Source organism: Streptomyces sp. AV19, from assembly GCF_015999245.1.
Classification (GTDB): domain Bacteria; phylum Actinomycetota; class Actinomycetes; order Streptomycetales; family Streptomycetaceae; genus Streptomyces.
In genome coordinates this window covers 394,555-485,321 of sequence record NZ_JAEAMR010000022.1, presented here as the reverse complement: position 1 = coordinate 485,321, position 90,767 = coordinate 394,555, and the positions used below count along the sequence as shown (strand labels likewise).

Sequence of the window (90,767 nt, the reverse complement as noted above, 5' to 3'; positions counted from 1 at the left end):
CGCCCACGTGCGGACGCCCACGTGCGGACGCCCACGTGCGGACGCCCACGTGCGGACGCCCACGTGCGGGATGACCGCGGGCGACCGCGGCCCCTCCCCAAGGAGGAGAAGCACGGTCCCGTGGACGACACCGGACGTCCCCGTGGACGACAACACCCCGCCGCGCCGCGTGACAGCGTTCGGAGCGCCGGATTCCGGCTCCGTCCGGAGGAGGGAACGTCCTCCGGAAAACCTCCCGCATCGCCACAGGCAGAGGAAAACCATGAGGAACCCAGGGCAGAGGCGTGTCCTCCCCCGTGTGATCACCACGGTCATGGCGTCGGCCGTGGTGCTGGCCGTCGTCGGTGAAGGGGCCGTCCAGGCCGCTCCGGCCGGGGATTCGGGCAACGCGGCCGCCGTCCAGCAGGCGCACGCCGATGAGTACACCCACATCGTCATCGACAAGCGGCCCCGGGGGCAGGTCGACCTCGACGAGCTGCGCGCGTCGCTGGACAGGAACGGCCTGCAGACCACGAAGAACCGCTGGCGCGCCGAGGGCAGGAACGTGACGGCCGAACTGAAGAACCTGCCGTCGGGGTACGTGGACAACGTGCACCACGAGCACGTCTTCATGTGGGACTCCTCGAAGAAGGGCATCGAGGGCGCCAACGCCCTGGAGGACCGCGAGGCCTTCTACCGCGGCAAGGGCATCGGGCAGGCCGACGCGGCCGCGACGGAGCGGCACGCCGTCAGGGTCAAGGTCCGGTGGGACGCCTTGAAGAAGGACGGCAGAATCCTCGGCGGCACGCTCAAGGGGGACGGCCGCGGCGGCCCGCTCGGCGGGGCGTCGACCAACGGGGCCTGGGCGTACAAGGGGGACATACCCCGGAAGTACCTGTTCATCGAGGGGGTCGACGACCCCGCCCACCCCGGCATGAGCCAGTGGCTCGCGGGCAAGGGCTGGCCCGAAGGCAGCGGCGTGTGCCAGGCCGGCGCCGCGTCGGGCCGGGCGAAGCGTTCGGCCCCGGCCGCGCTGTGCAGCGAGGACGTCGCCCGCACGCAGCGGGAACGTCTGCGGGCGCACGGCGACGACGTCGAGTACGTCACCTCCCTGGAGGAGTTCGAGAAGAACCCCAAGTCCCTGCTGTCGCCACTGCGCGAGACCAACAAGGCGCTGAACGACGCCAAGGGCGCGGAACTCGGCGCGCAGGACTTCGAGAAGTTCTCCGCGCGGGTCGGCGAGGCGTTCGGCCGCGACCTCCGGGCCGCGCACGAGCTCACGACCGACACGGGTCTGCTCGCCAGGGTGGGCCGCCAGGCCGGCCGCGCCGCCGGCCTGGGCGTGAAGGCGCTGCCGTACGTGGGGATCGCCGCGACCGGCTACGCCATCACCGAGGACGTCAAGACGGGGGACTACGCCAACCTCGCCTTCGACTCGGTCGCCGAGGGGCTCCAGGTCGCCATGGTCGCCCAGCCCGAGTTCGCCCCGCTCCTCGAACCCGCCCTGCTCGTCGAGCAGTTGGCGCAGCTGGTGTACAACGAGGTCGCCGGGTGGATCGCCGAGCAGAAGCAGCTGGACCACGACCGCGCCCAGTGGGGCGACGCCGTCAAGGACCTCGTGGAGCACCGTGACGCGCAGTGGGGTGCCCGCCTCCAGGGGCAGGCCCTGCAGGAGCTCTTCCCCCGGCTCAACGAGAAGTTCAAGCGCGTCCTGACGTCCGACGTGGTCACCCTGGGCAAGTGGGCCAAGGCCAAGAAGGCGGCCGTCGCGCGGATCGCCGAACGGTCCCGGGCCCGCGCCGCCTCGCCGGAGGAGAAGCAGCGCATCAGCGCCCACGAGTCCGCGCTGAAGAAGAAGATCGACGCGCAGGTGTGGGAGCAGCAGGACGCCCGGACCGAGCTGTACGGGGACCAGGTCGTCAAGGTCGCCGCGGGCGCCTTCGCGGCGGTGATCGAACCCGGCAAGGACGGGAAGAGCGGCTTCGACACGTTCAACGACCAGTTCGTCGAGAAGAGCGTGAAGCCGTACCTGGACAAGCTGATCGACAGGATCTCCGACGACGAGTTCCGGGCCAGTGGCGCCAGGGAGTGGAACCAGCGGGAGCTCACCCGCCGCCAGGAGAGGTGGCGGAAGATGAAGGACGACAAGCTCGCCGAGGTGCGCAAGGCCCTGTCCGCCACGGGCCGGACCACCCTGTCCGAGGCGGATCTGCGGAAGACGCAGAAGAAGTATTTCCCGGCGAAGGAGGCGTTCCGCGACCCGGAACGCGACCGGGAGAGGACCTTCGCCGAGCTCGTCCGGGACCAGGGGAACCGCTGACCTCCCACGCCCCCGGCCGGTCCGGGAGACGGACATCACGCACGCCGCACCGCCGCCCGTACGGTACCGGGGACTACAAGCCGTCCACCTTGGTCCACTTCCGGTGTCAACGTCCGGAGGATAGGCTTCACCACCGATTCGGACCTTTCGTGGCGACTGCCCGGCGGTGTGCCGCGCGCCGTGTGCCCGTCCACGGCCGCGGCGCGCACGGGCCGGCCGGTCCGACGACAGGCGAGAAGAAGGGCGCGCGCGTTCCCATGTCCGAGCAGCATCCCCGGGGGACGGCCGGGGCTCCTCCCGGGCACCGCGGCAGGGGCATGGAGTGGTACGCCGCTCTGTGCGACAGCCGGTGGAAGAACCCCGTCCTGGCCGTGGTCTACGGCATCCCGCTCGTCGAGATCGCCCTCGCCATGCCGCACGCGGGACTCGTCCCGAACCGGACCGCGGGGCTGCTGCTGTCCCTCGCCATCGCGGTGGCCACGGTGTGGCGCGAACGCCTGCTCCTGCCCTACTGCGCGGTGTCCGTCGCCGGCGTCGTGGTCACCGGCCACCTGCTGAGCACCACGGTGGCCTGCTACACGGCGGTCCGCCAGGGCCGCTCCGCGCTGGCCGCGGTCCTGGTGCTCGTCTCGCTGGTCTTCGCGCTGGCGACGCCGGAGGCGCTGGCCGCGCACGCCCCGCACCCGGAGGCCACGCTCTCCGGCGGCGCGGTGATCGTCCTGGTGCCCGTGCTCCTGGGGTATCTGGCCAAGACGAACAAGAGGATGGCCGCGCTCACCGCCGAACAGCAGGAGCGGGAAGCCCTGTTGCAGGAGGGCCGGCTCCGCGAGGCGGCCCTGCGGCAGCGCGAGCGGCTCGTACGGGACATCCACGACGGCGTCGGGCGGCAGATCACGCTCATGGTGCTGCAGGCCGGGGCCATCGCGGTCCGCAAGGACGCCCCGGAACCGGTCAAGGAGCGCTGCCGGCTCATCTCCGACGCGGGGCGCGACGCCGTCGAGGCCCTGCGGGAGATCGTCATCCTCGCGAAGACACCCGACCCCGACGGCGTACCGCCGGCCGGCCGCCGGTACGCCCTGGCGGACCTGGCCCCGGTGATCGGCCGCTACCGCAGCGGCGGTCACCGGATCACCATCGACGTCCGCATCTCCCGGGCACCGGACCCGGCCGCCCAGGACCTCGCCCACAAGGTCGTCTCGGAAGGGCTGAGCAATGCCGCCCGCCACGCCCGCAGCGCCGCCGTCGACATCCGGATCGACCAGACCGACACCGAGATGATCGTCGCCGTGCGCAACGAGGCGCCGTCGCCGGGCAGCGACCCGCTGCCGGGCACCGGCCACGGCCTGGTCTGGCTCCGCGAAGAGGTCCAGTCCGCGGGCGGCACCCTGACGACGGCCCCCGGGGACGGCGGAGGCTTCGTCCTGGAGGCCCGGCTGCCGGCGCCCGGCCGCCACTGACCCCCCGCACCGGCCCCCCGCACCCCGCACCGAGGAGAGACGCATGACCCGTGTCCTGATAGCCGACGACGACGCCCTGGTGCGCGCCGGGATCCGCGCCATCGTGGAGGCCGCCGGGGATATCACGGTCGTGGGGGAGGCCCGGGACGGCGCCGAGGCTGTCGACGAGGTCCACCGCTGCCGCCCGGACGTGGTGCTGATGGACATCGAGATGCCGGGCTGCGACGGCCTGACCGCCACGCGGCGGCTCCTCGCGCAGCCCGATCCCCCCAAGGTGCTCGTCCTGACCACGTTCGGCATGGACGAGAACATCACCGACGCCCTGCACGCCGGGGCATCGGGATTCCTGCTCAAGCAGCTCAACCCGGAACAGCTCATCCACGCGATCTGCACCGTCGCCGCCGGCGGCACCGTGCTCTCCCCCACGGTCACGCGGCAACTCCTCTCTCGCGGCGCGCCCTTGGCCCGCCGCGCGGCCGAGGCCCGCGCCCTGGTCGACCGGCTCAGCGAACGCGAGCGGCAGGTCTTCACGCTCCTCGGGGAGGGCATGAGCAACGCCGAGATCGCCGGACAGCTGTACATGAGCATGTCCACCATCAAGACGTACGTCTCCCGTGCCCTCACCAAGCTCGGCGTCGAGAACCGCACGCAGGCGGCGCTGCTGGCGTACGAACTCCGCCTGCACGGGGCCGACGGGCCGTAGCCCGCGCCTCACCCCAGCACGCCCGCCACGAACCTCTCGCCCGCCTCCCTCAGCCGCCCGTGCAGCCCCCCGAACACCCGCCCCGCCCGCACCCCGGGCCAGCCCTCCGGCAGCAGGCCCACCGGCAGGCCCGGGTCCGCGTACGGGAGGCGGCGCCAGGCGTCCAGGGCCAGCAGGTGGTCCCGGTACGCCTCCTCGACGGGCGTGGCGCGGCGGCGCGTCCAGCGGCGCAGCACCGGCTCGTGCGCGGCGAGGAAGGCCCGGTGGCGGCGGGCCAGCGCGTCCAGGTCCCACCAGCGGGCCACCGCGTCCGAGGTCGGCTCGAAGCCGAGGTGGCGGCCGCGGAAGAGCTCCACGTACCCGGACAGCCCGAGGCGCTCCAGCGTGTGGCGGGTCTCGTCGTGGACGTGGGCCGGCGCGATCCACACGCCCGGCGCCGCCGTGCCGAACCCCAGCCGCGCCAGCCGCGAGCGCAGCAAGTGCCGCTTGTGGCGCTCGTGTTCGGGGACGGAGAAGACGGCCAGGAGCCAGCCGTGGTGTCCCGGCCGGGAGGAGGACGCCGGCCGGGCGTAGATGCGCCGGTCGCCGTCCGACAGGAGCTGGTGCGCGGCGGCCGACAGCCCGTACGCGGCCGCGCCCCCCGCCGCGCGGTCCGCGGTCAGCAGACCGCGCCGCTTGAGCCGGGAGACGGCCGACCGCACCGCGGGCGCGTCGACGCCCACCGCGCCGAGGAGCCGGATCAGTGCCGCGATCGGCACCGGGCCGGCCGGTCGCCCGGCCACCCCGCGCCCGTACGCGCCGTAGAAGGAGACGATCAGGGAGCGGGGAGTGTGCGGCGACGGCTGCTGGTCAGTCACGGGGAGACTGTAAAGGAGCCGACGGGGGCGCCGGGGCGTCCGAACGCAGCAGGAAGCGCTGGAGTTTGCCGTTGGGCGTCCGGGGGAGCGCGGCACGGAACACGATCTCGCGAGGGCACTTGTAGGGGGCGATCTCCTTTGTGGTGAACTCGCGGAGCCGCTCCGCGGCCGCCGCGTCGCCCGGCACCCCCGCCCGCAGCACCACGTGGGCGACGACCACCTCGCCCCGCCGCCCGTCCGGCCGGCCGACGACGGCCGCCTCCAGCACGTCCGGATGGCGCAGCAGCGCGTCCTCGACCTCGGCGCCCGCGATGTTGTACCCGGCGGAGACGATCAGGTCGTCGGCGCGGCCGAGGAAGGTGAACCAGCCGTCGGCGTCCCGGACGTAGCGGTCGCCGGTGACGTTCCACCCGCCGCGCACGTACGCGGTCTGCCGCTCGTCGGCGAGGTAGCGGCAGCCGGTGGGGCCGCGCACCGCCAGCAGCCCGGGGGAGCCGTCGGGGACGGGGGCGCCGTCGTCGCCGACCACGCGGGCCTCGTAGCCGGGCACCGGCAGGCCGGTGGCACCGGGGCGGGCGTCGTCGTCGGCGGCGGCGAGGAAGATGTGCAGCATCTCGGTCGTCCCGATGCCGTTGATCAGGCGCAGTCCGGTCGCCCGCCGCCACGCGTGCCACAGCGCGGCGGGCAGGTGCTCGCCCGCGGAGACGCAGCGGCGCAGGGACGACGTGTCGTACGCGCCGATGCGGTCGAGCATCGCCCGGTAGGCGGTCGGCGCGGTGAACAGCACGGAGATCCGCTGCCGTTGGACGTCGGCGAGCAGCTGTCCGGCACCGGACCGGTCGGCCAGCAGCGTCGAGGCGCCGGCGCGCAGCGGGAAGACGACCAGCCCGCCGAGGCCGAAGGTGAAGCCGAGCGGCGGGCTGCCGCCGAAGACGTCGTCCGGGCGCGGGCGCACGAGGCGGGCGGAGAAGGTGTCGGCCACGGCGAGCACGTCCCGGTGGAAGTGCAGGCAGCCCTTGGGGCGTCCGGTGGTGCCGGAGGTGAACGCGACGATCGCGACGTCGTCCGCGGAGGTCGGCACCGGGTCGTACGATGGCGGTTTGCGCGCCGACAGGCGCAGCAGGTCGCCGGGCGAACCGCCGCCGAAGAGCGTCATCCGCAGGGAGGGCACCGCCGCCTTGACGAGCTCCCCGGCCGACCGCGCGTCGCACAGGGCGTGCGTCACCCGCGCGATGCGGCACATCTCCGCCAGCTCCCGGGCGCGTTGGGCGGCCAGGACGGTCACGGCGACGGCCCCGGCCTTCATCACCGCGAGCCAGCAGACCGCGAGATGGGGCGTGGTGGGGCCGCGCAGCAGCACCCGGTTGCCGGGGACGACACCCAGGTCCTCGGCGAGCGTGTGCGCGACGCGGTCGACGCGCTCCTTGAGCTCGCCGTAGGTCCAGACGGTGCCGGCGATGTCGCGGACCGCCGGCCGGTCCGGCCCCAGCCGGGCGATGGTCGCGTCCAGCAGCTCGGCGCCGCAGTTGAGGCGGTCGGGGTAGCGCGGGGCACCGAGGTCGAAGCGGAGCCGTGGCCACTGGCCGGCGGGCGGCAGGCTGTCGCGGGTGAAGGTGTCGACGTGTGCCGACGGGAGGAGCTCCATGGCGGGATGCGCCCCCTCGTGCCGGGGAAGGGTGGAGGTGCGTGGGGGTCTTGCCGACCGTACGGATGCGCTGCCAGCGTAACGAGGCCGTGACGACAGTCAACAGAGCGCGACAGAGAGGACGTACGGTGACGACTTCGTTCACCCTGGACCGGGAGCAGCGCGCCTGGTGCGCGGAGCTGCGCGCCCTCGCCGCGCGGCGGTTACGTCCCCTGGCGGACGGCGCGGAACCCGGCCGCGTCAACCGCCCCCTGGTCGCCGCCCTCGGCGAACTCGGCCTGCTGGTACGGGTGTTGCCCGAGGACGGCATCGTGCGCGCCATGGACCTGTGCCTGCTGCGCGAGTCGCTCGCCCAGGAGTCCACCGCGGCGGAGACGGCCCTGGCCCTTCAGGGTCTCGGCGCCTGCCCGGTGGCCCTGGCCGGCACGGCGGCCCAGCGCGACCGCTGGCTGCCGGAGGTCGTGGCGGGGCGCGCCGTCACGGCGTTCGCGCTGAGCGAGCCGGGCGCGGGCTCGGACGCGGCGGCCCTGGAGCTGCGCGCGGAGCCGGCCGGCGGCGGCTGGACCCTGCACGGCGAGAAGACCTGGATCTCCAACGCCCCCGAGGCCGACCTCCACACGGTCTTCGCCCGGACCCGCCCGGGCGCCCGCGCGCACGGCATCACCGCCTTCCTCGTCCCCGCCGGCCGCCCCGGACTCGGCGGCCGGCCGCGCCGGACGATCGGCGGGCACCCCCTGGGCACCCTCACCTTCGACGGCGTCCCGGTCGGCCCCGAGGACGTCGTGGGGGAGGTGGACGGCGGCTTCCGGCTGGCCATGCGCACGCTGGACCTCTTCCGGCCGAGCGTCGGCGCCCTCGCCGTGGGCATGGCGCGCGCCGCCCTGCGCGCGGCCCTGTCGCACGCCGCCGAACGCCGCGCCTTCGGCGGCCCGTTGAAGGACCTCCAGGCCGTCTCGCACCGCCTCGCCGACATGGCCACCCGCACCGAGGCGGCCGCCCTGCTGGTGCACTCCGCGGCCGCCGCCCACGACGCGGGCGAGGCGGACGTCACCGGCCGCTCGGCGATGGCCAAGCTCTACGCCACGGAGACGGCGCAGTACGTCGTGGACGCGGCGATCCAGATCCACGGGGCCTGCGCCCTGGAGGAGGGCCACCTGCTGGAGCACCTCTACCGCGAGGTCCGCGCCCCGCGCATCTACGAGGGCGCCACGGAGATCCAGCGGACGGTCATAGCCCGGGAGTTGTACCGATGAGCAGTCCGGGAGTTGCGCCGATGAGCCCGGAGGACGCATGAGCCCGGAGGACGCATGAGCCTGGAGCGGCTGAACCCGGCGTCCCTCTCCCCGCCCCGCGGCTTCTCCCACGCGGTGACCGTCTCCGGCGGCCGGCTGGTGCTCCTCGCGGGCCAGACGGGCCTCGACGGTCGGGGGCGCGTCGTCCCCGGCGGCCTGGCGGCCCAGTTCGAACGCGCCCTGGCGAACCTGCTGACCGCCCTGGCCGCCGCGGGCGGCGAGCCGTCCCACCTGGCCAGGGTCACCGTCTACGCGACCGACGTCGCCGCGTACCGCGCGTGCGCCGCCGAGTTGGGGGCGGCGTGGCGGCGGCTGGCGGGGCGGGAGTACCCGGCGATGGCGGTGATCGGGGTGGTGCGGCTGTGGGACGAGGAGGCGCTGGTCGAACTGGACGGGATCGCGGTGGTGCCCTGAAACGAGCCGTCCCGCGGGAGAAAATCCGGCATGTCCGTCGTTACCCCCGGTACAGAACGATCGGCGACCCAGGGGAGCGGAGCATGGGACGAGTACGGCAGTGGCTGCGGAAGCCGGTGGTCATCGGGGTGCTGGGCTGCGGCGCGCTGCTGGCCGGAGCCGCCGCGTACTGGTTCCAGCCGTGGAAGCTGTGGCAGGACCGGACCGTGCGCGAAGCGGCCTCCGCCGACACCCGCACCCTCGCCACCGGCAGCCTCATCAGCCACGAGCACACCACCTCCGGCTCGGTACGGATCCTCCAGGCGCCCGACGGCAGCCGCACCCTGCGCCTGGAGGGCCTCGCCACCAGCAACGGCCCCGACGTGAAGGTCCTGCTCAGCGACGCCCCGGTAAAACCGGGCCGGGCCGGCTGGCACGTCTTCGACGACGGGGCCCATGTGGGCCTGGGATCGCTGAAGGGCAACAAGGGCGACCAGAACTACGCGCTGCCCGAGGGCCTCGACCTGGACAAGTACACGAGCGTCAGCATCTGGTGCGACCGCTTCGACGTGTCGTTCGGGGCAACGGCCCTCACAAAGGCGTGACAGACCGGTCACCCCGGCAGTGCACGGTCGGCCACACGGGCCCGTGGCCGAACCGCGCGTGTGTCCGACCGCCGACGACGTCGCGCTTGGCGCGCTCGTACGCGTCGAGGGCGCGTTCGTAGTCGGCCGTCGCCGCCGTGTCGTGCGCGCCCGGCACGGCGCCGTGCGCCGCGAGCGCCTCGCCGAAGGCGGTGATCTCCGCCTCGATCACGGCGAGTCCGTCCTCGCGGCACCGCAGGAGGAATCCCCGGAACCCGCTGAACGTCCCCCGCCCCTCTTCTCGTGCGTCTCAGATGTCCCGGAAGATCTCGATCTGCGCCCCGATCGAGTTCAGCCGGTCCGCCAGGTCCTCGTAACCCCGGTTGATGACATAGACGTTGCGCAGTACGGACGTGCCCTCCGCCGCCATCATCGCCAGCAGCACCACCACCGCCGGGCGCAGGGCCGGCGGGCACATCATCTCGGCCGAGCGCCAGCGGGTCGGGCCCTCGACCAGGACGCGGTGCGGGTCGAGGAGCTTGACGTCGGCGCCGAGACGGTTGAGGTCCGTGAGGTAGATGGCGCGGTTGTCGTAGACCCAGTCGTGGATGAGGGTCTGGCCCTGGGCGGAGGCGGCGATCGCCGCGAAGAACGGGACGTTGTCGATGTTGAGCCCGGGGAAGGGCATCGGGTGGATCTTGTCGATGGGGGCCCGGAGCTTGGAGGGACGCACGGTGAGGTCGAGCAGCCGGGTGCGGCCGTTGTCGGCGTGGTACTCGGGGCTGCGCTCGTGGTCGAGGCCCATCTCCTCCAGCACCGCGAGCTCGATCTCCAGGAACTCCACGGGCACGCGGCGGATGGTCAGTTCGGACTCGGTGACCACGGCGGCGGCCAGCAGGCTCATGGCCTCGACCGGGTCCTCGGACGGCGCGTAGTCGACGTCCCGGTCGATGTGGGCCACGCCGTGGACGGTAAGGGTCGTGGTGCCCACGCCCTCCACCCGCACTCCGAGCTCCTCCAGGAAGAAGCACAGGTCCTGGACCATGTAGTTGGAGCTGGCGTTGCGGATGACGGTCACGCCGTCGTGCCGGGCGGCGGCCAGCAGGGCGTTCTCGGTGACGGTGTCCCCGCGCTCGGTCAGCACGATGGGGCGGGCCGGGCGCACGTCGCGGTCGACGCGGGCGTGGTACGTGCCGTCGGTGGCGGTGATCTCCAGACCGAAGTGGCGCAGGGCCGCCATGTGCGGCTGGACCGTACGGGTGCCCAGGTCGCAGCCGCCGGCGTAGGGGATGCCGAACTGGTCCATGCGGTGCAGCAGGGGACCGAGGAACATGATGACGCTGCGGGTGCGGCGGGCCGCCTCCCGGTCCATCGACGCCAGGTCGAGATCGGCCGGCGGTACGACCTCCAGGTCGTTGCCGTCGTTGATCCAGCGGGTGCGGACGCCGATGCTGCCGAGCACCTCCAGGATCCGGTAGACCTCCTCGATGCGGGCGACGCGCCGCAGGGTGGTGCGGCCGGCGTTGAGGAGGGTCGCGCAGAGCAGGGCCACGCAGGCGTTCTTGCTGGTCTTGACGTCGATCGAGCCGGACAGCCGGCGGCCGCCGACGACGCGCAGGTGCATGGGACCCGCGTAGCCGAGCGAGACGATCTCGCTGTCCAGCGCCTCACCGATGCGGGCGATCATATCAAGACTGATGTTCTGATTTCCGCGCTCGATGCGGTTGACCGCGCTCTGACTGGTGCCGAGTGCGTCGGCGAGCTGTGCCTGGGTCCAGCCCCGGTGCTGCCGGGCGTCACGGATGAGCTTGCCGATGCGGGCGAGGTAGGCGTCTGTCATGAGTCAGACGGTATCTCAGATATGAGATCGTTACTGCATCGCCTGGAGTCGATTCGGCTCGTGCGGCCGCAAGGGTCCTCGAAGAAGGGGGAACGGTGAAAGGACGGCGGGGGAAGAGTGAAGCCGCGAAGCCGTCCTCGATCTGGTGCGCCCCCGATCGGGCACTTGTCCAGTATCCCGGCCCCGGCCCCGCCCTGTCACCCCCCTCCGGGAGGAGTTTTCGCAGCTCGGAGCCGCCTAGTGTGAGGCGCGGGCCGCATCGGGCGGCCTGGGGAAGGAGAGTTGGACCAATGACCGACGACGAGGCGCGGCTGGCCGGGGAACTGGTGGCCATGGCCGCCGAGGACCACGCGGCGACCGCCCTGGCGCACAGTGAGGACGTGGCCGAACGGCTGGCCTGGCGCCGCCTGACGGCCCGCCACGGCGACCGGCTCGACGAGATCATGGACGGCCACGGCTGGCCCACGGCCGACCGCTTCGGCGCGGACGCGGCCCGCGCCGCCTGGCTGATCGCCCAGCACGCCGACCATCAACTCCACGTCCAGCGCCGGGCGGTGGAGCTGATGACGGCGGCGGTCGAGTCCGGCGCGGCGAGCGTCCGCGACCTGGCCTTCCTGACCGACCGGACGCTGACCAACGAGGGCCGCGAGCAGATCTACGGCACCCAGATCGCCGGCGTCGACGCCGACGGCGGACCCGTCCCGTGGCCGTGCCGCGAGCCGGACAGGGTGGACGCCCTGCGCGCCGGCGTCGGCATCGAGCCCTTCGCCGCGTACACGGCCCGGCACGCGCCGCGCTGACCGGCCGGGGCCGGGCGCGGCGTTCAGAATTCCGAGGTGTCCAGGGCGAGTTCGAAGGGCTCCGGGAGGTGCATGGGGGTGCCGAAGGGGCGGGGGCCGTCCGCCTTCATGTAGCCGAGCTCGCCGGGGTCCGAGAAGAGCGTGCAGGAGCGCTCCCGGCGGTCGACGAGGAGATAGAGCGGGGCGCCGTATTCGGCGTAGCGGCGGCGCTTCACGACCCTGTCGGTGTCCCCGTTGGAGTCCGAGGTGACCTCGACGACGAGGAGCGTCTGGTCGGGGAGCAGCGCATCCTCGCCGGACAGGTCTTCGGGGACGATCGCCAGGTCGGGTACGTACCAGTTGCTGGTGCCCGGCAGATCGATGTTGCCTGAGCCCGCGAAGCATCCCAGCTTGTCCGCTACTGGCTCAACCTGCCTGCGGATCTTGGTGATGGCCTTCTCGTGGCCCCACGTCGGAGACGCCTTCTCATGGCCCCACGTCGGAGACAAGGGCTGGATGATCCCCTCTACGATCTGCACGCGATCCCATTCAAGGTGCTGGATCGCGTACTTCAAGGCGGTTTCGGGGTCGCCCGGCGCATACGTGTGAGGTTGGGTGCTCATAGGTTCTCCGCAGACGTCGTGGTAGCAGCATGACGACGGTCAGGATCTACAGCAACGGGCCTGCGGGTCGCGCGCTTCTGCTACCGCGCTCACCCGTAAGGGTGTACGCATCCCGCTGATCTCGGGCCATGACCGAGCCGGGTGCCCGGGCGCCGCGCGTTGCAGGGCGGACGTATCGCACGCCCGCATGCGCGGCGCCCGCTACGCCGCGGCCCCCGCTACGCCCGCTCCGCCTCGACGATCGAGAACCCCGTGTACGACGGCAGCGGGAAGACCTCCGTCACCCGCAGCCCGGCCCGGGCGCACAATTCCTCGAAATCGCTGCGGGTACGCTCCTTTCCGCTCACCAGGATCTGCATTTGGAGATCCTTGATGTAGGGATTGAGTTCCGGGGTGTCGGGGGTGACCGTCTCGGGGAGGACGACCTCGACGACGATCAGGCGGCCGTGCTCGGGCAGCGCCTCGCGGCAGTTGCGGAGAATCGCGGTCGCGCGCTCGTCGTCCCAGTTGTGGATGACGCTTTTGATGACGAGGAGGTCCGCGCCGGACGGCACGCTCCGGAAGAAGTCGCCGGTGGCGACCGAGCACCGCTCCTCCAGGCCGGCGTCCTTCACCGTGCCGGCCGCCTGCGCCGCGCCCTCGGCGCTCTCGAACACCACGCCCTTGACGCCCGGATGGCGCCGCAGGATCGAGGCGAGCAGCGTCCCGTCCCCGCCGCCGATGTCCATGACGGTGTCGTACCGCCCGAAGTCGTAGTGCCCGGGCAGCTCCACGGCGACCTTGTTGCTCTCCTGGCTCATGGCCGCGTTGAACGTCGCCGTGAGCTCCGGCTTGTCGGCGAAGTACTCGTAGAGCGGCACGCCGAAGTGCTCGTCGAAGGCGGTGCGCCCGGTGCGCAGGCTGGACTCCAGGCGGGACCAGGGCTCCAGGGCCACCGGCGAGGTGTGGAACCGGGCGAAGTCGCCCAGGGAGTCCGGGTGTCCGGCCCGCAGCAGCGAGCCGGCCTCGGTGAGCGCGTAGCGCCCGGGGGAGGGCTCGGTGCACAGCCCGAGGCTGGCCAGGGTCCGCATGAGCCGGTTGAGCTGCCCGGCGGGGACGTCGCAGGAACGGGCGAGATCGGCCACGTCCGCCCCGTCGTCCCCGAGGGTTTCCGGGATGTTCAGCCGGAGCGCGGTGACCAGTACCTCCGTGGCCCGGGAACCGAATATCCACTGCATCAACAGCCGACGCGCGTCATGCTGTTCCGGGCTCCGTTCCGCCATTTTCTTCCGTTCCTCTCAACGCCTTTGTGATGTATGGGATTTCTGGTGCAGATGATCCCGACGCGTATCCTGCGAGTCCGAAGGCGTTTTTAAAACGCATTGGGCGTAAATTTTCCGCCAGTTGGCATATCTGGCCGACAATCGGCGAACGGGTGGCGGAAAACACCCCTCAAGATCACCAGCGTCCGTCCCTCGTCCCCGTCCCCGTCCCGTCCTCGTCCCCCCCCGGACGGAGCAACCCGCTCCGCGCCCGGCCCCGCCCGGTGGTAGGACGGAAGCGACCAGGGAGCACACCGGGAGGAGCCGTCGGGTGCCGGGTGAACCGTTCGACGGACGGATCGTCGTCGTCGGCGCGTCGCTGGCCGGGCTGCGCGCCGCGGAGACGCTCCGCGACAAGGGGTTCGCCGGGCCCCTGACCGTCGTCGGCGAGGAGCCCCACCCGCCGTACGACAGACCCCCGTTGTCGAAGCAGGCACTGCTCGGCAGGGTGCCCGCCCACGGAACGACCCTGCCCCGGCGCCGGTCGCTGGACGCCCGCTGGCTCCTCGGCGTGCACGCCGCCGGCATCGATCCGACCGGCAGGCGCGTCCTCCTCGGCGACGGCGGCCAGCTCCCCTTCGACCGGCTGCTGATCGCCACCGGCACCCGCGCCCGGCCCTGGCCGAACCGCGACGAGGCCCGCCTGGCGGGCGTGGTGACGCTGCGCACCGCCGACGACGCCGCGGAACTCGCCCGGCTCCTGGACGCCGGCCCCCGCCGGGTCCTGGTGATCGGCGCCGGGTTCACCGGCTCGGAGATCGCCTCCGCGTGCCGCGAACGCGGCCTCGCCGTGACGGTCGCCGAACGCGGCCCCGCCCCGCTCGTCGGCGCCCTCGGCGGCACGCTCGGCGCGTTCGCCGCCCGGCTGCAGCGGGCCCACGGCGTCGACCTGCGCTGCGGGGTCACCGTCACCGCCCTGACCGGCGGCGCCGGCCGGCTCACCGGCGCCGAACTCTCCGACGGCGAACGGATCGAGGCCGACGTCGCCGTGGTCGCCCTGGGCGCGGTGCGCAACACCGAGTGGCTCGCCGGGGCGGGCCTCGCGGCCGGACCCCGGGGCGTGGCCTGCGACGCGGGCTGCCGCGCGTTCGACATGTACGGGATCGTCACCGACGACTACTTCGTCGCCGGCGACGTCGCCCGCTTCCCCCACCCGCTCTTCGAGTACCAGATGCTCTCCCTCGAACACTGGGGCAACGCCGTGGCCCAGGCCGAGGTCGCGGCGCACAACATGGTCAGCCCGGGGCCGCTGCGCCGCCCCCACCTGACCGTCCCGGCCTTCTGGTCCAGCCAGTTCGGGCTCAACATCAAGTCCGTCGGCGTGCCGACCTTCTCCGACCAGGTGGTCATCGTCCAGGGCTCGGTGGAGGAGGGCCGCCTGGTGGCGGTCTACGGCTACCGGGGCCGCGTCACCGCCGCGGTCGGTGTCGACCGGGCCAAGTCGCTGGAGCACTACCTGCGGATGGTCGAGACCGCGGCGCCCTTCCCGCCCGCCCCGGGAGCCTCCGACGGACCAGCGGACGCCGTCCCCGTCCCCTCCGACGTACCGGACCCCAAGGTCCTCTCGCACGGGCCCACCGTCGCCCTCACCGGCCACCTGCCCGACCGCCGCCTGACCCTGGTGCGCCCCGGGGGCTGACCGTGTCCGCCGCCCGCGCCGTGCCCGCCTCACCCGCTCCAGTGGGTGCAGACCGGGTAGTCGACGTACCCCTCGGCCCCGCCCGAGTAGTACGTGGCCGGGTCCCCGGCCGTCAGCTCCTGGCCCAGGGCGAACCGGCCGACCAGGTCCGGGTTGGCGATGAAGTGCGTGGCGAACGAGACGGCGTCGGCGATGCCCTCCTCGATCAGGGCGTTCGCGGACGCCCGGCCGAAGCCGTTGTTGGCGATCAACGGGCCGTGGAACAGCCGCCGGTAGCGGTCCAGCGCCGCGAAGTCTGGGACGGCGTCCGACGGGGACGGGTCCCGGCCGCGCAGGTGCAGATAGGCCAGCGGGAAGCCGTTCAACGCGTCCACGAGCTCGTCGAACTCGGCGAGCGTACGGGCGTCGGGCGCGAAGCGCGCGGCCGTCCAGTACGGCGACAGGCGCACGCCGACCCGCCGCCCGGGCCAGGGCGCCGCGGCCGCCTCGACGACCTCCGCCAGCAGCCGGCGGCGCCGGGCGGGCGTCCCGCCGTAGGCGTCGGTACGGCGGTTGAGCCGCGGGTTGAGGAACTGCGGGATCAGGTAGGAGCCGACGGCGTGGATCTCCACTCCGTCGAATCCGGCCCGCCGGGCGTTCGCGGACGCGGTCCCGTACTCCGCGACCGTCTCCCCGATGTCCGCGCGGGTCATCGCGCGCGGGACGACCGTGGGCTTGCGCCCCTCCGGGGTGAAGGACGTCTCCCGCGGGTCGACCGCCGACGGGCCCAGCGGCCGCCCGCCGCCCAGGTGGTCGGGGTGCGAGGCGGCACCGGTGTGCCAGAGCTGGAGCACGATCCGGCCGCCGAGGCAGTGGACGACGTCCGTCACCCGCCGCCAGCCCTCGACCTGCTCCTCGCTGTAGACGCCCGGGACGCGGACGAAGCCGACGGCCCGCTCGCCGACCCAGGTGCCCTCGGTGACGATCAGCCCCGCCCCGGCCCGCTGGCCGTAGTACGCGGCGTGCAGCTCCGTGGGCACGAGGCCCGCGCCGGCCGCCCTGGCCCGGGTGGCCGGGGCCATGACGGTGCGGTTGGGCAGCCGGAGGTCCCCGAGGCACAGGGGACGCAGCAGGGGCTGCTCGACGGAGGTCCGGATCAGGGTGCTCATCATGGATACCTCGGTTTCGCTGTATATGCCCTCAAGTCGGTCATTACGTCGACGGACCGCGGCGCGGAAAGGTGACCCATGGACGAGCACGACCGGCTGGCGGAACGCTTCGAGCAGCACCGGGCCCGGCTGCGGGCCGTCGCCCACCGGATGCTCGGCTCGCTCACCGAGGCGGAGGACGCCGTCCAGGAGACGTGGCTGCGGCTCGACCGCGCCGGCGCCGGCGGCATCGAGAACCCGGCCGCCTGGCTGACCACGGTCGTCTCCCGGATCTGCCTGGACATGCTGCGCGCCCGCGCCGCGCGCCGTGAGGAACCGGCCGACGCCGTCCCGCTCCCGGACGGGAGCGAACCCGAGCAGGAGGTGCTGCTCATGGACTCGGTCGGCCGCGCGCTGCTCGTGGTGCTGGACCGGCTGGGACCGGCCGAGCGGGTCGCGTTCGTGCTGCACGACCTGTTCGCCGTGCCCTTCGAGGAGATCGCGCCGATCGTGGGGCGGTCCCCCGTCACCACGAAGAAGCTCGCCAGCCGCGCCCGTCACAAGGTGCACGGCGACCCCGTGGTCCCCGAGGCCGATCTCGCCCGGCAGCGGGACGTCGTCGACGCCTTCCTCGCGGCCGCGCGCGGCGGCGACCTCGACGGGCTCCTCGCCGTGCTCGCCCCCGGCGTCGTCCGCCGCGCCGACCCCGCCGCCCTGCCGCCCGGCGTCCCGGCCGAGGTACGCGGCGCCCGCGCCGTGATCCGCGAGACCGCCGTCCTCGGCCGCCGGGCGCGCCACGCGCAGACGGCGCTGGTCAACGGCGCCGTGGGCGTCGTCGTGGCCCCGCGCGGCCGGCTCGTCCTCGTCCTCGTCCCCACGGTCGAGGACGGCCGGATCGCGGCCTACGAAGTGATCGCGGCCCCCGCCCGGCTGGCGGCGCTGGACCTGGCCCTCCTGGATCCCGCGCCCGCCGCGTTCAGTACGTGACCGTGACCCTCCGGCCCGGCCCGTCCACCCGGATCCGGCCCCCGACCGGGATCACGACCTGCGGGTCGGTGTGGCCGAGGTCGATGTCGAAGACGGCCATCGTCTCCGGGGCGTAACGCTCCAGGGCACGCAGCACCGCGGTGCGCTGCCGCTCGCGGAACCGGGCCCGCTCCGGGGCGGTGAGCGGCTCCCCGAACGACCAGCTCTTGGCCCGGCCCATCAGCAGCGCGGGGAACTGCCGCAGCAGCCCGCGCTCGCCCATGGCCCGCAGGATCCGGTACACCTCATCCGCACCGGGCAGCTCCTCGGAGGTCTCCAGGAAGAGCACGTGTCCCGCGTAGGTCTTTGGGGGCAGCACCTCGCGGTCCGCCGCCAGCAGCCCGGACAGCGTCTCCAGGCAGCCGCCCCAGCCCGGCCCCTCGACGACCCGGTCGCCCCGGTGCCAACTCCAGCCCGCGGCAGGCTCCATGGGCGGCTCCGAGGCGAAGGTGAGCGGGTCGTCCCACGGGCGGTCGATGTCACCGGAGGCGGCCGCCCGGGCGAGCTCGTACGGGCCGGAGGCGAACAGCGCCGCCCGCAGGGAAGCGGCGGTCAGCGGGTGCAGGGCGCCCGGGCGGCCGAAGTGGACCATCACAGAGCCGCCGTAGTAGCCGACGATGCCCAAGTTCCGCAGGAACAACAGCAGATTGGTGTTGTCGCTGTGGCCGAAGAACGGCTTGGGGTGGTCGCGGAGCAGCTCGCGGTCGAGGTGGGGGAGGACGGTGAGCTGGTCGTCCCCGCCGATACTGGCGATCACCGCCTTGATCTCCGGGTCGGCGAAGGCGGCGTGCAGGTCCGCGGCCCGCTCCTCGGGGGTCGCGTTCATCTTCCGTGTCGCCGGGTATTCCACCGGCTCCAGCCCGAAGTCCTCGCGGATCCGGCGCAGCCCGAGCTCGTGGGGGCGGGGGAAGAGGCCGGGCAGGCCGGAGGAGGGGGAGACGACGGCGACCCGGTCGCCGGGCCGGGGCTTGGCGGGATACCTCGGGGGCGTCATCCCGCAAGGCTAGGAAGACGGAGGGCCACGGAAAACCGGTTTTCCGCCGCCCGCCCCTTCTGCGATCACCCGCGGTACTGGGTTCACTGGGAGATAGGGGGTGAATGGGATGAAAGGAATCCAGGCATGACCGGACTCCGGGCGATGTACTAGAGTTATCTCGACATCGAGATATCTGCGTAGAGGCGTACCGTCGGCAGCTTCTACTAAGGCGAACCTAAGTTAGGTACACCTTAGCGGACCCGGCGAGACCTTGTCGCGGCAGGATGGCCGCAGTACGCGCATTCATGCACATGAAGGAGACTGTCGTGTCGGCGAACAGCTTCGACGCCCGCACCACGCTGCAGGTGGGCGACGAGTCGTACGAGATCTTCCGGCTGGACAAGGTCGAGGGCTCCGCGCGCCTTCCCTACAGCCTCAAGGTCCTCCTGGAGAACCTGCTCCGCACGGAGGACGGCGCCAACATCACCGCCGACCACATCCGCGCCCTCGGCGGCTGGGACTCGCAGGCCCAGCCCAGCCAGGAGATCCAGTTCACGCCGGCCCGCGTGATCATGCAGGACTTCACCGGCGTGCCCTGTGTCGTCGACCTCGCCACCATGCGCGAGGCCGTCAAGGAGCTCGGCGGCGACCCGGCGAAGATCAACCCGCTGGCCCCGGCCGAGCTGGTCATCGACCACTCCGTCATCGCCGACAAGTTCGGCACGAAGGACGCCTTCGGCCAGAACGTCGAGCTGGAGTACGGCCGCAACAAGGAGCGTTACCAGTTCCTGCGCTGGGGCCAGACCGCCTTCGACGAGTTCAAGGTCGTCCCCCCGGGCACCGGCATCGTCCACCAGGTGAACATCGAGCACCTGGCCCGCACGGTCATGGTCCGAGGCGGCCAGGCGTACCCCGACACCCTCGTCGGCACCGACTCGCACACCACCATGGTCAACGGCCTCGGCGTCCTGGGCTGGGGCGTCGGCGGCATCGAGGCCGAGGCCGCGATGCTCGGTCAGCCGGTCTCGATGCTCATCCCGCGCGTCGTCGGCTTCAAGCTGACCGGTGAGCTCAACCCGGGCACCACCGCCACCGACCTCGTCCTCACGATCACCGAGATGCTGCGCAAGCACGGCGTCGTCGGCAAGTTCGTCGAGTTCTACGGCGAGGGCGTCGCCGCCACCTCGCTGGCCAACCGCGCCACCATCGGCAACATGTCGCCGGAGTTCGGCTCCACCGCGGCGATCTTCCCGATCGACGACGAGACCCTCAAGTACCTGCGCCTGACCGGCCGCAGCGAGCAGCAGGTCGCGCTCGTCGAGGCGTACGCCAAGGAGCAGGGCCTGTGGCTGGACCCGGCCGCCGAGCCCGACTTCTCCGAGAAGCTGGAGCTCGACCTCTCCACGGTCGTCCCCTCCATCGCCGGCCCGAAGCGCCCGCAGGACCGCATCGTCCTGGCGAACGCCGCCGCGCAGTTCGAGCGTGACGTCCTCAACTACGTCTCCACCGCCGACGAGGCGGGCGAGGAGTCCTTCCCGGCCTCCGACTCCCCGGCCGCCGCCGACGGCGTCCCGTCGAACCCGGTCACCGTCACCGCCCCCGACGGCTCGACCTACCAGATCGACCACGGCGCCGTCACCGTCGCCGCGATCACCTCCTGCACCAACACCTCGAACCCCTACGTCATGGTCGCCGCCGCGCTGGTGGCCAAGAAGGCGGTCGAGAAGGGCCTGACCCGCAAGCCCTGGGTCAAGACCACCCTGGCCCCCGGCTCCAAGGTCGTCACCGACTACTTCGACAAGGCGGGCCTGACCCCGTACCTCGACAAGGTCGGCTTCAACCTGGTCGGTTACGGCTGCACCACCTGCATCGGCAACTCCGGCCCGCTGCCGGAGGAGGTCTCCAAGGCCGTCAACGACCACGATCTCGCGGTCACTTCGGTCCTCTCCGGCAACCGCAACTTCGAGGGCCGGATCAACCCCGACGTCAAGATGAACTACCTGGCGTCCCCGCCGCTCGTCGTCGCCTACGCCATCGCCGGCTCGATGAAGGTCGACATCACGCGTGACGCCCTGGGCACCGACCAGGACGGCAACCCGGTCTTCCTGAAGGACATCTGGCCGTCCGAGGCCGAGGTCAACGACGTCGTCGCCAACGCCATCGGCGAGGACATGTTCAACAAGTCCTACAGCGACGTCTTCGCGGGCGACGCCCAGTGGCAGGCCCTGTCGATCCCGACCGGCAACACCTTCGAGTGGGACGCCGAGTCCACCTACGTCCGGAAGCCCCCGTACTTCGAGGGCATGACGATGGAGACCACCCCGGTCACCGACATCGCCGGTGCCCGCGTGCTCGCCAAGCTGGGCGACTCGGTCACCACCGACCACATCTCCCCGGCCGGTGCGATCAAGGCCGACACCCCGGCGGGCCAGTACCTGACGGAGCACGGCGTCGCGCGCCGCGACTTCAACTCGTACGGCTCCCGCCGCGGCAACCACGAGGTGATGATCCGCGGCACGTTCGCCAACATCCGCCTGCGCAACCAGATCGCGCCGGGCACGGAGGGCGGCTTCACCCGCGACTTCACGAAGTCCGCCGAAGGTGAAGGAGGGGCCCCGGTGTCGTTCATCTACGACGCCTCGCGCAACTACATCGAGCAGGGCATCCCGCTGGTCGTCCTGGCCGGCAAGGAGTACGGCTCCGGCTCGTCCCGCGACTGGGCGGCCAAGGGCACCGCGCTGCTCGGCGTCAAGGCCGTCGTCGCCGAGTCGTACGAGCGCATCCACCGCTCGAACCTCATCGGCATGGGCGTCCTGCCGCTCCAGTTCCCGGAGGGCGCCTCGGCCGAGTCCCTCGGCCTGACCGGCGAGGAGACCTTCTCCATCGCCGGCGTCACCGAGCTCAACGAGGGCCGCACGCCGCGCACGGTGAAGGTCACCACCGACACCGGCGTCGAGTTCGACGCGGTCGTCCGCATCGACACCCCCGGTGAGGCGGACTACTACCGCAACGGCGGCATCATGCAGTACGTGCTGCGCTCGCTGATCCGCAAGTAGGGCCGGCTTTCGCGGAAAAGGGCCGCATCCCCGTCGAGGACGGGGGTGCGGCCCTTCGGCGTTCCGCCGGTTCAGAAGACCAGGCGGTACTGGTTCCAGCCCGACTTGCCTATCTGTACGCGGGACTTGTACGGGGACGACGCCTTGCCCGTGCCCTTGTAGAGCCACAGAGCGCCCTTGCCGTCGCGGGCCAGCAGGTCCGCGCGGCCGTCGAGGTCCACGTCGCCGGTGCCGAGGAGGAGGTTGTACTGGTTCCAGCCGCCGCCGATCTTCTTGCGGGACGTGAAGGGCTTGTCGGCGTTGCCGGTGCCCGGGTAGAGCCAGAGCGTGCCCTGCTTGTCGCGGGCGACGATGTCGGTGCGGCCGTCGCCGGTGAGGTCGCCGCGGCCGGTGATGGCCGTGTAACCGCCCCAGCCGGTGCCGACCTTCTTGCGGCCGGAGAGCGAGCCGTCGGCCTTGGCGAGATAGAGCCACAGGGTGCCCTGGCGGTCGCGGACGAGGATGTCGGACTGCTTGGAGCCGCCGAGGGTGCCGGGGGAGAAGGGGCTGTTGTACTGGCCCCAGTCGGTGGCGACGCGGCGGGGCTCCTTCATCGCGTCCGTCATGTAGCCCAGGTCGTCGGCCTCGGTGAGGAAGTAGACGCCCTCGGCCACGCCGTCGCGGTCGTGGTCGACCTGGGTCGCGGCCTTCAGGTCCCCGAGGCCGGCGCCGCTGTGCTCGCGGGACGACAACCCGCCCTTGCCGCTGGGGAGGTAGAAGTACGCGTCGCCCTGCCGGTTGATCGCCTGGACCGGGAAGAAGGGGGCGTTCGGCGAGAAATCCGCCTTCGCGGCGGCGGAGGGCCTGAGGGCCTTCCCGGCGGGCGGGAGGGCGCCGGCCGCGGCCGTGCCGGCCGTGGTGCCGACGAGGGCGACGGCCGTCGCGGCGGTGACGAGGCGCGCGAACGCGCGGCGGCGGGTGGGGACTTCGGTCATGGAAGTGACTCCCTGGCTCGGGATGCGCAGAGCGGGGCGCTCCGCGGATACGGAGCGCCCCGCTCGGGGTTCGGGGTGAGTTTACAGACCCTTTACCCAGGGTGACCGGGGGGCCGGTCAGAAGACCAGGCGGTACTCGTTCCAGCCGCCGCCCAGCTTGACCGGGGCGCCGAAGGGCGCGGCCTGCTTGCCGGTGCCCTTGAAGAGCCACATCACGCCGCCCTTGTCACGGGCGAGCAGGTCGCTCCTGCGGTCGCCGTCGACGTCACCGGTGGCGACCAGCAGGTTGTACTTGTTCCAGCCGCCGCTGACCTTGGAGCGGCCGGCGAAGGGCTTGTTGATGTCGCCGGTGCCCTTGTAGAGCCAGAGGACGCCCTTCTTGTCCCGGGCGACGATGTCGGTCCTCCCGTCGCCGTTGAGATCGCCGCGGCCGGTGATCTGGGTGAACTGGCCCCAGCCGCCGCCCACCTTCTTGCGGGCCGAGAGCTTGCCGATGATGTCGGCCTTGTAGACCCACAGGACGCCCGACTTGTCACGGGCGAGGAGGTCGGAGTCCCTGGAGCCGCCGAGGTTGCCGGGGGAGAAGAGGGTGTCGTACATGCCCCACTTGGTGCCGACGACGTCGGTGAAGCCGCTGTTGGTCTTGTACACCACGTCGTTGGTGTTGTGGAGCATGTAGACGCCGTCGGAGTCGCCGTACGACGTGTGGCGCTGGGCCACCATCTTGAACTGCTTCCAGGCGTTCCGGGACTTGGCGGTGCTCTTCATCGCCTTGCGGGCCGTGAGGCCGCCCTTGCCGTTGAGCTGGTAGTAGTACAGCTGGCCGTTCTTGGCGAGGGCGTTGACCGCCAGCTGCGGTGCCGAGCCGGTCGGCGTGCCGAAGTCGGCGGTCCTCGCGGTCGCTTCGATGCTCAGCTGGGCGGCCGGGGGAACGGCCGGGCCGTCCGCCAGGGCCGTGCCGGCCGTGGTGCCGACGAGGGCGACCGCGATGGCCGCGGTCACGATGCGCGAGAGAGCGCGGTTGGTCACGTAGGACTCCATGTGTCGTGGAGAGATGAAAAGAAAGGAAAAGGAGGTCAGTAGAGCAGGCGGAACTGGTTCCAGCCCGACTTGCCGATCTTCACGGGCGACGCGAAGGGCCGGGACGCCTTGCCGGTGCCCTTGTACAGCCACAGCGCGCCCCTGCCGTCCACGGCCAACAGGTCGGCGTGGCCGTCCCTGTTGACGTCGCCGGTGGAGACGAGCTTGGTGTACTTGTTCCAGCCGCCGCCGATCCGGCTGCGGTCCGCGAAGGGCTTGCCGGCGTTGCCGGTGCCCTTGTAGAGCCAGAGGGCGCCCTTCTTGTCGCGGGCGACGATGTCGGCCTTGTGGTCGCCGGTCAGGTCGCCGCGACCGGTGATGGCGGTGTAGGCGCCCCAGCCGCCGCCGATCCGCTTGCGGGGCGAAAGGGAGGCATAATCACGGGACTTGTTGCTGCCCTGGTACAGCCAGAGCACGCCCTTCTTGTCGCGGACGACGAGATCGGAGCCGCTGGAGCCGCCGAGGTCGCCCGGGGTGAAGAAGGTGTTGTAGCCGCCCCAGCCGCTCGCCACCCGGCTCGCGCGGCCGGCCGTGCCCTGGTAGAGGACGTCGCCGTTGGTCCTGAGCTCGTACGTGCCGTCCATGCGGCCGTCGCGGTCGTGGTCGACGTTCGTCGACGCCTTGGTCTTCTTCCACCAGGCGCTCTTGCTCGAACCGCCCAGGCGCAGGCCGCCCTTGCCGTCGGGACGGTAGTAGCGGAACTCGCCGGAACGCGTGACGCCCTCGACGTTGAACAGCGGCGCGTCCGCGGTCGGCTGCCGCGTCGCGGCCGCCGACGGGGCGTCGGCCGCGGAGGAGAGCGCCGCCCGCCGCGTCGCGGCGGCGTCCTGGGCGGGGGTGTCGGCCAGGGCCGTACCGGCCGTGGTGCCGACGAGGGTGACGGCGGCGGCCGTGGTGACGAGGCGCGACAGACCGCGCCCGGAAATACGAGCCATGAAAAGTTCCCCCCAAGGAACAAGAAAAAAAGAAGTGCTGTGGTGCCCCCCGCGACGGATCTTGTCACGAAGGGCACCACAGGATCATCACGATTTTTGCACAACTCTCAGGGTGCCTAGTCCCCTTGCGGCACACCCAACAGCTCGATCTCGGCCAGAGTTGCCTCGCCGCCGACGACTTTCAGCCGGTAGTGGCGATAGGTCACGGCAGAGCGCAGGGAGAACACCCGTGTCTGCCGGTCCCAGGTGAAGGACTCTCCCGCGCGCCGGTCGGTTGCGGTCCAGTTCCGTCCGTCGTCCGAGCCCTCCAGGACCCAGTCGCGCGGGGCCCGGGTGCGGTCCGAGGAGGTCAGGGTGTACGAGCCCACCCGCGAGCGGGGGAGCGCCTCCAGCGCCGCCGTGGTGAAGGCGGCGTCCGTGCGGGAGGTGTTGTCGGTCAGGGCGGAGCCGTCGGGGTCGGTCACGTCCGACGGCGGGGCGGGGACGGCGTCGTCCCGGGTGACGGACGTGGGTCCGGCGTCCTTGCCGGTGGCCCAGGACGAGGGCTCGGGGCCCATGGCGAACTCCAGGGTCGCGCCGTCCGCCACCACGGAGTGCGGCAGGGCGGTGGAGTTCCAGGGCTTGCCGTTGACCCGCAGCCCCTGCACATAGACGTTGCGGGCGCTGTTGCGCGGGGCCTTGACCACCAGCTCGCGGCCGTTCTCCAGATGCACGGTGGCCTTGGTGAACAGCGGCGAGCCGATCGCGTACTCGCCCTGGCCCATCACCAGCGGGTAGAAGCCCAGCGCGCCGAAGACGTACCAGGCGGACATCTCGCCGTTGTCCTCGTCGCCCGGGTAGCCCTGGCCGATCTCGCTGCCGAGGTAGAGCCGGGAGAGCACCTCGCGGACCTTCTCCTGGGTCTTCCAGGGCTGCCCGGCGGCGTCGTAGAGGTAGGCGATGTGGTGCGAGGGCTGGTTGCTGTGGCCGTACATGCCCATGCGGACGTCCCGCGCCTCGGTCATCTCGTGGATGACGCCGCCGTAGGAGCCGGCGAACTCCGGTTCCCCGGTCTCCTGCGTGGCGAAGTACGCGTCGAGCTTGCGGGCCAGGCCTTCTCTGCCGCCGTAGAGGTTGGCGAGCCCGCGGGTGTCCTGAGGCGCGGTGAAGGCGAAGTTCCAGCCGTTGGTCTCGGTGTAGTCGTGGCCCCAGACGCGCGGGTCGTACGCGTCGGGCGACCGCCGCCAGGAGCCGTCCTCGTTCTTGCCCTGGAAGAAGCCGACGCGGCGGTCGAAGAGCCGGACGTAGTTGCGGGCGCGGCCCAGGAAGTACTCCGACTCCTCGTGGTAGCGCTCCTTGCGCGTCCGCTCATACAGCGACCGGCCCATCCGGGCCAGGCCGAAGTCGTTGAGGTAGCCGTCCAGGGCCCAGGACATGCCCTCGTGGGTGCGCGTGCTCGTCCAGCCGAGGAAGACCGAGGTATCCATGCCCTTGCGGCCGGTGCCCGGGTCGGTCGGGGCGACCGTCGCGTTCTTCAGCGCGGCCTCGTAGGCGGCCTCGGCGTCGAAGCGGACGCCCTTGACGTGGGCGTCGGCGAAGGCGATGTCGGAACTGGTGCCGGTCATCAGGTCGGCGTAGCCGGGCGAGGACCAGCGCGAGACCCAGCCGCCGTCCTTGTACTGCTGGACGAAGCCGTCCACGAGCTTCCCGGCCTGCCGGGGGGCGAGCAGGGAATAGGCGGGCCAGGTGGTGCGATAGGTGTCCCAGAAGCCGTTGTTGACGTACACCTCGCCGTCCACGATCCGTGCGCCGGTGCGGGTCGGGGTGGACTCACCGGTGGGCGGGGAGAAGGGGCTGGCGTAGCGGTGGCGGGGCCGGTCCTTGGTGCCGGTGTTCTCGAAGCCGGAGTTCGGATAGAGGAAGAGCCGGTAGAGGCCGGAGTAGAGCGTGGTGAGCTGGTCCTTCGTGGCGCCCTCGACCTCGACGCGGCGCAGCAGCGCGTCCCACGCGTCCCGGGCCCGGTCGTGGACGCGGGAGTAGGGGGTGCCGGCCGGGATCTCCTGCTCCAGGTTGGCCTTCGCCTGGTCGGTCCCGATGAGGGAGGTCGCGATCCGCAGGGTGACGGTGCGGTCCTTGCCGGGCCTGAAGCGCAGGTAGCCGGTGACGTCGCCGTCCTTCGCCGGGGCGGCGCCGCGGCGGAGCATGCCGCCGCCGGAGACGGGCGCGTCGAAGACCCCGTACACGTAGAGCCGTCCGGCGCCGGCGGACAGGCCGCTCCGCACGTCCGACCAGCCGGTGAACGTCCCGCGCGCGGTGTCGATCCGCAGCCCGCCGTGGTTGTTGACGTTGTCAAGGATCACGCTGGAGTTTTCACCGGGAAAGGTGAATCGCATCATCGCGGCGTGGTCGGTGGGCACGATGTCCGCCCGCAGCCCGTTGTCGAAGATGACGCCGTAGTGGTGCGGCGTGGCGGTCTCGCGAGCGTGGTGGAAGGGGAGGGCGCGGGCCGTGCGGGAGGCGTCGGGGGTGCCGGCGGCGACCGAGGGCATCACCTGGAAGGTCTGCCGGTCGCCCATCCAGGGGCTCGGTTCGTGGCTCGCGGAGAAGGCCTGGAGGGTGGGGAGGTTGTCCGGGTTGTTGGCGGCGGCGTACTGGTAGAGCCAGGTGGTGGAGCCCGCGTCGGTCACCGGGGTCCAGAAGTTGAAGCCGTGGGGAACGGCGGTGGCGGGAAAGGTGTTGCCCCGGGAGAAGGACGAGCTGGAGAGCGTGCCGCGGGTGGTCAGCGCCCGGTCGGCCGGGTGGGCGGGGGGCGGCTCCGCGGGGGCGGGGGCGAGGGAGACGTCGTCGATCCAGCCGCGGAAGGGCGCCGGGCCGGACGGCGCGTCGTAGGCGACGAGGACGCGCGCCACGGTCTTGCCCGCGGCGACGGCGCCGATCGACGCCTCCTTGTTGTTCCACTGGTTGACGTAGAGGGTCTTGGAGTCCGCCTGGCCCCGGGGGGTGAGCGGTGCCCCGTGCTGGTCGCGCGCGCCCAGGCCGCTGAGGTAGGTGCCGTCGGTGAAGGCGAGGTCGAGGGAGACATGGGTGGCGGGGTAGCGCGGATCGCGTTCGGGCATGGCGGGGAAGATCCGGTACGCCAGCCGGGTCCGGGGGGTGACCCGGACGTCGACGGCGAAGACCTTGTTGTACGCGTAGGCACGTCCGTGGCCGTCGTGCGTGCCCCCGTAGCGCAGCGCGTGCGCCCCCGTGAAGCCCGCGCGGGCCTTGGCGGTGGGGGAGCCGGACGGGCCGCGGTCGGGATAGGTGCGCATGCCCCGCGGCGGGGGCGGGGAGCTGTCCGCCGTGGCGAACTGCACCTCGGCGAGCTGGGTGACGCTGTCACCGCCGTTGCGCGTGACCTCGAGCCGGAAGTGGCGGTGCGCGGTGCGGTTCCCGAGGGCGAACTCCCGGGTCCGGAAGCGCTTTTCGAAGGTCTCGTCCTCCCGGGTGTCCAGGGTGGTCCAGTGCTGTCCGTCGGCCGAGCCCTTGAGCACCCACGAGCGCGGGTCGCGGGCGGGGAAGTCGTTCGCGGCGGTCAGGGCGTAGCGCACGGCCGTGACCGGCTCCGCGAGCGTGAACTCCACCCAGGGCGTGCGCTGGAAGGTCAGCCACTTGGTGGTCTTCTCGCCGTCGACGAGGTTCTCCTTCACCTCGCCGCCGCCGGTGTTCTCGCCGCTGGCCCGCAGCCCGGTCACCTTGTCGGTGACGTTGCCGGGGATGCCCTGGCCGTCCCCGCCGCCGACCCCGGAGGTGCGCGGGGTGCCGTCCGGGCCGGTCTCGGCCGTGTTGCGCCAGTCGGGTCGCGGGTCCCCCGGCTCGAAGGAGGAGGCGAAGCGCTCCCGCGCCCGCTGTTCCTGCGCCTGCCGACCCTGCGCCCGCTGCTCCCGCGCCTGCCGATCCTGCGCCTGCTCCTCCCGCACCTGCTCCGCGGCCCGCCCGCCCGGGGCCGCGAGGGCCGCGCCGGGGACGGTCTGAGGGGTCGTCACCAGTATGGCGGCCACCAGGAGGGCCGCGGGGCGGCCGAGGGCCCGCCGGCGACGTCTGAGTCCTGTTCCCATCCTTGCCTCTCCAGAAGGGTCTCCCGGAAGGCTGACAACGTTGTCGCCCGGGTCGCGCTCTGTTAAGTAGGGCGTGAGGCACCAGTGGTGTCAAGGCTTCCGGGGGGTTTCCGGGGGTGGTGTCGCCGGATGTCGAAGAGGTCTCAACTCGGGAAAGACTGACGGCCAATGCCGCTTCCGATCTTGCCCAGTTGGTGCGAAGTGGACTATACCTGTCGGCGTCCGGGGCGACCCCGCGTCGCCGTGGCGGACCGGGGGAGAACGCCGACGGCGCGCCCTGGCACTTCTCCGGCGCACACCCAGCACGCCCAGCACTTCAACTGACCCGCGGTGTCGGGCCCTTCGTCCAGCCGACTGCACAGGGGAGACCGCCACACCGCCTGAGTCCTGGAGAAGGCGAGGACTTGAGCATGGGATCCACCTCGGAATTCAGCCGGCGCGACCTGATCAAACGGGCCGCCGCGGCCGGCCTCCTCGCGGTGCCGACGATGAGCCTGCTGAGCGCCTGCGCGACAGGCGACGACGGCGACGACAACACCCCGGACACGGGCAAGGGCAACAAGCCCGGCGAGCTCAAGCCGCTGAACGTCAACGGGTCCGCGCCACTTGACGTCGTCATCTTCGACGGCGGATTCGGCCAGCAGTACGCCAAGGACGCCGAGGCCGAGTACAAGAAGGCGTACCCGAAGGCCGGCATCAAGCACACCGGCACCCAGGACATCGCCCCCCAGATCCAGCCGCGCTTCAACGGCGGCACCCCGCCGGACCTCATCGACAACTCCGGTGCCAAACAGATGGACTTGGGTACCCTCGTCGGCCTCAAGCAGCTCACCGACCTCAACGCCCTGCTGGACGCGCCCTCCTTGGACGACCCGAAGAAGAAGGTGCGCGACACCCTGCGGCCCGGTGTCGTGGAGATGGGCAAGTTCGACGGAGAGGAGGTCTGGGTCCTCTACTACGCCTACACCGTCTACGGCGTGTGGTACTCGCGGACGAACCTGGCGAAGCTCGACGCCCAGTACCCCGAGACCTGGGACGAGATGCTCAAGATCTGCGAGAAGGCGAAGAAGAAGGGCATCGCCGGCTGGACGTACGCGGGCCAGCACCCGTACTACCTGCCGTTCAGCCTCTACCCGTTCATCGCCAAGATCGGCGGCGTGGAGGTGATGGACCGGATCGACAATCTGGAGCCCGACGCCTGGAAGCACCCGGCCGTCAAGGCCGCCTTCGAGGCGTACTACGAGCTCTACCGCAAGGGCTACGTCCTCCAGGGCACCCCGGGCCTCGACCACATCCAGTCCCAGACGGCCTGGAACCAGGGCAAGGCGCTGTTCATCCCCAACGGCTCCTGGGTGGAGAACGAGGCGAAGAGGATGACGCCGCCCGACTTCAAGATGGCCGTCGGCGCCCCGTCCGGTCTCGACAGCGGCGACAAGCTGCCCTTCGGCACCATCTGGGCGTCCGGCGGCGAGCCGTTCATCGTGCCGAAGCACGCCAAGAACCCGCAGGGCGGCATGGAGTTGCTGCGGATCATGCTCGGCAGGAAGTCCACCCAGAACTTCATCAAGGCCGTCTCCTCGCTCTCCTCCCTCGATGGCGGCACCGAGGGCATCGCGCTGCCTCCCGGCCTCGAATCCTCCAAGGAAGCCCTCACCAAGGCCGGGAAGAACGTCGTCAACCCCCGGCTCCAGGACTGGTACGTCACCCTCCAGAAGGAGAAGATCGGCAAGGCCGCGCTGGGCGAGATGATGGCCGGCCGGCTCACCCCCGACGAGGCCATCAAGAAGATCCAGAAGTTCACCGACGAGACCCGCAAGGACGACTCCGTCAAGAAGTACCGGCACAAGTGAGGAACCGGTAGATGCAGCATGGTAAGTACCGTTTCATCGCAGGGTTCTTGTTGATCCCGCTGGCGGTGTACGGGGTCTTCGTCGTCTCGCCGTTCGTCCAGGCCATCTACTACTCGTTCACCGACTGGACCGGGCTGAGCTCGAAGTTCGGCATGACCGGGTTCAAGAACTACCAACGGCTGTGGGACGACGAGCTGTTCTGGAAGGCACTGGGACACAACCTCCTGCTGCTCCTGCTGCTGCCGCTGGTGACGCTGGGGCTCGGGCTGTTCTTCGCGTCCATGCTCAACGTCGGCGGCCGCCGCCGGAGGAACGCCGCGGTGGCGGGGGTGCGCGGCTCCGCCGTCTACAAGATCGTGTACTTCTTCCCCCAGGTCCTCTCCATCGCGATCGTCGCGCTGCTGTTCAAGTTCGCCTACAACCCCAACAGCGGTGCCCTGAACGCCTTCTTCGAGGCCGTCGGCCTGCCCTGGCGGCCCGACTGGCTGGGTGATCCGGACCTCGCGCTGTGGTGCGTCATGGCGGTGATGGTCTGGAGCAACATCGGCTTCTACGTCGTGCTGTTCTCCGCCGGCATGAGCTCGATCCCGAAGGACTTCTACGAGGCGGCCCTGCTGGACGGGGCCAACCGCTTCCAGACCTTCTTCCGCGTCACCCTGCCGCTGCTGTGGGACACGGTCCAGACCGGCTGGGTCTACATGGGGATCATGGCGCTCGACGGCTTCGCGGTCGTCCAGATCATGATGGACGGGCCCGGCCCCGACTACTCCACCGAACTGCTGACCTACTACCTCTACACCAAGGCGTTCAACGACGGACAGGCCGGATACGCGACCGCCCTCGGCGTCGCGCTGCTGATCGTCACCCTGCTCTTCGCCGGCGTCGTGATGAAGCTGGGCCGGCGCGAGCGGCTGGAGTTCTGATGCGGCGGAGTCCTGATGCGGCTGGAGTTCTGATGCCCGTAGCCCTGCACAACCACCTGGGGGTGGCACCGTGACCGCGCAAGCCGAGCCGTCGGACGTCGCACCGCAGGAGCGGGCGAAGACCGAGGGCGGAATCCTCAACGTCTTCTCCCACGGCATCCTCGTGATCTGGGGGCTGATGGTCACGCTGCCGCTGCTCTGGGCGGTGATGAGCGCCTTCAAGACCGACAAGGAGATCTTCACCTCGCCCTGGGCGCTGCCCGAGGCTCTGCATCTCGACGCCTGGGGCCGCGCCTGGTCCGAGGCGCACATGAGCCAGTACTTCCTCAACTCCATCGTGGTGGTGGCCGGTTCACTGGCCGGGACGATGCTGCTGGGGGCCATGGCCGCCTATGTGCTGGCCCGCTTCGAGTTCCCCGGCAACCGGCTGATCTACTTCCTGTTCGTCGGCGGGATGAGCTTCCCGATGATCCTCGCGCTGGTTCCGCTGTTCTTCGTGATGAAGAACATGAACCTGCTGAACACCTATCCCGGGCTGATCCTCGTCTACATCGCCTACTCGCTGCCGTTCACGGTCTTCTTCCTCACCGGCTTCTTCAGGACGCTGCCCACCTCGGTCGCCGAGGCGGCGCTGATCGACGGGGCGTCGCACACCCGGACCTTCTTCCAGGTGATGCTCCCCATGGCCAAGCCCGGCCTGATCAGCGTCGGCATCTTCAACTTCCTCGGCCAGTGGAACCAGTACCTGCTCCCGGCGGTGCTCAACATCGGGGACGAGGACAAGAAGCTCCTGCCCCAGGGGCTGGTGGCACTCGCGGCGAGCCAGCGGTACAAGGGGGACTGGTCGGGGCTGTTCGCGGGGCTGGTGATGGCGATGCTGCCGGTGCTGGCGGCGTACGTGGTCTTCCAGCGGCAGGTGCAGGCGGGGCTGACGGCGGGGGCGTTGAAGTAGGCGGTCCCGGGCTCGCCCCCCCCGGGGGGCGGCAACCGCGCTCCGCGCGGTTGTCCTCAAGCGCCGGACGGGCTGGGTGCCCCTCCCCGCCCTTTCACCGTTTCTCCCGGGGCTCCGCCCCCTCGACCCGGCATCGCGCTCCGCGCGGTGGTGGCGGGGCGGGGCCGAGCCCCGCGACAGGCGGGGGCTGCGCCCCCTGCACCCCCGAAGCACCCTCCGGGCGCTGTCCTCAAGCGCCGGACGGGCTGAACAGCGCGCCCACGCCCGGGATTCCGGGTGCGGGCACACTCTTCAGCCTGTCCGGCGCTTGAGGACAACCGCGCGGAGCGCAGTTCCGGGGGTGCAGCGGGCGGGGGGGCTACGCCCCGCCCCCCCCACCGCGCGGAGCGCGGTGCCGGGCAGAGGGGGCGGAGCCCCGGGAGAAACGGTGAAAGGGCGGGACCGGGGCACTCCCCCTCCCCCCACGCCCCCATGGCGCTTAGAGTTCATATGTTGTATGGATTCCGGGCCGACGAAGTAGGAGCGAATGAGCGTGGAGACTCCGGGGTCGCAGTCGTCGCTGCACCGGGCCAACCTGGAGCGGGTCGTACGCGCCGTACGCAGGGCGGGGGCCCTCACCCAGGCGGAGATCGCCCGGGCCACCGGCCTCTCCGCCGCCACCGTCTCCAACATCGTCCGGGAGCTGAAGGACACCGGCACGGTCGAGGTGACCCCCACCTCCTCCGGCGGCCGCCGGGCCCGCAGCGTCTCCCTGTCCGGCGACGCCGGAATCGTGATCGGCGTGGACTTCGGCCACACGCACCTGCGCGTCGCCATCGGCAACCTCGCCCACCGCGTCCTCGCCGAGGAGGCCGAGCCGCTCGACGTGGACGCCTCCGCGGCCCAGGGCCTGGCGCGGGCCGAGCACCTGGTCAAGTCGCTGATCGCCCGCGAGGGCATCGACCCGCGCAAGATCGTCGGCGTGGGCCTGGGCGTCCCCGGCCCGATCGACGTCGAGTCGGGGGTGCTCGGCTCGACGGCGATCCTGCCGGGCTGGGCCGGCACCAACCCGCGCGACGAGCTCGCCGCCCGCCTCGACGTACCGGTCCACGTCGACAACGACGCCAACCTCGGCGCGCTCGGCGAGCTGGTCTGGGGCGCCGGCCGGGGCGCCGCCGATCTGGCGTATATCAAGGTCGCCAGCGGCGTCGGCGCCGGGCTGGTGATCAACGGGCAGATCTACCGGGGCCCGGGCGGCACCGCCGGCGAGATCGGCCACATCACACTGGACGAGTCGGGCCCCGTCTGCCGCTGCGGCAACCGCGGCTGCCTGGAGACCTTCACCGCCCACCGCTACGTCCTGCCCCTGCTGCACTCGGCGCACGGCCCGGACCTGACCGCGCCGCGCATGGTCCGGCTCGCCCGCGACGGCGACGCGGGCTGCCGACGGGTGATCGCGGACGTCGGTCGGCACATCGGCAGCGGCGTCGCCAGCCTCTGCAACCTCCTCAACCCCAGCCGCATCGTGCTCGGCGGCGACCTCGCGGACGCGGGGGAGCTCGTCCTCGCACCGATCCGCGAGTCCGTCGGACGGTACGCGATCCCCAGCGCCGCGCGGCAGTTGGAGGTCGTGCCCGGGGCGCTGGGCGGCCGTGCCGAGGTGCTCGGCGCCCTGGCGCTCGTCCTCAGCGAGATGGGCGACTCCACCCTGCTCGACGGAACGGCCGCCGGGGACACGCCCGGGGCGGTCTGACGCCCGTCCGCCCGCGCGGAGCACATCAGTTGAGTTCACGCAGGTAACGCATGGCATCGTTGCCATCTCGTTAAGGGTTTACTTCTTGACGCTCCTTGACCGGCCGAGTTGACTGCCGCTCACCTCGGCCGCAACGGCGCGGCCATGTCAGGGAGGTACCGTGAACACGCATCTGCGCCGCGCCGCGCTGGTCGTGGCGGCCGTCTCGACGGCCGTCGGCCTCGCCGCCTGCGGCAAGGCCAAGGAAGCCGGCGGCGGTGACCACAAGAAGGACACCAAGGGCCCGCTGACCGTCGGCCTGCTGCTGCCCGAGAACCAGACCGCCCGCTACGAGCGCTTCGACAAGCCGCTGATCGAGAAGAAGATCAAGGAACTGGCGGGCACCGGTGCCACCGTCCTCTACGAGAACGCCAAGCAGGACGCCTCGCTCCAGCAGCAGCAGGTCGACACCATGATCACGAAGAAGGTCGACGTGCTGATCGTCGACGCCGTGGACGCCAAGTCGATAGCGAGCTCGGTCAAGAAGGCCGACGACAAGGGCATTCCCGTCGTCGCCTACGACCGCCTGGCCGAAGGGCCGGTGAAGGCCTACACCTCGGTGGACAACGAGCGGGTCGGCAGGATCCAGGGCGAGTCCCTGCTCAAGGAGCTCGGCGACAAGGCGTCCAAGGGCGAGATCGTCATGATGAACGGCTCGGTCACCGACCCCAACGCCAAGATGTACAAGGACGGCGCCCACTCCGTCCTCGACGGCAAGGTGAAGATCGGCAAGGAGTACGACACCAAGGAGTGGAAGCCGGAGAACGCCAACGAGAACATGAAGGGCGCCGTCTCCTCGCTGGGCAAGGACCGGATCGTCGGCGTCTACTCCGCCAACGACGGCATGGCGGGCGGCATCATCACTGCCCTCAAGAGCGCCGGCTTCGACCCGCTGCCGCCCGTCACCGGCCAGGACGCCGAACTCTCCGCCGTCCAGCGGATCCTCGCGGGCGAGCAGTTCATGAGCGTCTACAAGCCGTACCGGCCGGAGGCGGACGCGGCGGCCACGCTGGCGGTGCACCTCGCCCGGGGCAAGAAGCTCGACAACGTTGCCAAGAGCACGGTGGACAGCGGCACCGAGAAGAAGATCCCCGCGATCATCGTCGACCCCCTCGCCCTGACCAAGGCCGACATCGCCAAGTACGTCGGCAAACCGGGCTTCTTCACCCTCGACGAGATCTGCACCGCCAGGTACAAGACGGAGTGCGACAAGGCCGGCCTCAAGTAGGCGCACGGCGAAGGAGTTGATCCACATGTCCGCTGCGCCCGTACTGGCGTTGCGCGGGATCTCCAAGCGGTTCGGTGCCGTGCAGGCGCTCGCCGACGTCGACCTGGAGATCCGTTCCGGCGAGGTGGTCGCCCTGGTCGGCGACAACGGCGCCGGCAAGTCCACCCTCGTCAAGACCATCGCGGGCGTCGGCCCGGCGGACGACGGCGCCATCGAATGGGAGGGCCGCCGCGTCACCATCGACCGCCCGCACACCGCCCAGGAGCTCGGCATCGCGACCGTCTACCAGGACCTCGCGCTCTGCGACAACCTCGACGTCGTCGGCAACCTCTTCCTCGGCCGCGAGATCGCCCGCGCCGGGGTGCTCGACGAGGTCGAGATGGAGCGGCGCGCCCGCGAGCTGCTCGCCACCCTCTCCATCCGGATCCCCAGCGTCCGGATCCCGGTCGCCTCGCTCTCCGGCGGCCAGCGGCAGACCGTCGCCATCGCCCGCTCGCTGCTCGGCGAGCCCAAGGTCGTCATCCTCGACGAACCCACCGCGGCGCTCGGCGTCGAGCAGACCGCGCAGGTCCTCGACCTCGTGGAGCGCCTGCGCGAACGCGGCCTCGGAGTGATCCTCATCAGCCACAACATGGCCGACGTGAAGGCCGTCGCCGACCGGGTCGCCGTCCTGCGCCTCGGCCGCAACAACGGCGTCTTCGAGGTGCGCGCCACCACCCAGGAAGAGATCGTCTCCGCCATCACCGGAGCCACCGACAACGCTGTCACCCGCCGCAAGGCACGCACCGCGGAGGACCGGACGTGACCACAGACCTGCCGAAGACCGCCCCCGACGAACCGGCCGCCGTCCCCCCGGCCGACCCCCGGCTCCTCGTCCGCGAGGAGGGCTTCACCGGCTACTGGAGCGAGTTCACCCGCAGGCTGCGCAGCGGCGAGCTGGGCTCGCTGCCCGTCGTCGTCGGCCTGGTCGTCATCTGCCTGGTCTTCCAGCTCCAGGACACGGCCTTCCTCGGCCCGGAGAACCTCTCCAACCTCTTCGTCACCGCCGCGGGCACCGGGCTCATCGCCGTCGGCATCGTCTTCGTGCTGATCCTCGGGGAGATCGACCTCTCCGTCGGCTCGGTCAGCGGACTGGCGGCCGCGGTCTTCGCCGTGCTCAACGTGAACCGGGGCATGCCGGAGTGGCTGGCGCTGCTCCTGGCGCTGCTCACGGGCACCCTCGCCGGAGTGCTCCACGGCTTCTTCTTCGCCCGCGTCGGCGTGCCCGCGTTCGTCGTCACGCTCGCCGGGCTGCTCGGCTGGAACGGCCTGATGCTCCAGGTGCTGGGCTCCAACGGCACCATCAACCTGGACGACTCCGGGCTGGTCGCCGCCCTGACCAACCACTACTTCGAGGACATCGCCTGGGCGAACGGGCTGGCGACCGCGACCGTCGCCGGCTACTTCCTCGTCTCCTGGCGCGACGGCCGCCGCCGGACGGCCGCGGGGGTGCCGGCCCGCCCGCTCACCGAAACGCTCCTGCGGACGGCGGTCCTCGCGGTGCCCGCCTACGCCGCGGCCTGGCTCTTCAACCAGTACAAGGGCCTCCCGCTGGCCGTGGTGATCTTCCTGGGCGTCGTGGTCGCCCTGGACCTGGTGCTGCGCCGCACCGGCTACGGCCGCAGGGTCTTCGCCCTGGGCGGCAGCGTCGAGGCGGCCCGGCGCGCGGGCATCGACGTCGCGGCGGTACGGATCTCCGTCTTCGCCCTCTCCGGGACGACGGCGGCGCTGGGCGGGATGTTCCTGGCCTCGCAGATCAACGCGGCGAACCAGTCGTCGGGGGCGGGCAGCCTGCTGATGAACGCGATCGCGGCGGCGGTCATCGGCGGCACGAGCCTGTTCGGGGGCCGGGGCAAGACGTGGTCCGCGCTGCTGGGCGTGCTGGTGATCCAGTCGATCGCGTCGGGCATGGCCCTGCTGGGCATCGCCTCCGCCGTCCAGTACATGATCACGGGCGCTGTGCTGCTGGCGGCGGTCGTGATCGACTCGGTGTCGCGCCGCACGCAGCGCACGGCGGGGCGGGCGTAGGGGTTCGTTCTCCCCGCCCCGCCCTTTCACCGTTTCTTCCGGGGCTCCGCCCAGGGGCGGGCGCGGCTGCGCCGCGCGGGGAGCGGGGGCTTTCGCCCCCTGCGCCCCTTCCGGGGCTGCGCCCCGGACCCCGTTGTCGCGGCTTCGCCGCTCGTCCTCAAACGCCGGACGGGCTGATTCAGCCCGTCTGGGGGCACCCCTCTGGGGGAGTTTGAGGACAGCGCCCGAAGGGCGCTTCAGGGGTCCAGGGGGCGTAGCCCCCGGTCAACGCGGCGAAGCCGCGTTGCGAGCCCGGGGCGCAGCCCCCGCTCCCCCGCGCGGCGCAGCCGCGCCCGCCCCCGGGCGGAGCCCGGGAGAAACGGCGAAAGGGCGGGACCGGGGCACAGCCCTCCCACCCCCACCCCGGCCCACGGCGCCGTTCAGGTGACATACGTCGCATCACCCGTTCACCGCCACCACGGGCGGAAGATTAAACTCGACCGGCAATGCCCGAACGGCAACGCCCGACCGGCAAAGCCCGACAGCTAAAGGAGGCACGGGTGGCCCTGCTGACCCGCATCAGGGGACCGCGCGATCTGGACCGGCTGAGCCCCGAGCAGCTCGGGCGGCTCGCCGCGGAGATCCGCACCTTCCTCGTCGACGCAGTCGCCAAGACCGGCGGACACCTGGGACCCAACCTCGGTGTCGTCGAGCTCACCATCGCCCTGCACCGTGTCTTCGACTCGCCCAAGGACCGGGTCCTCTTCGACACCGGGCACCAGTCGTACGTCCACAAGCTGCTCACCGGCCGCCAGGACTTCTCGAGGCTGCGCGCCAAGGACGGCCTGTCGGGCTACCCGTCGCGCGCCGAGTCCGAGCACGACGTCATCGAGAACAGTCACGCCTCCACCGTCCTCGGCTGGGCCGACGGCCTGGCCAAGGCCAACCAGGTCCTGGGGAAGCAGGACCACGTCGTCGCCGTCATCGGCGACGGCGCCCTCACCGGCGGCATGGCCTGGGAGGCGCTCAACAACATCGCCGTCGCCAAGGACCGCCCGCTCGTCATCGTCGTCAACGACAACGAGCGCTCCTACGCGCCCACCATCGGCGGCCTCGCCAACCACCTGGCCACCCTGCGCACCACCGACGGCTACGAGCGCTTCCTGGCCCGCGGCAAGGACCTGCTGGAGCGCACCCCGGTCGTCGGCAGGCCGCTCTACGAGACGCTGCACGGCGCCAAGAAGGGCCTCAAGGACTTCATCGCCCCGCAGGGCATGTTCGAGGACCTGGGCCTGAAGTACGTCGGCCCGATCGACGGCCACGACATCGAGGCCCTGGAGTCCGCGCTCCAGCGCGCCAAGCGCTTCGGCGGCCCGGTGATCGTCCACTGCCTGACCGAGAAGGGCCGCGGCTACAAGCCGGCCGAGCAGCACGAGGGCGACCGCTTCCACGGCATCGGCGTCATCCACCCCGACACCGGCCTGCCCGTCGCCGCCTCCGGCGCCAGCTGGACCTCCGTCTTCGGCGACGAGATGGTGAAGCTCGGCCGCGAGCGCGAGGACGTCGTGGCCATCACCGCGGCCATGATGCAGCCGGTGGGCCTCGGCAAGTTCGCCGAGGAGTTCCCCGACCGCGTCTACGACGTGGGCATCGCCGAGCAGCACGCCGCCACCTCCGCGGCCGGCCTGGCGACCGGCGGCCTGCACCCGGTCTTCGCCGTCTACGCGACCTTCCTCAACCGGGCCTTCGACCAGGTCCTGATGGACGTGGCCACAACGGCATGTGGGACATGTCGATCCTCCAGGTCGTCCCCGGCCTGCGGATCGCCGCCCCGCGCGACGCCGACCAGGTGCGCGCCCAGCTCCGCGAGGCCGTCGAGGTCGCGGACGCGCCGACCGTCGTGCGCTACTCCAAGGGCACGGTCGGCCCGGCCGTCGAGGCCGTGGGCCGGGTCGGCGGCATGGACGTCCTGCGCCGCCCCGCCGAGGGCACCGTCCCCCATAGCCTTAAGGGCATGGGAGGTACCCCCATGCCCGACGTCCTCATCGTCTCCGTCGGCGCGCTGGCACCCATGTGCCTGGAGATCGCCGGCCTCCTCGACAAACAGGGCATCTCCTCCACCGTCGTGGACCCGCGCTGGGTCAAGCCGGTCGACGAGGCCCTGCCCGGCCTCGCCGCGCGGCACCGCGTCGTCGTCACCGTCGAGGACAACGGCCGTGTGGGCGGCGTCGGTTCGGCCGTCGCCCAGGCGCTGCGCGACGCGGGCGTGGACCTGCCGCTGCGCGACTTCGGCATCCCGCCGCGCTTCCTCGACCACGCCTCCCGCAAGGAGGTCATGGCCGAGATCGGGCTGACCGCCCCGGACATCGCCCGTCAGGTGACCGGGCTGGTCGCCAGGCTGGACGGGGGCGCCGTGGTCGCCGAGGAGGGCGAGCCCGCCGAGGCCGTCGCCGACTGACCCGCACTTGACCCGGCGAAGGGCCGGTCGGACCATCATTCCGGGTGGTCCGGCCGGCCCTCGCGCATAGCGGAGCCTGCCCTCCATCGGGTGAACCACGCAGCAGGGAGGCTGTGCTCCCCGGCCCGGGCCCGCATCATCGCGGACACTCGCAAGCCGAGCCGGTGGAGGTGGGCCGATGAGCACGGAGCAACCGACCCGGAACGACCGCGGCAGGAGCGGTATGTTCCGGACGAAGACGGTGGAGCAGTCCATCCGGGACACCGAAGAGCCGGAGCACGTCCTCAAGAAGTCGCTCTCCGCCCTCGACCTGACCGTCTTCGGCGTCGGCGTCGTCATCGGCACCGGCATCTTCGTCCTCACCGGGAAGGTCGCCAAGGAGAGCGCCGGCCCCTCGGTGGCCCTCGCGTTCGTCCTGGCCGGCATCGTGTGCGGGCTCGCGGCGCTGTGCTACGCGGAGTTCGCCTCGACGGTGCCGGTGGCCGGGTCCGCGTACACCTTCTCGTACGCCTCGCTCGGCGAACTGCCCGCCTGGATCATCGGCTGGGACCTGATCCTCGAACTCGCCCTGGGCTGCGCCGTCGTCGCCGTCGGCTGGTCCGGCTACATCCGCTCGTTGCTGGACACCGCCGGCTGGCACCTGCCGCAGGCCCTCTCCGGGCCGCACGGCGGCCACTTCGGCTTCGACATCCTGGCCTGCGTCCTGGTCCTGGCGCTGACCGTGATCCTGGTCGCCGGCATGAAGCTGTCCTCCCGGGTGACCTCGGTCGTCGTCGGGGTGAAGGTCACCGTCGTGCTCATCGTGATCATCGCCGGTGCCTTCCTCATCAGCGGCGCCAACTACGAGCCGTTCATCCCGCCCGCGCAGGGCAGTAAGGGCGGCAGCGGGCTGGCCGCGCCGCTGGTCCAGCTGATGTTCGGCTTCACGCCCTCCCACTTCGGCGTCATGGGCATCTTCTCGGCCGCCGCCGTCGTCTTCTTCGCGTTCATCGGCTTCGACATCGTCGCCACCGCCGCGGAGGAGACCCACAACCCCCAGCGCGACGTGCCGCGCGGCATCCTCGGCTCGCTCGCCATCTGCACCGCGCTGTACGTGGCCGTGTCCGTCGTCGTCACCGGCATGCAGAAGTACAGCAAGCTGTCCGTGGACGCGCCCCTCGCGGACGCCTTCAAGGACCGGGGCCACCCCTTCTGGGCCGGGCTCATCAGCTTCGGCGCGGCGGTCGGCCTGACCTCCGTGTGCATGATCCTGCTGCTCGGACAGAGCCGGGTGTTCTTCGCCATGAGCCGCGACGGCCTGCTGCCGCGGGTCTTCTCCACCGTCCACCCCCGCTTCGGCACGCCCTACCGCTCCACCGTGCTGCTGGGGGTCGTCGTCGCCGTCGTCGCGGGCTTCACCTCCATCGACGTGCTGGCCGAACTGGTCAACATCGGGACGCTGTTCGCGTTCGTCGTCGTCGCGCTGGGCGTCGTCCTGCTGCGCCGCGCCCGGCCGGACCTGCCGCGGGCCTTCCGCACCCCGTTCGTACCGTACGTGCCGCTGCTGTCGGTGCTGGCGTCGCTGTGGCTGATGCTCAATCTGCCGGCCGAGACGTGGCTGAGGTTCGCCGCCTGGATGGTGCTGGGCGTCCTCGTCTACTTCGTCTACGGGCGGCGGCACAGCCGGGTGTCGGCGGAGGCGGAGAAGGCGTAGCGCGGCGGCGCGCCGGGGGATATGCGCGATTTCGCACGGTGATTTCGGGCCGGAATTCCGCGTCCCGCCGAATGTTATTGTCGGGGGTCGGAAAACGCAGGTGAAGCGGCTCCGCACCACGCGGAATTGGGGCAACGAGAGGCTGGCGGCGAGTCATGGCACGGACGGCCACCCCCACCACCGGATGGCTGCTGCGGGGACAGGACGGCCGCCTGACGGCCTACGCGCCGGCCGCGAACGGACTGCTGCGGTGGACCGAGACCCGGCCCGGCGGGCCGGAGTGGACCGGGCCCGAACACCTCGTCGTGCCGGGCCTGGAGCCGCACCTGTCGCTGTGCCGGACGGAGCGCGGCTACGTCTACCTGTTCGGCGTCCGCACCCGCGTGACGGACGACGGCCGCACGGAGACGGACGTGGTCTACGCGACCCAGTTCCAGCCCGGCCGCGCGCTGACGCCCTGGCGGTCGATCGGCACCCCCTACGGCCAGGACCGCGACCGCGCGGCGCAGATCGGCGCCCCGGCCGCCGTCGTCGACAAGCACGGGCCGAACGTCTTCATACGCAACGCCGGCGGCGGCGTCTGCGGGCGGCGCCAGGACGCCAAGGGCGTCTGGGGGCCGTGGCTCGACATGAAGGGCAGCAACGTCCTCGACGCGCTCTGCGCCGCCGCGACGGAGGACGGACGCGCGGAACTGCTCGCGCTCTCCGGCGAGACGGTCCAGAGCTGGGCCCAGGACGAGCCCGGCGGCCCGCTGCGGCGGGTGCGCAACATTCCGGCCAAGGCGCTGTCGGGCACGGGCTCGTGCTTCGCGGCCGGGCCCGGGCGCGTCACGCACTTCTGGCGCGACGCGGCGGAGCGCGCGCTGCACACGCACACGCACGAGGGGACGGAACCGGGCGTCCCGGTGTCCCTCGGCGCGTACGAGGACGACGGCGACGGCCCCGTCGCCGCCGTCCGCACGACGGTCGACGGCCACGACTGCACCGTCCTCGCCCAGCGGACGGCCTCCGGCCTGCCGGCGGTGGCGGCGTACCCGACCGGGGACGAGGCGGCGGGGGTCTTCTGGTCGAAGACGGGCGAAGTGTGCGCGGGCGCACCGGCGTTGGCGCTGGACGCCCATGGCCGCGTGGTGCTGGCGGCGTTCGCCCCGGACGGCGGCCTGTGCGTGACCCGCCAGAAGGACGAGTCGGGCCTGGCACTGGGCCGCTGGGTGCGGGTCTAGAAATCAGCCCGTCCGGCGTTTGAGGACGAACGCGGCGCAGCCGCGTTGCCCCCGCGCGGAGCGCGAAGAAACGGTGAAAGGGCGGGGCAGGGGCAAAAACTTCCCCCACGACGGTGCTGGGCCGCGCAGGACAACCCCGCGCGGCCCAGCACCGTGTAACCAGGCGGCTACGCCGCCGGCACGCTCGCCACCCCCGGCGCGAGGAACCGCTTCCCGTTCACCCGCTCCGAGACACCCTCCCGGTCCAGGTACGGCGTGATCCCGCCCAGGTGGAACGGCCAGCCCGCCCCCGTGATCAGGCACAGGTCGATGTCCTGCGCCTCGGCGACGACGCCCTCGTCCAGCATGATGCCGATCTCCCGCGCCACCGCGTCCAGGACGCGGGTGCGCACCTGCTCCTCCGTCAGGACGACGTCGCCCTGCTTCAGCAGCGCCACGACCTCGGGGTCGAGCTCCGGCTTCCCGGAGTCGTACACGTAGAAGCCCCGCTTGCCCGCCTTGACGACCGCGGCCAGGTTCTCCGAGACCGTGAAGCGGTCGGGGAACGCGGCGGCCAGGGTCTCCGAGACGTGCAGACCGATCGCCGGGCCCACCAGCTCCAGCAGCACCAGCGGCGACATCGGCAGCCCGAGCGGCTCGACGGCCTTCTCGGCGGTGGCCACCGGGGTGCCCTCGTCGATGACGTTCTGGATCTCGCCCAGGAAGCGGGTGAGGATGCGGTTGACGACGAACGCCGGGGCGTCCTTCACCAGCACCGCGGTCTTCTTCAGCTTCTTGGCGACGCCGAACGCGGTGGCCAGCGCCGCGTCGTCGGTCCGCTCGCCGCGCACGATCTCCAGCAGCGGCAGGACCGCGACCGGGTTGAAGAAGTGGAAGCCCACGACCCGCTCGGGGTGCTTGAGCTTCGACGCCATCTCGGAGACCGACAGCGACGAGGTGTTGGTGGCCAGGACGGCGTGCTCCGGCACGACCGCCTCGACCTCGGCGAAGACCTGCTGCTTGACGCCCATCTCCTCGAAGACGGCCTCGATGACGAAGTCCGCGTCGCCGAAGGCGGCGGCCTTGTCGAGGGAGCCCGTCACCGCGGCCTTGAGGCGGTTGGCCTTGTCTTGGTTGATGCGGCCCTTGCCGAGCAGCTTGTCGATCTCGCCGTGGACGTAGGCCACGCCCTTGTCGACGCGCTCCTGGTCGATGTCGGTCAGCACGACCGGCACCTCCAGGCGGCGCAGGAAGAGCAGCGCCAGCTGCGAGGCCATCAGGCCGGCGCCGACGACGCCCACCTTGTTGACCGGGCGGGCCAGCGACTTGTCCGGGGCGCCGGCCGGCCGCTTGCCGCGCTTCTGCACCAGGTTGAACGCGTAGATGCCGCTGCGCAGTTCGCCGCCCATGATGAGGTCGGCGAGCGCCTGGTCCTCGGCGTCGAAGCCCTGGCGCAGGTCGCCGTTCTTCGCCGCGGAGATGATGTCCAGCGCGCGGTACGCGGCCGGGGCCGCGCCGTGCACCTTGGAGTCGGCGATGAACCGGCCGCGCTCGACGGCCTGGTCCCACGCCTCGCCACGGTCCACCTCGGGCCGGCTGACCTGGGTCTCGCCGGTGAGCACGGAGGCGGTCCAGCCCAGCGACTGCTCCAGGAAGTCGGCGCCCTCGAAGATCGCGTCGGCGATGCCGAGCTCGAAGACCTGCTTGCCCTTCAGCTGGCGGTTCTGGTTCAGCGAGTTCTCGATGATCACCGAGACCGCGCGGTCCGCGCCGATGAGGTTCGGCAGCAGGGCGCAGCCGCCCCAGCCGGGGACGAGGCCGAGGAAGACCTCGGGCAGCGAGAACGCCGGGATCGCCTTGGACACCGTGCGGTAGGTGCAGTGCAGACCGACCTCGACGCCGCCGCCCATGGCCGCGCCGTTGTAGTACGCGAAGGTCGGCACGGCCAGCGCCGCCAGCCGCTTGAAGACGTCGTGGCCGCCCTTGCCGATGGCGAGAGCGTCCTCGTGGCGCTTGAGCAGCTCGACGCCCTTGAGGTCGGCGCCGACCGCGAAGATGAACGGCTTGCCGGTGACGCCGACGCCGACGATCTTCCCGTCCTTGGCCTCCGCCTCGACCTGGTCGATGGCGGTGCTCAGGTTGGCCAGCGACTGCGGGCCGAAGGTGGTCGGCTTGGTGTGGTCCAGGCCGTTGTCCAGCGTGATGAGCGCGAACGTGCCCGCGCCCCGCGGGAGTTCGAGGTGGCGGACGTGCGCCTGGGTGACGACCTCGTCCGGGAACAGCTCGGCCGCGCCCTTCAGAAGCTCAGCGGTGGTGCTCATGCGACTACCTCGCTCCGCTCGGCCGTGCATGCGCACGGTGCGCACCTTTCAATGGTTCGCTCGCTGCGCTCGCTCACTTGCCCTCCCAGTGGGGGTTCTCCCAGATGACCGTGCCGCCCATGCCGAAGCCGACGCACATGCTGGTGATGCCGTAGCGGACGTGCGGCTGCTCCTCGAACTGCCGGGCCAGCTGCGTCATCAGGCGGACGCCGGAGGAGGCCAGCGGGTGGCCGAAGGCGATCGCGCCGCCGTACTGGTTGACGCGCGGGTCGTCGTCGGCGATGCCGTAGTGGTCCAGGAGCGAGAGCACCTGCACCGCGAAGGCCTCGTTGATCTCGAACAGACCGATGTCGTCGATGGTCAGGCCCGCCTTGGCGAGCGCCTTCTCGGTGGCCGGCACCGGGCCGATGCCCATGACCTCCGGCTCCACGCCCGCGAAGGCGTAGGCGACCAGCCGCATCTTGACCGGCAGGCCCAGCTCGCGCGCCACGTCCTCGGCGGCGATCAGCGAGGCGGTCGCGCCGTCGTTGAGACCGGCGGCGTTGCCCGCGGTCACCCGGCCGTGCGGACGGAACGGGGTCTTGAGCGACTCCAGGCCCGCCAGCGTGGTGCCCGGGCGCATCGGCTCGTCGGCGGTGGCCAGGCCCCAGCCGGTCTCACCGGCCTCCGGGTTGGTGCGGCGCACGGAGACCGGCACGAGGTCGGCCTGGATCCTGCCGTCGGCGTAGGCCTTGGCGGCCTTCTCCTGGCTGCGGACGGCGTACTCGTCGGCGCGCCGCTTGGTGATGTGCGGCAGGCGGTCGTGCAGGTTCTCCGCCGTCATGCCCATGAACAGGGCGGACTCGTCGACCAGCTTCTCCGAGACGAAGCGCGGGTTGGGGTCCACGCCCTCGCCCATCGGGTGCCGGCCCATGTGCTCGACGCCGCCCGCGACGGCGAGGTCGTACGCACCGAAGGCGACGCCGCCGGCGACGCTGGTGACGGCGGTCATCGCACCGGCGCACATGCGGTCGATCGAGAAGCCGGGGACCGACTGCGGGAGGCCCGCGAGGATGCCGGCGGTACGGCCCAGCGTCAGGCCCTGGTCGCCGATCTGGGTCGTCGCGGCGATGGCCACCTCGTCGATCCGGGCCGGGTCCAGGTCCGGGTTGCGGCGCAGCAGCTCCCGGATGCACTTGACGACCAGGTCGTCGGCGCGGGTCTCGTGGTAGATGCCCTTCGGGCCCGCCTTGCCGAACGGGGTGCGGACGCCGTCGACGAAAACGACGTCCCTAGCGGTACGAGGCACGTTGGCTCTCCTCCAGGTGCGGATCGCTGCGCCGGCATGCCGGATTCGGGTACGCCACGGCGCGGGGCTCACCGTCATGCTACTTGCGGGTAACCACGCTGCACAGCCCCCTCGGCCGGAGCGTCGAAGGTCACACCGGAACGCGAACGGCCCCGGCCCGCCACAGGGGCGGACCGGGGCCGTGAAGGATCCTCAGGCGGCCGACGACAACGCCGTCACCAGCACCGGCGTCACCTGCTCGACCTGCCAGGGCCGGGCGCCGTGCGAGGTCAGGACCTCGGCGACCGACTCCGGCGACGGGTCCCCCGGCGGCTCCCAGCACAGCCGGCGCACGGTGTCCGGCGTGATCAGGTTCTCCTGGGGCATCGTCAGCCGCTCGGCCAGCTCCGACACCGCGGTGCGCGCCGCCGACAGCCGCGCGGCGGCGACCGGGTCCTTGTCGGCCCAGGCGCGCGGCGGGGGCGGCCCGGTCAACGGCTGGCCCGGCTGCGGCAGTTCGGCCTCCGGCACCGCGCGGGCCCGGTCGATCGCCGCCTGCCACTGCTCCAGCTGACGCCGGCCCATCCGGGCCCCGAAGCCCGGCAGCGCGGCCAGGGCGCCCGCGTTCGCCGGCATGTTCAGCGCGGCCTCGATGATCGCGCCGTCGCCCAGCACCTTGCCCGGCGACACATCACGCCGCTGCGCCACCCGGTCGCGCGCGGTCCACAGCTCGCGCACCACGGCCATCTGCCGCCGCCGGCGGACCTTGTGCATCCCGGAGGTGCGCCGCCAGGGGTCCTTGCGCGGCGGGGCGGGCGGCGCGGCGACGATGGCCGCGAACTCCTGCCGCGCCCACTCCAGCTTGCCCTGCCGGTCGAGCTCCTCCTCCAGCGCGTCGCGCAGGTCGACGAGCAGCTCCACGTCGAGCGCGGCGTAGCGCAGCCAGGGCTCGGGCAGCGGGCGGGTGGACCAGTCGACGGCGGAGTGGCCCTTCTCCAGGGCGTAGCCGAGGACGTTCTCCACCATCGCGCCCAGACCCACGCGGGCGAAGCCGGCGAGCCGCCCGGCCAGCTCGGTGTCGAAGAGCCGGGTCGGGGTCATCCCTATCTCGCGCAGGCACGGCAGGTCCTGGGTGGCGGCGTGCAGCACCCACTCGGCGTCGCCGACGGCCGCGCCCAGCGCGGACAGGTCCGGGCAGCCGACCGGGTCGATCAGGGCCGAGCCGGCCCCCTCCCGGCGCAGCTGGACGAGGTAGGCGCGCTGGCCGTAGCGGTAGCCCGAGGCGCGCTCGGCGTCGACGGCCACCGGGCCGCGGCCCGCGGCGAAGGCCCGGACGACGGCGGCCAGGGCCTCGTCGTCCGCGACGACCGGGGGGATGCCCTCACGCGGCTCCAACAGGGGGATCGGCGCCGGGACGACGTCGTCCGGGGGGCCGCCCCCGGTGGTTCGCAGTGGATGGTCTGCTGCGGTGTCTTGGGCGTCGGTCACCGGTCAAGGGTATCCGGGGATGACGGAAGCCCGCCGACGGAACGTTCCGCCGACGGGCGAGAGAGGGGAATCGGGTCAGTGGATGATGCCGGTGCGCAGGGCCACGGCGACCATTCCGGCCCGGTCACCGGTGCCGAGCTTGCGGGCGATCCGGGCGAGGTGGCTCTTGACGGTGAGGGCGGACAGTCCCATCGAGACGCCGATGGCCTTGTTCGACTGGCCCTCCGCAACCAGCCGCAGGACCTCGACCTCACGGCCGGACAGTTCGCGGTAGCCGCCGGGGTGGCCCGGCGCGCCGGGCGGGCGGCGCTGCATCCGCGCGGCGGCGGAGCCGATGGGCGAGAGCCCCGGGCGGCCCGGGACACCGAGGTTGGTACGGGTTCCGGTGACCACATAGCCTTTGACGCCGCCCGCGAGGGCGTTGCGCACGGCGCCGATGTCGTCGGCGGCGGAGAGGGCGAGCCCGTTGGGCCAGCCGGCGGCGCGGGTCTCGGACAACAGGGTCAGTCCGGAGCCGTCGGGAAGGTGGACGTCGGCGACGCAGATGTCGCGCGGGTTGCCGATGCGGGGCCGGGCCTCGGCGATGGACGACGCCTCGATCACGTCCCGTACGCCCAGCGCCCACAGGTGGCGGGTGACGGTGGAACGGACTCGGGGGTCGGCGACGACGACCATGGCGGTCGGTTTCGTCGGGCGGTAGGCGAGGCTCGCAGGTTGCTCGAGGAGAACGGACACCAGGCCTCCAGGGGGAGTGGCGGGGACGGGTGCCGACTTTTGGGTAAGCCGGGGCGATCCGTATGGGAAGGGTCACAAGCTCCTTCGGCAGTCGAACCGCCCGGCTTTAGGGAATGATCACGAATTGGTGAGTAACAATTCGGGCAATTCAGGCCATGGTGTGAGTCCGTATCAGTCATCGGGCCCGGCGGACCGGTCAGCGGCTCTGCGGCCCCCGCCGCTGCGGCAGCGTCACGACACCGGCCTCCGGCGCGCCCCCCGGCGGCAGTCCGGCGATCTGGCAGAGCAGGTCGCACCAGGCCGCCAGGTGGGCCGCGGTGTCCGGCACGGTCCGCTCGCCGCCGGCCGCGGGCCCGCCCGGCTCGATCGGCGACCAGGACGCCCGGATCTCGATCTGGGTCGACGGCGGCCGCTCCCGCAGCCCCCCGAAGTAGTGCGAACCCGCCCGCGTCACCGTGCCGCTCGGCGCCGCGTACGGCACCCGGCGCGCCTCCAGCGCCCCCGTCAGCCAGGACCAGCAGACCTCCGGCAGCAGGGGGTCCTGCGCCATCTCCTCCTCCAGGTCGGCGTGGACCAGCGTCACCAGCCGGAAGGTGCCGCCCCACGCCTCGTGCCCCGCCGGATCGTGCAGCAGGATCAGCCGACCGTCCGCCAACTCCTCGTCGTCCACCACGACCGCCGCCTCCAGCGCGTACGAGAAGGGGGCGAGCCGCTGGGGTGGCGGGGTCGCGTCGAGTTCGATCTCGGGCCGCAGGAGTACCCCCTGCAACCCGGCGACCGCCTGCCGGAAGACGGACGGGGAGCCCTCCCCACCCACGTCGTCCGGACCGTCCGAGTGGTGTCCGTGCGCCGCAGCCATGCCCGGAAGACTAGGCGGAACGACCCGCGGTTCCGGGTAGGGACACCCACATGCGCGGGTCACTCGTTCGGCCCGTGCGAAGATTTGGGACATGAGTGAGCGCAGCCAGCAACAGACGGGCCGCACCGCGGCGTACGATTCGGCCTTCCTGCGCGCCTGCCGGCGCGAACCGGTACCGCACACGCCGGTCTGGTTCATGCGGCAGGCGGGCCGCTCGCTCCCGGAGTACCGCAAGGTGCGCGAGGGCATCCCGATGCTCGAGTCCTGCATGCGGCCCGAGCTCGTCACCGAGATCACCCTGCAGCCGGTCCGCCGGCACGGCGTCGACGCCGCCATCTTCTTCAGCGACATCGTCGTCCCGCTCAAGGCCATCGGCATCGACCTCGACATCAAGCCCGGCGTCGGGCCCGTCGTCGAGAACCCGATCCGCAGCCGGGCCGACCTGGAGCGGTTGCGGCCGCTGTCGGGCGACGACGTCCCGTACGTGACCGAGGCCGTCCGCCTGCTCACCGCCGAGCTCGGCGCCACGCCGCTCATCGGCTTCGCCGGCGCGCCCTTCACCCTGGCCAGCTATCTGATCGAGGGCGGGCCCTCGCGCAACCACGAGCGCACCAAGGCGCTCATGTACGGCGACCCGGAGCTCTGGGCCGGCCTGCTCGACCGGCTCGCGGACATCACCGCCGCGTTCCTGAAGGTGCAGATCGAGGCGGGCGTCTCCGCGGTGCAGCTCTTCGACTCCTGGGTCGGCGCCCTCGCCCCCGCCGACTACCGGCGCCACGTGATGCCGGCCTCCGCCAAGGTCTTCGACGCGGTCGCCGGGTACGGCGTGCCGCGCATCCACTTCGGCGTGGGCACGGGCGAACTGCTCGGCCTCATGGGCGAGGCGGGCGCGGACGTCGTCGGCGCGGACTGGCGGGTGCCGCTGGACGAGGCGGCGCGGCGGGTCGGACCCGGCAAGGCGATCCAGGGGAACCTGGATCCCGCTGTCCTCTTCGCGCCGCGCGAGGCGGTGGAGGAGAAGGCGGCCGCCGTGCTGTCGGCCGCGGCCGGGCTGGAGGGTCACGTCTTCAACCTGGGGCACGGGGTGCTGCCGGCGACGGATCCGGATGCGTTGACGCGGCTGGTGGAGTTCGTGCACGAGCGGTCCGCTCGGTAAGGGGTTTTCTCCCCGCCCCGCCCTTTCACCGTTTCCGCAGCTATTTCAGCCGTCCGGCGTTTGAGGACGAACGCGGCGCAGCCGCGTTGCCCTGCGCGGAGCGCGCGAGAAACGGTGAAAGGGCGGGGCCGGGGCGTGATTCCCCGTCAGAAGGCCAGGAAGACCGTTTCGTTGTCGCCGCTCAGGCGGATGTCGAAGCGGTGTGCCGACGGGCCGGGTGCCGCCCGTAGCATCGCGCGGCGGGTCGGCGGGAGGGCCGACAGGAGCGGATCGTCCGGTGGGTCCGCGAAGTAGGCGCGGGTGAACAGGGGGCGGGGCAGGCCCCGTGCGTGGACGCATACCGCGAGGTATGGAGGGGCGAGGGGCAGGGGCACACGCGCCGCGTAACCGCCGTCGTCGTCCGTCGCGACGCGGACGAACGGCGGCCAGAACTCGAGGAGCGCGTCCGGGACGCCCGTTCCGTCCCCGTCCAGGACGCGGCCGCGCAGGGTCACCGCTCCCGAGCCGCCCAGCGGGCGCAGCGCCGGGCCGAAGTACGGGCCGATCGTCTGGGGCGGCGTAGGCGGCGTCGTCATCGCGTCCCCTCCGTCCACGTCGCGCGCGGGCCGTCCAGGACCACGTCCCAGCGGTAGCCCAGTGCCGGGTCGTGGGCGGCGATCAGGCGCCTCCGCGCGGCGGGGTCGTGGACGGCGTGATGGATGCCGTCGCGGGCCAGGAGCGGGTCGCCGGGGAAGTACATCTGGGTCACCAGGCGTTGGGCGAAGGCCGTGCCGAAGAGGGAGAAGTGGATGTGGGCCGGGCGCCACGAGGTGTCCACCGGGTAGGCGCCGGGGCGGATCGTGGTGAAGCGGTAGCGGCCCTCGTCGTCGGTGAGGCAGCGGCCGGTCCCGGTGAAGTCCGGGTCCGGCGGGGCGGGGTTCCGGTCGGCGGGGTGGGCGTATCTGCCCGCCGCGTTGGCCTGCCATATCTCGATCAGCTGGCCGCGCACGGGCCGGCCTCGGCGGTCGAGTATCCGGCCGGAGACGGTGATGCGTTCGCCCCGTGGCTCCCCGGCGTGCTGCCGGGTCAGGTCGTGGTCCAGGGGGCCCACCGCGGCCGGTCCGAAGACCGGGCCGGTCAGTTCCGCCGCCTCCGGGCCGGAGGGGAGGAGCACGGGCGGGTGCTGCGGCTGCCGTCGGGGGATTCCGGAGTACGGAACGTAGGGAACCGTCATGGGCTGTGCCTACCCCTGCCTGCCGGCCGTCAGACGAAGGGCACCTCGGTCGGCAGCCCGGCGTAGTTCTCCGCGAACTCCGCCGCGGCGGCCGTGGGCCCCACGAGCCGGTCGAGCCGGCTGGCCCGCAGCCGGCGCTCGTAGGCGTCCGCGCCCGGCGCCGCGTGCAGCAGCGTCGTCATCGCGTGCGCGAAGTGCTGGACCTGCCAGACCCGGCGCAGACAGTGGTCCGAGTAGCGGTCGAGCAGGGCGGTCGAGCCGTTCCGGCGCCAGTACGTGAACCCGCGGGCCATGGTGACGACGTCGGAGAAGGCCAGGCTCAGCCCCTTGGCCGCGGTGGGCGGCACGACGTGCGCGGCGTCGCCGGCCAGCAACAGGCGCCCGTGGCGCATCGGTTCGACCACCTCGCCGCGCAGCGGGAACACGCACCGGTCCGAGAGCGGCCCGGGGTTCAGCGGCCGGTCCGCGACGGCCAGCCGGGCCTCCAGTTCGTCCCGGATCCGGGCCTCCGGCCACTCGTCGGGCCCGGTGCCCGCAGGCACCTGGAGGTAGAGGCGGGAGAGGGCGGGGGAGCGCATGCCGTGCAGCGCGAAGCCTCGGTCGTGCGCGGCCAGCAGGAGTTCGTCGGCCGCGGGCGGGGCGGCGGCGGAGACACCCAGCCAGGCGTAGGGGTAGCCGCGCGCGTGCAGCCGTGCCGTCCCGGTGGCCAGCAGGGCCCGTCGCCCGGCGCCGTCCGCGCCGTCGCACCCGGCCACGTAGGCGCACTCCAGCACCTGCTCCGTCCCGTCCCGGGTCCAGCGGATCACCGGCCGGTCGCCGTCCAGCCCCTCCAGGGCGGTCACCGGGGCGTCGAACAGCAGCGGCGGCCCGTCGGCGAGCTGAAGCGAGATCAGGTCCTTGACGAGCTCGTGCTGCGGATAGAGCGTCGTGGCCCGGCCGCCGGTCCGCCCCGCCACGTCGAAGCGGTGCGCCCGGCCGCCGAAGCGCAGTTCGAACCCCTCGTGGAGCACGCCCTCCACATCGAGTCGGCCGGCCGCGCCGCAGGCCCGCAGGGCGTCCACCGCGCCCTGCTCCAGGATCCCGGCCCGCTGCCGCCCCTCCACCCGGGCCCGGCTCCGCGCCTCCAGCACCACGCAGTCCACCCCGGCCCGGTGCAGCAGCCGGGCGAGCAGGAGGCCGGCGGGTCCGGCCCCGACGATGCCGACGGTGGTGCGCACGTGCGGGTCGCCTCCCGGGGAGTCCGGCGCTTTCAGCGTTCGAGGACCAGCGCCTGGCCCTGCCCCACGCCGATGCACAGTGCCGCCACGCCCGTTCCGGACCCCGCCGCGGCGAGCTGGTGGGCGAGGGAACCGGCGAGCCGGGCGCCGGAGGCACCCAGCGGGTGCCCGATGGCGAGGGCTCCGCCGCGCTGGTTGACGAGGGCGGGGTCGAGTTCCGGCCACTCCGCGAAGCATCCCAGGGCCTGTGCGGCATACGCCTCGTTCAGCTCGAAATGTGTCAGGTCGGCGAAGGTACGGCCGGCCCGGCCGAGCGCGCGCCGCACGGCCGCCACCGGGCCCAGCCCGTACAGGTCCGGCTCGATGCCGGTGACCGCCGACGCCCGGATCCGGGCCAGCGGCTCGCGGCCCGTCGCGCGCAGCCCCTCCTCGTCGCAGATCAGCAGCGCGGCGGCACCGTCGTTGAGCGGGCAGGAGTTGCCCGCGGTCACCGTGCCCCCCTCCGGGCGGAACACCGGCTTCAGCTTCGCCAGGGCCTCCGTCGAGGTGGTGTCGCGGACGCTCTCGTCGCGGGCGAGGCCGACGTCCGGCAGCGGGACGACCTCGTCGGCGAAGGCGCCGTCCCGCCAGGCCCGCGCCGCCTTTTGGTGGCTGGCGAGGGCGAAGGCGTCCTGCTCGGCGCGGCCGATGCCGTGCTTCTCGGCGATCCGCTCGGCGCCCTCGCCGAGGGAGACCGTCCACTCCACGGGCATGGCCGGGTTGGTCATCCGCCAGCCCAGCGTCGTCGAGTACAGCTGCTGGTGGCCGGAGGGGAAGGCACGCTCGGCCTTGGGCATCACCCAGGGCGCGCGGCTCATCGACTCGACGCCGCCCGCCACCACCACCGAGGCGTCCCCGACGGCGACCGCCCGGTACGCCTGGACGACGGCCTCCAGCCCGGAGGCGCACAGCCGGTTGACCGTGGAGCCGGGCACGGTCACCGGCAGGCCCGCGAGGAGCACGGCCATGCGGCCCACGTTGCGGTTCTCCTCGCCGGCGCCGTTGGCGTTGCCGAGCACCACCTCGCCGATCCCGGCCGGGTCGAGCGCGGGCGAGCGGCCCACCAGGGACCGGATGACATGCGCGGCCAGGTCGTCGGGGCGGACGCCGGCCAGGGCGCCGCTGTACTTGCCGATGGGGGTGCGGACGGCGTCGGCGACGTACACGTCCCGGATGCGGTCGTTCATGCGGTCTCCCCTGAGAGGTCTGCTGAGAGTCTGCTGCGATGCCTGCTGTGATGCCTGCTGAAAGGTCTGCTGCGGGGTCTGCTGAGAGGTCTGCGCCGGACCGGCGGTGCCGACTGATCATTCGGTCGCGAGTCTCGGCACCCCGGCGGAACGCTGTCAATGGGGCGCGGACCGGCGGCCGGGAGGCGTCTGAGACAGTGAGGCCATGAGTGAGGACCGGAACCGCGCACACCACGTGGCCGTGATCGGCGGCGGCATCTCGGGGCTGACCGCCGCCCTGCGCCTGCTGGAGGGGGGGGCGCGCGTCACGGTCTTCGAGGACACCGGCCGCCTGGGCGGCAAGCTCCTCGCGGGCGAGATCGCGGGCGTGCCCGTGGACCTCGGCGCCGAGTCGATGCTGGCGCGGCGGCCGGAGGCCGTGGACCTCGCCCGTTCCGTCGGTCTGGGCGACCGCCTCCAGCCGCCCGCCACCGCCACCGCCGGGGTGTGGACCCGCGGCGGTCTCCGCCCGCTGCCCAAGGGCCAGATGATGGGCGTCCCCGGCGACCTCGACGCGCTCGCCGCCTCCGGGGTGCTCTCGCCCGAGGGCCTGGCCGCCGTCGCCCGCGACGCCGACCTGCCGCCCACCGAGATCGGCGACGACGTGGCCGTCGGCGCGTACGTGGCCGAACGGCTGGGCCGCGAGGTCGTGGACCGGCTGGTGGAACCGCTGCTCGGCGGCGTCTACGCCGGCGACGCCTACCGCACCTCGATGCGCGCCGCCGTCCCCAAGCTCTTCGAGGCCGCCCGCGCCCACCGCTCGCTGACCGAGGCCGTCCGCGCCCTGACCGCCGCCGCGCCCGCGCGGAGCGGGCCCGTCTTCGCCGGCCTCGCCGGCGGCGTCGGGACCCTGCCGGCCGCCGTCGCCCGCGCCGTGCGCGCCGCCGGCGGCGAGATCCGCACCGGCACGCCGGTCGTGGAGCTGGAGCGGACCCCCGACGGCTGGCGGCTCGACCTCGACGGCGCGTACGCCACCGCGGACGCCGTCGTCCTCGCGACGCCCGCGCACGACGCGGCGCGGCTGCTCGCCCGGGTCGCCGGGGCCGCCGCCGGGGAGCTCGCGGAGATCGACTACGCCTCCATGGCCCTGGTCACCCTGGCCTTCCGCCGTGCCGACGTCGCCGGGCTGCCCCGCGGCAGCGGCTTCCTCGTGCCGCCGGGCGACGGCCGGCGGATCAAGGCGTCCACCTTCGCCAGCAACAAGTGGGGCTGGATCGACGAGGCGGACCCGGACGTCTTCGTCCTGCGCACCTCCATCGGCCGCTACGACGACGAGGCCGATCTGCTGCGCTCCGACGAGGAGTTGGTGCGGTTGTCCCTGGAGGACCTGCGCGCCGCGGTGGGCCTGGCCGCGACGCCGCTGGAGAGCCGCGTCACCCGCTGGGACCGGGGCCTGCCGCAGTACCCGGTCGGCCACCTCGACCGCGTCGCCCGCGTCCGCGCCCGCGTCGCCGCCCTGCCCGGCCTGCGCGTCTGCGGCGCCGCCTACGACGGCGTCGGCATCCCGTCCTGCGTCGCCGGCGCGCGCCGGGCGGCCGAGGAGCTCCTCGCGGCCTTGCCGGTCATGCCGACCCTGCCCGAGGGCGCCGGCGCCGCGGGGGGACAATAGGGACCATGACTGACGCCCAGAAGATCCCGAACGCCGGCAAGAAGGCCAAGGACCTCAACGAGGTCATCCGCTACACCCTCTGGTCGGTGTTCAAGCTGCGCGACGTGCTCCCGCAGGACCGGTCCGGCTTCGCGGAGGAGGTCGAGGAGCTCTTCGCGCAGCTCGCCGAGAAGGACGTCACGGTGCGCGGCACCTACGACCTCTCCGGGCTGCGGGCCGACGCCGACGTGATGATCTGGTGGCACTCCGAGACCTCGGACGCGCTCCAGGACGCCTACAACCGCTTCCGCCGCACGCGGCTCGGGCGCGCCCTGGAGCCGGTGTGGTCGAACATGGCGCTGCACCGCCCGGCGGAGTTCAACAAGTCGCACATCCCGGCGTTCCTCGCGGACGAGACGCCGCGCGACTACGTCAGCGTGTACCCCTTCGTGCGCTCCTACGACTGGTACCTGCTGCCCGACGAGGACCGCCGCCGCATGCTCGCCGACCACGGCAAGATGGCCCGCGGCTACCCGGACGTCCGGGCCAACACGGTCGCCTCGTTCTCGCTGGGCGACTACGAGTGGATCCTGGCCTTCGAGGCGAACGACCTGTACCGGATCGTGGACCTGATGCGCCACCTGCGGGCCTCGGAGGCGCGGATGCACGTCCGCGAGGAGGTGCCGTTCTACACGGGTCGCCGCAAGGCGGTCGCGGAGCTGGTGGCGGGGCTGGCGTAGGGCCGTCCGGCGGGGCCGGGGTTTTCTCTCCCCGCCCCGCCCTTTCACCGTTTCTTCGCGCTTCGCGCGGGTGCAACGCGGCTGCGCCGCGTTCGTCCTCAAACGCCGGACGGGCTGGTTCAGCCTGTCCGGCATTTGAGGGGGCGCTAGCTCGCCCGCGGCTCCGGACGCCCCGCGCACGTCGTACGGCGCGCCGGGAGCACCCCGGTCAGCAGGTACTTCTCCCAGTGACCGTTGACGCACGCGTTCGGGCCGCCCCCGATGCCGTGCGTCCCCGCACCCCGCTCCGTCACCAGCGCCGCCCCCGGCAGCCGGCGCTGGAGCTCCAGCGCCCCCGCGTACGGCGTCGCCGCGTCCCGCTCGGCCGCCAGCAGCAGGACGGGCGGCAGCGCCTTGCGGGCCACCCGGACGTCCAGCGGCCGCTGCCGGGGCGTCGTCCAGTAGGCGCACGGCAGGTTCATGAAGGCGTTGGCCCAGGTCTCGAACGGCGCCTTGCGGGCGAGGCGGGTGTTGTCCCGGTCCCACTGGTGCCAACTGCGCGGCCAATGCGCGTCGTTGCACTCCACGGCGGTGTAGACGGCGTTGCTGTTCTCCGCCGCCGGGGCGCCGGCCGCGCCGGGGCCGGCGAGCGCGATCAGCGGGCCGTCGTCGCCGCGCAGGTACGCGGCGAGGGCCCGGGCCCCGGACGCCCACGCGCTGTCGGTGTAGCCGGCCCGGACGAGGGCGGCCTGGAGCTGGCCGGGTCCGACCTTGCCGCCCGCGGCCCGGCGCCGGAGCTGGTCCATCGCCTTGTGGTACGAGGCGAGGACCCGGCTCTCGGTGCGCCCGAGGTGGTAGAGGGCGTCGTGCCGGGCGGCCCAGCGCCGCCAGTCGGTCCAGCGCCGCTCGAACGCGGCTGACTGGTCGAGGTTGTTGCGGTACCAGACCTTCCGCGGGTCCGGGTTGACCACGCTGTCGAAGACCATCCGGCGCACGTGCCCGGGGAAGAGCGTGGCGTACACGGCGCCGAAGTACGTCCCGTAGGACGCCCCGAGGTAGTTGAGCCGCTGCTCGCCCAGGGCCGCGCGGAGCACGTCGAGGTCGCGGGCGTTGTTGCGGCTGGTGAAGAACTGGAGGTCGGCGCCCGTCCGGTTGCGGCAACCCTGCGCGTACGCCTTGGCCTTGGCGATCCGCTGCTTCTTGTACGCGGCGGTGGGCTGCTCCGGCGCGTCGCCCGGCGCCTGGGCGAACGCGGCCGGGTCCATGCAGGACAGCGGGGCGGAACGGGCGACGCCGCGGGGCGCGTAGCCGACGAAGTCGTATGCCTCGGCGAGCCGTTGCCACTGGGGCAGGCCGGCGAGCAGCGGGAAGATCATGCCGGAGCCGCCGGGGCCGCCCGGATTGAAGACGAGGGCGCCCTGGCGGGCGGCGCGCGGACCGGTGGCGTGGCCGCGGCTGACGGTGAGGGCGATGTGCCGGCCGTTGGGTTTGGCGTAGTCCATGGGGACGGAGACCGTGCCGCACTCCACGGTCCGGGGCAGGTTCTCGGCGGCCGGGCAGGCGCCGAAGGCGATGCCCCGGGCGGCGGCCCGCTCGGCGGCCAGCACCACGCCGCGGGCCTCGGCGGGACTGTCCGGGGAGAGGAGGGCGTCGGCGCTCCGGGCGGCCGGCAGGGGGGTGAGCACGGTGAGTCCGGTGAGGACGAGGGAGCCGACGGTTCCGTAGAGGGCAGCAGTGCGCACGGGTGTCCCTTCATATCTAATTGCGACAAAAGGGATATTTGATTCGGCAGTCGGTGAAGTAAAGCACCCGGCGGCGATGTCGGCGGCGAAGGGCCCGAAGAGGTGGTCGGGGCGGGGTGGGGTGGCGGCGGCCCGTCGGTTCGCCCGACAGATGTTCGGTCGGGTTGGTTGCCGCCCAACTGCGGCAAGATGGCGGAAGGGGGTGATGGGCGTGCGTGAGCGGCCGGAGACGGGGACGGGAACGGGCGCGAGGGGCAAGTGCGGAGCCGCCGGGAGGAGCTACGACCCGGACCGGCTGTTCCTCCACCCCGACGACGACCTCGCCCCCAACCGCCCCGGCGAGACGCTCCGCGCCGGACTCGACGCGTCCCGGGCCGGACGCTGGTCCCTGCTGTTCGCCCGGCTGCTCGGCCGCCGGCCTGTGGAGGACGCCTGGCGGCGGGCGCTGGCCGCCGAACAACTCGTCGGGGCGGCCCTGGAAGTGCTGACGCCGGGCGGCTGGGAGGTGCTCCACTCGGTCGCCCTGCCCGGCGACGCGGTCGTCTCCCACCTGCTGATCGGGCCCGGCGGGGTGTTCTGCGTGCACGTCGAGCCGGTGCGGCGGGGGCTCGTCCGGGCGGACGACGAGTGCGTGCGGGTGCCGGGGGAGCGCCATCCGCGCCCCGTCGTCCGCCGGGTCCGGCAGAACGCCGCTCGGTGTGCGCCGGCGCTCGCGCGGGGGTGCGGGTTTTCCGTGCGGGTGCGGGGGGTGGTGGTGTTGGTGGGGGCGACGGAGATCGATGCGGGCGATGGTGATGTACGGGTCGTGACGGAGCATCAGGTTGCCGGGCTCGGCGCGCTGGGAGGGGTGCTGCGGCCGGAGCGGGTGGATCGGGTGCATACGGTGGCGCGGAATCGGCGGGTGTGGCTGGGGTGCTGAGCGTCTTCGTCGCGGACGGGTGAATCCGCGTGCCGCCGTGCGCGGGGGCACGGGGTGGCGGGGGCGCTTGCCTACGATGGCCGCTTCGTCGGCGCGGGTTGGTGTGGGACGGGTGGTGGGTGTGGTGGGCGGGTGCGGGTGTTCGGGTGGGTGGGAGTTTGCCCCCGGCCCTCCCCCAGAGGGGGCACCCCCATTTCACCGTTTCTTCCGGGGCTCCGCCCCGGACCCCGAAGCGCCCTTCGGGCGCTTGAGGACGAACGCGACGCAGCCGCGTTGCCCCGCGCGGAGCGCGCGAGAAACGGTGAAATGGGGGTGCCCCCTCTGGGGGAGGGGCTGGGGTACAACCCTCCTGGCCGCCACCCTCGCCCTCCTCCTCGGCGCCTGCGCCGCCCCCGCCCCGCCGCGCGGCACCGGTCACCACCCCGCCACCCCCACCATCGACGTGTCCCCCAGCACCTGCGGCCACGGCTGGGCCCGTCCCCGCCCCGGCATCCAGACCTTCGCCCTGCGCAACACCACCCCCGCCCCCGCCGAGGCCCGGCTGCAGGACGCGCGCACCGGGGCCGTCCTCGGCGAGGTGGAGGGGATCGGGCCCGGCGGGGTCCGGCTGCTGACCGTCCGGCTGGGGCCCGGTGCGTACTCGTTCGTCTGCCGGGCCGCCGACGCCGTCCCCGTCGCCGGCCCCGCCGTCCGCGTCGGCGGGCACGGCACCCGCGGCCCCGCCGTCATCCCCGTCACCCGCCGCGAGCTCATCGCGCCCGCCCTCGCCTACCAGCGGTGGGTCGGGCGCGAGCTCGGCCGGCTCGTCCGGGCGGCCGACGCGCTGGCCGCGCGGACCGGGGACGTCCGGCGCGCCCGCGCCGCCTGGCTCGCGGCCCACCTGCGCTACCAGCGACTCGGCGCCGCCTACGGTGCCTTCGGCGACCGCGGCGAGGCCGTCGACCGCACGGCCGCCGGGCTGCCCGGGGGGATCCACGACCCCCGCTTCACCGGCTTCCGCCGCGTCGAGTACGGGCTGTGGCACGGCGAACGCGGCCCCGCCCTGCGCCGCGCCGCCGACCGTCTGGCCTCCGACGTCCGTGCCCTGCACGGAAGTTGGGCGGAGACGCGCATGGACCCGGCCGAACTCGCGCGCCGTGCGCACGAGATCGTGGAGGACACCCTCCGCCTGGAGCTCACCGGCCGCGGTGACCACGGCAGCGGCACCTCGCTCGCCACCGCCCGCGCCCAACTCGACGGCTCCCGCCGCGCCCTCGACGCGCTGCGCCCCGCGCTGCGCGCCCGCGGCGTCGCCACCACTGCCCTGGACGACCGGTTCCGCCGCGCCCGGAGCCTGCTGGACCGGCAGCGCAGGGGCGGCCGTTGGACCCCGCTCGCCCGGCTCGGCCGGGCCGACCGGGAACGGATCGACGCCTGCTTCGGCGACCTCGCCGAACGGCTCGCCGTCGTCGCCGCCGTCTGCGACGTACGGAGCGCGGCGTGAACCCCGTGCGCCGCCGCGGCTTCCTGCGTGCCACCGCCGCCGCCGGCGCGGCCTGCGCCCTGACCGGCCCGGCCGCCGCCCGGCCGGAGCCCGCCGGACCGCCGCCCTTCCACGACCCCCGCCAGCGGGCCGTCCTCACCCCGCCCGCCCGCTGCACCGCGTTCGCCGCCTTCGACGCCACCGCCACCGGTCGCGCCGAACTCGCCGACGCGCTCCGGGCGTTGACCGGCCGCGCCCGCTTCCTCGCCACCGGCGGGAGCCCGCTGCCCACCGGTTCCGCCGCGCCGCCGGCCGACTCCGGGCTGCTGGGCCCGCGCGTCCCGGCGGACGGCGCCGTCCGCGTCACCGTCGCCGTCGGCGCCTCCCTCTTCGACGGCCGCTACGGGCTCGCCGGCCGCGCGCCCCGGCGGCTGCGGCCCATGCCGGTCTTCCCCGACGACGACCTCGACCCCGCCTGGTGCCACGGCGACCTCGCCGTCCAGCTCTGCGCCGACAGCCCGGACACCGTGCTGCACGCCCTGCGCGACATCACCCGGCACACCCGCGGCGCCCTCCAGATCCGCTGGCGGCTCAACGGCTTCACCGGCCCGTCCCGCCCCACCGGCCCCCCGCGCAACCTCTTCGGCTTCAAGGAGGGCACCGCCAACCCGGATCCCGCCGACGCCCGGCTGATGGACCGCCTGGTGTGGGCCGGGCCGGACGAGCCCGCCTGGGCGGCCGGCGGCACGTACCTCGTCGTACGGCTGATCCGGATGCACGTCGAGTTCTGGGACCGCGTCCCGCTCTCCGAACAGGAGCGGCTGCTCGGCCGCGCCCGCGACACCGGAGCCCCGCTCGACGGCGCCCGCGAGGGCGACGCGCCGCGCTACGCCCACGACCCCGAGGGCGAGGTGATCCCGCTGGACAGCCACATCCGCGCCGCCGACCCGCGCACCCCGCACACCCGCGGACAGCGACTGCTGCGCCGCTCCTACAGCTACGACCTGGGGACGCGCGCGAACGGCGACCTCGACGTGGGGACGCTGTTCTGCTGCTACCAGCAGGACCCCGTACGGCAGTTCACCGCCGTGCAGCACCGGCTGGCGGGCGAGCCGCTGACCGACTACGTGACACCGTTCGGCGGCGGCTGGTTCTTCGTGCTGCCGGGCGTGCGGGACCGCGCGGACTGGTACGGCCGCGCGCTGACGGACCTCACGGACGAAGGACGGACCCGGACATGACCGTGAACGCCAGGTGCGGCCGGGCGGCCGCCGGAGCGCTGGCCGCCGCCGCCCTCCTCGGCGCCGCCGCCCCGGCCGCCGGTCCCCCCGCGACGACCACGACGACCACACCGGTCAAGCACCTGGTCGTCGTCTTCGGCGAGAACGTCTCCTTCGACCACTACTTCGCCACCTACCCGCACGCCGCCAACACCGACGGCACCCGCTTCACCCCCGCCCCCGGCACCCCCCGGGACATCGACAACCTGCGCACCGCCGGACTGCTCACCCGCAACCCCAACCGCTACCCGCCCCGGCGCCTCGGCCCCGCCCAGGCCCTGACCTGCGACCAGAACCACCTCTACGGAGCCGAGCAGCTCGCCGCCCACGCGGGCGCGGCCGACCGGTACGTCGAGCACACCGACTCCGGCCGCTGCTCCGGCCGCCTCTACGGCGAACCCGGCCTGGTCATGGACCACTACGACGGCAACACGGTCACCGCACTGTGGAACTACGCCCAGCACTACGCCCTCAACGACCGCTCCTTCGGCTCCACTTACGGCCCGTCCACCCCCGGCGCCGTCAACCTCGTCTCCGGGCAGACGCACGGGGTCGTCTCCACCGACCCCGCCTCCGGCACCGAGCATCCCCGGCAGACCCGGCGGCCCGACCCGTTCGCCGTCGTCGCCCCCGACACGCGCGGCGTGGGCACGCTCGTCAACGACCCCCAGCCCGCGTACGACGACTGCTCGGGCGACGGGCACACGGGCCGCAGCCCGCTCGCCGCGCTCCGCGGCCGCAACGTCGGCGACCTGCTCAACGCGAAGGGGGTGAGCTGGGGCTGGTTCCAGGGCGGCTTCCGGCCCAGCACCCCCTGGGACGGGCGGGCGGGGCACTACGCCCGCTGCGGCCGCGTGAGTTCCAATTCCGGCGGCACCGAGGCGATCGACTACATCCCGCACCACCAGCCGTTCCAGTACTACGCCTCGACCGCCAACCCGCACCACCTGCCGCCCGCCTCGATCGCCGAGACCGGGCACGGCGGACGCGCCAACCACCAGTACGACCTGGCCGACTTCGACGCCGTCCTGCGCGCCGGGCGGCTGCCGGCGGTCAGCTTCCTCAAGGCCCCCGCGGCGCAGGACGGGCACGCGGGCTACTCCGGGCCGCTGGACGAACAGCGGTTCCTCGTCACCTGGATCAACCGCGTCCAGAGCTCGCCGCAGTGGCGGGACACGGCGGTCGTCCTCGCGTACGACGACTCCGACGGCTGGTACGACCACGCGTACGCGCCGCCGCGCAACGGGTCGCGGGTGGGCGGCCTGGACGCCCCCGCCTGCCGGGCGGGGCCCGCGCCGGGCGGCGGGCACCAGGGGCGGTGCGGCCCCGGGCCGCGGCTGCCGCTGCTGGTCGTCTCGCCCTGGAGCAAGGTCAACGCGGTGGACCACACGCCGACGGAGACGGCGTCGGTGCTGCGGTTCATCGAGGACAACTGGCGTCTCGGGCGGATCGGCGGCTCGTCGTTCGACGCGCGGGCGGGGTCGTTGCGGGGGCTTTTCGACTTCCGGCGGGCGAATGGGCGGAGGGTGTTGTTGCGGGGGGACGGGGCGGTGCGGGCGGTGACGCGGATTCCGTCGCGACCTGCTGTTGAGGGTGCGGCGGGGCCGCAGTACGTGGCTGCCGCCGCGCGGCCTGGGCGGTCGTTGCCGGTGTCCGGGCCGCCGGGGTGGGCGCATGTGGCGGCGGTGGTCGCGGTGGTGGGGGTGGGGGTGGCGTTGCGGCGGATGCTGCGGGGGAGGTAGGGGGGCGCTGCGCGTGGAGTTTGCCCCTGTCCCGCCCTTTCTCCGTTTCCCGGGGAGACCCCGGACCCCGTCCGCCCTTCGGGCGGAGTCCTCAAACGCCGGACGGGCTGAATCGGCGCGCTACACCGCCGCGTACGTGAACGCCAGCCCGCGCCGGGCGCGGATCAGCACCCGCTTCCCGTGCAGCCGCCGCAGAATCGTCACCACCGTGCAGTACGTGAGCGCCCCCGGCAGCTCCTCCTGCACCTCGCGCGGGGTCAGCGGGCCCCCGGCCCGCTGGAGCACCGCGAGGACCTCGCACTCCAGCGCCCCGTTCGCGCGGCGCCGTGTGCTCGTGCGCATGTGTCCGATTCCTCCGCTGTCGAATGCCGTCAGACGAGTGTAAAGGGACGTGCAAAGGGACGCCGTCACAGCGCGGGGTGCTCGGCGACCACCGTGCACGAACCCGGCGCGATCTCCGTGAACCCGGCGTCCCGCACCACCGGCAGCCCGGACGACGTCAGCTCCGCCCACCGGGCGCGGTCGGCCGTCCGTACGGACAGGGCGAAACCGTCCTCCCGCCACGCCTTGCGCTCCGCGTCGTCCAGCGCCCACCAGGCGAGCTGGGCCCCGTGCCCGGCCTGGGCCATGGCCTTGCCGGCCGACATGTCCAGGTCCAGGTTGAGCCACAGCACCGGCCGGCCGGGGGCCGGGGGCCCGGGGGCGGCCGGGTCGTCCAGCTCGGTGCCGGAGACCTGGAGCTTGATCAGTTCCTTGGGCCAGCCGTCCAGGGGGACGGGCGGGAAGACCCGTACCTCCGCGGTCGCCCCCGTCACCGTGATCCCCGGCAGCGCGGACGCCTTGCGCCACTCCGCGCCCCGGGCCCGGCGGACCACCTTGCGGATACGGGCGTCCTGCCAGTCGCGTACGGCCGCCGCCCACGCTCCGTCCCCGGCGGCGCGCTCGTCCGACAGCAGGGCCAGCACCGCGCGCGCCGCGGTCTCCAGGGCGTCCGTGCGGGCGGGCGGCGCGGTCTTCTCCAGCCGGACCACCAGGGGCAGCACGAACTGCGGCGCGCTGTCGCGGGGGTCGGCGGACGGGGGCTCGGGGGCGGTCTCGGCACTGCTCACGCCCCCAGTCTGCCAGCCGCTCCCGGAGTGCCCGGGGGCCGCTATGGTGATCGCCGGGACAAGGGGAGGGAATCCTGTGGAACTCACGGGAGTTGGCCGTCGCTACGGCCTGCGCGGGCCGTGGATCCTGCGCGACGTCGGACTGCGGGTGCCGCGCGGGGCGCTGCTGAGGATCGAGGGCGCCAACGGCTCGGGCAAGTCCACCCTGCTGCGGCTGCTGGCCGGCATCGACGCCCCCAGCGCCGGCCGCATCACCGGCCGGCCGCGCACCGCGTACGTCCCCGAGCGCTTCCCGGCGGCCCTGCCGCTCACCGCCGTCGACTACCTCACCCGGCTCGGCCGCGTCCACGGACTGCGCCGGCCGGACGCCGCCCGGGCCGCCCTGGAGTGGCTGGAGCGCTTCGGCGCCGCCGGGCACGCCCGCACTCCGCTGTCCCGGCTCTCCAAGGGGACGAGCCAGAAGGTGGCCGTGGCCCAGGGGCTGGTCGGGCGGCCGGAGCTGCTCGTCCTCGACGAGGCGTGGACTGGGCTGGACCGCGCCTCCCGGGAGGTCCTCGACCGCGCCGTCCTCGACCGCGTCGCCGACGGCGCGTCCGTCGTCTTCGTCGACCACGACCCGCGCCGGCTGGCCGGGGACTGCCACGCGGTCCACCGGGTGGCGGCCGGACGGCTGTTGTCGGCGGTGACGGCCGAGCCCCGGGTCCGTATCGAGGCGGAGGGGCCCGCCACGCTGCCGGAACGCCTGCCGGGCGACCCGGTCCGCGAGCCCCTCGGCGGCGTCGTGCGGCTGACCGTCGCGGCCGCCGACTCCGACGCGCTGCTGCGCGCCCTGCTCACCGCCCGTCCGTCCTGGCACATCCGCTCGGTGACCGCCGCGGACGTCCCCGAGGAGCCCCGTCGATGACCCCCCTGCTGCGCTACGAGGCCGCGCTGCTGCTGCGCTCGCACCGCTGGCTGCCGCCGCTGCTCCTGTACGTCTTCCTGCTTGCGGTCGGCGTGCGGCCCGGGGAGCCGGTGCTGGGCGGCCTCGGGCTCGCCGCCGGTGTGCTGCTGCCGGTGTCCGCCTGGCTGGTGCGGGTGTGCGTCACCCACGAGCCGTCCGCCGCCCGGGACTGCGCGGCCGCGGCGGCGGGGCCGTGGCGGGTGCACCTGGCGAGCGTGCTGACCGCGCTGCTCGCCTCCGGCGCGCTCGGCGCGGCCGGGACCGCCGTCGTGACCCTGACCGGTGATCCGCGCGGCGCGGACCGGTTCGCCGCCGCGGGGTCCGGGTTCCTGACCGCGCTGACCTGCGCGCTGCTGGGCACGGCCGTCGGCGCGCTGTGCAACCGGCCGCTGCTGCGCAGCGCCGCGTGGGCGGTGCCGGGCACGGTGCTCGCCGTCCTGCTGGTGCTGATCCCGGGCGGGTCGCCCGCGCACGCGGCCATGGCCGAGCTGGTCACCGGCTCGCGGAGCGGTACGGTCGGCTGGCCGCTGCTGCCGCTCGCCGTCGCGGCGGTGTTCGCGGCGGGGGCCACGGCGGTGGCGTGCGCGCTCAGTTCGCGGCGGTAGATGATGGGGTCATGGACGACTCCGTGACCCCCCGCGCCGACTGCGTGCACTGCGGCAGGCCCACCGAACATCCCGCCGACCGGCCGGGCAGCACGCTCTGCCCGGTGTGCGAGTGGCAGGAGGCGCAGCGGACGGCCTGCTCCGGCTGACGCCGCTCGGCGTTTTTGGATCAGCGTTTTTGGATCAGCGGTTTTGGATCAGGTCCGAGACCTTCACGAACTCGTAGCCCTTCGCCCGCAGTTCGGGCACGATCTTCTTCACCGCCGCCTCCGTGGCGGGCGCCGCGCTGCGGGTGCAGTGCATCACGACGACCGAGCCCGGCCGGACCTTGTCCAGCACCTCCGCCGCCACCGGCCCCGGGTTCTTGGCGAACGCGTCGCCGCTGACCACGTCCCACTGCACGGCCGTCACCCTGGTCGGGCCGATCTCCTTCAGCACGGCGGGGCTGTGACAGCCGCCCGGGAAGCGGAAGTACGGGACGACATGCTCGACCCCCGCCTTCCGGAAGGCGGCGAACGCCTTCTCCACGTCCGCGCGGGCGCCGCCGCGGGGGACCGTCGGCAGGCCGTAGCAGGGCGACGCGAACGCGTGGTGGCTGTACGAGTGGTTGGCGACCTCGAACAGCGGGTCCTTGCCGATGGACTTCGCCTGACCCGGGTACTGGTCCGCCCACTTGCCGGTCATGAACACGGTCGCGGGCACCTTGAGCCGGCGCAGGGTGGCGATCAGCGCCGGATTGTCGAACCGCTCCCCGCGGGCGGCGCGGGGTCCCTGGTCGGCGGTCATGTCGGCGTCGAAGGTGAGCGCGACGCGTTTGCCGCGGGTGCGGCTGCCGTGCGTGAAGACGGGGGTTTTCTTCTGCGCCTTGGGTTTGGGCGCGGTGGGCCTGCTGCTCGGCGCCGCGCTCGTGCCCGTGCTCGCGGGCTCCGTTTCTTCGGCGCTGCTGCTCCCGCCGCAGGCGGTGGCGGCGGCGCCGAGGAGGGCGAGGGTGAGGGCGAGGGCGATTGCGGGGGGTGCGGTGACGGGGCGTCGGCTGCGGGGTATCGGGGCCACGGCGGAACGCTATCGCGGTGGGGGGTGCCCCGGTCCCGCCCCAACCCTCTTCCCCAGGGGCTCCGCCCCTGTGCGACCCCGGGACGCGCGAGCCGCGCGGTGAGCGGGGGCTGCGCCCCCTGCACCCCCGAAACCGCGCTCCGCGCGGTCGTCCTCAAACGCCGGACGGGCTGGATCGGGGCTCCGTCCCGCAGCCCCCGAAATCAGTCCGTCCGGCGCTGTTCTCAAACCCCGGAGGGGGCAACCCCCGGACGGGCTGGATCGGGGCTCCGTCCCCCCGAAGCGCCCTTCGGGCGCTGTCCTCAAGCGCCGGACGGGCTGGGCGATGCGCGCAAATCCAGCCCGTCCGGCGCTTGAGGACAAGTGGCGGAGCCGCTTGCGCGGACCGGGGCGGAGCCCCGAAACCAGCCCGTCCGGCGCTTGAGGACGACCGCGCGGAGCGCGGTTGCCGGCGGGGCGCAGCCCACCCACCGCCCGGAGGGCGGTTCCCCGCCCCGGAGGAGACGGGGGAGGGGGCGGGGCCGGGGCGAAACCCCCGACTCAGCCGTCCGCCAAGGACTTCGCGTCGCGCGCCAACGCCGTGAGCCGCGAAATCGCCCGGAAGTACTTCTTCCGGTAGCCCCCCGCCAGCATCTCCTCCCCGAAGAGCTGATCGAACGGCCGCCCCGACGCCAGTACCGGCACCTCCCGGTCGTACAGCCGGTCCGCCAGCACGACCAGCCGCAGCGCCGTCGACTGGTCAGGCACCGGCTCGACGCCGGTCAGGCAGACGGCGCGCACGCCGTCGCACAGCGCGCCGTACCGGCTCGGGTGCACCCGGGAGAGATGGTCGAGGAGAGCGGGGAAGTCGTCCAGCGAGGCCCCCGGCGTCGCGTGCGCGACCCGCTTGACGGTCTCGTCGCCGAAGGGGGCGGGAGCCTGCGGCAGACCGCGGTGGCGGTAGTCCTCGCCGTCGATGCGCAGCGCGCGGAAGTGGGCCGACAGGCCCTGGATCTCCCGCAGGAAGTCGGCCGCGGCGAAGCGGCCCTCGCCCAGCTTGCCCGGCAGCGTGTTGGACGTGGCGGCGAGCGCGACGCCGGACTCGACCAGCTTGCCCAGCAGGGTGGAGACGAGCACCGTGTCGCCGGGGTCGTCGAGCTCGAACTCGTCGATGCACAGCAGCTTGTGCTCCCCGAGCGTGCGCACGGTCTGCTGGAAGCCCAGCGCGCCGACCAGGTTGGTCAGCTCCACGAAGGTGCCGAAGGCCTTCTGCTCGGGGGCGGCCGGGGTGGCGTGCCAGAGGGAGGCCAGCAGGTGGGTCTTGCCTACGCCGTAGCCGCCGTCCAGGTAGACGCCGCGCGGCCCGGCCGCCGCGGCCGGCTTCGCCTCGCGCCGGAACCAGCGCCGCCGCCCGCCGCCCGCCGCGGCGCCGCCGAGCCCGGCGGCGAAGGAGTCGAGGACCCGGACGGCCTCGGCCTGGCTGGGCTGGTTCGGGTCCGGGATGTACGTGTCGAAACGCACCCCGTCGAAGCGCGGCGGCGGCACCATCTCGGCGACCAGGCGCTCGGCGGGGACGTGCGGGGTGCGCTCGGTGAGCGCGACGGGTTCACCCATGGGACGGGCTGTGGTGGAGGACGACACAACCGTCCAGCGTAGCCCCTGAAAAGGGTGGTACCGGCGGGCACGGAGCGAGGCATGTCACACTGCGGCCCATGCGACGTCTGTTCCCCTCGCCCACCGCCCCCGCCGACCTCGAGAACCGTGAGTGGGGGTTCGACGAACTGGCCGACGCCTACGCCTACCCGGCCGCGACCGCCGCCGGGCGCCCCTGGCTGCGGGCCAACATGGTGTCCTCGCTCGACGGCGCGGCCCACCACGAGGGCCGGTCGCAGCCGCTGTCCTCCTCCGCCGACATGCGTGTCTTCGGTACGCTGCGCGCGCTCGCCGACGCCGTCGTGGTGGGGGCCGAGACCGTGCGGCAGGAGGGGTACCGTCCCGCCCGCGCCCGCGAGGCGTTCGCGGCGCGCCGGGCCGCGCTCGGCCAGCCGCCCGCGCCGGTGATCGCGGTGGTGAGCGCCGGGCTCGACCTGGACTTCTCGCTCCCGCTGTTCACCGGGCCGCTGGTGCCGACCCTCGTGCTGACCGGCGAGGCCGCCCCGGCGGAGCGGCGGGACGCGGCGCGCGCGGCGGGCGCCGAGGTGGTCGTGGCCGGGGAGGGGAGGACGGTGGACGTGGCGCGGATACCCGAGGTGCTGGCGGCGCGCGGGATGACGCGGCTGCTGACCGAGGGCGGGCCGCGGCTGCTGGGGCAGTTCGCGGCGGCCGGGGTACTGGACGAGCTGTGCCTCTCGCTCGCCCCGATGGTCGCCGCCGGGGCGGCGCCGAGGATCGCGGGCGGCCCGGCGCTGGCGGTCCCCGAGCGGTTCGGGCTGGCCTCGGTGCTGGAGGAGGACGGGTTTCTGTTCACCCGCTACCGCAAGGACGCGGACGTCTGACGGCCGATGCCTGACGGCCGGCGTCTGACTGCTGGCGTCCGGCTGCCGGCGTCTGATCAATCGGCGTCTGACAATCGGCGGAATTCGCTGTTCCGCTTCTCGTCCGACGGGCAGAATTGTGTCGGACGCTCCCCCGGGGGCACGGGTTCGAAACAGCGGGCTCCCGAGGAGCACGCGCAGGATGGTTTCTGTGTGGGCCCGGGCCCACGAAGAGAAGGGCGCCGACCGTGTTCACGAGCGTATTGATGATCGAGCAGCCGCTGTCCGCGACGGACGTCGACTTCGTCACGAGCCTGCACGACGACACCATGTCCTTCGTGGTCCTCATGCAGCCCAGAGGCGCCGAGGACCGGCTGTTGCGCGCCATCGACGACGTCGCTCTCGGCGAGATCGAACAGGCCGTCCACGAGGCGGACGAGCCCGAGGGCGAGGCGGCCCTGCGGCCCGCGGCCCTCGCGCTGGAGCACTCGCTGCGCCGGCTGCGGTCGGCGGGCTGCGAGGCGGTCGGCCAGATCATCGACGACCACCCGCTGGACCTGCTGCGATCCGTCGTGGACCAGACGCACGCCGACGAGGTGATCGTGCTCACCGCCCCCCACCTCGTGGAGGAGTTCTTCCACCGGGACTGGGCCTCGCGCGCCCGCCACAAGGTGGGCGTCCCGGTGCTGAAGCTGTACGCCCACGCCGACGAGGACGAAGAGGTCGAGGAGTGACCGGCGCTGCCGGGGGCGCCCCGTCAAGGACGGCCGGCCGGCGGCCGCCATCCGGACAGGTGAGTTTCCTCCAGGCTCCGGGCCAGTCCGGCCCGTCTGACAGAATTCCGGTGTAGCTACACGGCACCGACCCCCCAGGGAGCACCGCACATGGCACCGGCCGTCCCCACGACGATGGACCGCCCGCACTTCATCGGCATCGGCGGCGCCGGCATGTCGGGCATCGCCAAGATCCTCGCCCAGCGCGGCGCGCAGGTCGCCGGCAGCGACGCCAAGGAGTCCGCGACCGCCGCCGCCCTGCGCGCGCTCGGCGCCACCGTCCACATCGGCCACGCCGCCGCGCACCTCGCCGAGGACGCCACCTGCGTCGTCGTCTCCAGCGCCATCCGGCCCGACAACCCGGAGCTGGCGGCCGCCGCCGGGCGCGGCATCCCCGTCGTCCACCGCTCGGACGCCCTGGCCCGCCTGATGGATGGCCTGCGCCCGATCGCCGTCGCCGGCACCCACGGCAAGACGACCACCACCTCGATGCTCGCCGTCTCCCTGGACACCCTCGGCCTCGACCCGTCCTACGCCATCGGCGGCGACCTCGACGGCCCCGGCACCAACGCCCGGCACGGCAACGGCGAGATCTTCGTCGCCGAGGCCGACGAAAGCGACCGCAGCTTCCACAAGTACGCGCCCGAGGTCGCGATCATCCTCAACGTGGAGCTGGACCACCACGCCAACTACGCCTCCATGGCGGAGATCCACGACTCCTTCGAGACCTTCGTCGGCCGCGTCCGCCCCGGCGGCACGCTGGTGATCGCCGCCGACCAGGCCGGCGCCCGCGAGCTGACCGGCCGCGTCGCGGGCCGCGACGGGCTGAACGTCGTCACCTACGGCGAGGGCGAGGACGCCGACGTCCGCATCCTGAAGATCGTCCCCCGCGGCCTCACCAGCGAGGTCACCGTCGTCCTCGACGGCCGGACGATCACCTTCACCGTCTCCGTCCCCGGCCGCCACTACGCGCACAACGCCGTCGCCGCCCTCGCGGCCGGCACCGCCCTCGGCGTCCCCGCGGACGAACTCGCCGGCGCCCTCGGCTCGTTCACCGGCGTCGGCCGCCGCCTCCAGCTCAAGGGCGAGGCCGCCGGCGTCCAGGTCATCGACTCCTACGCCCACCACCCCACCGAGATGACCGCCGACCTGGAGGCCATCCGTGGCGCCGCCGGCGACGACTCCCGCATCCTGGTCGTCTTCCAGCCGCACCTCTTCAGCCGCACCCAGGAACTGGGCAAGGAGATGGGCCAGGCCCTGGCCCTCGCCGACTCCTCCGTCGTTCTCGACATCTACCCGGCCCGCGAGGACCCGGTCCCCGGCATCACCAGCGACCTGATCATCGAGGCGGCACGGGCCGCGGGCGCCGACGTCCGCGCCGAGCACGCCATGGCCGCCGCCCCCGAGGTGATCGCGGGAATGGCCCGCCCCGGCGACCTCGTTCTCACCATGGGCGCCGGCGACGTCACGGACCTCGGCCCGAGGATCCTCGCCGCCCTGGAGAGCTGAGAGGGGACACGCCATGGCGTACGAGGTCGAGAAGACGGACGAGCAGTGGCGCGCCGAGCTGACACCGGCGGAGTACGAGGTGCTCCGCCGGGCCGGCACGGAGCCCGCCTTCCGCGGTGAGTACACCGACACCAGGACGGCCGGCGTCTACTCCTGCCGCGCCTGCGGCGCCGAACTCTTCCGCTCCACCGAGAAGTTCGAGAGCCACTGCGGCTGGCCCAGCTTCTACGATCCCAAGGACTCCACGGCGGTCGAACTGCTCCAGGACACCTCGCACGGCATGGTCCGCACCGAGGCCCGCTGCGCCCGCTGCGGCTCCCACCTGGGCCACGTCTTCGAGGGCGAGGGCTACCCGACCCCAACGGACCAGCGGTACTGCATCAACTCGATCGCGCTGCGGCTGGAGTCGGGGGAGGACTGACGCCTGTCAGGCCGGTTGAACGGCCTGGATGCGGGAGAGGGCGAACACCCGGTCGTCCTCCCGGAGATGGCAGTACGCGGTGAGGTAGGGCGGGTCGAAGCCGACGTCGAAGCCGAGGCCGAGGCCGCTGATGGTCCGGACGGTCCGTTCGCCGGACGCCGCCACGTACTCGATGGTCAGCGGCTCGTCCTCGTGGATGGCGTGGGCGAGCTGCCGGATGTCGGTGAGCGTCAGCGCCGTCGTGTACCCGGCCAGGATCTCCTCGGTATCGCTGTCGAACGGGACACCGTTCTCCGGGTCCGGGACGGGTCCCCGGTCGGGAGCGGCCAGCAGGCGGGCCGCCAGCCCGGGGAACGTCGCGGGATCCGGGGCGCGACGGGGCCGGGGGAGGTGCCCGGCCGCCGCGCGCGGGGGCTCGGCCCGTTCGACGCCGATGGCCCCGTCGTCCGTCTCGGCCACCGGCGCGTAGCCTTCTGCCCGCAGGGCGGCCAGTGCCGCCGGCAGGGCGGTGCGGCAGAGGAGGACGGTCGGTGCGAGCCGTCGCAGGCCCAGGCCGGACAGCTTGCGGTGGACGGCGATCTCGGCGAGCAGCGCGGTGTCCTCGCCGTGGATCACACAGGCCGCCGGGGCCAGGCGGACGCGGCCGTGGCCACGGGCCGTGTCCTTGATCAGGTAGCTCAGCGGCTGGGGCAGCGGCCCGTCCGCCACCTCGCGCAGTCCGGCCTCGATCCGCTCCGCCGTGTCCCCGTGGTCCAGCGCGCGACGGAGCGACGCGGGACCGAACCGCCAGACCGAGGCGGCCGAGTGCGCCTCCCGGTCGGCGACGCGATCGAGGAGCGCCGCGAGGCGAGCGGTGGGCGTACCCGTGACCACGGCGGTGAGATCCGCGCCGAACCGGGCCGTACCGACCGCCTCCGGCAGCAGCCGCCCGGCATGCGCGCGCAGCGCGGCCGGGTCCTCGGACAGCAGGGCCGCCCCCAGCGGGGTGAGGGCTCCCCGGGCGAGCACGCCCAGTGTTCCGGCCTCCCGGATCAGGGTGGCGAACGGCGTGCTGTCCTCCGGGAGTTCGCCGGCGAAGGGGCGGAACCAGGGCACCAGCGGGCCCAGTTCGGCCGGATCGCCCGCGCCATGGCCCGTCGGCAGGCTCGCGGCGGCGCTCAGCAGGGCCTGCCGGGCGGCGAGGCAGCCCGGGCGCGGCGGGGTCCGGGTCACCGCCGGCAGCGCCTTGCCCTCCGCGTCACGGGAACCGGACGGGGTGTGGCCCAGCCGCCACCACGTCCGGAGGAGGACCGTGAAGCGGTGGGACGGCTCCGCCGCGGCCCACTCGTCGTAGTCCTCGGTGATCAGGAGGGAGCTGCCCTCGTAGGCGAGCAGCCCGGTCGCGTACGAGCACTCCAGCACCAGCCGGACGACGGTCGCCTCGCACCCCGCCGCCTTGCCGATACGGGCCAGCTCGCGAGCTCCGATCCCGCCGGACTTGAGCGCGGCGGGAGGACGTTCCGCGCACTCGGCGAGCACGGTGGCGGCCCGCCCCGCGAACGCGGTCGCGGCGGCGGCCGCCTCACGTTCCACCTCGGCGGCTGTGAGCGCGAGAAGGGCCGGCAGGGGCGGTTCCGGGTCGAACGGGGCGTGCCAGCCGGGGCCGCGCAGGGCGCGGGTGGCCTCGGCTGGCACGCAGACGGAGCCGTACGACCGCACCAGCAACGCCCGCTCCGTCAGCCAGCGTTCGGTGAGGGCCCAGTCCGACGCGTCGACGACGTCCTCGGGCTCCTCTTCGAGCAGGGCGCGTACGCGGGGCGGTGCGGAGTCGATCAGCGCCAGGATCCGGTCCGGATCGCTGTGGTGCTCCACCACCGCGTCGAGGCGCTCCTGTTTCCTCGCCCCGGGCTTGAGCCCCAGGGCGTGCGCGATCTTCCGCAGTTCCTCGGAGGACATGGACGTCAGCAACTGCCGCACTTCGGGCCCGAGCCCGAGCGGGGCCTCCCACATGCCGCGGAGCGCCGCCGCTGTGTGCAGTGCCCCGTCCGCGTCCGGCCACGCCAGGGCTTGTTCGGCGAGCGCGTCGAGCGCGGGGGCGAGGTCGTCCGGGCGCTCCGCACCGAGCAGCTCCTCAAGAGCCTTGCGCGGGGCGGGCCGGGGAAGGGTGACGAGCGCCTGTGCCGCCTGCAGGGCGGGCAGCGGCAGTCGGTACAGGGCATGGACGGCCGAGCTCGTGCGCTGCAGCCGGTCGGCGAGCTCGCCGATGGTGCGCGGCTCGGGCGCGCGGGCGGAGTCGGGACGGGCGGCGAGGATCGCGGAGAGCCGCTCGGCGCCGAGGCTCCGCAGCCACGCCATCAGGGGCGAACCACCCATAGTGATCACCTGTCTTGCGATGTGCGATTGCTGACCGTGGAGCAGGCCACGGTAGCGCCCCTTTCCGTCCGCGTCGTACATGGGACGGCACGCGATGCACCGCGGGTCAGCTTCTGGCCACGGGTATCACCCGTACTGCTTCGAGTGGCGCAGTACCGCTGCGCATTCCCCCGGCAACCGGAGCGTCCCCCGGGCGTCCGGCAGGCCGAGGGGCCGCCAGGCGGCCAGGACCTCCGTGTCGCCGGGCGCGTGGATCTCCGCCGGGCCCCGGCCCAGGTTGGCGGTGATCAAAAGGGGGCCGCGTCGGTAGGTGACGCAGAGGTCCGGGCTCACGGTGAGGTCATCGATCCAGTCGGGGGATGTGAGGGCCCGCTCCGTCCGGCGGAGGGCGATCAAGTGGCGGTACCAGGCGAGGAGTTCGGCGTGCGGCGGGCGGGAGAGTTCCGTCCGGTCGAGGCAGGAGCGGAGGCGGGTTTCCGGGGACTGGGGGTCCGGGATCGTGGACTCCGGCCAGCCGTGGGCGGCGAACTCGCGGCGGCGGCCCGCGCGTACGGCCTCCGCCAGTGCCGGGTCCTGGTGGTCGGTGAAGTACTGCCAGGGCGTGCGGGCGCCCCATTCCTCGCCCATGAAGAGCATGGGGGTGAAGGGTGAGCAGAGGGTGAGGGCGGCGGCGCAGGCGAGGAGGCCGGGGGAGAGGTGGGCGGAGAGGCGGTCGCCGAGGGCGCGGTTGCCGATCTGGTCGTGGGTCTGGGTGTAGGCCAGGAGGCGGTACGCGGGGGTGGCCTCCGGGGTCAGAGGGTGGCCGTGGCGGCGGCCCCGGAACGAGGAGTGCGTGCCGTCGTGGAAGAAGCCGGCGCGCAGGGTCTTGGTGAGGGCGCGGGCGGGGTCGGCGGCGAAGTCGGCGTAGTAGCCCTGGGATTCGCCGGTGAGGGCGGTGTGCAGGGCGTGGTGGAAGTCGTCGTTCCACTGGGCGTGGAGGCCGTGGCCGCCGGCGGCGCGGGGGGTGGTCGTGAGCGGGTCGTTGAGGTCGGACTCGGCTATGAGGAAGAGGGGGCGGTGGAGGGCTGTCGACAACTCGTCCACCGATGCGGAGAGTTCGGTGAGGAAGGCGGCCCGGGGGGTCAGGGCGTGGATCGCGTCCAGGCGCAGGCCGTCCAGGCGGTAGTCGCGCAGCCAGGCCAGTGCGCTGTCGATGAAGTACCGCCGGACTTCGGGGGCTTCGAGGTCGATCGCGGCACCCCACGGGGTGTGGTGGCGGTCGGTGAAGTACGGGCCGAAGGCGGGCAGGTGGTTGCCCGAGGGGCCCAGGTGGTTGTGGACGACGTCCAGGACGACGCCCAGGCCGTGGGCGTGGGCCGCGTCCACGAAGCGGACCAGGCCGGCCGGGCCGCCGTAGGGTTCGTGGACGGCCCAGGGGGCCACCCCGTCGTAGCCCCAGCCGTGGGTGCCGGGGAAGGGGCAGACGGGCATCAGTTCTATGTGGGTCACGCCCAACTCGGCCAGGTGCGGCAGGTGTTCGACGGCCGCGTCGAAGGTGCCCTCGTGGGTGAAGGTGCCGATGTGCAGTTCGTAGAGGATCGCCCCGGGGAGCGGGCGGCCCGACCAGTCGTGTCGCCAGACGAAGCGAGTGGGGTCCACGACGGCCGCGAGGCCGTCCGGGCCGTCGGGGAGGCGGCGGGCGCGCGGGTCGGGGCGGACGGGGCCGTCGTCGAGGGCGAAGCCGTAGCGGGTGCCGTCGGTGCCCGGGGCGGCGCGGTGCCAACGGCCGCCATCCTCGCGTCGCATGGGGTACGCGCGGCCGTCCGCGTGCAGGGTCACCCGGGACGCGGACGGCGCCCACACCTCGTACCGCACCGGCGCCTCCTCAGACCTGGTGCAGCCCCCGCCCCGCGAGGGACAGCATGACCTCGCCGACCGCTTCCGAGGGCGTCGGGTGCGGGTGGACGTGCCGGGCGACGTCCGCCGCCTCCGCGTCCCAGCCCACGACCGGCTGGCTCTCGGCGATCATCTCCGAGACGTGCGGGCCGACGAGGTGCACGCCCAGGATCCGGCCGCCGCCCTTCTCGGCCACCACCTTCACCGTGCCCCCTTGGCCGTGGACCATGCCCTTGGCGATGCCGGTCAGTGGCATGGAGTTGACTGTCACTTCGTGACCATGGGCGATGGCCTCGGCCTCGGTGAGGCCGACGGAGGCCGTCTGCGGGCTGGAGTACGTCACTCGCGGTACGGCTGTGTAGTCCACTGGACGGAGCGCGCGTCCCGCAGCGTCTCGGCGACCAACCAGGCCCTTGGCGAACGAGGCGTGGGCCAGGCCCAGCGAGGGCGGCGGCAGCAGGTCGCCCACGACATGGATGCCGGGGGCAGACGTCTCCAGGCAGTCCCAGTCGGCCGGGGTGACGTGGCCGCGCGCGTCCGTGGCCAGGCCCGCGGCCGCCAGGCCCAGCCCGTCCGTGACGGGCACCCGGCCGACGGCCACCAGCAGCCGCTCCACGTCCAGTTCGAGAGCATCCCGCGCGGGGTGTGGATCGTGGCCCGCACGCCGCCTTCGTACGGGCCGCGTCCTCCAGTCGCGCGCCGGTCCGCACGTCGATGCCGTGCTTCTTCAGCCCGCGCGTGAGGTGCCGGCTCACGTCTGCGTCCTCCAGCGGCAGCAGCCGGTCGGCCGCCTCGACGAGGGGCACCTCGGCCCCCATCGACCGGTGCAGCGAGGCGTACTCGACGCTGATCGCACCGCCGCCCAGGACGAGGACCGGGGCCGGGAGGCCGGGCGCGAACAGCGCGTCGTCGCTGGTGACCACGTGCACGCCGTCGGGCTCCAGGCCGGGCAGGGCGCGCGGTCGCGAACCGGTGGCCAGCACGATCCCGCGCCGGGCCCGCCATCGCCCGCTGGAGTCGATCCGGACCGTACGGGCGCCGGTGAGCGAGGCGGAGCCGCGCACCACGCGTACCCCGGCCTGCGTCAGATGGCTCTCCACGCCGCGGTGGTTGCGGGAGACGATGTCGTCCCGCGTCGCGGTGAGCGCGGACCAGTCGACGGAATCGAGCGTGGCCTTCACGCCCCAGCGCTCGCGGGCCTCCGCGATGCCGTCCACGAGCTCCGCCGCGTGCAGCATCGCCTTGCTGGGAATGCAGCCCCGGTGCAGGCTGGAGCTGTGCGGGCGGTCGTTCTTGGGGTGAGGGGATGGGTGAGGCGGCATGGTGCTCGGTTGGCTTCCCGTCTCGTCTCGGGCCCTTCGGGCCCAAAGATGGCGGGCTACGGGAGGGGGAGGGCCGGGCCGGTTCGTTGGGTGCGGCTCGGGGAGGGGTGGGGCTGATGGGTGGTGCGGTGGTGGTGTGGCCACGCCCGAGGTAGGAGAAACGTTTTGCGGGCAGTTTGGGCGTGGAGGCGGGCGTCCAGCCACCCAAATCGCCCGCAAATCGTTTCTCCTGCCCGGGGCGCGGCCGAGTGGGGGAACGCGCCCGTTGCCAAGTCCCTTGCCGGCGACCGTGCTTCGGCCGTGGCCGCACTCGACAGCGCGCACCGGCCCAGCCCCCTCCTTTGTCGTAGCCCGCTTCTTTAGGCCCGAAGGGCCCGAGACGAGACGGGAAGTCGGCCGAGTACCATGCCGCCCCACCGGGCGGCGGTCGGCCCCCGCGAAAGGGCTGGGTGTTCGCCTCAAGCGGCGTGGGCGTATGCCGGGCGTCCCGCGTGGAGTTCGGCGCAGCCGCCGGTGCGGGCGGCGTAGAGGGCCGCGGTGATCCGGTGTGCCTGGTACGTGGTGCAGTGGGTGTGCAGATCGTGCTGTGCGAGCCACTTGTATGCGGCGAGTTCGGGGACGTACCTGCTGTCCGGGTGCGGGAGACGGACCGTGGCGTCATCCGGGACGGTCAGCGTCTGGTAGACGAAGTCGATCGCCGGTGGCGCGTAGGTGTGTTGGTCGCGCGGCGTGAAGTCGGTCAGCACGAGGCGGACGGGCGTCAGGGCCAGGCCCGTCGCCCGCTTGCCCTCGCGGACCATGGCCTCCCAGGCCGGTTCGTCCTCCCATGCCGTGCCGCCGGGCAACTGGAAGTTCCGGCCGGCGCCCGGGGCGGCGCCCTTGCGGTACGGCGAGACGAGCAGCGCCTTGCCGTCGCCGTTGAGGATGAGGGCCAGCGCACGGATGCGGGGTGAGGGCATGGGGGCGCCTTTCGGGTTGCGCGGGGTTTGGGTCGCTACCGGAGGTTGTTGATTCGGCTGCTCAACCAGATTGGTGCGTGCGAGAGTTGGCGTGCAAGCCGCGACGAAACATTCGTCGAAATGGCATATTCGCCATGCAGGGCACGGGTTTCCGGCCGGTGGGCACCGGGTATCTGGCAGCGGGCATGAACGCTCCTGAGCAGGTCATCGGTGCTGTCGAGTGGGACGAGGGCGCTGCTGGACCGGGCACGGGAGGGCACACGGGTGGCAGCGAAGAAGGGGCCGACGATCCGGCGCGTTCAGCTCGGCAAGGAGCTGAGGCGGCTACGGGAGCGGGCCGGGATGTCCTTGGTGCAGGCGGTAGACGGGCTCGCTTTTAGCGATACGAAGCTGTGGCGCGTCGAGCGCGGCATGACCAGTCTGGACAAGCTGTCGGATCTGCGGAGCCTGTGCGAGCGGTACGGGATCGAGGATGAGGAGGACGTCGAGTTCCTGCTCAAAATTCAGCGCGAGTCGCTGAGCCGCGACTGGTGGATCCCGTACCGGAACGTCATGCCCTCGGGGATGGAAATGTTCATCGGGCTTGAGCGGGACGCTCGACGGTTGAGGGGATGGCAACCAAACGTCGTGTACGGGCTGTTGCAGTCCGAACGCTATGCGCGCGCGTTGTTCGAGGCTGCGAAGCCCGTTGAAGAAACCACAACTGAGTTCATGGAGTACCACCTCCAGCTTCGCATGGAGCGCAAGGAGCTGATCACCAGGTCCGAGGATCCAGTGGAGCTGAGGATCATCATGAGCGAAGGTGCTCTTCGGCAGGTCCTCGGAGACGCTGAGCTCATGCGCGAGCAGTATGTGTTGATCGCGGAGTTGGCCGGACTGGACAATGTGACAGTCCAGGTCCTGCCCTGGGCTACCCCTGCCTACCGGGCGACCAACAACTTTGTCCTGATGGACTTCGAGTCCCCACTGCCATCGGTTGTGGAGATCGACGACGCGAAGTCGGTGACCTTGGTCGACAAACAGTCGGAGATCTGGAAGCACACCCGGAGGTTCGACTCCATGTGTGCAAGCGCGTTGAATCCCGGCGAGACGCCGAGGTTTCTGGAACGGCTAGCAAGAGAGCAGACACGGTGATGAACAAAGCATCCTGGTTTAAGTCCTCGTATAGCGGTGGTGATGGGACCAACTGCGTCGAGATAGCTCTGTTTTCCAGCTATGTCGGCATACGCGACTCCAAGGCTCCCGCCCTCCGGGCCGTCACTGTCCCAGAGCCCGCCTGGAAGGCGCTCGTCGCGGAACTGCGCAGCGACTGACCGGCAGTCACTCCCGCACCAGCAACGCCACCGGAAACCGATGCAACAGCCGCGACAGCGGCACCCGCTCCGGGCATGCCCGTCCCGTCAGAGGCTCGCGCCACGCAGCCCTGCCTTGGCGCGCCAGCGCCGTATCGCCCCAGCCGCCCCCGGCAGCCTGTGGCTCGTACGTCGCATCGGCGCCGCCGAACCATTCGCCGCGTCCGGTGCGTCCGGACCGAAGGCGCCCTGCCAGGCGCGTGAAACCGACGGGGTGGCGCGCCGTGAGGCGCGGGACGTTACGCGCGCCGCATGCCGGCGGGGTCCTCGCCCGTGCCCAGGAACATGAGCCCCTCCATCAGCTTGTCCATCTTGAGCTCCTTCGCGCCGGACGGTGCGGTGACCTTGTCCGCCTTCGCCCCAAAGCCGATCGTCACCGGCAGCCGGGCGTGCACCTCCTTGTCCAGATCGGCCGCGTCGAAGGTGATGGCGGACAGCTTGCCGTCCTTGACGGCGATGTCGAAGGTCGCCTTCTTGTCCGGGAGATCCTCCGGCTTGGGCAGCTTCTTGTCCTTGCCCGCCGCGCTGAGCTGCTTCTGGAACGGCTTGAGCGCCTCGGAAAGCTCCTTGGCCGCCTTGCGGGCCGGGACGGTCACCTTCACGTGGTCGGCGCCGTTCTTCGTGCCCGCGTCCTTGATGTCGGCGTTCTCGGTGAGGGTCTTCTTCAGGACCTCATTGATCTTCTTCTGGCTCTTCTTGTCCAGGTCCTCGGTGCCGCTCTTCTTCTTGTTCTTGGAGAGCTTCTCGAATTCCTTGGAGTCGATGACGACCCATTCGCCCTTGAGCACGTTCTTGAAGGCACCCAGGGACGGGGGCTGCTCATCGGCCTTGCCGAGCATCTCCTCGAACGCGCGCTTCCCCTCGCGCTCCTCGGCGTTCGTGGGGGTCGACAGTGCGGCTATCGCCTTGATGTCGCCCCGCAGGTACACTTTCTTGTCGAGGGAGCGGATTTCGCCGAGGGTGCCGCCGTCCTTCCTGCCGAAGCTCATGGAGAAGTTCGGGGCGGCGTCGTCCTTCTTGTTGTCCTTCAGCGGCTTGTCGGAGCTGAACGCGTAGGTGAGCTTCAGCCCGGCGAGAGTGCCCGCCTCGTCGCGGTCGATTCCGTCCTTGCCGTCCTTCAGGGCGGCGTGGATGTCGTCGGCGCTCGCGTCCAGGGATATGTCCACGGCGAGGCCCTTTTCCTCCCCGAGTCTGTCGAATGCCTTCTGCACCTTGCCCTCGGCGCCGATCTTCTCCTCCGTGCCGCAGGCGACGGCGCCCGTCGCCAGGACGACGGCACAGCAGGCTACGGACAGACTTGCACGCTTGGTGATGATGATGGATCCCCCCACCTCGAACTGCTTATCGGTAGAACACCGACTTTAATGACCCTGAGTGAAGGGATGTCAACGGGGTTTACCGTGGGCGCTCGCTCCTCATGCCCGTACCAGCAACGCCACCGGATACTTCCGCAGCAGCCACCCCAGCAACACCCGCTCCGGACACACCCGTCCCGTCAGCAGCTCCCGCCACCGCCCGCCCCCGGGCAGCGCCAGCACCGTCTCCCCCCAGCCCCCGCCCTCCGCCGGCCCCCGTGCCAGCCGCGTCACCGCCGTGACCACCTCACCGGACCGGGCGAAGGCCACGCAGTGATCCGCCGCCGGACCTGCGGCGGCCAGCGGACGGTAGTCGGCACCCGGGCCCGTGAACCACTCCGGGTGCGCCCGTCGCAGGCGCAGCGCCGTCCGCGTGACGTGCAGCTTCTCCGCCGACAGCCCCACCGGCCCGTCCTCGTCGGCGTCGAACACGGGCGGCCGCCGGTTGTCCGGATCGACCAGCATCCGCCGCACCCGCTCGGTGCCCATGTAGAGGTCGGGCACGCCCGGCATGGTCAGGTGCAGCAGCGTGGCGCCGAGCACGTTGGCCCGTACGGACGCCCGCGCGCCGGCCGCGAAGGCGGTCAGCTCCCCGTGCGCCGGCCCGCACGGCCCCGCGAGGACGAACCGTTCCACCTCCCGCTCGTACTCCGCGTTCCGCTCGGTCCACGTCGTGCGCAGCGCCGCCTCGCGCGCCCCCTTGAGGACGGCGGGGACCAGCCGCAGCGCGTCCGGCTCGCCCAGTCCGAAGGCCGTCTGCCAGGCCGTCCACGCCACGTGCGGCTCGGGCGCGGGCACCCGTGCGGACAGCCGCTCCAGCAGCAGCTCCCATTCGCGCGGGTACTCGGTCAGGACGGCGATCCGCGCCCGTACGTCCGCGCTGCGCTTGGTGTCGTGCGTGGACAGCACCGTCCCCGTGGCGGGCCAGTCGCGCTGGATCCGGGCGCAGAAGGCGTGGAACTCGTCCGGGGAGACGGCGGGCCGGTCCGGGGCGCCGCCGACCTCCGTGGCCGAGAGCAGGGGCGCGTACCGGTAGAAGGCCGTGTCCTCCACGGACTTGGCCCGCACCGCCGCAGCTGTCTGCGCGAACCGGGCGCAGAAGTCCCGGTGTTCGGGTCCGCCCCCGAGCCGTCCGAGGGCGGCGTCGCGCACCACCTCCACGGCGGCGGCCTCCTCAGGCACGGCGAACGCGGCCCGGGCGCCGCGCGCGGCCTCGTCCAGCAGCGCGACGTCCGCCGGGGCGGCCGGCTCGCCGGGTCGCGCGTAGGGGCGGTAGACCGGCAGCCGGACGAGGATCTCGCACAGCGCCGTGCGCAGCGCCCAGGGCGCGTGGTCGCGCAACCGCCAGGACGCGTCGCAGATCCGGCCGGCGACCCGCACCAACCGTTCGGTCTCGGCCGCCAGTTCGTGGGAGACCATGCGCCGGGCGGCCCGCCGTACCGTCTCGGGCCAGTCGCCGCCGCGGTCGGCCGGCGGGGAGGCGAACGCGCGGTACGCGGCGGTGAGTCCGGCCGCGCCCGCCGGGTCGGTGAAGAGCCCGTCGATGTGGTGCAGGGCGTCGTAGCCGGTGGTGCCCGCGACGGGCCAGGCGCGCGGCAGCGGTTCGTCGCGGGCGAGGATCTTCTCGACGACGGTCCAGCGGCCGCCGGTGGCCTCGTGCAGCCGGGCGAGATAGCCGGCCGGGTCGGCGAGCCCGTCGGGGTGGTCGACGCGCAGCCCGTCGAGCACGCCCTCGCGCAGGAGTCGCAGCACCTCGGCGTGGGTCGTGGCGAAGACCTCCGGGTCCTCGACGCGGACCGCGATCAGCTCGGAGACGGTGAAGAAGCGCCGCCGGTTGAGCTCGGTGCGGGCCAGCCGCCACCAGGCGGGCCGGTACCACTGGGCGTCCAGCAGCTCGGGCAGCGGCAGCCGCTCGGTGCCGGGGCGCAGCGGCAGGACGTGGTCGTGGTAGCGCAGGGTGCCGTCGCGGACGGCGAAGGCGCCGAGCTCCTCGCCCAGCCGGCCGGCGAGCACCGGCAGCAGCACCTTGCCGCCGTGCTCGGCCCAGTCGATGTCGAACCAGCGCGCGTACGGGGAGGCGGGCCCGTCGCGCAGCACCTCCCACAGCGGGCCGTTGAGGTGCTCGGGGGCCGGGACGGCCATGTGGTTGGGGACGATGTCCAGGACCAGGCCCAGCCCGTGGGCGTGCGCGGTGCGGGCCAGGGCGCGCAGGCCCTCCTCGCCGCCCAGCTCGGCCCGGACCGCCGTGTGGTCGGTGACGTCGTAGCCGTGCGAGGAGCCCGGCACCGCCTCCAGGACGGGGGACAGGTGCAGGTGGGAGACGCCCAGGGCGGCCAGCGGGGGCACGGCGCGCTCGGCCGCGGAGAAGGGGAAGCCGGGCTGGAGCTGGAGACGGTAGGTGGCGGTCGGCGGAATCGGTCCGTCGCGGCTGTCGCGCTTCATGGGAACATGCGTACCCAGCCGGAGGGGCCGCGGAGCGGCATCACAGGGGGCGTTGGAGGACGGCGAGGCTGCGGGCGGCGAGGGTGAGCCGGTCGCCCGCGCCGAGCTTCGGTCCGTCCCGGGTGACCCCCTCGGGACACGCGGTGTCCACCACGACCTGCCAGAGCCGCCCGTGGTCGGGCGGGACGACGAAGTCGAGCGGGCCGTCGTGGGCGTTGAACATCAGCAGGAAGGAGTCGTCGACCACCGGCTCCCCGCGCGGGCCCGGCTCGGAGATGGCGCCGCCGTTGAGGAAGACCGTCAGCGAACGGGCGTGCGCCGCCTGCCAGTCCTCGTCCCGCATCTCCTCCCCTTCGTGGGTGAACCAGGCGATGTCGGACAGCTCGTCGTGGGTGCCCTGGACCGGCCTGCCGTGGAAGAAGCGGCGCCGGCGGAAGACGGGGTGGTCGCGGCGGAGCCAGACCATCGCCCGGGTGAAGGCCAGCATGCGGCGGGCGCGGTCCGCCGCCGGGTCGGCGGGGTCCGGCCAGTGCACCCAGGAGAGCTCGCTGTCCTGGCAGTAGGCGTTGTTGTTGCCCCGCTGCGTGCGGGCGAACTCGTCGCCGTGGCCGATCATCGGCACGCCCTGGGAGAGCAGCAGGGTGGCGACGAGGTTGCGCATCTGGCGGTCGCGCAGGGCGAGGACGGCCGCGTCGTCCGTGTCGCCCTCGGCCCCGCAGTTCCACGACCGGTTGTGGCCCTCGCCGTCCCGGTTGTCCTCGCCGTTGGCCTCGTTGTGCTTCTCGTTGTAGGAGACGAGGTCGTGGAGGGTGAAGCCGTCGTGGCAGGTGACGAAGTTGACGGAGGCCAGCGGCCGCCGGCCGTCGTCCTGGTAGAGGTCGGAGGAGCCGGTCAGCCGGGAGCCGAAGTCGGCCAGGGTGGCCGGCTCGCCGCGCCACAGGTCCCGGCAGGTGTCGCGGAACTTGCCGTTCCATTCCGCCCACAGGGGTGGGAAGTTGCCGACCTGGTAGCCCCCTTCCCCGACGTCCCACGGCTCGGCGATCAGCTTCACCTGGCTCACCACGGGATCCTGCTGCACCAGGTCGAAGAACGACGACAGCCGGTCCACCTCGTGGAACTGCCGGGCCAGCGTCGCCGCCAGATCGAACCGGAAGCCGTCCACCCGCATCTCGGTCACCCAGTAGCGCAGCGAGTCCATGATGAGCTGGAGCACGTGCGGGCTGCGCATCAGCAGGGAGTTGCCGGTGCCGGTGGTGTCCGTGTAGAAGCGCGGGTCCTGCGACAGCCGGTAGTACGAGGCGTTGTCCAGGCCCCGGAAGGAGAGCGTCGGTCCCAGGTGGTTGCCCTCGGCGGTGTGGTTGTAGACCACGTCGAGGACGACCTCGATGCCGGCCGCGTGCAGGGCCCGCACGGCCGACTTGAATTCCAGGACCTGCTGGCCCCGGTCGCCCCAGGACGCGTAGGCGTTGTGCGGGGCGAAGAAGCCGATGGTGTTGTACCCCCAGTAGTTGGCCAGGCCCAGGTCGACGAGCCGGTGGTCGTTGACGAACTGGTGCACCGGCATCAGCTCGATCGCCGTCACCCCCAGCCCGGTCAGGTGCCCGATCACCGCGGGGTGCGCCAGCGCCGCGTACGTCCCCCGGATCTCCGGCGGCAGGTCCGGGTGAAGCATCGTCAGGCCCTTGACGTGGGCCTCGTAGATGACCGTCCGGTGGTACTCGGTGCGCGGCCGCCGGTCGTCGCCCCAGTCGAAGTACGGATTGATGACGACCGAGGTCATCATGTGCGGGGCGGAGTCCATATCATTGCGCGCCTCCGGGTCGTCGAAGTGATAGCCGTAGACGGCCTCACCCCAGTCGACCTTGCCGCTGACCGCCTTGGCGTAGGGGTCCAGCAGCAGCTTCGCGGAGTTGCACCGCTGCCCCCGCTCCGGGGCGTACGGACCGTGTGCCCTGAACCCGTACCGCTGCCCCGGCATCACCCCCGGCAGATACGCGTGGCGCACAAACGCGTCGCTCTCCCGCAGCTCGACGGCCGTCTCCGACCCGTCCTCGTGCAACAGGCACAACTCGATCCGCTCCGCCGCCTCGGAGAAGACCGCGAAGTTGGTGCCCGCCCCGTCATAGGTGGCACCGAGGGGGTACGCCTGTCCCGGCCAGACCTGCATAGGCTCGACTCTTCCGCTTCTCCGGCCTCCTCCGGGCACCGCGCACCGGGCCGTCGAGGTCCAGATCTTCCCCGAATGCGCCGCCCTCCACCTCCGCGCGGGGCCGGACCACACGGGTGACGGACCGTGGTTCCCCACGCCCGGCCGGAATACCACTATGAGTCAGATCACATGCTCCGTACGGCGCGTGGACAACCGCCACGTCCGGCGGGCGAGTTAGCCAGGGCCGGACCGGGCGCGTGTGCGCCGCCTCCCGCGGGCGCAGTAGTCTGCCTTGATCGTTGAACGGGGGCGGAAGGCGGTGCACTGGTGAGCTCGGGCGGGCTGGAGCTGCCCCCTGCGGGCGGGGACCCGGCGTCTTCGGGGGAGGACGCGCCCGGCGGCACGCCCCTCGGCGCGGTCTCCCTGGTCCGCCCCGGGGAGATCGGGGCGGAACTCGACTGGGGCGCGGACGCCTGGGGCGAGGTGCGCACCCGCGCCCGCCGGGCGGGGCGCGCCTACATCTGGCTGAACCTGGTGGAGCAGCGGCTGCGGGCCGTCGTCGCCGCCGTGCTGCGGCCGGTCTACGAGCCGGTGCACGGCGAGGACGAGTGGGTCGTCGCCGCGGCCGGGCCCGCCGGGCAGGAGTGGGTGCAGCGGGCCGTCGCCGTCCGCGAGGTCAGCCGGCGCAAGGGCTATCTGCTGGACCCGGCCGACGACAACGTCCTCAGCTTCCTCACCCTCCCGCAGCTGCGGGAGCTGCTCGTCCAGCACTGGCCCTGCTTCGAGCCGTACCTCGACGACCGGCGCGAGCTCGAACTCGCCCTCGACGAGCTGGAGGTCACGCGCAACGTCGTCTCGCGCAACCGCGCGCTGTCCCAGACCGTGCTCGCCCAGGCCGAGCGGGCCTCCGCCCGGCTGCTCGACATCCTCGGCGGCGGCACCGGCGCTCCTTCCGGGGACCGGCTGCCCGTCGACGCCGTGGAGGACCTCGTCGGCGACCGCTACGCGGACGTCGTGGGCGTCCACCCCGACCGGGTCCGGCTCCAGCGGCAGCTGCCCGTCGAGGACCTGTTCGGCAGCGCGCGCCGCCTCGACGCGGTCGGCATAGGGCTCAACCTCCTCGTCCAGAACTACTCGGGGCGGCGGCTGGTCCGGCTCGCCGAGGACGGCTGCCGGGCGCGACTGCTCTTCCTCAACCCGGCCAGCAGCGCGGTCCGCCGCCGCGAGCGCGAGCTGGGGCTGAAGAAGGGCGAGATGAGCCGGTCCGTGGAGATGAACATCATGCACATGCGGCGCGTGCGGGACCGGCTCTCCGCCCCCGCCGCGTTCGAGATCCGCGTCTTCGACGAGACCCCGCGCTTCACGGCCTACCTGGTGAATGGGGACGGCTCCGACGGGCTGGCCGTCGTCCAGCCCTACCTGCGCAAGGCGCGGGGGATGGAGGCGCCGGTGCTGGTGCTGCGCGGGGGTGCGCGGGGGCGGGCGGCGGCGCCGTCCGGGGCGTACGGGTCGTCCGGTTCATCTGGTTCGTCCGGTGAGGACGGGCTGTTCGACACGTACCGCGAGGAGTTCGAGGGCGTCTGGGCGGACTCGCGGTCCGTCAACTGAGCTCTCCTGACGTCCTGTCGGCGTGGTTGTCAGTGCCCCGTGCGAGGCTGTTGGTCCTACGGGGGAGAGCACCACGAAGGAGGACCTGTCATGGGCTGGCACGCGGAGCCGCTGATCGGATTCGACCTGGAGACGACGGGCACGGATCCGGCGGAGGCACGGATCGTCACGGCGGCGGTGGTGGAGACGGCCGGCGGAGAGCCGGTGGGACGGCGGTGCTGGCTGGCCGATCCCGGCGTCCCCGTCCCGGCCGAGGCCACGGCCGTGCACGGCATCACCGGCGAGCGGGCGGCGGCTGAGGGGCGGGCCGCGCGGGAGGTCGTGGCCGAGATAGCGGAGGCGCTGGCGGGTCACTGGGCGCTGGGCCGGCCCGTCGTCGCCTACAACGCGGCCTTCGATCTGAGCCTGCTGGCGGCGGAGTTGCGGCGGTACGGTCTGCCGCCTCTCGGTCTGGGCCCGGGGCGCGGCCTGCCGCCCCTCGGCCTGGGGCCGGTCATCGATCCGCTGACGATCGACCGGGCGGTCGACCGGTACCGCCGGGGGCGGCGGACGCTGGGGGACGTGTGCCGGGTGTACGGGGTGGTGCTGGACGGTGCGCACGAGGCGGGGGCGGACGCGTTGGCCGCGGTGCGGGTGGCGCGGGCGATCGCCGAGCGCCATCCGCGGATAGCGAAGGCGGGGCCGGCGGAGCTGCACCGGGACCAGGTGCGGTGGTACGGGGAGTGGGCCGAGGGGTACGAGGCGTGGTTGCGGCGGCGGGGGGACGCGGGGGCGGTGGTGGACGGGCGGTGGCCCGTGAGGTGAGTTCTCCCCGACCCGCCCTTTCACCGTTTCCTTGCGCTCCGCGCGGGTGTCCTCAAACGCCGGACGGGCTGGATTATGCGCCCGGGCGCGAATTTCAGCCCGTCCGGCGTTTGAGGACGAACGCGGCGCAGCCGCGTTGCACCCCGCGCGGAGCGCGCGAGAAACGGTGAAAGGGCGGGGCGGGGAGAAAACCCTAGAACGGGTGCCAGCGCACCGTTTCGTCCCCCTCCATCAGCGACGCCACCCGCCGCCCGAACTCCGCCCGCGCCGCCGGATTACCCGGCGCATGCTGCGCCACCCACGCGCAGCTCGCCGTCTCCCGCGCCCCGCGCAGGATCGCGCAGCCGTCCCACTCCCGGACGTCCCACCCGTACGCCCGGACGAACGCGTCGTAGGCGCGCGGGTCCAGGCCGTACCGGTCGCGGCTCAGCGCCATGACCACCAGGTCGTGTTCGCGCATGTCGCCGGAGAAGGTCTCCAGGTCGACCAGGACCGGGCCGGACGGGCCGACGTGGACGTTGCGCGGCAGGGCGTCGCCGTGCAGCGGCCCCGGCGGCAGCTGGGGCACGAGCGCGGCGGCCGCCGCCGCGAAGCCGTCGCGGCGTTCGCGCAGATAGTCCGCGTCGGCAGGGTCGATCGCGGAGCCGGCCAGCCGCAGCCAGCGCTCGACGCCGTCGAGCAGCTCCCGCGGGGGCAGGCCGAAGTCCGGTGCGGGCAGGGCGTGGACGAGGCGGAGCAGGGCGGCCAGGTCCTCGGGGCCGGCGGGGCGGACCGGCTCGGGGAGCCGGTGCCAGAGCGTCACGGGATGGCCGTCGGCCATCACCACCTCCGGCTCGGCCGGCCGCACCGCGGGGACGCCGCTCTCCGCGAGCCAGGACGCGACGCGCAGTTCACGGCTCGCCCGGTCGTGCAGCGAGGCGTGCCGCCCCACCTTGGCCACCAGCCCGCCCACGGCGAAGACCGCGTTCTCGCCGAGGGCGAGCAGCGTCGCCTCCCGCGCCGCGGGCGCCGTCACCCCGGCCGCCGCGAGGGCGTCGCGAGCCCGCTCTTCCGTGAATGCCGCGTCCACCACTGCCGTACCTTCGCCTTCCGAATTTCCGTGCCCGTACCGGGCAGGTCACCGCAAGTCTCCCGCCTCCGGGGGCCCGGGCGCTGTCCGGGGTGCGGACGGCCGGGCGCCGCGCCGGGGCGTCGCCTGGTACGGTCCCCTCGGCCGCCGTGCCTCACCCCCACGGGGCGCGGCGGCCGCCCGCGGTTATGCTCCCGATCTTGGTGCCCCCCGATCTTGGTGCCCGGAGCGGCGGGCGCTGGTCGTGCTCGCCGCCGACGCGGTCGGGAGGCTGGGGGAGGCGCGGGGAGGGGCCGGGGCGGGCGTTCCGGGAGCTGCTGGCGTCGTCGAACTCTCCGGAGGGGGCGACCCCCAGGCGGGCTGACGCCGACTCCTCGTAGCGCCGCAGCACCAGCGACACCACCTCCCCCGCCGCCCCCAGCACATCCGTCACCGCGTCCGCGCCCGCCTCCCGTGCCCCCGCCGCGATGCGGTCGGGCAGGCGGCCCGGGGCCAGGACGTAGCGGGCCACGGCGACCCGGTCGCAGCCCGACGCCCGCAGGGCGCGTACCGCCGAGTCCGTGCGCGGGCCGGACGCCGAGGCGTACGCGCACCGCACCGCCCGCCAGCCGGCGCGCTCCGCCCACTCCCGGGCCACGCCCTCCACCACCGCGAGACCCCGGGGGTCGGACGTACCCGCGGCCGCCAGCACCACCCCCGTCGTGGACCGGTCGTGCACGCCCGCCTCCGCGAGGCGCCGTTCGAGGGCGGTGACGAGGAGGGGGGAAGGGCCCAGGACTTCGGACTGACGGATCGTCAACTCCGGGGGGCAGCAGGCACGGAGGACGGACGGGATGTCCGTCCGCGCGTGGAACGC

At 72.8% G+C, this 90,767-nt stretch carries 70 protein-coding genes and 3 pseudogenes (1 of these 73 running past the window's edge); 38 read left to right on the top strand and 35 right to left on the bottom strand.

Features of this window, described 5'->3' with window-relative positions:
- Positions 1 to 298 precede the first annotated feature (298 nt).
- The 3 genes from I5Q34_RS30310 to I5Q34_RS30300 all read left to right on the top strand — a co-directional run bounded on the left by I5Q34_RS30310 (position 299) and on the right by I5Q34_RS30300 (position 4,459).
- Positions 299 to 2,299 (top strand): hypothetical protein, encoded by a 2,001-nt coding sequence (locus I5Q34_RS30310; RefSeq protein ID WP_199895646.1) that lies wholly within the window; start codon positions 299 to 301, stop codon positions 2,297 to 2,299.
- 257 nt (positions 2,300 to 2,556) lie between these two features.
- Positions 2,557 to 3,756 carry a sensor histidine kinase gene (locus I5Q34_RS30305; protein ID WP_199895645.1) on the top strand — a complete coding sequence of 400 codons (1,200 nt, stop codon included), beginning with the start codon at positions 2,557 to 2,559 and terminating at the stop codon, positions 3,754 to 3,756.
- 43 nt (positions 3,757 to 3,799) lie between these two features.
- Complete coding sequence (locus I5Q34_RS30300; RefSeq protein ID WP_199895644.1) at positions 3,800 to 4,459, top strand: response regulator transcription factor; 660 nt, start codon at positions 3,800 to 3,802, stop codon at positions 4,457 to 4,459.
- Positions 4,460 to 4,467: 8 nt separating this feature from the next.
- On the opposite strand, the gene I5Q34_RS30295 is transcribed toward I5Q34_RS30300, so the two are convergent.
- Positions 4,468 to 5,316: a PaaX family transcriptional regulator C-terminal domain-containing protein gene (locus I5Q34_RS30295; RefSeq protein WP_199895643.1), complete on the bottom strand. Its 849-nt coding sequence runs from the start codon at positions 5,314 to 5,316 to the stop codon at positions 4,468 to 4,470.
- Complete coding sequence (locus I5Q34_RS30290) at positions 5,309 to 6,961, bottom strand: AMP-binding protein (protein WP_199895642.1); 1,653 nt, start codon at positions 6,959 to 6,961, stop codon at positions 5,309 to 5,311. Before I5Q34_RS30290 ends, I5Q34_RS30295 begins: the two co-directional genes overlap by 8 nt.
- Before the next feature lie 128 nt (positions 6,962 to 7,089).
- Between I5Q34_RS30290 and I5Q34_RS30285 the strand changes: the two genes are divergently transcribed.
- From I5Q34_RS30285 to I5Q34_RS30275, 3 genes are all read left to right on the top strand, one after another.
- Positions 7,090 to 8,214 carry an acyl-CoA dehydrogenase family protein gene (locus I5Q34_RS30285; protein WP_277965589.1) on the top strand — a complete coding sequence of 375 codons (1,125 nt, stop codon included), beginning with the start codon at positions 7,090 to 7,092 and terminating at the stop codon, positions 8,212 to 8,214.
- A 54-nt stretch (positions 8,215 to 8,268) separates the two neighbouring features.
- Positions 8,269 to 8,667, top strand: coding sequence for a RidA family protein (locus I5Q34_RS30280; RefSeq protein ID WP_199895641.1), 399 nt, complete (start codon positions 8,269 to 8,271; stop codon positions 8,665 to 8,667).
- Between the two features lie 83 nt (positions 8,668 to 8,750).
- Positions 8,751 to 9,251 carry a DM13 domain-containing protein gene (locus I5Q34_RS30275; protein WP_199895640.1) on the top strand — a complete coding sequence of 167 codons (501 nt, stop codon included), beginning with the start codon at positions 8,751 to 8,753 and terminating at the stop codon, positions 9,249 to 9,251.
- Here the strand turns inward: I5Q34_RS30275 and I5Q34_RS30270 are convergent.
- Positions 9,238 to 9,462 (bottom strand): hypothetical protein, encoded by a 225-nt coding sequence (locus I5Q34_RS30270; RefSeq protein ID WP_199895639.1) that lies wholly within the window; start codon positions 9,460 to 9,462, stop codon positions 9,238 to 9,240. The two genes, I5Q34_RS30275 and I5Q34_RS30270, sit on opposite strands and share 14 nt — an antisense overlap.
- A gap of 78 nt (positions 9,463 to 9,540) precedes the next feature.
- Positions 9,541 to 11,070: a UDP-N-acetylglucosamine 1-carboxyvinyltransferase gene (locus I5Q34_RS30265; RefSeq protein ID WP_199895638.1), complete on the bottom strand. Its 1,530-nt coding sequence runs from the start codon at positions 11,068 to 11,070 to the stop codon at positions 9,541 to 9,543.
- A gap of 290 nt (positions 11,071 to 11,360) precedes the next feature.
- Between I5Q34_RS30265 and I5Q34_RS30260 the strand changes: the two genes are divergently transcribed.
- The gene (locus I5Q34_RS30260) at positions 11,361 to 11,870 is read left to right on the top strand and encodes a DUF6624 domain-containing protein (RefSeq protein ID WP_199895637.1); all 510 of its coding nucleotides are present in this window, start codon (positions 11,361 to 11,363) and stop codon (positions 11,868 to 11,870) included.
- Between the two features lie 23 nt (positions 11,871 to 11,893).
- Here I5Q34_RS30260 and I5Q34_RS30255 read toward each other — a convergent pair whose 3' ends face one another.
- Together I5Q34_RS30255 and I5Q34_RS30250 are read right to left on the bottom strand one after the other, a co-directional pair.
- Positions 11,894 to 12,472: a Uma2 family endonuclease gene (locus I5Q34_RS30255; protein WP_199895636.1), complete on the bottom strand. Its 579-nt coding sequence runs from the start codon at positions 12,470 to 12,472 to the stop codon at positions 11,894 to 11,896.
- A gap of 218 nt (positions 12,473 to 12,690) precedes the next feature.
- On the bottom strand, positions 12,691 to 13,734 hold the full coding sequence (locus I5Q34_RS30250; RefSeq protein ID WP_199895635.1) for a methyltransferase: 1,044 nt from the start codon (positions 13,732 to 13,734) through the stop codon (positions 12,691 to 12,693).
- 310 nt (positions 13,735 to 14,044) lie between these two features.
- On the opposite strand from I5Q34_RS30250, the gene I5Q34_RS30245 reads away from it, so the two are divergent.
- Positions 14,045 to 15,412, top strand: a complete 1,368-nt coding sequence (locus I5Q34_RS30245) for an NAD(P)/FAD-dependent oxidoreductase (RefSeq protein ID WP_199895634.1) — start codon at positions 14,045 to 14,047, stop codon at positions 15,410 to 15,412.
- 29 nt (positions 15,413 to 15,441) lie between these two features.
- Here I5Q34_RS30245 and I5Q34_RS30240 read toward each other — a convergent pair whose 3' ends face one another.
- Positions 15,442 to 16,560, bottom strand: a complete 1,119-nt coding sequence (locus tag I5Q34_RS30240; protein ID WP_199895633.1) for an alkene reductase — start codon at positions 16,558 to 16,560, stop codon at positions 15,442 to 15,444.
- A 78-nt stretch (positions 16,561 to 16,638) separates the two neighbouring features.
- Between I5Q34_RS30240 and I5Q34_RS30235 the strand changes: the two genes are divergently transcribed.
- The gene (locus I5Q34_RS30235) at positions 16,639 to 17,526 is read left to right on the top strand and encodes a sigma-70 family RNA polymerase sigma factor (RefSeq protein WP_199895632.1); all 888 of its coding nucleotides are present in this window, start codon (positions 16,639 to 16,641) and stop codon (positions 17,524 to 17,526) included.
- On the opposite strand, the gene I5Q34_RS30230 is transcribed toward I5Q34_RS30235, so the two are convergent.
- Positions 17,516 to 18,559, bottom strand: coding sequence for a S66 peptidase family protein (locus I5Q34_RS30230; RefSeq protein ID WP_199895631.1), 1,044 nt, complete (start codon positions 18,557 to 18,559; stop codon positions 17,516 to 17,518). The two genes, I5Q34_RS30235 and I5Q34_RS30230, sit on opposite strands and share 11 nt — an antisense overlap.
- A 308-nt stretch (positions 18,560 to 18,867) precedes the next feature.
- Between I5Q34_RS30230 and acnA the strand changes: the two genes are divergently transcribed.
- Complete coding sequence (gene acnA / locus I5Q34_RS30225; RefSeq protein ID WP_199895630.1) at positions 18,868 to 21,597, top strand: aconitate hydratase AcnA; 2,730 nt, start codon at positions 18,868 to 18,870, stop codon at positions 21,595 to 21,597.
- A 71-nt stretch (positions 21,598 to 21,668) separates the two neighbouring features.
- On the opposite strand, the gene I5Q34_RS30220 is transcribed toward acnA, so the two are convergent.
- From I5Q34_RS30220 to I5Q34_RS30205, 4 genes are all read right to left on the bottom strand, one after another.
- The gene (locus I5Q34_RS30220) at positions 21,669 to 22,571 is read right to left on the bottom strand and encodes a VCBS repeat-containing protein (protein ID WP_199895629.1); all 903 of its coding nucleotides are present in this window, start codon (positions 22,569 to 22,571) and stop codon (positions 21,669 to 21,671) included.
- Between the two features lie 117 nt (positions 22,572 to 22,688).
- Entirely contained in the window at positions 22,689 to 23,600 is a 912-nt protein-coding gene (locus tag I5Q34_RS35900; RefSeq protein WP_277965588.1) for a VCBS repeat-containing protein, read from the bottom strand.
- Positions 23,601 to 23,647: 47 nt separating this feature from the next.
- Positions 23,648 to 24,586 (bottom strand): VCBS repeat-containing protein, encoded by a 939-nt coding sequence (locus I5Q34_RS30210; protein WP_199895627.1) that lies wholly within the window; start codon positions 24,584 to 24,586, stop codon positions 23,648 to 23,650.
- A 116-nt stretch (positions 24,587 to 24,702) separates the two neighbouring features.
- The gene (locus I5Q34_RS30205; RefSeq protein WP_234429699.1) at positions 24,703 to 28,662 is read right to left on the bottom strand and encodes a GH92 family glycosyl hydrolase; all 3,960 of its coding nucleotides are present in this window, start codon (positions 28,660 to 28,662) and stop codon (positions 24,703 to 24,705) included.
- 410 nt (positions 28,663 to 29,072) lie between these two features.
- On the opposite strand from I5Q34_RS30205, the gene ngcE reads away from it, so the two are divergent.
- The 10 genes and pseudogenes from ngcE to I5Q34_RS30155 all read left to right on the top strand — a co-directional run bounded on the left by ngcE (position 29,073) and on the right by I5Q34_RS30155 (position 42,806).
- Positions 29,073 to 30,512 carry an N-acetylglucosamine/diacetylchitobiose ABC transporter substrate-binding protein gene (gene ngcE / locus I5Q34_RS30200; protein ID WP_199895626.1) on the top strand — a complete coding sequence of 480 codons (1,440 nt, stop codon included), beginning with the start codon at positions 29,073 to 29,075 and terminating at the stop codon, positions 30,510 to 30,512.
- An 11-nt stretch (positions 30,513 to 30,523) separates the two neighbouring features.
- Entirely contained in the window at positions 30,524 to 31,435 is a 912-nt protein-coding gene (locus tag I5Q34_RS30195; protein WP_199895625.1) for a carbohydrate ABC transporter permease, read from the top strand.
- Positions 31,436 to 31,505: 70 nt separating this feature from the next.
- On the top strand, positions 31,506 to 32,387 hold the full coding sequence (locus tag I5Q34_RS30190) for a carbohydrate ABC transporter permease (RefSeq protein ID WP_199895624.1): 882 nt from the start codon (positions 31,506 to 31,508) through the stop codon (positions 32,385 to 32,387).
- A 532-nt stretch (positions 32,388 to 32,919) separates the two neighbouring features.
- Positions 32,920 to 34,119, top strand: coding sequence for an ROK family transcriptional regulator (locus tag I5Q34_RS30185; RefSeq protein WP_199896051.1), 1,200 nt, complete (start codon positions 32,920 to 32,922; stop codon positions 34,117 to 34,119).
- 160 nt (positions 34,120 to 34,279) lie between these two features.
- Positions 34,280 to 35,386, top strand: a complete 1,107-nt coding sequence (locus tag I5Q34_RS30180) for a sugar ABC transporter substrate-binding protein (RefSeq protein WP_199895623.1) — start codon at positions 34,280 to 34,282, stop codon at positions 35,384 to 35,386.
- 25 nt (positions 35,387 to 35,411) lie between these two features.
- Entirely contained in the window at positions 35,412 to 36,191 is a 780-nt protein-coding gene (locus tag I5Q34_RS30175) for an ATP-binding cassette domain-containing protein (protein ID WP_199895622.1), read from the top strand.
- Entirely contained in the window at positions 36,188 to 37,453 is a 1,266-nt protein-coding gene (locus I5Q34_RS30170) for a sugar ABC transporter permease (protein WP_199895621.1), read from the top strand. Before I5Q34_RS30175 ends, I5Q34_RS30170 begins: the two co-directional genes overlap by 4 nt.
- Before the next feature lie 539 nt (positions 37,454 to 37,992).
- Positions 37,993 to 39,890: pseudogene (locus I5Q34_RS30165) on the top strand (1-deoxy-D-xylulose-5-phosphate synthase).
- A gap of 178 nt (positions 39,891 to 40,068) precedes the next feature.
- Positions 40,069 to 41,583: an amino acid permease gene (locus I5Q34_RS30160; RefSeq protein ID WP_199895620.1), complete on the top strand. Its 1,515-nt coding sequence runs from the start codon at positions 40,069 to 40,071 to the stop codon at positions 41,581 to 41,583.
- Between the two features lie 155 nt (positions 41,584 to 41,738).
- The gene (locus tag I5Q34_RS30155; RefSeq protein ID WP_199895619.1) at positions 41,739 to 42,806 is read left to right on the top strand and encodes a hypothetical protein; all 1,068 of its coding nucleotides are present in this window, start codon (positions 41,739 to 41,741) and stop codon (positions 42,804 to 42,806) included.
- 167 nt (positions 42,807 to 42,973) lie between these two features.
- Here I5Q34_RS30155 and I5Q34_RS30150 read toward each other — a convergent pair whose 3' ends face one another.
- The 5 genes from I5Q34_RS30150 to I5Q34_RS30130 form a co-directional block, all read right to left on the bottom strand.
- Entirely contained in the window at positions 42,974 to 45,106 is a 2,133-nt protein-coding gene (locus I5Q34_RS30150) for a 3-hydroxyacyl-CoA dehydrogenase NAD-binding domain-containing protein (protein ID WP_199895618.1), read from the bottom strand.
- 73 nt (positions 45,107 to 45,179) lie between these two features.
- Entirely contained in the window at positions 45,180 to 46,394 is a 1,215-nt protein-coding gene (locus I5Q34_RS30145; protein WP_199895617.1) for an acetyl-CoA C-acyltransferase, read from the bottom strand.
- A 192-nt stretch (positions 46,395 to 46,586) separates the two neighbouring features.
- The gene (locus I5Q34_RS30140) at positions 46,587 to 47,861 is read right to left on the bottom strand and encodes a ribonuclease D (RefSeq protein ID WP_199895616.1); all 1,275 of its coding nucleotides are present in this window, start codon (positions 47,859 to 47,861) and stop codon (positions 46,587 to 46,589) included.
- A 75-nt stretch (positions 47,862 to 47,936) separates the two neighbouring features.
- Positions 47,937 to 48,596 carry a response regulator transcription factor gene (locus I5Q34_RS30135; protein ID WP_199895615.1) on the bottom strand — a complete coding sequence of 220 codons (660 nt, stop codon included), beginning with the start codon at positions 48,594 to 48,596 and terminating at the stop codon, positions 47,937 to 47,939.
- 196 nt (positions 48,597 to 48,792) lie between these two features.
- Positions 48,793 to 49,455: a DUF3000 domain-containing protein gene (locus I5Q34_RS30130; RefSeq protein ID WP_199895614.1), complete on the bottom strand. Its 663-nt coding sequence runs from the start codon at positions 49,453 to 49,455 to the stop codon at positions 48,793 to 48,795.
- A gap of 91 nt (positions 49,456 to 49,546) precedes the next feature.
- Between I5Q34_RS30130 and hemE the strand changes: the two genes are divergently transcribed.
- Positions 49,547 to 50,611, top strand: a complete 1,065-nt coding sequence (gene hemE, locus I5Q34_RS30125) for a uroporphyrinogen decarboxylase (RefSeq protein WP_199895613.1) — start codon at positions 49,547 to 49,549, stop codon at positions 50,609 to 50,611.
- 146 nt (positions 50,612 to 50,757) lie between these two features.
- On the opposite strand, the gene I5Q34_RS30120 is transcribed toward hemE, so the two are convergent.
- From I5Q34_RS30120 to I5Q34_RS30105, 4 genes are read right to left on the bottom strand one after another with little or no spacing between them, the layout of a single operon-like run.
- Positions 50,758 to 51,186, bottom strand: coding sequence for a protocatechuate 3,4-dioxygenase subunit alpha (locus I5Q34_RS30120; protein ID WP_199895612.1), 429 nt, complete (start codon positions 51,184 to 51,186; stop codon positions 50,758 to 50,760).
- Entirely contained in the window at positions 51,183 to 51,824 is a 642-nt protein-coding gene (locus tag I5Q34_RS30115; protein WP_199895611.1) for a protocatechuate 3,4-dioxygenase subunit beta, read from the bottom strand. The genes I5Q34_RS30120 and I5Q34_RS30115 overlap by 4 nt, the downstream gene beginning before the upstream one ends.
- A 29-nt stretch (positions 51,825 to 51,853) precedes the next feature.
- On the bottom strand, positions 51,854 to 53,041 hold the full coding sequence (locus I5Q34_RS30110) for a 4-hydroxybenzoate 3-monooxygenase (RefSeq protein ID WP_199895610.1): 1,188 nt from the start codon (positions 53,039 to 53,041) through the stop codon (positions 51,854 to 51,856).
- 32 nt (positions 53,042 to 53,073) lie between these two features.
- A complete protein-coding gene (locus I5Q34_RS30105) occupies positions 53,074 to 54,267 on the bottom strand; it encodes a thiolase family protein (protein WP_199895609.1) in 1,194 nt (397 codons plus the stop codon).
- A 205-nt stretch (positions 54,268 to 54,472) separates the two neighbouring features.
- Here I5Q34_RS30105 and hemG point away from each other — a divergent pair, with 205 nt between their 5' ends.
- Positions 54,473 to 55,915, top strand: a complete 1,443-nt coding sequence (gene hemG, locus I5Q34_RS30100; protein WP_199895608.1) for a protoporphyrinogen oxidase — start codon at positions 54,473 to 54,475, stop codon at positions 55,913 to 55,915.
- 5 nt (positions 55,916 to 55,920) lie between these two features.
- A complete protein-coding gene (gene hemQ, locus I5Q34_RS30095; RefSeq protein ID WP_199895607.1) occupies positions 55,921 to 56,634 on the top strand; it encodes a hydrogen peroxide-dependent heme synthase in 714 nt (237 codons plus the stop codon).
- Positions 56,635 to 56,780: 146 nt separating this feature from the next.
- Here the strand turns inward: hemQ and I5Q34_RS30090 are convergent, their stop codons facing one another.
- A complete protein-coding gene (locus I5Q34_RS30090; RefSeq protein WP_199895606.1) occupies positions 56,781 to 58,355 on the bottom strand; it encodes an alpha/beta hydrolase in 1,575 nt (524 codons plus the stop codon).
- Positions 58,356 to 58,566: 211 nt separating this feature from the next.
- Here I5Q34_RS30090 and I5Q34_RS30085 point away from each other — a divergent pair, with 211 nt between their 5' ends.
- The 4 genes from I5Q34_RS30085 to I5Q34_RS30070 all read left to right on the top strand — a co-directional run bounded on the left by I5Q34_RS30085 (position 58,567) and on the right by I5Q34_RS30070 (position 63,758).
- Positions 58,567 to 59,274 carry a nuclease-related domain-containing protein gene (locus tag I5Q34_RS30085; protein WP_199895605.1) on the top strand — a complete coding sequence of 236 codons (708 nt, stop codon included), beginning with the start codon at positions 58,567 to 58,569 and terminating at the stop codon, positions 59,272 to 59,274.
- Positions 59,275 to 59,575: 301 nt separating this feature from the next.
- Positions 59,576 to 60,757: an EfeM/EfeO family lipoprotein gene (locus tag I5Q34_RS30080; protein WP_277965586.1), complete on the top strand. Its 1,182-nt coding sequence runs from the start codon at positions 59,576 to 59,578 to the stop codon at positions 60,755 to 60,757.
- On the top strand, positions 60,754 to 61,977 hold the full coding sequence (locus I5Q34_RS30075; RefSeq protein WP_199895603.1) for a Dyp-type peroxidase: 1,224 nt from the start codon (positions 60,754 to 60,756) through the stop codon (positions 61,975 to 61,977). The genes I5Q34_RS30080 and I5Q34_RS30075 overlap by 4 nt, the downstream gene beginning before the upstream one ends.
- On the top strand, positions 61,974 to 63,758 hold the full coding sequence (locus I5Q34_RS30070) for a phospholipase C (protein ID WP_199895602.1): 1,785 nt from the start codon (positions 61,974 to 61,976) through the stop codon (positions 63,756 to 63,758). Before I5Q34_RS30075 ends, I5Q34_RS30070 begins: the two co-directional genes overlap by 4 nt.
- 120 nt (positions 63,759 to 63,878) lie before the next feature.
- Here I5Q34_RS30070 and I5Q34_RS30065 read toward each other — a convergent pair whose 3' ends face one another.
- Together I5Q34_RS30065 and I5Q34_RS30060 are read right to left on the bottom strand one after the other, a co-directional pair.
- The gene (locus I5Q34_RS30065) at positions 63,879 to 64,100 is read right to left on the bottom strand and encodes a BlaI/MecI/CopY family transcriptional regulator (RefSeq protein ID WP_199895601.1); all 222 of its coding nucleotides are present in this window, start codon (positions 64,098 to 64,100) and stop codon (positions 63,879 to 63,881) included.
- Positions 64,101 to 64,165: 65 nt separating this feature from the next.
- Positions 64,166 to 64,867, bottom strand: a complete 702-nt coding sequence (locus tag I5Q34_RS30060) for an aminoacyl-tRNA hydrolase (RefSeq protein WP_199895600.1) — start codon at positions 64,865 to 64,867, stop codon at positions 64,166 to 64,168.
- 76 nt (positions 64,868 to 64,943) lie between these two features.
- Here I5Q34_RS30060 and I5Q34_RS30055 point away from each other — a divergent pair, with 76 nt between their 5' ends.
- Genes I5Q34_RS30055 through I5Q34_RS30045 form a run of 3 tightly spaced genes read left to right on the top strand, consistent with a single transcriptional unit; the run spans position 64,944 to position 66,564 of the window.
- A complete protein-coding gene (locus I5Q34_RS30055; RefSeq protein WP_277965585.1) occupies positions 64,944 to 65,771 on the top strand; it encodes an ATP-binding cassette domain-containing protein in 828 nt (275 codons plus the stop codon).
- Positions 65,768 to 66,415, top strand: a complete 648-nt coding sequence (locus I5Q34_RS30050; RefSeq protein ID WP_199895598.1) for an ABC transporter — start codon at positions 65,768 to 65,770, stop codon at positions 66,413 to 66,415. The genes I5Q34_RS30055 and I5Q34_RS30050 overlap by 4 nt, the downstream gene beginning before the upstream one ends.
- Before the next feature lie 11 nt (positions 66,416 to 66,426).
- On the top strand, positions 66,427 to 66,564 hold the full coding sequence (locus I5Q34_RS30045) for a hypothetical protein (RefSeq protein WP_199895597.1): 138 nt from the start codon (positions 66,427 to 66,429) through the stop codon (positions 66,562 to 66,564).
- Between the two features lie 34 nt (positions 66,565 to 66,598).
- Here I5Q34_RS30045 and I5Q34_RS30040 read toward each other — a convergent pair whose 3' ends face one another.
- Together I5Q34_RS30040 and zapE are read right to left on the bottom strand one after the other, a co-directional pair.
- Entirely contained in the window at positions 66,599 to 67,459 is an 861-nt protein-coding gene (locus tag I5Q34_RS30040; RefSeq protein WP_277965679.1) for a polysaccharide deacetylase family protein, read from the bottom strand.
- A 549-nt stretch (positions 67,460 to 68,008) separates the two neighbouring features.
- Positions 68,009 to 69,061, bottom strand: a complete 1,053-nt coding sequence (gene zapE / locus I5Q34_RS30035) for a cell division protein ZapE (protein WP_199895596.1) — start codon at positions 69,059 to 69,061, stop codon at positions 68,009 to 68,011.
- Between the two features lie 98 nt (positions 69,062 to 69,159).
- Here zapE and I5Q34_RS30030 point away from each other — a divergent pair, with 98 nt between their 5' ends.
- The 4 genes from I5Q34_RS30030 (at position 69,160) to msrB (ending at position 72,624) form a co-directional block, all read left to right on the top strand.
- Positions 69,160 to 69,942: a pyrimidine reductase family protein gene (locus I5Q34_RS30030; protein ID WP_199895595.1), complete on the top strand. Its 783-nt coding sequence runs from the start codon at positions 69,160 to 69,162 to the stop codon at positions 69,940 to 69,942.
- A 227-nt stretch (positions 69,943 to 70,169) separates the two neighbouring features.
- Positions 70,170 to 70,655: an indole-3-glycerol phosphate synthase gene (locus tag I5Q34_RS30025; RefSeq protein ID WP_199895594.1), complete on the top strand. Its 486-nt coding sequence runs from the start codon at positions 70,170 to 70,172 to the stop codon at positions 70,653 to 70,655.
- A 150-nt stretch (positions 70,656 to 70,805) separates the two neighbouring features.
- Positions 70,806 to 72,203: a UDP-N-acetylmuramate--L-alanine ligase gene (gene murC / locus I5Q34_RS30020; RefSeq protein ID WP_199895593.1), complete on the top strand. Its 1,398-nt coding sequence runs from the start codon at positions 70,806 to 70,808 to the stop codon at positions 72,201 to 72,203.
- A gap of 13 nt (positions 72,204 to 72,216) precedes the next feature.
- Positions 72,217 to 72,624: a peptide-methionine (R)-S-oxide reductase MsrB gene (gene msrB / locus I5Q34_RS30015; RefSeq protein WP_199895592.1), complete on the top strand. Its 408-nt coding sequence runs from the start codon at positions 72,217 to 72,219 to the stop codon at positions 72,622 to 72,624.
- Between the two features lie 6 nt (positions 72,625 to 72,630).
- On the opposite strand, the gene I5Q34_RS30010 is transcribed toward msrB, so the two are convergent.
- From I5Q34_RS30010 to I5Q34_RS29995, 4 genes and pseudogenes are all read right to left on the bottom strand, one after another.
- Positions 72,631 to 74,976, bottom strand: coding sequence for a helicase C-terminal domain-containing protein (locus I5Q34_RS30010; RefSeq protein WP_199895591.1), 2,346 nt, complete (start codon positions 74,974 to 74,976; stop codon positions 72,631 to 72,633).
- A gap of 126 nt (positions 74,977 to 75,102) precedes the next feature.
- Entirely contained in the window at positions 75,103 to 76,830 is a 1,728-nt protein-coding gene (gene treZ / locus I5Q34_RS30005; protein WP_199895590.1) for a malto-oligosyltrehalose trehalohydrolase, read from the bottom strand.
- Between the two features lie 10 nt (positions 76,831 to 76,840).
- Positions 76,841 to 78,122 (bottom strand): annotated as a pseudogene (locus I5Q34_RS35630) (FAD-dependent oxidoreductase); the annotation flags it as partial.
- Between the two features lie 509 nt (positions 78,123 to 78,631).
- Positions 78,632 to 79,132 (bottom strand): NUDIX domain-containing protein, encoded by a 501-nt coding sequence (locus I5Q34_RS29995; RefSeq protein WP_199895589.1) that lies wholly within the window; start codon positions 79,130 to 79,132, stop codon positions 78,632 to 78,634.
- Between the two features lie 264 nt (positions 79,133 to 79,396).
- On the opposite strand from I5Q34_RS29995, the gene I5Q34_RS29990 reads away from it, so the two are divergent.
- Together I5Q34_RS29990 and I5Q34_RS29985 are read left to right on the top strand one after the other, a co-directional pair.
- Positions 79,397 to 80,266: a helix-turn-helix transcriptional regulator gene (locus I5Q34_RS29990; protein WP_199895588.1), complete on the top strand. Its 870-nt coding sequence runs from the start codon at positions 79,397 to 79,399 to the stop codon at positions 80,264 to 80,266.
- The gene (locus I5Q34_RS29985) at positions 80,266 to 80,445 is read left to right on the top strand and encodes a DUF397 domain-containing protein (RefSeq protein WP_199895587.1); all 180 of its coding nucleotides are present in this window, start codon (positions 80,266 to 80,268) and stop codon (positions 80,443 to 80,445) included. Before I5Q34_RS29990 ends, I5Q34_RS29985 begins: the two co-directional genes overlap by 1 nt.
- A 278-nt stretch (positions 80,446 to 80,723) precedes the next feature.
- Here I5Q34_RS29985 and I5Q34_RS29980 read toward each other — a convergent pair whose 3' ends face one another.
- The 3 genes from I5Q34_RS29980 to glgX all read right to left on the bottom strand — a co-directional run bounded on the left by I5Q34_RS29980 (position 80,724) and on the right by glgX (position 86,448).
- The gene (locus I5Q34_RS29980) at positions 80,724 to 81,815 is read right to left on the bottom strand and encodes a hypothetical protein (RefSeq protein ID WP_199895586.1); all 1,092 of its coding nucleotides are present in this window, start codon (positions 81,813 to 81,815) and stop codon (positions 80,724 to 80,726) included.
- Positions 81,816 to 81,899: 84 nt separating this feature from the next.
- A complete protein-coding gene (treY, locus tag I5Q34_RS29975) occupies positions 81,900 to 84,281 on the bottom strand; it encodes a malto-oligosyltrehalose synthase (RefSeq protein ID WP_199895585.1) in 2,382 nt (793 codons plus the stop codon).
- 40 nt (positions 84,282 to 84,321) lie between these two features.
- Positions 84,322 to 86,448 (bottom strand): glycogen debranching protein GlgX, encoded by a 2,127-nt coding sequence (glgX, locus tag I5Q34_RS29970; protein WP_199895584.1) that lies wholly within the window; start codon positions 86,446 to 86,448, stop codon positions 84,322 to 84,324.
- Between the two features lie 309 nt (positions 86,449 to 86,757).
- Between glgX and I5Q34_RS29965 the strand changes: the two genes are divergently transcribed.
- A complete protein-coding gene (locus I5Q34_RS29965) occupies positions 86,758 to 88,038 on the top strand; it encodes an SAV2148 family HEPN domain-containing protein (protein ID WP_199895583.1) in 1,281 nt (426 codons plus the stop codon).
- Positions 88,039 to 88,128: 90 nt separating this feature from the next.
- A complete protein-coding gene (locus tag I5Q34_RS29960) occupies positions 88,129 to 88,842 on the top strand; it encodes an exonuclease domain-containing protein (protein WP_199895582.1) in 714 nt (237 codons plus the stop codon).
- A gap of 193 nt (positions 88,843 to 89,035) precedes the next feature.
- Here I5Q34_RS29960 and I5Q34_RS29955 read toward each other — a convergent pair whose 3' ends face one another.
- The gene (locus tag I5Q34_RS29955; protein ID WP_277965584.1) at positions 89,036 to 89,914 is read right to left on the bottom strand and encodes a phosphotransferase enzyme family protein; all 879 of its coding nucleotides are present in this window, start codon (positions 89,912 to 89,914) and stop codon (positions 89,036 to 89,038) included.
- Between the two features lie 352 nt (positions 89,915 to 90,266).
- Positions 90,267 to 90,767, bottom strand: a pseudogene (locus I5Q34_RS29950) (sirohydrochlorin chelatase) (its annotated part continues 228 nt past the right edge of the window); the annotation flags it as partial.

Excerpts from the sequence above, each read along its gene's own strand:
- I5Q34_RS29985 (WP_199895587.1), top strand. The coding sequence starts at position 80,266 with ATGAACAAAGCATCCTGGTTTAAGTCCTCGTATAGCGGTGGTGATGGG.
- I5Q34_RS30105 (WP_199895609.1), bottom strand. The coding sequence starts at position 54,267 with ATGAACGACCGCATCCGGGACGTGTACGTCGCCGACGCCGTCCGCACC.
- I5Q34_RS30300 (WP_199895644.1), top strand. The coding sequence starts at position 3,800 with ATGACCCGTGTCCTGATAGCCGACGACGACGCCCTGGTGCGCGCCGGG.
- msrB (WP_199895592.1), top strand. The coding sequence starts at position 72,217 with ATGGCGTACGAGGTCGAGAAGACGGACGAGCAGTGGCGCGCCGAGCTG.
- zapE (WP_199895596.1), bottom strand. The coding sequence starts at position 69,061 with ATGGGTGAACCCGTCGCGCTCACCGAGCGCACCCCGCACGTCCCCGCC.
- I5Q34_RS30240 (WP_199895633.1), bottom strand. The coding sequence starts at position 16,560 with ATGAGCACCCTGATCCGGACCTCCGTCGAGCAGCCCCTGCTGCGTCCC.
- glgX (WP_199895584.1), bottom strand. The coding sequence starts at position 86,448 with ATGCAGGTCTGGCCGGGACAGGCGTACCCCCTCGGTGCCACCTATGAC.
- I5Q34_RS30220 (WP_199895629.1), bottom strand. The coding sequence starts at position 22,571 with ATGACCGAAGTCCCCACCCGCCGCCGCGCGTTCGCGCGCCTCGTCACC.
- hemQ (WP_199895607.1), top strand. The coding sequence starts at position 55,921 with ATGACTGACGCCCAGAAGATCCCGAACGCCGGCAAGAAGGCCAAGGAC.
- I5Q34_RS29995 (WP_199895589.1), bottom strand. The coding sequence starts at position 79,132 with ATGCCCTCACCCCGCATCCGTGCGCTGGCCCTCATCCTCAACGGCGAC.
- I5Q34_RS30250 (WP_199895635.1), bottom strand. The coding sequence starts at position 13,734 with ATGGCGGAACGGAGCCCGGAACAGCATGACGCGCGTCGGCTGTTGATG.
- I5Q34_RS30155 (WP_199895619.1), top strand. The coding sequence starts at position 41,739 with ATGGCACGGACGGCCACCCCCACCACCGGATGGCTGCTGCGGGGACAG.
- I5Q34_RS30115 (WP_199895611.1), bottom strand. The coding sequence starts at position 51,824 with ATGACGGTTCCCTACGTTCCGTACTCCGGAATCCCCCGACGGCAGCCG.
- I5Q34_RS30045 (WP_199895597.1), top strand. The coding sequence starts at position 66,427 with ATGGACGACTCCGTGACCCCCCGCGCCGACTGCGTGCACTGCGGCAGG.
- I5Q34_RS30205 (WP_234429699.1), bottom strand. The coding sequence starts at position 28,662 with ATGGGAACAGGACTCAGACGTCGCCGGCGGGCCCTCGGCCGCCCCGCG.
- I5Q34_RS30130 (WP_199895614.1), bottom strand. The coding sequence starts at position 49,455 with ATGGCTGCGGCGCACGGACACCACTCGGACGGTCCGGACGACGTGGGT.
- I5Q34_RS30280 (WP_199895641.1), top strand. The coding sequence starts at position 8,269 with ATGAGCCTGGAGCGGCTGAACCCGGCGTCCCTCTCCCCGCCCCGCGGC.
- ngcE (WP_199895626.1), top strand. The coding sequence starts at position 29,073 with ATGGGATCCACCTCGGAATTCAGCCGGCGCGACCTGATCAAACGGGCC.
- I5Q34_RS30235 (WP_199895632.1), top strand. The coding sequence starts at position 16,639 with ATGGACGAGCACGACCGGCTGGCGGAACGCTTCGAGCAGCACCGGGCC.
- I5Q34_RS30175 (WP_199895622.1), top strand. The coding sequence starts at position 35,412 with ATGTCCGCTGCGCCCGTACTGGCGTTGCGCGGGATCTCCAAGCGGTTC.
- I5Q34_RS30030 (WP_199895595.1), top strand. The coding sequence starts at position 69,160 with ATGCGACGTCTGTTCCCCTCGCCCACCGCCCCCGCCGACCTCGAGAAC.
- I5Q34_RS30275 (WP_199895640.1), top strand. The coding sequence starts at position 8,751 with ATGGGACGAGTACGGCAGTGGCTGCGGAAGCCGGTGGTCATCGGGGTG.
- I5Q34_RS30065 (WP_199895601.1), bottom strand. The coding sequence starts at position 64,100 with ATGCGCACGAGCACACGGCGCCGCGCGAACGGGGCGCTGGAGTGCGAG.
- I5Q34_RS30150 (WP_199895618.1), bottom strand. The coding sequence starts at position 45,106 with ATGAGCACCACCGCTGAGCTTCTGAAGGGCGCGGCCGAGCTGTTCCCG.
- I5Q34_RS30255 (WP_199895636.1), bottom strand. The coding sequence starts at position 12,472 with ATGAGCACCCAACCTCACACGTATGCGCCGGGCGACCCCGAAACCGCC.
- I5Q34_RS30265 (WP_199895638.1), bottom strand. The coding sequence starts at position 11,070 with ATGACAGACGCCTACCTCGCCCGCATCGGCAAGCTCATCCGTGACGCC.
- I5Q34_RS30120 (WP_199895612.1), bottom strand. The coding sequence starts at position 51,186 with ATGACGACGCCGCCTACGCCGCCCCAGACGATCGGCCCGTACTTCGGC.
- I5Q34_RS30210 (WP_199895627.1), bottom strand. The coding sequence starts at position 24,586 with ATGGCTCGTATTTCCGGGCGCGGTCTGTCGCGCCTCGTCACCACGGCC.
- treY (WP_199895585.1), bottom strand. The coding sequence starts at position 84,281 with ATGAAGCGCGACAGCCGCGACGGACCGATTCCGCCGACCGCCACCTAC.
- I5Q34_RS30160 (WP_199895620.1), top strand. The coding sequence starts at position 40,069 with ATGAGCACGGAGCAACCGACCCGGAACGACCGCGGCAGGAGCGGTATG.
- I5Q34_RS29960 (WP_199895582.1), top strand. The coding sequence starts at position 88,129 with ATGGGCTGGCACGCGGAGCCGCTGATCGGATTCGACCTGGAGACGACG.
- I5Q34_RS30230 (WP_199895631.1), bottom strand. The coding sequence starts at position 18,559 with ATGACGCCCCCGAGGTATCCCGCCAAGCCCCGGCCCGGCGACCGGGTC.
- I5Q34_RS30260 (WP_199895637.1), top strand. The coding sequence starts at position 11,361 with ATGACCGACGACGAGGCGCGGCTGGCCGGGGAACTGGTGGCCATGGCC.
- hemG (WP_199895608.1), top strand. The coding sequence starts at position 54,473 with ATGAGTGAGGACCGGAACCGCGCACACCACGTGGCCGTGATCGGCGGC.
- I5Q34_RS30010 (WP_199895591.1), bottom strand. The coding sequence starts at position 74,976 with ATGGGTGGTTCGCCCCTGATGGCGTGGCTGCGGAGCCTCGGCGCCGAG.
- I5Q34_RS30050 (WP_199895598.1), top strand. The coding sequence starts at position 65,768 with ATGACCCCCCTGCTGCGCTACGAGGCCGCGCTGCTGCTGCGCTCGCAC.
- murC (WP_199895593.1), top strand. The coding sequence starts at position 70,806 with ATGGCACCGGCCGTCCCCACGACGATGGACCGCCCGCACTTCATCGGC.
- I5Q34_RS30305 (WP_199895645.1), top strand. The coding sequence starts at position 2,557 with ATGTCCGAGCAGCATCCCCGGGGGACGGCCGGGGCTCCTCCCGGGCAC.
- I5Q34_RS30070 (WP_199895602.1), top strand. The coding sequence starts at position 61,974 with ATGACCGTGAACGCCAGGTGCGGCCGGGCGGCCGCCGGAGCGCTGGCC.
- I5Q34_RS30195 (WP_199895625.1), top strand. The coding sequence starts at position 30,524 with ATGCAGCATGGTAAGTACCGTTTCATCGCAGGGTTCTTGTTGATCCCG.
- I5Q34_RS30290 (WP_199895642.1), bottom strand. The coding sequence starts at position 6,961 with ATGGAGCTCCTCCCGTCGGCACACGTCGACACCTTCACCCGCGACAGC.
- hemE (WP_199895613.1), top strand. The coding sequence starts at position 49,547 with ATGAGTGAGCGCAGCCAGCAACAGACGGGCCGCACCGCGGCGTACGAT.